Here is a 115,343-nt window from a genome sequence, read left to right as displayed (position 1 = left end):
TCGTTGCTCCAGTTCCAGGTCAGATAGTTTTCTATCAAGGTGTTTTTATTTATGTTGTAATAGGTTTCCAGCCTGCCGTCAATCAGTGGCACGGTACTAGGAAGCGATTCAACATCACGTGTAGAGGTAGAATTATCTACTCCAAAATTCAATTTATAGACCAAACCTTTAAGTATTCTTAGGGATGGCGAGATGTTTCCGATCACCCGGTTGATAGTGGTTATCTCCTTATTCAGGTCCAGGTAAAGAAGCGGGTTATTGGTTCCCTGATAAACCGCAGGGGCTCCGGCCGAATTGCGGGCTGGGTAGGTCGGATTGTAAACAATAGCATCGTTCAGTAAACTGGTGATTGGCGGCCTGCTATTTTTTGTATTATTTGCACTGATATTCACATCGACCATCAGGCGATCGTCCAGGAACTTTTGGGTTGCGTTGAACCTCCCTGAATATCTTCCCATTTGGTTTTTCCTGATGATGCCTTCCTCCTGCTGTGAACCTAAGGATGCAAAATAAGATAGCTTCTCCGAGCCACCGCTAAGGTTAAGGTTATAATTCTGTGTCAGACCTTGTCTTGTAATTTCATCTTGCCAGTCGGTATCCCCTCCTTTATCATCTAACACGCCTCCAACCTTTGGAACTTCGGTACGAAACTGCGCCGCAGTAAAAACAGGCAATGCTCTGGCTATTTTAGAAATACCTACGCTGCTTGAAAAGCCAAGCATTGATGTACCCGCCTTGCCCCTTTTTGTCGTGACGATGATAACACCATTAGCACCGCGGGATCCGTAGATCGCCGTTGCAGATGCATCCTTCAACACGTCGATCGATTCGATGTCTTGTGTATTGATAAAAGCCAGTGGATCACCGCCCCCGGTGCTGGAATTATCCAGCGGTAAACCGTCGATGACGAATAAAGGGGTACTTCCTGTCCTAAGTCCGCCCGGTCCCCGCACCGTTATTCCGGTTGCCGCTCCTGGCTCGCCGCTGGCTGCCGTAACGTTAACCCCGGAAACTTTACCTTGCAGGAGCTGCTGAGGCGAGCTTATTATCCCTTTGTTAAATTCCTCACTTTTTAACGACTTAACCGCACCAGTGATATCTTTTTTATTTTGGGTACCATAACCAACCACCACAACCTGCGCCAGTTCCGCCTGATCAGGCTTAAGTGTAATTTCAAGTCGCGACCTGCTTCCAACAGTAATTTCCTGGGTGATATAGCCCACATACCGGATGACAAGCACCGCATTATTGTCCGGTACCTGCAAACTGAATGCACCATTCGCGTCGGTACTGGTGGATTGACCGCCTCCTTTTACAGCGACACTGGCCCCAACCATCGGCTTGCCGTCGAGCCCATCAAGTACAAGGCCTGAAACCGTCTGTTGAATTAAAAATGTGGCATTTTTCCTGGCGAAACCTTGTTCTGCGAGAGCCACATCAGGGAAGAATGCGCATGGAGCGGCAAGTAGTAATGCCAGACCAAGATGTACGCAATGCCTTGAATAGTAAATTTTTACCATAAATAATGTTCTTTTAAAAAATGAAATTGACTGTTGTGAAGAAAAACAATTTAATTGCTGTTTCTTTTACGATGCTGGTTATCTAATTATTAAATTATAGGTGTACTCAGTTAGCGTCCCTTATACAGGGAAGTCCTTTTTTTGATCAGTTTTTTCTTAAAACTTAAGGGTAGCGGGAAGATACTTTGCCACCAGATCCTCATAGTAAGGCTTCAGCTTTTTCCAGTCAGGTGGCTCAGGATTTTTTGAGTAGAGATCGTAGGGGTTGAATAATTTTACCCATTTCAACATGCTTCTGTCATGGTCATCCAGAAGGTATTCATACTCCCCTTCACGATGCCATGCGTAGAATGAATGGTAGCGCAGCATATACAAGCCTTCTTCGGGTAAATGATCTTTCATCATCTGATAAACATATTCATCATGTCCCCAGGACATATTCACATTCCGTAAACCGCAGCCTTTTTCGTAGACGCCGTATTTCGTTTGATATTCAGGGATGGAAAAGTCAGAGTTATATTTGAAGAATTCAGGATAAACAATTTTATCGGAATACGCACAGCCTACCGGGAAGGTATCACCTACCACAGCCCACTGAGGTTCGCCGAAAAGGCAGAGTACTTTACCCATGTCGTGCATAAGTCCTACCAATACCATCCAGTCCGGGTGGCCGTCGCGGCGGATTGCCTCGGATGTCTGCAGTAAATGCTGGAACTGATCAAGATCTGTATCAGGATCTGAGTCATCTACCAGTTGATTGAGGAACTGGAAAGCTTCCCAAACCGGCATTTCCTTTTTATTGAAATTGAGATAATTATTGCGCTTTTCCTGAACGAAATCAAAGGTCTGATGCGTATGATTTAAACGATAGAACTCCTTTACAGTATCTCTGGCAGGGTCGTCGTAATTACGATACTCTTCAGTTGATTTAGAGGTAGCGATAGTATCAGGCTCCGGATATCTTTCAAGGACATCATCTTCCCATACATCGAGGCTCGATAAAGGATTTAATTCTTTTTCGGTGAACTTCTTTTGATCGTTAATCATAGCAAACAGTTTTGATTTTAAAGAATTGCAAATCTAATTTTGTAATTTTTATGCTATACTGTTGTATATTACTCTGACTTTATTTGCGAAACCGTTTTCGCAAATAAGGAGGAAATGGTCTGTTGTTTTGTTCGCTCTATTAGCAACGCAGGGTACAGCCAATTTTAGCTATGAAGAATATCAATATTAAAGATCTTGCGCGAGAGCTGAATCTTTCCGTGGGAACAATATCCAAGGCGTTTCACGACAGCTATGAGATAAGTGAGGATACAAAGAACCGCGTGCTGGAAACTGCGCGAAGGCTGAACTATGTACCCAACCCCTACGCCAGCAGTTTACGCGGGCGACGGAGCAAGAATATTGCGGTTGTTATCCCTGAGGTTGCTGACAGCTTTTTTTCGCTGGCTATCAACGGGATTGAATCAGTGGCCAAGGAAAAAGGCTATCATGTACTTATTTGCCTTACCCACGAGAGCTTCGAGAACGAAAAAACTATACTGCAGGAATTCCAGGGCGGACGAGTTGACGGTGTATTGATGTCCGTTTCGCGGGAAACATCCGAAAGTGCACACATCCTGAACCTGATGGGCAACGGAGTACCGTTAGTATTCTTCGACAGAGTTTTAGATGAGATAGATACCGCCAAGATCACCACTGATGATTTTGAAAGTGGCTACAAGGCCACTGAACACTTGATTCAGCAAGGTTGTGATAACATTGGATTTCTGGGAATCTCAGAATGCCTTTCGATTAGCAACCGACGGCTTGAAGGGTATCAAAAAGCCCTTAACGATTATCATGTGCGTTACGATAGTCAACAGATCATAAACTGTACAAATGATGCGGTTCAAAATGACATTCTGATCAGGGAATTATTGCAGGGGCCGAACCGACCGAACGGCATTGTTGCAACTGTGGAGAAACTAACTACCCCGGTTTACAGAGCATCTGAAGCGTTAGGCCTCAACATTCCAGCCGATCTGAAATTTGTTTGTTTTTCCAATCTTGAAACAGCCTCCATACTTAACCCATCCCTAACCACCATTACCCAGCCCGCATTCGAAATGGGAAAAATAGCAGCCACCCTCCTGTTCAAATCCCTGGAAAAAAATGATTTTAATTTAAGCAAAGAAAGCCAGGTAGTTCCATCACGTTTTATAATGAGGGGGTCGACCATATAACCAGAAGTACATTATCATGAAAAGAAACATAAAATCAATTTCGCTGGTATTACTTACAATCCTATGCAATTTCGCAATTGCGCAGCCAAAGAAATATTCTACCTCAAACGCACACTCGCACAACGACTACCTCAATGCCTCACCCTTTTATGCAGCGTTTAAAAATGGCTTCGCATCGATAGAGGCGGACATTTATCCGCTTAATGGGAAATTACTTGTTGCGCACAGTAAAAAGGAAATCAATGCTGAAGCGACCCTAAAAAAACTATACCTCGAACCGCTAGCTCTGGAACTTTCTTTTAATCCGTCAAGGAAAATAAAACTGCTGGTTGATATAAAGGATAATTATAAGGCCAGTTTAGACCTTCTTATTCAGGAACTGTCACCACTCAAAGCGTTCCTTTCTTCGCCAGATGCCAACAAACCCCTGACTATTTTAATTACGGGAACAAGGCCGCCGCCATCAGAATATAAAAATTACCCTTCGTATCTGATGTTCGATGATGATCTCAAACTCGCACATACTCCTGCGGAATGGCAACGGATCGGCCAGGTTAGCCTCTCATTTACCCGTTACTCGACATGGAAAGGTGACGGGAAACCGTCTAAAGCTGATCTTAAAAAGCTAAAGCATACCGTTGACAGCGTCCACAACGCAGGCAAAACCATCCGATTCTGGGCCGCACCCGATAATACTACGTCCTGGAAGCTACAAAAGAAACTACGCGTTGACCTGATTGGCACCGATAAGATTGAGGAACTGGCAACATTCCTACGGAAATAGTAAAACGTTCACCTTTACAAGCGTTTAGACAGCTGTCAACTGTCAACAATCAACTGTCCACTAGTTAAACGTTCCCCCAACCATGCGTCAGCACATCCGCCAAATGCATCGTCTTAATTTTAAGCCCATGCTCATCGATATAAGCCTGCAGGTTGATCAGGCAGGATGCATCTGTTGAAATAATATAATCGGCCTCCATCTCAAGCGCATTATTGATTTTCTGCTCGGCCATGGCACTGGAGATTCCATCAAACTTCACGGCAAAGGTGCCACCAAATCCGCAGCAGACATCGGTATCCTTCATCTCTACCAGGTCAAGGCCATGCACTTTATTCAGGAGTTGACGCGGTTCTGCCCTGATATTACATTCACGAAGGCCGGCACATGAATCGTGATACACAGCCCGCCCTTCCAGCTCAGCTCCGAAATAATCTTTACCGGCAACGTTGACGAGGAAATCTGACAGCTCATGAATATTACCTTGTATATTCCTGCACTTGTTATGCACTATTGTATTGGTAAATAAGTCATTATAGTAATTTTTAACCATGCCCGTACAAGACGCAGACGGCGAAACAATATAATTCGTTTCAGAAAAATCATTTAAGAATTTTCCGCCAACGGCTTTTGCTTCCTCCCAATACCCCGCATTGAAAGCAGGCTGCCCGCAGCAGGTCTGTTCCGGATTATATTCCACCTTATAGCCGGCCTTCTCAATCAGCTTGGCTGTATTGAAAGCGGTTTGCGGGTATAGCTGATCAATAAAACAGGGTATGAAGAGTTCGACGGTCATATAAGGAGTATCAGGTATAAAGTATCAAGTAGCAAGTATCCAGTAGCAAGTAGCAAGTAGCAAGTAGCAAATATCAAGATTCGAGTATCGTCTATCAGGTAATGGGTATCTATATTGAAATGCGTAGCTAAACGAAATATAACTTGTCCAATGACGTCGACTTTTAGAGGCTCATAAAATAAAACCGCCCAAAATCTTGATACTTGATACCTGATTCTTGATACTATTCAGAGTGCTAAATTCCGAAAAAAATACTACCTGCGGGTAATCTCAGGTTGATTTTTATCTTTTATTAATAGTAGTGACAGCAAAATCAGCAGGCCGATGATAAAAAATCCGGCGAGACTGATAGCTGAATTACGCATGCTGCCGGTAAATTCTTCGATATAAGCAAAGCTAAACAGGCCAATGACTATCGCAATTTTCTCCGTTACATCATAAAAGCTGAAAAATGAAGCCGTATCAGGTGTATTCTCGGGCAGGAACTTGGAGTATGTGGAACGTGAAATGGACTGGATCCCTCCCATCACAAGGCCGACAACCGCGGCAATGATGTAAAATTGAAATTCATTCTGAACGAAGTATGCAGCACAGCAAACGCCTATCCAGATGGTAAGAACAAAGATGATCACTCGTATATTCCCAATCTTCTTCGCGAAATATGACATGATAAGGGCTCCCAGTATTGCTACGATCTGTATGACCAGAATAATTGCAATCAACTTGGATGTTCCGAGCTTAAGGACCTTCTCGCCAAAGCCAGCGGCCACGAGCATGATCGTTTGCACTCCCATAGAATAGAAAAAGAATGCCAACAAGAACCGTTTGACCTGGGTCATCGATTTTAGCTGCTGCCACACCTTCACGAGCTCTTCAAAACCATTGCTCACTTTGCTTTTGACAATCTTAGCATGATTCATACTACCTGCCGGGAGTTTTCGGAACGGGATCTGAGCAAATCCAATCCACCAAAGTCCCACCAGCAGGAAGGAAAGCCTTGCAGGAAAGGAACCGTCGGTTATCCCGAAAAGCTCAGGTTTTAGCACAAACACAAAACAAATGATCTGCAGGACGACACTTCCCACATACCCGTAAGCGAATCCTTTTGCACTAACGCGGTCCTGCTGATCCACGCTCGCAATCTCGGGTAAATAGGAATTATTGAACATCACGCCACCGATATAACCCATCGCTGCAAGGGAAAAGCAGATAATACCGAGTTCAAGGGTTTCCAACTTGAAGAAAAATAATCCGGCACATGCTATACTTCCTACATAAGTAAAGACTTTCATAAACGTCTTTTTGTTGCCACGAAAGTCAGCTATAGATGAAAGAACCGGCAGCAGCAACGCCATGATGAGGTACGACACACTCAGTGCATAATTTGAAAGTGCAGTATTAGTGAAAGTCCGGCCGAAAAATGAAACCTGGTCGCCATGTTCCTGTGTTGTGGTGATGATGGTGTAGTAAGCAGGAAAGATCGTAGATGTAATAACAAGATTATAGGAAGAATTTGCCCAGTCAAACATAGCCCAGGCTTTAATAGTCGATTTGTTATTTTGCATTTAAGGGAGCTTTGTTTCGGGATTGAATATAGGAAAATACCATCGAAACCGCAGGCTAAATAAAGAGATTCCAGTCCGATCAAAGTAATCGGCTGGAATTATAAAAACATTGAATTAGTCGATCTTCTTCAGGCTCGAAGCACCGGATTCGTCGTTCTTTATTTTTGTGGGATTTCCGCGGTACTGTACATCACTCGACCCGCTTGAACTGATTTCCAATTCATTGAGCACGTTGATGCGTGAATCACTGGCGCCGGAACTTTCAATGCGGTACCTCCCCACAACAAAGTCAAGTGCGTCAACCGAGCTCGACCCGCTCAGGTCCAATTCGTGAGAACCTGCCTGACCTTTAAGAAATATCTCTGACGCACCACTTGAAGAAGTCTTTACATTAGCAGCGTTGATTTCGAGGTCTACTTTGCTTGAACCGCTTAAATCCAAGTCAAAGTCGTTTACGGTAAGCTTTCCGTCCCCAAGAATTTCAACGGCTCCTGATGCCTCGATTCCCTGATATTCCTTGGATGTAACAAATACCGTTATCGGACCAACATCACAGAAACTTCCGTCGAGGTCGATGATCAGCCTGTTGCCTCGAACATAGGTCTCAAGCTCCTTCATTATATTATCATCTGCTGTTATTTTCAAAGAGTTAACAGGTCCCTGTTTCAATATCACTTTAATTGACCCACTCGTTTCCACGCGTGTAAACGAACCTACATCCCTGGTTTCGGAAACCTGGTTTCCAGACCCGCTCACGCAATTGAATCCATTGCATGAACTGAAAAGCACACCTACAGCAAGGCTTCCGGCTATAATTTTTGAAGAAATATTCATGTTACGTTTTTTACTTGGACGCAAAGTTTTAAATCTGGTTACACAAGATATGAATTTGCAGGAAAACAAACAGGAATGTTAACGTTAACCTGCATTTCGTGAAGACAATTCCTGGATTTTTTTCCGTTCGCCTACTATCCAAACAATATCATCCCATTCGAAAACAGTTGTTGATTCAGGGTTGAGAATCCGCTCATTATTTCGTTCAATCCCGATGATCAAACCATTGGTACGTTCACGAAGGCCTGAATTACGAATTGTAACACCTTTCAGCCTTGTATATTCGTTCACCACGATCCGCTGTAAGGAAATATCATTCACATGCATTACGGTACTCTCCACATGAACCACGGAATCAAACACAGGCTTAAATGATTGGATCTGATCATCAGTTGCAATAATTCCAACCTGGTCAAATGGCAGGAGTATGCTGTTACGATCGGGGGCAAGAATCATTTTATCTCCCCGTTTAACGTAAACAAGATTAACTCCATACTTTTCCCGCCAGGCTAGTTCCGGCAGTGTTCGTCCAATATAATCCGCACCAGGGGGAACTTCCAGCTGTACGATATGAGCATCCCACGGAGTTAGTTTAGCTTCGAGGGCAGCATTTTTACGCGACACGTTTGCATCAAGCGAGTTGTATTCATCGTCCTCACGGGCGTTGAGATTACCAAGAAACCTTAATTCAATGCGCTGATAGAAAGCCTGGATGCGTTTAGTAAATACAAATATGATCACCAGGATTATCGGCACGGCGATAAATATTGCTATTTCGGTATCGAATAACTCAAATACCCAAAAAGCAACCAGCAGACCGCCGATTAAAATCCGGGCTATCTCCAGAAGTAAAAGGGGGCCGCGACTGTATTTTTTCTCCAGCCACATTTCTTTATAGGCCATATTATTTGGACGTTTGGCCATTAAAGCCCATAAAAACGGAGAAGCAAATATTAAAGAGACAAGCAGGCCAATAGTACTTCTTGTGGTAGCATCCTTGATCTGTTCGCTCAAAAAGGGCATGAAGAAATTTATTGAGAACACAATTAGCGCCAGTAAAATGACGCCGTTTGTGAGAATAATCATTCCGTACGATTTCAAAACAATTTTCCAGTCGTTCTCAGCCTGGATAGCCTGGGTTCCTGAGGAGTAGTTGTTTAGTCGTTTTACCAGCCTGGCCGGCAGAACACGTTCCAAAAAGTCGTAAAAGGGACCTGAAAACCGGATGAGATATGGAGTAGTAAAAGTTGTAATAGCAGAAGCACCAACAGCAACGGGAAACAGGAAATCCGATATTACACCCAGGGACAAGCCCAGGGTAGCTACGATGAACGCAAACTCTCCGATTTGAGCCATACTCATCCCCACTTGGACGGATTGTTTTAAGGGTTGCCCCGAGATGACAGCACCGATAGTGGTGCTGAATAGCTTTCCGAACAAAGTAAGAAGGGTTACAATGACTACCGGCCAGCCATATTGAACAATAGCTTCCGGGTCGATCATCATTCCAACAGAAACGAAAAATACTGCACCGAAAAGGTCCTTAACTGGCTTGGTTACATGTTCCACTTTCTCCGCAGATGTAGTCTCGGCAAGGATGGAACCCATAATAAATGCCCCAAGCTCGGCAGAAAATCCAACCTGGGTAGCCAACACAACCATCCCAAGACAAAGCCCTATTGAAATGATCAGCAAAGTTTCATCATCAATCAGCGATTTTGCTTTTTTGAGCAGAGTTGGTATAAGAAAGATCCCGCCAATAAACCACAAAGCCAGAAAGAACAGCAGTTTGGATATGGTGTATATTATTTCCCCCCCTGCAAATTGCTTGGTAACAGCTATAGTTGAAAGCAAAACCATCAGTAAGATCACCACAATATCTTCTACCACCAGCACACCAAAAACGATACGGGCATACTGTTTGGTTTTTACACCTAATTCGTCAAATGCCCTTATTATGATTGTTGTAGATGAACTGGCAAGCATCCCTCCAAGGAACAAGCTGTCCATGGTAGACCAACCCATCAATTTACCGGTGAAATATCCGGCTACTGTTATAAAAACGATCTCTACAAATGCTGTAATCGAGGCGGACCCACCTACCCGTAATAATTTCTTAAAACTGAATTCCAGGCCCAGATTGAAAAGCAGGAATATCACACCGATCTCGGCGAGAATTTCAATGTTTTCATTATCAGCAACCGTAGGTAAAAGATGGAAATGAGGACCAACCAAAAAGCCGGCGATAATATAACCGAGCACCAATGGTTGCTTTATTTTCCTAAAAATAAGAGTTGTGATTGCGCCAGCTATTAGTATGAGAGCTAAATCGCGGATAAGGTCAGGCAGGTGTCCCATGGCCGCAATTTAAGTTTTTCAATGAAAAAGGCGAAATCCCTGCGATTGCTTAGTGTAAAGATGTACAGGATACTGGAAATCACTGGCACGGGTTCACTCTCAGAAATATCGGCCACTAACAACTAAATTAACTGGTATGTTTTGGCTTTTCAGGCAAACTAATAAGTTTCTGCAGTCAGGAAATGTAATAGTATTCGCCATTCGCCTTTATAGTTCCTGCGTCGAGCAAGATTCGGATAACCTCAAGTTTTTCCTTATCGTTTCCTGCCTTAACCGCGTTTATAAGATTATCCAGCAGCAAAGAGTTATTGCTTAAAACATTAAGCACATCTTTGATAATCTCATCGGTGATCGTCTCCTTTTTACCTGCTCGTTTTTTCTCAATACAAACATCACAAATTCCACATTCAGGGACATGACTTTCGTTGAAATACTTGAGCAACTGCTGGCTGCGGCATTTAGGTGTTTCGGCGTAAGAAATAACTGAGCTGACCTGCTCCTGGTTAATTTTAAACCTATCAGCAAGATAACGGGCATTGATCTGCAGGTGCTGGTCATCAAGTCTTTGTTTTAAAAAAGTAATATGCGGTTTGTCAGTTTGTTCGATATAGCTAAGGATCTCCATATCGTGAAGCTTGCGCAGTATTTGGCTTACTTCCAACTTGGATATCCCCAGTCTTTTGGCCAGATCGGTTTCCTTTATTCCAACAAACTGATCAAATAAGCCTCCATATGATCGAAGCAGGATTTTTATGAACGAATCATACGCTGGCTGTTCAACCTGAAACCGGTAGATCTCTTCCTGTCCAATTAATATCTGCACCCGCGAAGGCAGGTAAACCGTTTCGCTTAATGCAATATATTCGTCGTGCTCCAGAAATTTAAATGCATTCAAAGTTTTTATGGCATCCAGTTTAAACCGATTACAGAAATCAGCTATGTCGATTTCTAAAGTCAAGCCCTCTCCTGCACCATATGCAATCTGAAAGTAATTGCCCAGATGATGATAGGCCAGCTTAATCTCACGGACTGAGGGATAGCTTTGCTCGAGCTTTTTTAGCAACCGGGTCTTATCAGCATTATTATGAAGTAAAACAGCATAGGCTTTCTTCTCATCCCTGCCGGCACGCCCCGCCTCCTGATAGTAGGCTTCAAGGCTTTCTGGCAGGTCCAGATGCACCACGAAGCGAACATCGCCCTTGTCGATGCCCATTCCAAACGCATTAGTTGCTACCATCACACGCGTTTGGGAGTTCTTCCATAACATCTGTTTTTTTGTTCGGGCAGCACTGTCCAGTCCCGCATGGTAGTACTCTGCTGTTATTCCTTCCAAATTGAGCAGACGGGCAATTTCCTGGGTTTCTCTTCGATTCCTGACGTACACAATTCCGGTACCTTTAACATTCCTGGCAATTGCATAAAGCTTACGCAATTTATTTTCCTCGTTGTAAACCAGATAGCCCAGATTTCTTCTTTCAAACGACTTGCGGAATACGTTGCTTTTACGAAATTTAAGCTTATCCTGAATATCCAGCGCAACAGTGTCGGTAGCCGTAGCTGTTAAGGCCAGAACGGGGACTTTTGCATGCAGTTCGCGCAATTCAGATATATGAAGATAAGGCGGACGAAAATCATATCCCCATTGTGAGATGCAATGTGCTTCATCAATTGTTATCAGGTTTACGTTCATATGCCTGATCCTTTCACGTACAAGGTCTGAAAGCAAACGTTCAGGTGAAAGGTACAGAAACTTGATATTACCATATATACAGTTATCAAGTGCAATATCGACCTCCCTCTTCCCCATCCCTGAAATGATTGCGATGGCTGAAATGCCTTTCTCCCTGAGATTCTCAACCTGATCTTTCATGAGGGCGATCAGCGGCGACACAACGATGCATATCCCTGGCTTTAATAAAGCAGGCACCTGGAAACAAACGGACTTACCCCCACCGGTTGGCATTAGCGCCAGGGTATCATGTCCATCGAGTACAGACTGGATAATCTCCTCCTGCATAGGGCGAAATTTGGCAAAGCCCCAGTATGAATGGAGGATCTGATGTATGGTCATTGGGAGAAGGTAGAAATGGCTAATGCTTCGCCAGATGGCTAATTTACTAATTTGCGCATTTACTAATTTACTAATTCGTTATTTTGCGAGTTAATTGTTTGATTAAATGAAGAAATCCCTTTTTATAATTTTAGCCCTGATATTTAGCCACACAGTTTTCGGACAGCAGAACGCGAAATGGAATGTTGAGAAACCAGCTGGCCCTAGTAAATCTTTTTCCTTTCAGACCAACGAAGGCACCTGGATGAATTTGGATCTTAGTCCTGACGGTAAAGAAATTGTTTTTGACATGCTGGGGGATATATATAAAATGCCTGTTAGCGGCGGTAAAGCGACTTTGCTTGCAGGTGGACTCGCTTCAGAAGTTCAACCCCGATTTAGCCCTAATGGAAAACTGATCTCGTATACCAGCGATAAAGAAGGAGGGGATAATATTTGGGTGATGAATGCCGATGGCTCAGGCAAACGTGCCATTACGAAGGAAACTTTTCGCCTCTTAAACAATGCTGTATGGACTCCTGACAATCAATACCTGATAGCCAGAAAGCATTTTACAAGCAGCCGTTCGCTCGGTGCCGGCGAAATGTGGATGTATCACGTAGCAGGTGGTGGTGATGGAGTACAGCTTACAAAAAGAAAAAATGATCAGCAGGATGCAGGCGAGCCGGAAGTATCCCCAGATGGTAAGTATGTTTATTTTTCGGAAGATGTTAGCCCGGGACCAACATTCCAGTACAATAAAGATCCCAATGGCGAAATTTATAATATCAGGAGACTGAACAGGGAAACTGGCGAAATAGAAACCATAGCTGGTGGTGATGGCGGCGCAGTACGACCGCAAGTATCGCCGGATGGCAAGAAACTGGCCTTTGTAAAGCGCGTACGGCTAAAAAGTGTTTTATTTTTGCAGGATCTGGAAACTGGTGAAGAATGGCCGGTTTATGAAGACCTTACTCATGATCAGCAGGAAGCCTGGGCGATTTTTGGGGTGTATCCAAACTTCTCCTGGACTCCGGATAGCAAAAACATCATCTTCTACGCCAATGGTAAAATAAAAAACCTGGAGGTGTTAACGCAATATGTTTCTGAAATTCCTTTTGAAGTTAATGCTACCCACTCGATTACTGAGGCACTACATTTTGAGCAAAAGGTTTTCCGTGATGAGTTCGATGTGAAGATGGTGCGTCAGCTTAGCACGTCTCCAGATGGAAAGATGATTGCCTTTAATGCAGCCGGATATATTTATACCAAAGTACTTCCGGATGGTGTTCCTGTGCGCATAAGCACCGGGACCGATTTTGAATTCGAACCTGAATTCAGTCCCGACGGACGTTCAATCATATATGTAAGCTGGAATGATGAGCAAAGAGGTTCTATTTTTAAAAAGGACCTGCAGTCGCAGATGATAACTAAGCTCACTTCAGAAAAAGGATACTATTACAGTCCAAGATTTTCGAACAGGGGCGATAAGATCGTTTTCAGGAAAGGTATTGGAAACGATGTTTTAGGCTATGCTTTTGGCAAAAATCCGGGAATGTACATTATGCCATCTGAAGGTGGCAAGCCAAAACTTGTTTTGAATAACGGTATCCGCCCGATCTTCAATCAGGATGACACGCGCATTTGGTTTCAAAGCAATGAATCTGGAAAAAAAGCACTTAAAAGTGTTGACTTGAATGGCGGTGGTGTCCGTACTCATTTTACTTCTCAATATGCAAATATATTCGCTCCAAGTCCTGATGGGAAATGGATTGCATTCACCGAGCTATTTAACGTTTATATAACCCCATTGGTCAACACAGGTACCGCGGTTGATCTTTCGGCCAGCAATAAATCTATACCGCTGACTAAAATTACAAGGGACGCCGGAACATATATTCACTGGAGTAAGGATTCGCAAAAATTAAACTGGACTTTGGGTCCGCGTTACTTTACCAGGGAGATAAAAAATGTATTTCCCTTCCTCGAAGGAAGCGGCGATAAGTCTGCAAAGGTTGACACTGCTGGAATTGATATTGGCTTGAAGCTTAAATCTGATCTTCCTGACGGAATCATCGCAATCACCGGTGCACGCATCATAACGATGAAGGGCGATGAAGTTATTGAGAATGGAACAATCGTGATTGAAAAGAATAAGATTATTGCTATTGGAGCTAATATTGCGGTTCCGGCTGATGCAAAGGTTATCAATGCGAACGGAAAAACTATTATGCCGGGAATTATCGATGTTCATGGCCATCTTAGAGCCAGCGGTGATGGTGTATCCCCGCAGCAGGATTGGAGTTATTATGCTAACCTCGCATACGGAGTGACAACATCGCACGACCCTTCTGCAAACACGGAAATGGTTTTTAGCCAGTCTGAAATGCTAAAGTCAGGCAGAATGGTCGGTCCAAGGGTTTATTCAACAGGAACTATTCTGTATGGAGCAGACGGGGATTTCAAAGCAGTAATTAACAATCTCGATGATGCCAGATCGGCCCTCAGAAGAATGAAAGCTGTGGGTGCCTTTTCAGTAAAATCATACAATCAGCCGCGCCGCGACCAAAGGCAGCAAATTATCCAGGCAGCTCGCGAGCTGCAGATGGAGGTTGTACCTGAAGGTGGCTCTACGTTTTTTCATAATCTTACTCATATCGCGGATGGACACACCAGCATCGAGCATAACATTCCTCCTGTTCCGGTTTATAAGGATGTAAAAACATTCTGGAATAAAAGCACTACTTCTTACACCCCAACGCTGATTGTTAGCTACGGATCTCAATCAGGTGAGAATTTCTGGTACGACCGTACAAACGTCTGGGAGAACGAGCGTCTGCTCAGTTATACTCCAAGAAATATTATTGACTCACGCTCCAGAAGACGGACAACTTCTGAATTTGCTGACTACGGTCACATTGATGTGTCGAGGGCAGCGAAACAGCTTGCGGATGGTGGCACTAAAGTTAATTTAGGAGCGCACGGACAGATCCAGGGAATAGGTGCTCACTGGGAATTGTGGATGCTCGCGCAGGGTGGCATGAGCCCGCTACAAGCTATTCGGAGTGCTACGTTAAACGGAGCCGAGCACCTGGGTATGGGAAAAGAATTAGGCTCACTGGAGACCGGCAAGCTTGCCGATCTGATCGTTTTGGATGCTAACCCTCTGGAAGATATCAGGAATACTGAAAAGATTAGGTATGTGATGATCAACGGCCGCGTATACGATGCAGAAACGATGAACGAAACAATCAGCCGCGAAAAACCGCGGGGCTTATTCTGGTGGAAGATGAGCCGTGGCGAAAGCTTTACTATCCCGCAAGGAAATGTTGAAACTCACGTTTTTACGCATCCCGAATGTGACTAAGACGAAGAATTAAGTAGTATGTATCAAGAATCAAGATAAGCCTGTTTGGATTTAGCAGGATCACACGAAAAATGTGGTAGTAAGACACGGAAATTAAGCCCTGCCATAAACGCTGCCGACGGTCAAATCTTGATACGCGATGCTCAGCCTGCCGCCGGGCAGGTTGATACTTGGTACTCAATACTTGCTACTTGCTACTTGATACTTAATCCCTATCTCTTAAACGTAAGCGCAAGCTTATCACCGGCGTATAAATAAAGCATATCAGCTTTAACTTCATACTTTGTTGTTTTTTGAAGGTGAGTGATGATCTGATTTTCATCATCCATAATTCCTTCACAATACATTTTGGTTGATCCTATTCCTGAAAACGTAATCTTTTGGCCAATCATTTCATATTCTGAAAAGAATGAGTTGCAAGCAGCTTTTCCGCTGATCTTGTTTTCTTTTTCATCAAATTTAATAAAAGCCCTATCGCCATAATTAACTGGTCGTTTCTCGATTGAAATCAACTTCCAGTTTGATTCACCAAGCTTTGGCTGGTCGGCGGTGGGTTGTATGGCATTACATGATGCCAAACTAATCAGGCACATTAGTAAAAAAAGTTTCATGATCTTGTGTTTTATAGCTTCCTCTACAAATGTTGAGCCATAATATATCCACTAGACCAGGCCCACTGAAAGTTATACCCTCCAAGCCAGCCGGTTACGTCTACACATTCGCCACCAAAGAATAGGCCGGGAATTTTTTTTGACTCCAGGGATTTGGATGATAATTCATCGGTGTCAATGCCTCCACGCATAACCTCAGCTTTATCATAGCCTTTATCACCCGCCGGCTTCACGATAAAGAAATGTATCATTCTTTCTATTTCATTCAGCTCGGCTTTTGTTAGGGAGGCCAGGTTCTTAGTTACCGGGAGAAATTTAGCAAGGGCATCAGCAAACTTCTTGGTATAGATCTCAGCCAGCATACCCCCAAGTGTCTTTCGCCCATTTACTGCTCGACCAGCCTCAATTAGATCTTTGATTTTATCATTGGGAAGAAGATCAATTTCAATGTGTTCACCAGGCCGCCAGTACGAAGAAATTTGGAGGATTGCTGGTCCGCTGAGACCCCAGTGCGTAAAAAGTATATTCTCCTCAAAACTGATGCGAGTATTTGATACCCTGCAAAAAATCGAATTGCCAGACAGTTGAGCATACCATTCTGCATCTTTCCCGGTAATGGTGAGGGGCACCAGCGCGGGTGCTGTTGGTATTACCTTTAATCCAAATTGCTTTGCAATACGAATTCCGAAGTCTGTAGCCCCCATTTTTGGTATCGGCAATCCCCCTGATGTGACTACAACCTTTGCCGCTGATAGAGTTTTGAGTTTAGCATTTTTCTCATAGGAAATATCAAATCCTCCGTTGGCGCATTGAGTGATCTGCTTAACTTCGGCCCCGCAAATAATCTCCTGCCCCATTTCATAGCACAAATCTTCAAACACCCTGACAATATCCTTTGCATTATTGGTTTCAGGAAACAGCTGTCCCAGCGTTTTCTCCTGGCCATTTATGCCATAGGTCTCGAAAAAACTTATGGTATCCTGAACGGTGAACTGTGAAAATGCAGACTTGCAGAAATGAGGATTCTGCGAAATGAAATTGGCTTCAGTAGCATATAAGTTGGCAAAATTGCACCTGCCGCCTCCCGAAATAAGGATCTTCGCCCCTACTTTATCATTCTTTTCAAGAATCAGGACCTTTTTGCCTAGATACCCTGCCTGAACCGCACACATTAGTCCGCATGCACCTCCACCGATAATAATAGCATCAAAGTCTTGTTCCTTATTCATGAAAACTTATCTTTCAATGCCGCCAGTTTTATGGCGATATCGGTTTCAGGCTCAGGCCGCGGTTTCTGTACTGGCCGCGATTCTGTCCGCTCAGGTTTTACAAATTTAGGTTTTGGTTTAGCTGCCGGCGCTTCCTCCGTTTTCATTGTCAGTGCTATCCGCTTGCGTGCAACATCGATTTCTGTTACTTTAACCTGAACCTTCTGACTTACTTTAACTACTTCGTTCGGGTCTTTTACAAATTTATTTGACAGCTGGCTAACATGGACGAGGCCATCCTGATGAACACCAATATCAACAAATGCTCCAAAGGCTGTGATATTAGTAACAATTCCGGGCAGAGTCATACCAACATGCAAATCAGTGATCGCATTGATTCCGTCAGAAAAAGTAAATGCCTCGAACTGCTCTCTGGGATCCAATCCCGGCTTAGCCAGTTCATTTAGTATATCGTTTAATGTGGGCAATCCAACGGTTTCACTCACATAATTTTGCAGCTTTATCTGCTTCCTGAATTTATCTTCTTTGATAAGCTCTTCAAGTGAACATCCCAGGTCTCTTGCCATTTTTTCAACCAGGCTATACCTTTCAGGATGTACTGCACTGCCGTCTAGCGGATGATCCGAATTTCTAATCCGGAGAAAGCCGGCTGCCTGCTCAAAAGCTTTTTCACCCAGCCGGGGAATTTGCTTGAGATCCGATCTTCTTTTAAATGCTCCGTTCTTGTTTCTATGCTCTACTATGTTTTGAGCAAGTTGGGGACCAAGACCGGAGATATACGAAAGGATCTGTTTAGATGCTGTGTTGAGTTCCACTCCGATTGAATTCACACAGCTGATTACCGTATCATCCAGGGAGGTCTGTAAATGATTTTGGTCAACATCATGCTGATATTGTCCAACCCCTATCGATTTAGGGTCAATTTTAACGAGTTCAGCTAAAGGATCCATCAGGCGTCGCCCTATTGAAACGGCCCCTCTTACGGTGATATCTTTATCTGGAAATTCTTCCCGCGCAACCTCTGAGGCTGAATATATGGATGCGCCGCTTTCATTTACCATCACTACAATGATATCTGTGAGATCAAGTGATCGCACAAATGTCTCCGTTTCACGTCCGGCAGTACCGTTCCCGATTGCGATAGCTTCGATTTTATATTTCTCTGCCAAAAATCGTACTGTTTTTGCAGCTTCTTTCGAACTTTCATTCCCATTATGGGGGTAAATGTTGGTGTTTTCCAGGAGCTGGCCTTGTTCGTCTAAACAAACAACTTTACATCCGGTCCTGAAACCAGGGTCAATTGCCATAATACGTTTTTGTCCGACAGGTGCGGCAAGCAATAATTGGCGAGCGTTATCAGCAAAAACACGAATGGCTTCAGTATCAGCAGCCTTTTTCGTCAGTAATCTTACTTCCGTTTCCATTGACGGCTTGATGAGGCGTTTAAAGGAATCAGCAGCAGCAAGCTTTACTTCAGCAGATGATGGGTTGTTGCTGGTGACAAACATATTTTCTAATATGATCAGGGCCTCGTCTTCCGGTACTTCAATATCCAGGGTAAGTATGATCTCTTTCTCTGCCCTCCTCAGCGCAAGTACACGATGTGACGGCGCAGATTTTACGGGTTCACTCCAGTCGAAGTAATCTTTGTATTTCTGTCCGGCTTCTTCTTTTCCCTTTATAAGCTTGGAATGAAAACTCCCTTTGTTAAGAAAAAACTCACGCATTTTAGACCGGAGATCAGCATTTTCGGCCATAAACTCTGCAAGTATATCCCTGGCACCCGCGAGGGCATCAGCAGTGGTAGCTACTCCTTTTTCTTCATCAATATATTTAGCGGCTTCAAGCTCCAGATCAATATTCAGCTGTTCGAGCACTTTATCTGCCAATGGCTGTAACCCACGCTCCCTGGCTGCCGATGCTTTGGTTTTACGTTTAGGTTTGTAGGGAAGGTAAATATCTTCCAGGGCAACCATCGTCTCTGCATTCTTAATCAGCGTTTCTAACTCGGGTGTGAGCACATTCAGATCAGTCATAGATTTCAATATCGCTTCCCTCCGCTTATCCAGATCGAGTAATTGCTGCATCCTATCCCTTATAGCAGCGACTTGAACCTCATCAAGACTTCCGGTCATCTCTTTACGGTAACGGGAAATGAACGGAACCGTACCTCCTTCATCTAATAATTTTACAGTTACCTCAACCTGCTTCTCCTGCACGGATAATTCTGATGCTATTTTTTTATAATTGCTCTGGCTCATTCCTGTTCGTAATTGTGATGCGAATTTGCAGTTAAGAGTTTTAAAATCAAAAAAACCTTATCCACATGTGCCTGGGATTTAGAAACAGTATTCAGTAATCAGTGCCAACGAATATGCAGTACCAAACGTTTACCGATTACGGATTACCGATTTCTGACTACTGATTACTGACTACTGACTACTGATTACTAATCACCCTTTAACCGATCAGTCGGCTCCGCCCCTGGTAACTTCTGTTTCCCGAATACTGTTACCATTGCCGATTTATTACTATTTTTGGCCTGATGATCGAACCATCTCAGCTATCAGAATTCGGCAAGGTATTTATCTACATGGTGATGGGCATTTTATTTGTCCTGTTCACATTCTTCCTTGGATGGCTCGTTGCCCTTAAAAGGCCAAATCCCGCTAAGCTAAGCTCCTACGAATGTGGTGAAGAACCAACAGGCAGTTCGTGGATTCAATTCAATTCACGTTTTTATGTCGTCGCTTTAATATTCTTGCTGTTCGATGTCGAGATGGTTTTTATTTTCCCCTGGGCTACGATATTTAGCCAGGAGACACTGCTGGCTGCGGACAGTCGCTGGGGCTGGTTGACCATGATTGAAATGTTCATTTTTATCGGCATTCTTCTAATCGGCTTAATGTATGTTTGGAAAAAGGGTGATCTGAATTGGATCAAACCTGTGAATGAGCTGCCAGTTGGTCCCGGCAAAGTTCCAATGTCGATGTATGCAAAGATTAACAATGACAATTACATTGTAAGAAAGTTTTCTTTGGAAAACCAGGTCCTTCATGACTCGATTATCCAGGAAGATAGCAAACCCCTTTCGGTAAAGCCTGCATTTAAACCGCAATTTAAAAAACGCTAAGAGTGAGTTTAGAAATTAAGAATGATAACGGTGGTTTTGTAATCACGAAAATGGATGATCTGCTGAATTGGGCGCGTCTTTCATCTTTGTGGCCTATGAGTTTTGGGATAGCATGCTGTGCTATCGAAATGATGGGGTCAATGGCATCAACCTACGACCTGGATCGTTTTGGAGTTTTTCCAAGGCCCTCACCACGACAGTCGGACGTCATAATTATAGCCGGTACAGTCACGTTCAAGATGGCAGAGCGCATTAGAAGGCTTTATGAACAAATGCCAGAGCCGAGATATGTGATCTCTATGGGGTCATGCTCAAACTGCGGGGGTCCATATTGGCAGCATGGCTACCATGTGGTCAAAGGGGTCGACCGGATCATACCTGTTGACGTTTATGTGCAGGGATGTCCGCCACGACCGGAATCGTTAATAGGCGGTATACTTGAATTACAGAAGAAGATAGAGCAGGAAAGTTTACTTAATAGCTAAGAGCAAACAATTTAATACACTATGAAATCATTTTACGGGGATTTGAAACTTGGAATATTAGGCGGCGGTCAGCTTGGGCGGATGCTTATCCAGGAATCAATAAACTTCAATATCACTACTCATGTCCTGGATCCAGATGCTGATGCCCCCTGTAAAGACCTTTGTAATAAGTTCGTTAAAGGTTCACTTACAGATTATCAAACAGTATATGAATTTGGCAAGGGTGTTGATCTGATCACGATAGAGATAGAAAAAGTTAATGTAGATGCATTGGAGCAACTTGAAAACGAAGGCGTTTTGGTTTATCCACAGTCGCGTGTAATCAGGTTGATCCAGGACAAAGGTGTACAAAAGCAGTTTTTCAAAGAGAATGACATACCCAGCTCAAGATTTCAGTTGATTCAAAACCGTACTGAGCTCAAGAATGTAGAATTTTCGCTGCCATTCATTCAAAAACTCCGAAAAGACGGGTACGACGGACGAGGTGTTCATCCTGTCAGAAGCACTGCCGATCTGGATGCTGCATTCGATGCTCCCAGCCTTATTGAAGATTGGGTTGATTTTGAAAAAGAGCTGGCAGTGATCGTTTCCCGGAATGAAGATGGGGAAATTAAGACCTTTCCGTGTGTAGAAATGGAGTTTAATCCGGAAGCGAACTTGGTTGAATTTCTCATATCTCCATCTACGCTGCCTGAAGAAATACTTAAGAAAGCCGATGAACTGGCTGTAAAGATTGCCCAGGATCTCAAAATTGTCGGGGTATTGGCCGTTGAACTATTCCTGACTAAAGACGGAGAAATACTCGTGAATGAACTCGCTCCCCGTCCGCACAATAGTGGACATCAAACCATTGAGGGAAACTATACCTCTCAATATGAGCAGCATCTACGGGCGATTTTTAATTTACCACTTGGCGATACCCGTTCAATAAGCAATGCCGTGATGATCAATCTTTTGGGAGAAAAAGGATTTGAAGGACCCGCTGAATATGAAGGACTGAATAATATTCTTAAAATAGATGGAGTGTATGTACATCTTTATGGTAAGAAGCTTACTAAGCCTTTTCGAAAAATGGGCCATGTGACAATTCTTGACGATGACAGGGAAAAAGCCATAGAAAAGGCAAAGTTTGTGCAGACAACTATTAAAGTAAAGATTTAATTTATTAAGTTAAAATACTTATATTCAATACAATGGATAATACTAAGCAAACCAACGTACCGCTGGTTGGAATAATAATGGGAAGCAAATCCGATCTTAATGTGATGCAGGATGCTGCTGATGTTTTGAAGGAATTAGGTGTTAGCTATGAACTGACAGTGGTATCAGCTCACAGAACCCCTGAGCGGATGTTCCATTATGCAAAATCAGCTCATGGAAGAGGATTACGTGTGATCATCGCTGGTGCGGGTGGTGCTGCTCATCTGCCTGGAATGGTTGCGTCCATTACGCATATACCTGTTATCGGTGTTCCGGTAAAATCGTCAAATTCTATTGACGGCTGGGATTCTGTACTTTCGATCCTTCAAATGCCTAATGGAATTCCTGTAGCCACAGTAGCACTTAACGCGGCAAAGAACGCAGGCATACTGGCAGCTCAAATACTTGGAACCGCTGATACGACTTTATCACAAAAATTAATTGATTTTAAGGAAGAGTTGAGAAAAAAGGTGGAAGAGAGTGCGAAAGAGATGGAAGGGTGATGAGAAATGAGATTTGAGATCTGCTCCAGTTCCACAAATGGTACGTCAGGTTTATGCTCATTTCTCACAACTTATGGCTCATCTCAAAGCTAGTTCCACTGCGGATTTTCCGGGAAATTTGCAATGTGGGCATATTTTGGACCTAATCCAATCACCACCTCTTTCCACAAGTTTTCTTCATCCTCAACAAAAATTACCTCTGAATTATACTTGCTGGCGACCAGCCATGAGTTCTGATCCAGTTCACTTTCAAGCTGTTCTTCTGCCCACCCAGAGTATCCCATAAAGAACTTAATTTCAGAACTGTCAATTTGATTGTTGCTGATCAAAATTTGCAGGGCTTCAAAGTTCCCACCCCAATATACACCTTCCATAATTTCGATGCCGCTGCTCAGTTTGTCATAACAAGAATGGATAAAGTGGAGGGTATCGTTGGCTACCGGGCCGCCGATATAAACCGGCAATGAACAATTAGATTCTGGAAGTATATCACTGACAATAAAATCGCTTCTTTGGTTCAAAATAAAACCAATAGCTCCCTGCTCTTCAAATTCAGTTAGAAGAACGACTGAGCGTTTAAAATTCGGATCCAGCATGAATGGCTCTGAAACAAGCAGGCTTCCTTTTTGAGGTTTAACGGGAGTTAGCATAGGAGGATAACAAGATCGGTCATAAAGTGTTTTACGGAGTAGGCTGTGACATATTGGCTGTGACATATGGACTTCTTTCTAGCGCACCAACCAGTTATTAAATCATAGGAATTAAGTAGTCTTATATTCATCTTTTTTCAGATCATTTCTAGTACCTCATAACTCATTTCTATAAGATAAATATAAAGGATACACCCCAAACTAATAAAATCCAGCTCGCATTTGTTAAGTTTGTGCAGGGAAATACCTTCCCGCCCTCATTGTGCTTATTATCAAAGAATGTCAGTAGAAAAAACAGTTATCGAAAACTTACGCCAGGAATACAGCTCCGAGAGTTTATCTGAAAAGGATGTGGCTAAAGACCCTATTAAGCAGTTCGGAAAGTGGTTTAAGGAGGCAATGGATGCTGGTATCAACGAGCCAAACGCCATGACGCTGGCTACGACTAGCATCGACAGAAAACCATCTGCACGGATAGTACTTATGAAAGGCTACGAGGAAAGAGGTTTTATTTTCTATAGCAATTATTTGAGTGCTAAGGGCAAAGAAATGGCTAAAAACCCGGTGGTTGCACTTGTATTTTTCTGGCCGGAACTGGCCCGACAAATCCGCATTGAGGGAACCGTCGATAAACTGACCAAGGAAGAATCTGAAAAATATTTCCATTCGCGACCTAAGGGAAGTCAGATTGGCGCGGTCGTATCACCTCAAAGCCAGGTAATCGACGGCCGTGCAGGACTGGAGAAAAGCTGGCACGAAACTGAATCCCGATATGAAAACAGAGATATTCCTAAACCCGCATATTGGGGTGGTTACGTGGTGAGGCCACAGGTAGTGGAGTTCTGGCAAGGGCGTCCCAGCAGGCTTCACGACAGAATTGTATATAAAAAAGCGGACAAGCAAAACTGGAAGATTGTTCGGCTTGCCCCTTAATGGAAATGGAATTCGACGATATTAAGAACCTTATTACTGAAAAATTCGGTGTTTCAGCCATTGTTGAGGAACAAAGCGGCGGACTTCAGCATGCTCTTATCATTAACCCTGATCAAATTGCCAGCGTGTGTCTGGAATTACGCAATAATGAGCAAACCTATTTTGATTTTCTGTCTTGTCTTACCGGGGTAGATTACGGTGTTGAAGAAAATAAATTCGGTGTGGTATATCATCTCGCATCGATACCATTCAAATCTCAGCTTACACTTAAAGTAATTAAAGAACATGATCGCAACGCTGAGAAGTCCCCATCCTTCCAAAGTGTTTCCCACGTCTGGAAAACTGCGGAGTGGCATGAAAGAGAAGCCTATGATTTGTTCGGTATCTTATTCGAAGGAAATCCTGATCTTAGGCGAATACTTCTTCCTGATGACTGGGAAGGATATCCCCTTCGTAAAGATTATGTTGCTGCCGATGAATATAAAGGCATAAAAATAAGTTAGTTGCAGAAATTGCACACATTATTCGTATTGAAGATTCACAGCTCACACTAATGCGCCCAGTTAAAACAAGATATACCCAGCTTACGGAACATCTCGAACCGGAAGAGATGATCATCAACATGGGTCCGCAGCATCCTTCAACCCACGGTGTCCTGCGACTTGAATTAATTACAGATGGGGAAATCGTTAAAGAGGTCCTTCCTCATATGGGCTATCTACATCGCTGCTTTGAAAAACACTGTGAAAGCCTGAGCTACCAGCAGATCATTCCTTTTGTCGACAGAATGGATTATCTGGCATCCATGAATAACGACCATGCCTTTGTAATGGGGGTTGAACGGATGATGGGTATCGATAAGGATATTCCTAAGCGGATCGAATACATACGTGTTCTTGTCTGCGAGCTGAATCGTATTGGTTCGCACCTGATAGCCATTGGAACTTATGGGATTGACATTGGCGCCTTCACTCCTTTCCTGTGGTGCTTCCGCGACCGGGAACATATCATGAATATGCTAGAATGGGCTTCAGGATCGCGGATGCTTTACAATTACATCTGGGTTGGCGGTTTGTTTTACGATTTACCTGTTGGGTTTGAAGAGCGCTGCAAAGAGTTTATAGACTATTTCAAACCGAAGCTACAAGAGCTCAATGAGTTGCTAACCGATAACCAGATCTTTATTAACAGGACTGCCGGTGTCGGCATTCTTCCTCTGGATGTTGCGATCAATTATGGCTGTTCGGGACCAATGTTAAGGGGGTCCGGATTGAAATGGGATCTGCGTCGTATAGACGAATATTCGGTATACCCTGAACTAGAATTCGACATTCCTATCGGAAAAGGCGAAATGGGTAAAGCAGGAGATTGCTGGGACCGCTACAAAGTACGCGTCGACGAGATAGTAGAATCAGTTCGTATCATTGAGCAATGCCTGGAGCGTCTTCAAAAAGAGCTGAAACGGACCCCTGAATTCGACCCACGTGCAAAACTTCCTAAAAAGATTATACCCAAAGAGCAGGATTTTTATATCCGCGCCGAGAATCCTAAAGGCGAACTTGGCTATTATTTTATTACTGATGGAAAAACAGAGATCCCGAAACGTGTAAAGGCACGTGCACCGAGCTTCAATAACCTATCTGTACTACCAGAAATAACTCGAGGGGTTTTGATTGCTGATTTGGTAGCGATACTGGGTTCAATTGATATCGTGCTTGGTGAAGTAGACAGGTAATGTTCAAGGTGCGAGCCAAGGATACCCTATATCAATGGCAATTCAAGTAGAATCAGTCAGCCTAATAACAAAAAATCCCGGCTAAAGCCAGGATTTATGACCTCAATTTATTAATTACCTTAATATACTTTTACCATAAAGATATAAGGTTCCAGTTTTTTGAACTGTTCAGAAGGTTTTAAACCTGCCATCTGGTTACGTTTATTCAAAACTAACTTATCGATCAATGAATCTTGTGGAATCGCCTCTATGGCTTTTAACAAATAACTCGACTTCACAGCGAATGCCACCCCGTCTACAAGGGTCTGTTTACGGTTGATAATTCCCACCACGTTACCTCTATTATCCAGAAGTGGTCCACCACTATTTCCCGGATTAACAGCGATAGAAACCTGGTATGCAACTGTATCTCCAGCATAACCATTTTTAGAGCTTACATAACCCTCATTATATACCAAATCATCTTTTGGAAAACCTACGGTATAAACGCCTTCCGCGACATTAGATGCAGATCTTTTAAACGTGTAAGGCAGTGAAGCCAGATCCTTAAAGGCAGTATCTACAATTTGTAATACAGCCAGATCATAGGATGGATCGATATAAATTTGCTTTGCCTTGTAAGATTCACCTGCAGAGTTCTGTACATAAATAGAATCTGCGTCTTTAACAACATGATAATTAGTTACGACATACCCGTTAGACGTAATTGCAAAACCGGTACCACCAAACTGACCTGGATTAACTGGCCCTCTCGCGGGCTTATCAGTAAGCTTTTTATTAAGGGCATTTTGAGAGCGCTCAATGCTGCTCAATTTACGTCTCAAATAGCTGTCAGAAATTTTCTCCGTAAAATAGCCTGTAGAAAATAATGTCCCGAATACAGCAATCATCGCAACAGTTGCAGCAATTGCTGTACTTACACGATATTTATTCCAAAGTTTGTGGATAACCGGAAGATCTGGTTTCACTTCTCTTTTTAACGAATCAACATCGATTTCCTGGTGAATAGTGTTCATCTCCGCTGTCAGCCGAACTCTTTCGCCATATTCAGTCAGGTGACTTACAAGGTTTTCATGTTCAACTACATTGAGATCAAAAGCCGGATCGGTACTTCTTTTCTGTTGAAAATCCGCAAGTTCAGCGGGTGACAGCTCACCCCTTAGATACGCATCGATCAAATTGGTAATTTCAGTATCCTTATTCATTTTCTTTAATTATGATTGAAAAAATAGCTTTTTCAATCGCTGCAGGCATTTATACTTCTGAGTTTTGGCATTATCCGCATTGGTATAGCCGAACTTTTCAGAGATCTCCTGCATAGATCTATTTTGTAAGTAGTAATCTTCAATTATGGTCTTGCATGGCTCTCCCAATTGCTTAAGCGCATGTTCCATCATTGTAAACTGTCTGTCTTTCTCTTCGTGCTTCTCCAAATCATCCTCGATAGGAATTATTTCAGAAAAATCCTCAATGTTTCGAACATTGCGACTCTGAGCGTTCAGGCGTTTCAGCCACAATCGCCGACAAACAGAATATAAAAAAGTTTTGAGCTTACTGTTCAGCTCAAAATTTCCGCTTTTAACCTTATTATAAAGAACGATAACCGACTCCTGAAAAATATCCTTTGCATCATCCTCATTTCCATTATTGTTCAGTACTAATTGAAGTACCATAGGGAAATAAGTTTTGTAAAGCCGGTTTAATATATCTTTAGAGTCATTCAGTATTCCCAGTATGATCTCATTATCGGCTGGAACTGAACTTTTTATCTCTTTTCTCACTATTAATACTTTTTACGGGGAATTGTAACCCAATGATAGCAAAAATATTTTTTTATATTTTTTTCAAATCAGCGGGTTACCTTTTCAATTAACGGGTATTAAGTGTAAATTATTTAAATAACTTTTAACCACTAAACAATGAAAAATTTATTCAAATTCGGTTTCTTAGCTCTAGCTATCTCTTTATCAGTTGCTGCTTGTAACTCAAACAAAACTGAAGAAGCTGCTGCTGACACAATTGATTCTACTGCAGAAGTAACTACTGATTCTTTAGAAGCTCAAATCGATACTGTTGATTCAGCTGCTGCAGTTGCTGTTGATTCAGTAAAACACTAATTAACCAAAAATTACAAGAAAGACCTTCTCATTCATTTGAGAGGGTTTTTTTGTGGGTATTATTTGAGGCAAGAATCAAAATTTTGGTGGCTTACACCAGTATGGGGCATGTCGGATAGATAGTCTCTTAACAGCAAGTTGGGTCATGCAACACTTCAAAATTTATACTTCAACTTAACTCGCTTCTATCTTGTTCCCAGGTTCTTGATTCCAACAAAAAAAACGAGCCTCTTTCGAAGCTCGCTCATCAACTAAAACTAAACTAAAACTATTTTTATACTGTTTCCGCTGGTTCTGCTGCAGGTTTCTTTTTAAACCAACCTTTTATCTTTTTCGAATTCGAGTCAGCTATCAGCAACATACAAGGCACTAATATCAAAGTCAGGAACGTAGCGAAACTTAGTCCAAATATCATTGTCCACGACAATGGACCCCAGAAGGCTACGTTGTCACCTCCAAAATATAGATGAGGATTAAACTCGCTGAACAAGGTTGTAAAATCCATATTCAATCCCACTGCCAGAGGAATAAGTCCTAACATCGTTGCAGTAGCTGTCAATAACACCGGCGTCATACGGGTACGACCTGCTTCGAGGATTGCATCACGAACGGTCATACCATCAGCAATCATTAACTCGAAAAATTCTACAAGCAGAATACCATTTCGGACTACGATTCCTGCGAGGGCGATAATACCAACTCCGGACATAACGATCGACATATCCATTCGGAAAATGATTACACCCAGTAACACACCAATGATACTCAGGCCAATTTCACTTAGGATAATCAGAGGTTTTGAGATAGAGTTAAACTGTGCAACAAGGATCATTAGAATCAAGCCCATTGAAATCATTAAAGCCGTACCAAGGAAATTCATGGTCTCCTGCTGCTCCTCCTGCTCACCTGCCATTTTCACTTCGATTCCAGCCGGCGGGTTGTATTGATCAATTTCATTTTGAATATTAGCAACAACCTCGTTTGGATTGTATTCGCCCAATACATTCGAAGACAAAATGATAATGCGCTTTTCCTGTTTACGTTTGATTCCACCATATGTATTAACATAATCAATTGATGCGAATGATGACAATGGAACCTGGCGAATAATTCCGCCCATTCCCATATCACGGTAGGTCATTTTCATGTTCCTGAGTGCATCCAGATTATTTCGCTGTGACTCGGTTGCACGAAGGTTAATTTCATAGTCCTCATCAGCATCTCTGAATTTAGAAACTTCTTTACCAAATATAGCGGTACGAAGGTCCATACCGATTTGGCCAGAAGAGATTCCTTCACGATTTGCCCGTTCCCTGTCGATGTCAAATATGATCTCAGGCTTGTTATTTTGAAAATCAGATTTTAATTCTTCAACTCCGGCAATCTGCTTTGAAATGAGATACTGTTTTAAGTTCTCAGATGTCTTCACCAAAGAATCCAGGTTATTACCAGTGATCTCGATACTGATTGGCTTGGCTGTTGGTGGTCCCCCCTGCTCCTGTGCAACTGTGATCTCTGCGCCAGGAATACCTTTCACAGCTTTACGGATCTTATCAAGATAAATAGAAGTGCTTTCTCCGGTCCTTTCGCCAAAATTCACAAAAGCCACTGTCACTTTACCCATATTCGAATACTGACCCTGGTCCTCACTCTGAGGATCGGTTACACCGATAGTGACGTTTGAGATAATGGAAGAAACGTCAGGATTATTTCTGCCCACAACCTTCGTTACATCATTTTCAACTTTCTTAACAACTTCATTTGTAAACGCCTGGTCTGTTCCAACTGGCAGGTGAATATAAACGAATACGAAGTTGGGATCGCTGCTTGGGAAGAACACTACCTTTGGTGGAACAACCATCATCAGACCGATTGTGAAGATGAACAATCCGACCGTACCCCAGAGAATTGCCCTTGGCCAGTTCAGTGCCCATTTCAGAACAGAAACATACTTATCCTGAACTGCTGGCCATATACGAGTTTGAAACCGCTGTATGCCTTTAGCGAGGTAAAAATGGTGCAATAAATAAAGTAATGCCAGGAACACAACAAAATTACCCAGGCCAAAACTTATTAGATAAGAAAGCACGGCTGCTCCAAGAAATATCAGCAGGGTTTTCTTAACTCCTTTATCAAACCTTGGTTTAACCGGACTATGATCTTCAGGCTGCATGAAATCAACCGCAAATACCGGGTTAATTATATAAGCAACAACAAGAGATGCCAAAAGAGTGATGATCAACGTCATTGGCAGGAAGAACATAAACTCCCCGATCACCCCTGGCCAGAACAATAGCGGTACGAATGGTGCAAGTGTTGTTAGAGTTCCAGAAAGTACCGGTAAAAAAACTTCCGCAGCTGCTGCTTTCGCAGCCTTTTTGATTGGAACTTTTCCATTGTCAAATATCCTGTGAGTATTTTCAATTACTACGATCGCATCGTCAACTACAATTCCCAGACCGAGTAGGAACGAGAACAATACCATCATGTTCATGGTAAAGCTGAACCCGAATAAACCACCGAGTGCCGGCATCGCCATAAAGGCGATGAACATGGATAATGGCACCGACAAAGCAACAAAAAGAGCGTTTGTTACACCCATGAAAAACATCAGTATCACCGTTACCAGAATAAAACCAATAATTATGGTATTAATAAGGTCATGCAGGGTAACGCGGGTCTTGTCTGACTGATCGCCAGTGATCGTAACTTCCAGGTTCTTAGGTAAAGTAGTTGCCTTTAATTCATTTACAAGGGCATTAATTTTATCCGAAGCATCGATGAGGTTCTCGCCGCTTCTTTTCTTTACGTTCAGGGTTATTACATTCTTTCCATATAAGCGGGCATAACTCTCCTGCTCCTTGAAAGAATCTTTAACTTCTGCGATATCACGAAGATAAACAGACGCACCGGTAGGTGTTTTAATAATAAGATTTGAAATTTCATCAGCACTTGCGAACTCTTTTTTAACGTTAAGCGTACGTCTAATGCCATCCATCTTGATCGTCCCACCAGAAATCGTTAAGTTTTCATATCCCACAGCACGTTCAATATCGCTGAAAGAGATTTGTGCCGCAGCCATTTTAATCAAATCGGCATTAATTTGTACTTCTTGATCCAGGGCACCAACAATATCGACACCAGAGATCTCTTTAAGACTTTCGACCTCGTCCTGGATATCTTCAGCATATTTTTTGAGACTCTTCAAATCATAATCACCCGAAATATTCAGATACATGATAGGAAGGTCAGCAAGATTAATATCCATCACATTTGGATCATTCGGAAGATCAGAAGGAAGGTCCTGACGAGCTTTATCAACTGCGTCCTTTACCCGTTGTTTTGCATCTTTGATGTCAACATTTGTGTTGAATTCTGCCGTTATGATTGAAAAATCCTGGTAGGAATTTGATGTTATCTTCTTCAAACCGGAGGTCGATTTCAATTGTTTCTCGATCTGCTTGGTAACCAGGTTTTCCATGTTTGCAGGAGATGTACCCGGATAAACTGTCTGAACGAAAATTTTTGGAATAATTACCTCAGGAAAATTCTCTTTCGGGAGGTTATTATATGATGAATATCCAATTATGGCAATAATCAGCGTCAGCACGTATATGGCTGTACGGTTTTCAATTGCCCAACTGGAGGGTTTAAACTCTTTGTTAATGTCTTCCATTTTATTTCTTTGTTAAACGCTGTTAGAAAGCAGACAGTTGGAATTAATTAGCTTTTATAACGTCACCTTCGCTGAGACCATCTGTACCAGCTATCACTACTTTGTCACCCACTTTCAGACCACTCAGTATCTCTGCTTTACCTTCTGAGATTTTACCGGTTTGGATATTAACTCGTTTGGCTTTTCCATTATCAGAGATAAACAGGTAATCACCATTTTCAGCTTTTTGAATAGCATTTACTGGAACAATTAATGCTTTGTCATTCTTATAATCAATGATCTTCAGGATACTAAGCATGTTCGGACGGTATCTGCTATTCGCGGGAAGCTTAATTTCTACATTGAAACTTCTAGATACCGGATCGATAGTTTTAGATGCAAAAGAAATCTTAGTATTTATTGAATCCGGTACATCCGGAAGAATCACTTGTACATTATCACCTTGATTTACACGACCAGCATAAGATTCGGCAACCTGAGCCTTAGCTTTCAATTTGTTGGCATTAATAATCCTGATTGAAGACATTCCCGGAGAGGCAACTGACCCTACTTTCATATCCATAGCGTCAATGGTTCCGGAAATTGGTGCTTTAATTTTATACATGGCGATCTGGGATCTTAAGGTTGAGATACGACGTTCCGCGGCTTCCTTTTGAGTTCTGGCATTGATGAACTGAACTTCAGTTCCAATTTTTTGATCCCAGAGATTTTTTTGGCGCTGATATAAAGTTGTTGCAAGAGATAACTGGGTTTGTAGCTCAGATATGTTTTGTCTTAGGACTTTATCATCAATTTGAGCAAGAACCTGCCCACGACCAACATTCTGTCCAACAGAAGCATACACTGCTGTAACAACTCCCTGAGCTTCCGGGCTCACCTGAACGTTGTCTTCTGCATCAATGCGACCCTGAACTTCAAGGAAGTTACTAAATGTGCTTTCCTGAACTTCCAGGATACCAACAGTTTTAACATCCTCAGCAGTCTTAGCTGATCCAACTTCGGCTTCAAGAGCGGCAATTTTCGAGTTAATCTCGACTCTTTGTTTTTTAAGTGTTTCGAGTTCGGTTTTTTTATCGGTTGTTTTTCCTCCACACGCTGCAAGAAAAAGGACAATACCCATAAATATTAAATTTTTCATAGAACTGTTATTGGTTTTAATTTTTAGATTCTTGAAGTCTGTTCCTAAAGGATTTTTGCCAGACTTATTGTTATATGTGATGATCATATCGTTATATTTCGATTGCGATTAGTATATTATTTTCCCTAAAGCTTTATCCACATTCACTCTGTTGATCATTTGATCATATAAAGCATTTATATAATTATTCTGTGCTTCCTTTAAGGCCGTTTCAGCAGTGGTGACTTCAATACTCGAACCTACCCCCTGTTCATATTTAATTTTAGAAACTCGTAAAACCTCCTGAGCCAGGTCCATATTTCTCTTTTGATTCTCAAGAGATTTCTGACTGTTCAAATAAGTGGTTTGTGCCTGGTCAACTTCCAGGTTGATCCCGTTTTGAAGATTGATGAGATCGTTTTGAGTTTTCACGATTGCCAATTTGGCGTTACGAACCTGGTTTAGCTTGATACCCCCGGAAAAGATTGGAACAGATAGTCGCAAACCAATAATTGTGCTTGGGAAGTTGGTGTCGAATAATTGAGAAAAATTATTCGATTGAAAACTTTGCGAAGTACTTCCAAATGCGGACAAAGACGGTAAAAACTGACTTTTATACCTTTTGAGATCAAATTCATTAAGTTTTTTCTGAGTTTCCAGCAAGGAATATTCGATCCGGTTGCGATAAGCAGTGGTGTCTCTTGACACGAGTGCCTGATCCGCCTGAAGGCTCGCGATGGAATCAGTCAAAGTTAACTTGCTATTAACTGTCATCCCCATCTGGAACTTTAGAAGGTTGACATTTAATGCTAGCAAGCGAATAACATTTTCGCGCTCAGTTTCGAGATTGTTTTTCAAAACAGTTAATCGGTCAACATCAATTTTCTCAACGAAACCGTTTTTAAACATAGCTTCTGTGTCGCTTAGCGATTTGCGGAGTCTTTCAAGATTCGCATCGATCAAACTCAGCTGCTCATTACTTACAAGCACTGAATAATATGCCTTTGTGACTGCAACCGATGTTTCAATTCGTGTTCTTTTAAGGTTTTTCTGAGATAATTCCTTATAAGTCTTGGAAGCCTGTAAGCCAACAAGGTATGACCCATCAAACAGCAACTGATTTAACTCAAGTCCAACTGAAGACTGGTATTTTACTCCGAATTGAACTGGAATTTGGGTTCCAGGCTGGCCGAAAAACTCACCGGGCAAAAGGCTCGTCGGAAGCTTTATAAAGTCCTGAAAATTCGCATTTCCACTTACTTGAGGAAGTCCGATCCCAATCGTCTGCTTAACTGTATTTATTGCAATTTCCTCATCTACCTGAGCGTTTAACACCGAGACCTGATGATTTTGTGCATAATCGATGGCCTGTCTTAAACTAAAGGCAGCAACTGTATCGGCTTGCTGGGCCTTCGCGGTTAAACCCAGGCAAAGGCAAATTATTAACGTTAGATATTTGTATTTCATGGTAGCTATTATTCTTCCTCTATTACCTCTTTGTATTTATTAATCAATTTATGTCCTCTCAACGAGCATATGCCGTAAAGAAAATGTTCAGTAAGTTCAGCCATTACCTGTGCTATCCCATACTTTCCATTTGTATATTCAGAGCTGTTTGAAAAGATCAGGTCAACCTGCTCAAGCCGCATCTGTGTAAGGATGTCACATTTAATATCATTTCTATAATACCCCTCCTTAATTCCTCTCAGCAGGTTACTGTAGATCGTTTCGTAAAGGCTTGTTTGACGAAATTTTTTAAACGACATCCAGGCTTGCGGGTGGTATTTCTGCAGGTCGTAAAACAAATTCGGGTTCATGTTAGAGAGTAATTCCTTCATGTTTGTTACAGCAAAGAACATTTCGTGCACTGCATTCTCTGCCTTCTCTGAACCGTCTTTGATCAAACATTTCTGGCCATTAAGCTTATTCTCGATTACCATATTTACGATCTCGTTCTTATCGCTGAAATGCGTGTAGATCGTCTTTTTAGACATGCCAAGGTGTTTGGCGAGGTCATCCATCGTCACACTCTTGAACCCATGCTGACAAAAAAGATTGTCTGATTCAGAGATTATATATTCTTTTACTTCCAATTATTACACTCCTTCATTATTGCGTCGCAAAACTATGGAAACTTTTTTCAATTCCAAAGTTTCCATAGAAAATAATATTAATTTAATGGCAAATGACATTACCATGATGAGTGTGGGATTTCAATGGAACAGGCATTTAGGAATGGTGATTAGGCAAAAGCTTCTACTAATTTCAAAAAGCTTAACTTCGAAAAAATTTTATACGAATGAATTTCTCGCCATTATCAGCTATATCCCCTATTGACGGGCGTTATCACAAAGCAACATCAGAACTATCAGGATATTTTTCAGAATCTGCATTAATAAAATTCCGAGTATTCGTTGAGATTGAATATTTCATATCTCTGTGTGAGCTCCCATTGCCACAGCTTGCCGATTTTGACAGTTCAAAATTCGAAGCCCTGCAATCGATCTATAATAATTTCAATGATACTGATGCACAAGCCGTTAAAGAGATTGAAAAAACAACTAACCACGATGTTAAAGCTGTTGAATACTTTATAAAAGATGAGTTTTCAAAACTTGGCCTGGACAAGCACAAAGAATTTATCCACTTCGGACTTACATCACAGGATATTAATAACACAGCAATACCGCACTCGTTCAAACTAGCAATTGAAAATTCATATCTACCGGCATTGAACGAGCTTATTGGTCAGCTCAAAGATCGAGCATCAGAATGGGCGGAAATTCCGATGTTGGCCCATACTCATGGTCAACCGGCTTCACCTACACGACTCGGGAAAGAACTTCAGGTATACATTGAACGACTCGAAGCTCAGCTTTCGCAGCTTAGTGCAGTTCCATACTCAGCGAAATTTGGCGGAGCAACAGGTAATTTCAATGCACATCATATCGCCTATCCAAAAATTAACTGGATTGAATTCGCTGATAAATTTGTTAACATTCGACTGAAACTGAACCGCTCCCAATACACAACACAAATTGAGCATTACGATAATTTTGCTGCTCATTGCGATGCACTAAAGCGTATTAACAACATCTTAACTGATCTGAACCGCGATATTTGGTCTTACATTTCTATGAACTATTTTAAACAGCAAATTAAAGCAGGTGAAGTTGGATCATCTGCAATGCCTCATAAAGTCAACCCCATAGATTTTGAGAACTCTGAAGGGAATTTAGGCCTTGCAAACGCCCTTTTCGAGCATTTATCAGCAAAGCTTCCGATTTCGCGTCTCCAGCGCGACCTCACAGACTCGACTGTACTCCGCAATATCGGAGTACCGGTTTCGCATACATTAATTGCAATCAAATCAACTATACGAGGTCTTAAAAAACTTCTCATCAACAAGGATTCGATAAAAGGAGACCTTGATGCAAATTGGGCCGTTGTTGCTGAAGCGATCCAGACTATCCTTCGCAGAGAGGGTTATCCAAATCCCTACGAAGCACTTAAAGAACTTACGCGGACTAACACCCATGTAAATGAACAAACAATTAGTCAGTTTGTAGATACATTGGACATCAAGGATGAGGTTAAGACTGAACTTAAGGCCATCAGTCCGTTTAACTACACCGGAGTATAGGCAGTCATACACATGTCATAACTTTATCCGCCGCAGCAGGAAGTTTAAAAATTAGTAATTTTGTGGATATTTTAATGATATGAGCACTGCAACATCAACTACGAACGTCTATACCGAAAGTACCCCTAACCCGGCCACACGGAAATTTTTAGTTAACAAATTGCTAACTAATAACAGCGTCGACTTTCCAACTAAAGAAAGTGCAGAAAAATCGCATTTTGCACGCGAATTGTTCAAGTTTAATTTTGTTACTGGAGTTTTTTTCGCGAGCAATTTTGTTACTATTACCAAGTCTGAGGGCTCAGACTGGCAGGATATTGAACCAATTCTTAAAGAATTTGTTAAAGGTGCAGTTGAATCTGAACTGAATATTCTTGAGAAAGAAGAAGCGGCGGCGAACTTTGAAGGTACTGAAACTGAGATTAAAATACAGCAAATTCTGCATGATTATGTACGTCCGGCAGTTGAACAGGATGGCGGTGCCATAAGCTATAAATCTTACAATGAAGGAGTTGTAACAGTTGAGCTGCGCGGATCATGCAGCGGATGTCCTTCATCAACTATCACGCTAAAATCAGGGATAGAAAACCTTTTAAAACGCATGGTACCTGAAGTTACTGAAGTAGTTTCGGAAGCGTTATAAGAAAAAACTTCCCACAAAAATACATTTGTCCATATTAGGGACTGGTAAGGTTCAAGTTAGGGGATCCTTCGTTCAAATACCCTTTGAACGAAGGATCCCCTAACATGGTACATCACGACCAAATGGAAGGAAACTCAAGTTTCAAATTTACTGGTCCCTCGGTTTTATAATATTACGAACCTGATTAGCCCAATTTACGATAGCCTCCCTTTGTGAAACCGTGAGTTTCGCGTCCTGATGTGAGATGAGGTACGATTTCAGTGGCATATTTTCACTCTCTACTTCATCCATTACTTCGTCTAGTTTGTGAGATTTGAAGCGGGCATTAAATGCCTCGAAATCTGAAAAATTGAGCTCATTCCTCCCCTCTTCAATATGATGGTCTAACCACCATGCAACAGGCTGGATTTCGGAATACCAGGGGTAATTTGTATTATCGGAATGACAGTCATAGCAGGAAGTCTTGATCATCGTTTTGATGCTATCCGGAGCCTGGTAGTGATTGAAGATATCATCTGGGGTCGCTGAATTTGACTGATTTTTGGCTGGTCTTATAAACTGGATCAGAACCAATATTACTAGCAATCCGAGCAGAATCTTCTTTAACATACAACCGATTTAAGTATTAAATTTTCTAGTTGAACTCCTTCTTAATTGATTCAAGTAGTTCTGAAGAAATACGGCCGTTCGTGGCGACAATCTCGCGTCGCTCAAAACAATCATTGCCACCGTTGAAGTCAAACGTTTGACCTCCTGCTTCTCGTACCAGAACCATGCCAGCCGCAATATCATATGAATTGAGATTATACTCGAAATATCCGTCAAACCGGCCACAAGCAACGTATGCCAGGTCGAGGGCTGCAGAACCTATACGGCGCAGGCCGTGACATTTTTGCATCAGGGTGCGCAATACTCTCAGGTATTTTTCCATTTTTGAAAATTCGTAAAATGGAAATCCTGTGGCAAGCAGAGTATTTTCTACAGCGGGGGCATTTGATACAGAAATCCGCATCCCATTAAGATAAGCTCCCCCATTCTGCCATGCTGAGAAACATTCGTCGCGATTAATTTCATAGACAACACCGAGGACAAGTTCAGCTTTATATTGAAGCGCTATGCTGATGCAAAAAGATGGTATGCCATGGATGAAGTTGGTTGTCCCATCCAAGGGGTCGATAATCCAGTTGTAACTTTCTGAAAGAACTGTGCTTGTCTCTTCTTCTGTAATGAAACCAGCTTCAGGAAGTATTGAGGTAAGGCCTTTAACAAGGTCTCTTTCTGCGGTTTTATCCACATATGAGACCATATCATGGAGACCTTTATATTCTATACGTTCACGATCAAAGATTTTCGATTCCCCACGAATAAATTCGCCAACAACTTTTGTCAGACAAATTACTTCTTTGGTGAGTGCTTGAAGATCCATATTATTTAGCAGGAATACTCTCAGGATGGTTCTTTGCGTGTTTCGTGAACCAAAATAAGCCGGCGATACCGGTCAAAACAAGTATAGTTGAGATTAGTTCTGCTTGAGTGAATCCTACTCCGAAAAGATGGTACTTTGAATTCACCCGGATTGATTCGATTAGAAATCGTTCGATTCCATTAAGTATTAAATAAATGGATACCATTACACCCGGAATTTTGATCCTATGTCTTATTGACCACAAAAAGGCAAAAATGGCAAGTCCCATTAAAACTTCGTAAAAAGGCGTCGGATATACAGGAAGGGGCAGTTCATTGCAAAAATTGCCGGTGCATCCTGCAATCGGAACACCTTCATTAACTACGTTATGCGGATATTTAAAAGACCACACCCAATCCGGAGCCCAGCTAAGCCAACCTGGCTTTGCTTCCTGGTTTACTATCCCCCAATCACCATCACCTGACAAGTGACAGCCAATTCTACCGACAGCATAGGCAAGCATCAAACCAGGTCCAGCAATATCAACCATATGAATCCACTTGATCCCATATTGTTTAGCCTTGTAAAGAACGGCAGCGCCACCAACCAGGAGACCTCCGTAAAATGTCAGTCCGCTAAAAGAAAAAAGTCCTCCGATAGGATCTTTTATGAAATCGTCCCAATATTCAAGGTTATGAAAGACCTTTGCTCCTAAGAATCCCCCCACAGCAGCCCACATGAGCAGACTCCCCATTATTTGGTGTGGGTGAACAACTTCTTTTACGGTTTTTGGCTTGGCTAATGCTTCTTTTTTCTTTTCAGCATAGGACCAATACACGAACAAGGCCCCAAGCAGTATACCACCAAGTATATTTCCCCGAGATGATAATATAAATGTTTGCGGATTCTCAACGAAATCGGAATAATGAAATAAGCCTTCAACTAGTTTAAAACCCATTAAAAAACCAAAGAAACCATTGAAAAATAGTTCAGCGATGGAAGCAGGCTCGCCAACCGTAACTTCGCGGGTAAAGGGATGGACAAGACCGAGTTTTTCCTTTCGCTTAAATTCTTGCGACAACGCCCAGTACCCTGCAGCAAATGCAAGCGCAACAAAAAAACCAAAAGTCTGTACTGGAAGTGGAATTTGAATTCCGGTAAGGTATTCTATTAAGTGAGTTATGGTTGGAAACATAAGCTAAATATACGTGCGGATTATAAGAGGCAAGGTAAGATAATTACGAATGAAATCAATCGAATAGATTAGTTCATTGAGCAAACACCTCGGACTGTTCACTAATTTCCATATCTCCGTCAGCTGCGATATTTTCAAATTTCACAGATCTTAGCTCATTTACGAGTAATGGATCATAAGGAGTTTTAACTTTCACATAATTACGACTGAAGCCATGCATAAATCCTTCCTTATGATCAGCTTCGAAAAGAACTGATTCTGATTTACCAATCTGAGTCCCATAAAATGCCCGGCGCTTCTTTTCTGAAAGACTGTGAAGCATCTTGCTTCGGTCTGAACGTTGAGAGCCCGGCACCTTTCCTTTCATGCCGGCCGCCGGGGTATTATCCCGCTCAGAATAATTGAAAACATGTAGGTAGGATATATCCAGTTCATTCAAAAAATTATATGTATCAATAAAGTCATCCCTGGTCTCTCCTGGAAAACCAACAATGACATCAACGCCAATACAGCAATCGGGAATTAATTTTCGGATTAAGGAAACTCGCTCGGCGTATAATTCTCTTTTGTAACGACGGCGCATAAGCCCCAGAATTTTATTAGACCCTGATTGAAGTGGAATATGGAAATGCGGTACAAATTTATCGGACCTTGCTACAAACTGGATAATTTCGTCGGACAACAAATTAGGTTCAATGGATGAAATACGAATCCTGTCTATTCCATCAATAACATCCAAAGCCTTCACCAGGTCGAAAAATCGATCCTCACGCTCCCCGTCACGGATACCAAAGTCGCCTAAATTTACCCCTGTAAGAACTATTTCCTTAACACCAGAAGCAGCAACTTCCTTTGCACGATGAAGAACATTCTCTATGGTATCGCTTCTGCTGCTCCCCCTTGCTAAGGGTATTGTGCAAAATGTGCACAGATAATCACAGCCGTCCTGTACTTTCAGGAATGTACGGGTTCTGTCGCCAAATGAGAAAGAAGGTACGAATTCCCTTGCCGCTTCAATCGGACTGTTAAAAATCCTGGTGTTTGGTTCTTTAGCCAGATCGGTGATGTACTCGATGATCCTGAATTTTTCCGCTGCGCCAAGTACAATATCAACTCCTGGAATTTCAGAAATTTCTTTCGGTTTGAGCTGTGCATAACATCCCACAATTGCTATGTAAGCATTTGGTGAATATTTTAAAGCTTCCTGAACAACCTTACGGCATTTTTTATCTGCATGATCTGTTACAGAACATGTATTAATAATGTAGATATCGGCATTGTCAATAAAGGAAACGGTTTCAAATCCTGCATCTTTGAACTGACGGCCAATAGCGGACGTTTCCGAAAAATTCAGCTTACAACCGAGAGTGTAAAACGCAACCTTTTTGTTCATAAAGGGGCAAAGATACAAAAAAGTGGAAAGGTCCCAGCAAGGGGAATCTTTAACTATTGCCCCATCGAAAGGAATTATCTTCCAGTCCCACCAAATCGATCACCCGATTGATAACAGTTGCCGCTACATCTTCAATGGTTTTAGGCAAACTGTAAAATGAAGGGGTCGCCGGACAGATTATCCCTCCAGCTTCCGTCACCGTTTTCATATTATTGATATGTATCAAATTGTAGGGAGTTTCTCTTGCCACAAGTATAAGCTTTCTCCGCTCCTTCATTATCACGTCGGCAGCACGGGTAATCAGGTCATTGGATATCCCTGCGGCAATCCGACCAAGTGTCCCCATGGAGCAAGGGCAAACAATTAGAGTGTCAAAGCCTGCCGATCCGGATGCAAATGGCGCATTAAAGTCGTGTTTATCAAAGAAGGGCAAATCATATTGTTCATAATCAGTATTACCAAGTTCGTGTTGCCAAACGTCTTTTGCATTGTCTGACATTACGATACCAATTTCTGAAATTTGAGAATTAAGAGATACAATTTTATCGAGCAACACTTTTGCATACACAGATCCACTGGCACCAGTTATCGCAATCGCTATTTTTCTCTTCATGATTATTTAACCCGGAATATTTACACCTGAAATAGAATATTCAAATATCCCTCATTTTACCGGTATAAAAAAGGGCCGAATACAAGTATTCGACCCTACATCTACCTATGAAAAACATGCCCTTCAGAAGGGCAAAGCAAATATATTACTATTGCCGTATTTAGCAAGGTTTTTCAAAAAGAAAATTACGCGAGCAAAATACCGCAGAAGTTTCCATCTACTACATAATTTAGATGTTCGCGAAAAAAATTCTTTTTCGAAATTCGACCGTTTTCCTTTGTATCATTTTTATTAATGATTTAAGTGTGACAATAACTACCGATCAAAAGTCTTTAATTTGCCGACCGAATGAACGTTCAATTAGATAACCCCGAAAAGAAAGAAGCTATTCTTCAGAGCACATTGGAACTTATAGGCTCTAATGGCTTCCATGGTTCACCAATGAGCCTGATTGCAAAAAATGCCGGTGTAGCCGCCGGCACGATATACCACTATTTTCCGTCTAAAGAGGTTTTGATTTTTGAGTTATATGCTCATATCAAGAAAGGAATTGAGCAAGCTATGTTTAAGAATGACGACCAACACCAGTCATTTCAGCATCGCTTTTTCAATCTCTTTATAAATGTATGCTCATACTATATTAGGAATCCTAATGTTCTGACTTTTTTGGAACAATACACCAGTTCTCCGTTTGTGAAATGTAATCCAATTCATCAAAAGAGAAACTTCAATCAGGAAATGATCGATTTCTTTAACTATGGAGTAGAGAATGGTCATTTGAAAAAGATAGACGATCATTTGCTAGCCCCGGTTTTTCACGGAACGATCATATCAACTGCTAAACATCATATTACGGGGCGTTATAAGTTCACTCAGGAATCTTTACTTAATGTGGCACAAATAATCTGGGATGGAATCAAAGTGAACAAGTCCTAAATCGCCAAGAATTTTATGAAAAAAACTACATTTTACCTGCTTGCCTTACTTACTTTTTCATTCCTAACCGTTCATCTTTATGCACAGCGAACCGATGAGAATCACCCTACAAGCCTGACATTAAAAGAATGCATAAATTTTGCTTTAAAGAATCAACCTTTGATTCAACAATCAGTTATTGATGAAGAAATCGCTGAAAGGGATATCGATATAGCACTGTCTGGTATTTATCCGCAAGTTAGCGGGCAGGCAAATTTGTCGAGATACCTGAAACAACCGGTATCATTACTTAACGGACAGCCAGTTATATTTCAACCAAAAAACAATTCGAATTTTCTTATACAGGCTGATCAAACTTTGTTTAGCAATGATCTTCTTTTTGCAGCAAAGGGGGCAAAATTTACTCGGCTTAACAGTCAGCAGAAAACAGAATCTAACAAGATTAACACTGTTGTTGCTGTTAGTAAGGCTTTCTACGATATTTTAACCAGTCAGGAACAACTGAAGATTCTAAATGAAAATATTGCACGAGTAGAAAAACAGTTTAAGGATTCGTATGCGCAATATGATGCCGGCCTTGTAGATAAAACCGATTATAAAAGAGCCTCTATCTCACTAAATAATTCAAGAGCAGACTTGAAAAGAATAAATGAATCGCTCACTTTTAAATATGCATACCTGAAGCAATTGATGGGGCTTGGCAGCGATGATAAAGTAAATTTAAATTACAGCGGCACTATTCTCGAAACCGAATTACTGTTAGATACAACTCAGGCGCTGCTGTACGAGAATAGAATAGAATATAAGCAACTGTTGACCCAAAAGCAAATTCAAGATCTAAACATTCAGTTTCACAAATACGATTTTTTACCGTCCCTATCCGCTTTCGTTAATTACAATAATATTTACCAGAATAATAGTTTCGGAGATCTCTATAATAAAGATTTTCCTAGCTCTCAAACGGGTTTACGCCTTTCCCTCCCAGTATTCCAGGGAGGAAGGCGGATTCAAAATTTAAAACGAGCCATATTGCAGGATAAAAGATTGGACCTTGATATCGTACAAACAAAAAACGTCATCAACACGGAGTATCAACAGGCATTAGCATCCTATAAAACAAACCTGAACGATTGGAAAACCTATCGTGATAATGTTGACCTTTCTCGAGATGTTTATAATACCATAAAACTGCAATACAATGAAGGGATAAAAACATACCTCGAATTGTTGATTGCAGAATCGGATCTGCGATCATCGCAGCTTAACTATCTTAATTCCCTTTTCAGTCTATTAGCAAGCAAGCTTGATGTACAGCAAGCCCAAGGAATAATAAATATCAATCAATAAAAATATGAACATAAACCTATTACGATCAGGCTTCCTTTGTTTAGTCCTACTAACCCTGATTTCATGTGGAAAAAAAACTGAGAAAGTAAGTAGTCAGGCAACTATGGCCTCCCAAGCTGTTCAGGTTAGTACTCAAACAGCCGGCCTCGAACTTGTGACAGGCGAGGATATTTATCCGGGAACTGTTGTTCCTTTGAATGAAGTTGAACTTCGTGCAGAAGTTGGCGGATATATTACTAAAGTTTTTATCAAAGACGGGCAAAAAGTTCGAAAGGGTCAAAAATTATATGAAATAGACCGCAGCAAATACGATGCAGCCTATCGTCAGGCACTCGCCGGGGTTCAAATCGCAAAGTCAAATCGCGATAAGGCTAAAAAAGATGCGGAACGATATAAAAAGCTCGCAGAACAGGATGCCATTGCGAAACAACGGGTTGATTATGCATTAACAGACTTAGCTAATGCAGAATCGCAGATTGCCGGTGCACAGGCTATATTGGCAAATACTGCGGCAGACTTACGCAGATCGGTGATCCTCGCTCCTCTAAACGGCACGATCGGAATTTCACAGGTTAAGCTTGGAGCCTTAGTTTCTCCGGGGTCGACATTACTGAATACAGTTTCAACAAATGATCCGATTGCAGTAGATATATTGGTTCCTCAACAGCAAATTCCCAGGTTTTTAAATCTCCACCAGAATCCAGGCTTGATTTCCGACTCATTGTTTTCAATCCAGCGCTCTGATAATTCGATAGCAAGTGCTGCTGGGAAGATCGTTACCATTGATCGTGCAGTAGATTCTCAGACAGGAAGTATTAAAGTCAGAATCAGCTTCCCGAATGGCGCCGGAACTTTGATACCAGGTATGAACTGCACTGTGCGAGTACTTAATAAATCTCCCGAAAAACAGGTCGTAATCCCTTTCAAAGCAGTTGCTGAACAGCTCGGTGAATTTACAGTCTTTGTAGTCGGCGACAGTAATAAAGTTGATCAGAGAGCAGTCAAAACCGGGTTAAAGTTGGCGGATAAAATCGTAATAACTGACGGTCTTAAACCGGGAGAGATATATGTTACGGAAGGCGTTCAAAACCTCAAAAACGGATCGGTGGTAACAACAGCAAGTAACACGCCTGCACCTAAAAAGTAATTTTAAGACGCTAAGATGATATCAGAAGTTTTTATAAAAAGACCGGTTACGGCTATTGTTATTTCAGTTTTAATTGTTCTGATAGGGACCATCGTGATGCTGGGATTACCTATTAGTCAATACCCAAATATTTCGCCCCCAACTGTAACTGTTTCAGGTACATATACGGGAGCAGATGCTCAAACGGTTGAACAAACGGTAACAACTCCTATAGAGAGCCAGATCAACGGTACACCGGGTATGAAATACATGTCGTCCAACAGTACTTCTGATGGTCGTTCGGCTGTAACAGTAACGTTTGACGTCGGTACTAACATTGACATTGCTGCCCTTGATGTTCAAAATCGCGTTGGCATTGCAGAGCCTGCTTTACCAGAAGCAGTTAGGCGTTTAGGTGTAACGACAAAGAAAGCCAATACAGACATCCTGATGGTACTTGGTTTAACCTCACCTAATGGCACTCATGATCAAAAATTTCTTTCCAACTATGTAAATCTTTACGTTAAAGATGCCCTCCTTAGAGTCAAGGGCGTGGGCGACGTTCAAACATTTGGGCAACCGTTTAGCATGAGGGTCTGGCTCGACGCAAACAAACTCGCTCAGCTCGCAATCTCACCAGCCGATGTAACTGCAGCTATTCAGGAACAAAATACAAGGATCGCTGGTGGCAGTGTGGGCGGCCCACCTCAAAATGGCTCACAGGTATTTGAATTTTCAGTCGTACTTGACGGAGCTTTAAGTTCCGAAGAAGAGTTTAGGAACATTGTTGTAAAAACGGGCACAGATGGAGCCATAACCTATCTCAAAGATGTAGCGCGGATTGAGCTGGGCGAATTCTCCTACGTTACACGGTCGAAAATCAATGGGAAAATCTCTTCCATGATGGCTGTGAACCAAATGCCTGGAGGAAATGCAGTGGAAACCTATGAGGGCATTGTAAAAACTTTGGAAACGCTTAAAAAATCCTTTCCGAAGGACATGGACTACACCATCAGTTATGAAACGGTATCAATTGTTAAAGTCTCTCTCAAAGAAGTTATTTACACATTAATAGAAGCCCTGGTTCTTGTAACTATCGTTGTTTTTCTTTTTCTCCAAAGTTGGAGGGCTACCTTAATTCCTGTACTCGCAATACCAGTGTCGATAATCGGTACATTCATCTTTTTCACAATGATGGGTTTCTCCATCAACGTTCTGACTATGTTTGGTTTTGTGCTTGCGATAGGAATTGTCGTTGATGATGCGATTGTCGTGGTTGAAGCTGTACAACATTACATAGACCATAATGGATTATCCGCTAAGGACGCTACACGAAGGGCAATGAAAGACATCACAGGGCCCGTTATCGCCATTGCTTTAATTCTGGCTGCTGTTTTCGTCCCTGTTGGATTCATTCCCGGCATGGTGGGACAACTATATCAGCAATTTGCAATTACTATTGCAGTTTCGGTGGTGATTTCTGCATTTGTTGCACTTTCCCTTACACCAGCTTTATGTTCCATCCTGCTCAAACCCATGAATCTTAACAAAGATTCAAGAGGGCTTGACCGGTTTTTCTTTAAATTCAATGCCTGGTTTCACAGGCTAACAAACAGATATTCCAATGGGGTACAAAGGTCGATAAAGAAAGCGCCGTTGGTAATTGTTGTTCTTGCCTGTATCTATGTTGGAACATTTGGTATGTTCAGCGCAAAATCCGCAGGTTTTATACCGAATGAAGATGCTGGTATTTTTATAATGGGTATCACCCTTCCCGAGGGAGCCTCAGCTGCCAGAACCGACCAATTTATTACAAAGGTCATAGGCCGTCTACAGGAAAAAATCCCGGAGATACAAAACATCACTTCAATCGCGGGGATCAATGTATTAAACCGATCATTCAAATCAAATGCCGGGACGTTCTTTGTTCAGCTAAAAAACTGGGATGAAAGGGAGAGAAATGTTCCCACCATACTTGGATTAATAAAAACGGAATTTACCGGTGATAAGGACGGTAGTGTTCTAGCGGTAGCCCCTCCTCCTATTCCAGGGCTCGGTATTAGCGGGGGATTTTCACTCCTGATTCAAGAACAGCAAGCGGGTGACATTAAGCAGTTCGAGGCTGTAGTAGCTAAGTTTCTGGCAGCAGCAAATCAGCGCCCAGAGATCGGGATGGCTTATACTCTATTTAGTTCAAGGACACCAAATTACCAGTTAACGATAAACCGCGAGCGTGTTAAACAAATGGGGGTTTCGATCGGCGCCGTGTACAGTACCATTTCAAGTTATCTGGGTAGTAGTTATGTAAATGATTTCACGAAGTATGGCCGCAATTTCCGGGTAGTGACTCAGGCTGACACTTCTTTCAGAACACATATAGAAGACCTTGGCAAATTATATGTTAAAAGTACTCGTGGTGAGTCTGTTCCGCTAAGCACCCTTGTGACGTACAAAATGGTTGAAAATGCATCGATCATTAATCACTATAATTTGTTCAGATCTATCGAGATCAGCGGAAGTGCTGCCCCAGGATATAGCAGTGGGGATGCGAATAAGGCTTTAAAAGAGATTGGCGCACAGCTGCCGGCAGGCTACACTTATGGCTTCTCAGGTTTAAGCCTGCAAGAGGAAGAAGCAGGCAGCAGTACGATTTATATCTTCGCACTTTGTATCGTATTCGTATTTCTGTTATTAGCTGCACTTTATGAAAGCTGGTCAGTGCCATTTTCAATTTTGCTGGCTGTGCCTCTCGGTGTCTTCGGTGCAATCCTGGCATTGACGCTAATCCCTCGCCTGGATAATAATATTTATGCGCAGATCGGACTGGTAACCCTGATAGGCTTATCAGCAAAAAATGCAATTCTTATAGTAGAATTTGCTAAAGAGCGCCTGGATTGGGGTATGGGATTAATACCCTCGGTTATGGATGCCATTAAACTCAGGTTAAGACCGATTGTCATGACATCGCTCGCCTTCATTCTTGGAGTTGTACCCCTAATCATTTCGTCAGGTGCGGGTGCCGTGTCGAGGCAAACAATCGGGTGGACGGTTTTCGGTGGAATGTTCGCTGCCACCTTCCTAGCAATTTTTATAGTCCCAGTCCTTTTTGTGCTTATTAGCAGAGTAGCATATGGAAAAAAGAAGCTTGCGGAGTTAGAAGCCTCGTACAAACCTGCAGATCATGCTGATGTTCTCCATGCCGACGAAGACTGATTTTATAGCTCCAAAATAAAGCCGCGGCACATCGCGGCTTTATTTATTAAATTTATTTGCTAGCCATAACTGCGCTACCTGTTCTTGAACTTCATCTTAGCTTTCTCTCTCGAACTGTAGTTGTAATCTTTATTATTGCTTTCCTTTTTTTCATGAAAAGCAGCTCCGCTGAGGCCCTCATCTTCCGGAGCTTTGGTTTTTACTTTCTTTATTTTTACGTCCTTTGCGATAACGAGATCTGCCGGAAGTTCGGCAACCGGAATCAGCTGTCCAATAGCCTGCTCAATTTTCTTAACGGTTACAAGTTCGATATCAGTTGAAAAGCTTATTGCAATTTTGTCCTCATTGCCTGATTCTTTCACTATACGGCTGATCAAGACTTCTTTTTCAGCAGGAATTTCCAAATGGACAACAAACGGTATTCCGCTAAGATCAACGGATTCTTTAAGATCGTCAGCGACTATCAATATCCTTGTATCTTCTGATTGCTTGAAATCATCAATTATATCAAATCCGGGATGATCGAAAAACAATGGTTTATACACGCTTACTTGTTTATCGAAGTTCTTAAAAAGGCTTTTGAACACTTTCTCTGCTGTAAGTCTTGTATTGACAAATACAATCACTTTACTAAAAACTTCCTCATCTACCATCAATAAATTGATGAGGTTTAGCTTTGTTTTGTAGTCAGGAACATGATACAAGAGTTGATCTATTGTCTCAAGCCTTTTCTCAGCCAGTTCAGAAACTTCAAGCAATGCGGGCTGATTCATGAACTGATCAATTAGTAAGTGTAATTTATCATGTACTACTTCTGTAAACACCAGATGCTGACACTTGACAATGCTTCTGGCGAGTTCAGCAACGGGAAGCTGCATGCCTTTTTTTATGATTTCTGCGGCATCATCGACAATGAACATGATGATCTTGTTGAGATTCAGACCTAGTTTTAGATAAACTGCCCGTGCCCTGTCGGGTGTAGCTATTACAATATCTGAACCATCGGTAACTTCATTAATCTGTGCTTCCATATTCCCATCGGGATAAAGTGGCACAATTCGGATCGTATTATTTCTGTTTAAGAGCTCAAACTTCGCTAAAACATCGTCAATTCTCTCTCTATCCGGTACCAGAATTAGTGCTCTTGGAGCCTCCTCAAAGCCATATTTTAAGCGCATCAACACTCCAAGGACGTATGCTGTCGTCTTACCAGATCCTTCAGGACCAACAGCAATTATGTCCTGTCCCCCAAGGATACGTGACATGGTTTTCAATTGAATTTCTTTAGGTCCAAGAAATCCAGCTTCAGTCATTGATTTAATGAGGGGTTTGCTGAGTTTGAGTTTGTCGAGTAGCACGGGCTATGGGCTTGGGGCAATGGGTGATGAACTGCAAAGCTAACTTTTATTGTTTGAAGTTGAGTAAGATTAGGGCTTAAGGCTATTCTAATAAAAGTGTTTCATCATCATCCGTCAAACTTAGCGATATTGTGTCCGCCCCCGCGATGCCTTCAATAGAACCCCTTATGCCGGATGCATTTATCAGGACTTTATCCAATTGCTTCTCCCTCATCTTCCACATCTTTTCCATTGCATCACGCTCTTTGTGAATAGACAGACGCATGCTCATATAACCTTCGCGAATAGCTTTCCATTGTTCAGAAAACTCAGTTCCGGTTAGATAATCGTAAAGCATATGCATCTTATCGCCTTTGTTTTCCTGTGATTTGGAAGCATTAGAAAGTTTGATAATGCCATCCCGCAGAACGTAAGCTACAGCTTTAACCTCCTCGAATGAACAGATCCATACGCCGTCTTTTTCCCCGAAACAATCCATCCCTTTGGGATAACATTGGGTGACTATTACTGCCACATCCACACCTGCTCCACGCATATCCTTTTTAAGCTTGTCTATCCAATCATTCCCGAAATCCTTTGTTCGTTTACTTTCATAAATGATTTTGCCACAATCTTGCCCGAATCTATTTCTAACGGTCTGAACGCAATCCGCACCTCTGACCCCTTTACCCACTTCGCCTATCTCATCAAAAGGAAAATTATTGCGCAAAAGTTCTTCAAGTATTAGCTCCTGAACTTCCCCCTGCAATTGCATTGATCCCTGTTCCGCCTTGCGCCGCATTTCCTCGACTAACTTTTTTTGATCTTCTATTTGTTTCTCGTATTCCTTAAGTTTCAGCTGATGTTCAGTTTCCTTTACAAGATTTCTCTCGAGTTCTATCTTTTTTATCTGATCTGCTATTACGATACGCTCTTCCTGAAGTTTACGCTGAAAAGTTAGTTCAATATCAGCTTCCCGGGCCTTCAGTTCCTGTTCCTTCTGCAAAAAAGTGAGCTCCTTTTCGCGGGCGAGCCTCAATTTTTCCTCATTCTCCTTATTTGAATTCTGGAGCAGTACAAGTTTATTTTCGAAATCTGCCGCGATACTTTTTCGCACACCCTCTTCCAGGTTCTTTCTTTCAACTACCAATTGTTGTTCGTACTTGAGCGCTAATTCCTTGTGCTGGCCCTTCAATTCTTCTTCTTTCCTTAGAAATTCCTCGTCTTTCTTTTTCTGCCAGGCAATCATTTTATCCCGGAGCTCTTGCTCATATTCTTTTCCGATTGCCTCTTCCAGGGGAAATGAGTGATTACATGCAGGGCACTTGACTTCAGTCGACATAATCTAAATTTAGCGGTTCAATATCGGTAAATTATCGGAATGCAATATACTAACATTATTAGTATTCAACAACGGCTTGTTATTATAACAGATGCTGAGTGAATTATCAGACAATAATTTTAATCGTATCATACATTCTCAAACCGTAAATTTGGATATAAATAATGCGTTATTTTAAAAGTTCTGCAAGATTGAGAACTAATCCTTTGGCAAATTAATATGGATGTTTTTGGGAATGCCTTGTTTGATTATCTTAAAAATGATAAGCCCGGGAAACTATGGCTACATAATAACTATGGTTCGCCAGAAGATATGCCAATTGAAGTGTTTTTCAGAACCGAAGAAGACCTTTCAGATCTTGAAGTATATGCTTTAACCTCATGTAAAGGTCGGGTTCTCGATATCGGTGCAGGTGTTGGCGCTCATTCACTAATACTTCAGGCAAGTGGATTTGAAGTTACAGCTCTGGAAATCTCAGCCCTTGCTTGCGAAATCATGAAAATGAGAGGCGTAAAAAGTATAATCAATGAGGACATATTTTCAAGCCAGAGAAGTTATGATACACTTTTACTGCTAATGAATGGGCTAGGTATATGCGGTGATATTGATGGCTTAAATAAATTGCTCCCACACCTAAAGAAAATGCTTAACAAGGACGGCCAAATAATTCTGGACTCGTCTGACATATCTTACTTGTATAACACATCCAATTTCCCGATACAACAATACTTCGGAGAAATATCATATCAATATGAATATAACTCGATTAAAGGTGAATGGTTCAAATGGCTGTATATCGATTTCGACCGTTTAAAAAGCATTTCACATTCGCATGGATTTCTGTGCGAGCATTTATTGGAGGATGATATGGATCAATACCTTGCTCGGCTTACGATCATCAAGTGATACCGATCGTATAATCGACTTCGAAGACATGCCCGTGCTCAAGTGTTCTTATTCCTTCTTTATTCCGGAATTCGCCCGGCCCACCAATGTTGTCACCGTATCCTAACCAGGGCTCAATACAAACAAAGTCACCGCCAGGTGCCGCCCAAATGCCAAGAGATTCAAAATGTGGAAACGAGACTGAGATGAAATTTGGTGTTTTATGATTTTTGATAAGGACCTCCCTGGATATCAGTTTCTTAAAAACAAGGGCTCCCGCTGAAAATAGATCCTTTTTGAGGTCGATTCTATTACCGTTCTGCACAACGGTTTCCGTTTGACCGTTAAAATATCCGTCATCCGAGAAAAGATGTTTGATAAGCTCTTCCTCTTGTTCGAACTCAATGTAATAATCATCATACTTTTCTCCTTTAAAAAAAGGAATATTAAATGCCGGATGGGCTCCAACTGAAAAGCAAATTGCGCCTTCATCCAAATTGATCACTTTATAGCTAACTCTTAACTCAGAGTCAAAAAGGTCATAAAGAACTTGAAAGGTAAACTTAAATGGATAAGATCTATGTGTTGCTTCCGAATGTGTCAGCGAGAATTTAGCATGGACATCGGTACAGTCCTGCATCACAAATTGAGAAGTCCTCGCAAAGCCATGTCTTTCCATTGGATAAACGCTGCCATTCACTTTAATTTCCTTATTAAAGCATTCACCCACAACCGGAAATAAATTGGGTGCGTGAAAAGCCCAAATTGCGGGATTTCCCTGCCAAAGATGCTCGACTTTGTTGAACTTATTAACTATCGAAGTAAGCTGGGCGCCTAAGGGACTAATCTCAACCTTTAAAAATTCATTCTGAAGAGTTACCATAATAATTATTGATGACTATTAAATAACATTTTCAATTGCTTTGTTTTAATAAATGTTAGACTGTCTAATGACAAACCGAAATATTCGTTTTCGTAAATTTACAATAAAATATATAATGAATTTTCATACACGAAAATGGGTTAAACCAGAGGATCTGAATCCGAATGGAACACTCTTCGGTGGAAGCTTGTTAAAATGGATTGATGAAGAAGCCGTGATCTATGCAATTGTACAGCTGGATAATCCGAAAGTCGTCACCAAACTTATTTCAGAAATCAATTTCGTCAGTTCAGCGAGGCAAGGAGATATTATAGAATTGGGTATTACGGCGACTCATTTTGGCCGTACTTCTATAACTCTTACCTGTGAGGTACGAAATATGATAACGCGAAAAAGCATTCTGACCATTGACCGACTGGTATTTGTAAATGTTGATCCACAGGGTAATCCTCATCCACATGGCAAAACGGCCATAAGTTATATAAAGGATCGCTTTCCAAATGTCGAGAAATTGGGATAGGTTGAGGACTGATCAAAAGCCTTAGACCCGATCCCGAACTAAGCTTGCTTCTTAGGCCATGGTTTTTTATTCCGGCCGTTGCGGTTATTATTTTTAGGGCCTGATGAGCGTCTTAAGGTTGGATTGTAAGCCGGCCCCTCTCCTAGTTCTTCCGGTAAATTCATTCGTGGAATTTCTTTTGCGATCAGGGTTTCAATAAACGAAAATCTCCGCTGGTCTTTTTCGTTCACAAAAGTTATTGCAGTGCCCTTAGTTTCTGCCCTTGCTGTTCTTCCAATTCGGTGAATATAGTCCTCCGGATCAGGTGGAACATCGAAGTTAATTACTAAACTTATTCCAGTGACATCTATTCCGCGGCTCAAAACGTCTGTTCCAATTATTACAGGTAGATGTCGGCTTTTGAATGCTCTGAGGATTGTTTCTCTCTGCTCTTGTTCAAGGTCAGAATGGAATGCTTCAGCTTTCACCCCTTCTTTTCTCAAGGTTCTGTTAAGGTCTTTAACAGTTTCTTTTCTGGAGCAGAATATTAACACACTTTTATAATCGCCATTCTTAAGCAGACTGGTAATAAGCTTGACTTTTTGAGGATCATATACCATGTAAACCTGCTGCGAAATACCCTCAGCCGGCTGCGATAATGCGATATTAATTTGCTCTGGGTTTTTAAGAATTGTATTTGCCAGTGTCCGAATTTTCGGGGGCATAGTAGCCGAGAACAATAAGGTTTGCCGCTCTTTAGGCAGACTGCTGATAATCCGTAATATGTCGTCGTAAAAACCCATATCTAGCATTCGATCTGCTTCGTCGAGAACCAGATATTGAAGGTGATTAAGCTTAATCGCCCCTGAAGCAAGTTGAGCAATCAAACGCCCTGGGGTCGCTATAATAATATCCACGCCTTCGAGCATTGCACGTCGCTGCTGTTCATAGATCATTCCGTCTCCGCCGCCATAAACAGCGATTGAGCTAATGCCTGCAAAATAGGCCAGACCTTCAACCTGCTGGTCAATCTGTTGCGCAAGCTCTCGTGTAGGAGCAAGAATTAAAGCCTTAGTATGTTTTTTGTCCCCAAGACTGATGTGCTGTAACACAGGTAATAGATAAGAAGCTGTCTTGCCTGTTCCTGTTTGTGCACAAGCGATCAGATCTTTATGTTCTAAAATAAGGGGAATAGCTTGTTGTTGAATTGGTGTGGGCTTTACGTAACCCATGCTTTGGAGACCTTCAAAAAGCTGAGGGTCAAAATTGAAATCACTGAATGTCAAACGAATAAAAATTAATTATTAATAATCACAAAGTTAGGTAAAAGAGTTGACAGTTGACAGGGAACAGTTGACAGTTAGCTGGGTGGACCAGAGGGATTGCCGCTGTCAACTCACAACTGTCATTGTCATCTTTTTTCAACACGCCTGTTTTTCTCAACATATCCCCATAGTATCATTTTTTTTCCTACTTTTGAATCCCGTACAAAACGATGTTTTTATTAATTAAAACTGACCTCCAGGGCATTTAATCAATAATACATTCATAGCAAATCCTTCGAATATCATGACCAAATACATTTTTGTTACGGGCGGCGTTACTTCGTCGTTAGGAAAAGGTATTATTTCCGCTTCTCTTGCCAAATTACTCCAATCAAGAGGTTACCGTGTAACTATTCAAAAGTTCGACCCTTACATCAATATTGATCCCGGGACGTTGAATCCTTACGAACATGGAGAATGTTATGTTACCGAAGATGGTGCAGAAACAGATCTTGACCTTGGACATTATGAACGTTTTCTTAACGTCCCTACTTCTCAGGCAAATAACATTACAACTGGCCGTATTTACCAAAATGTAATAAACAAGGAACGCGAAGGAGCTTACCTGGGCAAAACCGTTCAAGTGGTACCGCATATTACTGATGAGATAAAACGTAATATGCAGATCCTGGGTGAAAGCGGGAATTTCGATATTGTAATTACTGAACTCGGTGGTACTGTGGGTGACATTGAATCATTGCCATTTATAGAAGCAGTGAGGCAGTTAAGATGGGAATTAGGTTCAAGTAACTCTCTTGTCATCCATTTAACTTTAGTTCCATTCCTGGCTGCCGCGGGAGAACTTAAAACAAAACCGACTCAACATTCGGTAAAGATGTTATTGGAATATGGTATTCAACCAGATATTCTAGTTTGTCGTACTGAACACCATATTCCACAGGAGTTACGCAAGAAAATTGCGCTATTCTGTAATGTCAATATCAATGCAGTGATAGAATCTATCGATGCATCCACAATTTATGACGTTCCATTGCTGATGCTTAAAGAGCAGCTGGACAGAACAGTACTTGGAAAACTTAAACTTCCTTTAAAAAATGACCCCGATCTTGAAAGCTGGAAAGATTTTCTGGGACATTTAAAGAATCCAACTTCCGAGGTTGTAATTGGCCTTATAGGAAAGTATGTCGAGCTGCCGGATGCGTATAAATCCATCACTGAATCATTTATTCATGCAGGAGCTAAAAATGAATGCAAAGTAAGAGTAAAATGTATACACTCCGAAAGTATCAACGAAGCAAATGTAGCCGAAAAACTCCGGGGTCTCCATGGAGTTTTAGTTGCTCCGGGATTTGGAAGCCGAGGGATTGAAGGCAAAATTACAGCTATCAAATATGTACGTGAAAACGAACTGCCATTCTTTGGTATTTGCCTCGGGATGCAATGTGCCGTTGTTGAGTTCGGAAGAAATGTATTGGGACTCAAAGACGCGCAAAGTTCAGAAATGGACGAGAATGCAGCCAACCCTGTGATCTCCATGATGGAAGAACAGAAGAAAATTAAAAATAAAGGTGGTACAATGCGCCTGGGTGCATATACCTGTGATCTTAGAAAAGGGAGTAAAGCTGCGGCTATTTACGGAAAAAGCCGGATTTCAGAAAGGCATCGTCACCGTTATGAGTTCAACAACAAATATTTAGAACAATTTGAGAAAGCGGGAATGATCCCTTCTGGCATCAACCCGGAAAACAATCTTGTTGAGATCATTGAGCTTAAAAATCATCCGTTTTTCGTTGGAGGACAGTTCCATCCGGAATTAAAATCAACAGTTGATAATCCTCATCCACTTTTTGTTAACTTTGTCGCCGCTTCTTTAGCACACGCAAAAAAGAAGTAAACAGACTTTAGAAAAGAATGGATAGAAATACATTTACGGGCCTATTTTTAATATTAATCATATTAGTAGGTTCCACTTATTTAATGCAACCTTCTGATGAAGACATCAAAAGGGAGAAAGCTAGAAATACAAAGGATTCACTCGCTCGCGTACAGCAACCAATAAAATCTCCAGCTGCTGACACATTAAGAGTGCCAGCTGCTTCTCCCAAAATAGATTCTACAGCAATTTTAGCGGGTCCATTCGGATCTGCAAATTCCGGTTCAGCAAGTCCCGTAATTCTAGAAAACGAAAAACTAAAGGTTGAGATCAGTCCAAAAGGCGGACGGATTTCGTCGGTTCACTTAAAAGGTTTTCAGACTTACACAAAACAACCTTTAAAGATGTTTGAAGGGGACGGCAATAGGTTTGGGCTTATTTTCGGTGCTGCCGGAAAGAATATCAGCACTAATGACCTTTACTTTACCCCTTCCGGCACAAAGTTAACTGTCGCCAAATCCGACTCAGGTTCCTTAACCATGCGTCTGACATATGAGGCAGGTAAATATATAGATTACATTTACTCGCTTAAAGGTGACAGCTACAACGTAGGGCTTACAATTGCCACTAAAGGTATGCAGGATGTGGTAGCTCCCACCCAGCAACATCTTACCTTGAACTGGGAAACTATTCTTAAGCTCAAAGAAAAGGATTTAAAGAGCGAGCAACAGTATTCTACAGCTTACTACAATCAAGGTGATGCTGGTGTTGATCATTTAGAAAAGTTAGAATCAGAAAAAAAGGAACTGAATGAGGGCAAAATAAAATGGATATCATTCAAACAACATTTCTTTTCTAATGTGCTAATTGCAAAAAACAGCTTTGACAAAGGTGAGTTATCAGTAAACACAAGCCCTGATTCAAATATTGTAAAGAGCTTTGCTGCTAACATGCAAATTCCGTTTGGCAGGCAAGAGACTACCAGTTTCCCGATGGAATTCTATTTTGGGCCGAATAAGCTTAGCACTTTAGAAGCACAGGGGTTTAACATCGATAAGCAGATCGATATGGGCTACTGGCCTTTAAAATACATCAACCGTTGGATCGTTTTACCCGTGTTTAACTTTCTGGAGGGCTTTGGCTGGGGATATGGCTTAATAATCCTTGTACTGACTATTCTCCTGAAAACTGTCTTATTGCCTTTGACGTATAAATCGTACCTGTCGATGGCAAAAATGAGGGTATTGAAGCCTGAAATGGATGAGATAAAGGCAAAAGTTGGAGATGATAATCCTACCCTATTACAGCAGGAATATCTAAAACTATATAAGAAAGCCGGCGTGAATCCTCTTGGCGGATGCTTGCCGATGCTATTGCAGTTGCCGATAATCATGGCATTCTTCTTCTTCTTTCCAAACTTATTTGAGCTAAGGCAACAAACTTTTCTATGGATGGAAGACCTTTCAACCTTCGATGCGTTCTTCCAATTAGGATTTACTTTGCCATTCCTTGGCAATCACATCAGTTTGATGTGTATACTAATGACTGTATCTACCCTGATTTATACCTATTTTAACAATCAGGTATCGGGTGCAACAGGACAGATGAAATATATCGGTTACATCACGCCTATTATTTTCTTCGGAGTATTGAATAGTTATCCTTCAGGATTAAATTACTACTACTTCCTGGCTAATATGTTGACTTTCGCACAACAGTATATTATCCGGATGTTTGTTAATGATGATAAGATTCACGCTCAGATTCAGGAAAATAAAAAGAAACCAGCAACCGAAAAGAAAAAATCGGGCTTCCAGCAAAGAATGGAAGACTATATGAGACAACAGCAACAGGCGAAGAAGGATATAACTCCTGCAGTTAAAGGCAAGAAGAAGTAGAATAGCTTAGGATGGCTGTAATTGTTCAGTAATCGGTAATTAGTAACCGGTAATCAGCGGAGACATTCACATGTTTGGTCAGGTAAAATTCTACCGATGACAGCCAGCGAGCAACCCTTTACTCGGTCCACTGATTACTGATTACCAGGCGAAGTCAACGATTAGTCACCACCACTCACCTTAGTCGCAGTTACCGTCGTCGTATTTTGTTCCATGGTTTGGAATACAAGTTCTGTTTTGCTAAGGCTTTTTATTAAAAACGGAAATTCTCTTTTTTGATTCCCTGGAAGATCTTCGATGTATCGGATCATTTTGCCGTCCATCCTAAATTTCCCGGAGGACAACTTCTTACCGCCCCACTCTATTATCAGATTGTCTTTATCGAAAATGATTGCGGGGTTCTGCAATTCAATCTCACCCTCAGGTAATACATCCTGAGGATTTCTGTTATCTACTGTTATATATTTCCATCTTCCCTGCAGATCTTTTAATTCAAAATCCTTCGAACAGGAGGATAAAAGAAATAAAAATATTACAAGGATATTTCCAATGATTCTCATGGCCGAAAGTAGGTATAATAATGCTTTAGTATAAATGTCACTACCTTATAATTGGTGAATTGAACTTGAACAAAGGGTTTACACTGACTATTCAGTCATTCACATAAAATGGTATATTTCCCGTTGCCACTTTATTTTTTCCATCAGAAGCATACACAAACAGACGGTATGCACCTGGTGTTTCAGGGGATTTCAAAGTAATATTGCCCGAAGTGTTTTCGGAGATTAAACCAGAGATTGCCTTAGGACGTTCTTCACGGTCACCACCTTCACCTAATCTAGTGGCATCATGCAGTAACTCCCACCTGTAGGTTAATTTGTCTTTGTTAGGATCGGTTATTACAGAAGCGACTTTGTAGTCTTTATTTTTGGAAAGATAAATTGCTTCAGGCAATTGTTTGCCATCTAGTGTTAAAGACTCGATATGAGGAGCACGATTCTGGGGCCAACTACCTGACCATAGATATTGCATCACGTCCAGAACTTCGGATCCTTCACCTGCCTCGGTAAATAAGCCGTACCATGTAGGGGTACGCTCTTGTTTTTGCCCCCAAAGAAACACATACGACCCTAGACAGTTGTTGTCTTTTCCTATCGATGATTCATAACGGCTCCTATAAACTGCGGCCTTCTGGCTGCTGGTTTCTTCTATTGCAGCTTTCCATGGAAGAACTTTAGTTTCCCAGTGTCCGGTGGGACCCCATTCTGTTACCAGGTAAGCCTTAGTCCAGTTATTCGCCGCAATTTGAGCAGGAACCGAAGGAAGACTTCCATAGGTTTGTACAGAAAGCACATCAATATCCGTTGTTCTGACTTTTATTTCAGCAATTGCTGTCTTGTTGACACCGGCCAGCATCGTGGTTGTCGGGTGATTTGGGTCCAATCCGTGGATCATCTTAGAAATATCATTCACAGCGTCCCAAACTTTAGGGTTCTTTGCACTGAGATTTAATTCATTACCTATGCCCCACATTAATAAGGCCGGATGATCTTTATAAAGCAAAACTTCTTTTGTGAGTTTATCAAGTTGTTTCCTAACCATGGCAGTATCATCATAATTAAAACCATGTCGCTCGCGGCCTACATCAAGTCCCAAAGTAACAGTCAGACCAAGCGAATGAGCTTTATCGAGGATACCCTTGGCATTATTACTACCCCAGGTTCTTATAGAATTACCGCCAGATGCTACGAGCAATTCCATGCGGTTCGTTCCGCCCGCTCCTTTAACAAAATAGGGTTTCCCATCTCTAATAAGCTTAAATCCCTCCTGATCTTTTACAACCTGAGTTTTAACCGGTGCAATAATTTGTGCGGTTGATGTCAGCATACTTGCTAGCAAAATGCCTAAAAAGTAAATTTTCACAAATTTCGTCATGTCTTTTGATACTTGGGTTTTGATACTTGATACATGGTAATTTCTATGGTCTGATGATTGTACCATCCCTTTTCCTTACCGTCCACCCTGAAACACTGTTACGCATTGGGAATTTTGCGGCTGCAGTCTCATTTATATCAACTCCTAATCCTGGGGTATCGCTAACATTCATATACCCTTTGTTCACCGTGGGACTTCCTGAAAAAACTTCTTTGATATTAGGTCCAAAATTACCACCTCCAAGCTCCAATAGTCCGAAATTCCAGATTGCTAAACTCATATGGCAATTTGCAGCATGACCGACAGGTGACGTGTCACTAGGGCCGTGCCAGATGGTTTTAATGTTAAACCATTCACCCAGGCGCGCAACTTTCACAGCCGGTGTGATACCACCAATCTGTGAAACATGACAGCGGATATAATCGAACATCTGATTCACCATTGGCAATTTAAACTCGTTGATGTTATTGAAGAGTTCACCCATGGCAATGGGTACCGATGTAGTCATGCGAAGTTGTTTGAACCATTCCATATTTTCGGGTGAGAATGGATCTTCAATGAAAAACGGCCGGTAATCTTCTAGCTTTTTGATGGTATTTATTGCATCCATGGGCTCAATGCGCTCATGCATATCATGCAGTAGTTCTACTTCATCGCCACAACGCTCTCGCACTGTTTTGAACAAAGGTGGGAGGGATTTCAAGTATTCACGCTGATCCATAAATCCATCTCTCGGCATTCCAAAACCAGCATCCTTAAAATCTGGCGCTGTTGCCAACTGTGTAGCACCATATAATCCTTGTTGGATCCGCACATAGCGGTTTCCTTCGGCAATGAATTTCTGTACGTTATCCGCTACAGCTTCCGGAGTTCGCCCATCGGCGTGCACATATACCGGCACGGCAAAACGAGATTTTCCGCCCAGGAGCTGGTATACCGGCATACCAGCACGCTTTCCTTTGATATCCCACAAGGCTTCGTCGAGTCCGCTGAGCGCATTATTCAGCACCGGACCATTTCGCCAGTAAGAACTAACATAACACGACTGCCACATATCCTCGATATTATCAACATCTTTCCCAACGCAAAACTCATTCAGGTACGTGTTAACAGCTGCGACAACAAGGGTGGCGCGTTGGTTGAAGGTTGCGCATCCTATACCATAGAGACCGGGCTCGGTCGTATCAACCCTGACAACTACGAGATTTGGCCCTCCTGGGGCGCACCCTATAGCTCTGACACTTTTGATTTTGACTGGTGCAAGACCTTTTTGATACGATGGCGTTTCATATGTATCGGCCATCACTTTTTTGCTATCAAACAACCCCAGCAATCCTGCGGTTGATCCTACAGCCAGCATTTTCATCACATTACGCCGGTTGAGGTTGTGCGGGTCTAATTCTTTCATTTGTCCTTTAATATTTAAATATTAACAATATAACCGGTCGTTTTTCAAAACACTTATCGGCATTTTCCTCCAATGTTGCAGCCTTATTGGACATAGGAATGCTGACTAGTCATCACGATTTTAATTTTCACAGCTCAGCTTCAATAATTAAAGTGATTTGAGGTAAGAAGATATTTTCTTGCTCTCGTCCTTATAAACTCCAATTTTATGACTCCTTAATAAATATGGAACTTTTTTAATTTTTCCCGATTCCTGAAATGAAATTAGACGGGATGCTTGCATTGGCATATGACAATCAATACAATTATTGGATATCGACGCTGCAATTCCATCGTTTAAAGGATGCTCCGATACCTTATGGCAGTTCAAGCAGCGCTGTGAGTACAGGATAGGATTATTTTTTTCTGCTTTGTGGGTATTATGACAAGAAGAACAATCCATATCACTCTTGATATAACATGCACTTCCTGCAAGCATTTGATACTGATTACCGTGAACGTCTGGCTCAGAATTACTATTGCTGTAAGGATAATAGTAATTTGCCAATGTATCTCCAGGTCGAAAAGCGAAAGTTGATATTTGGTTCGACTGATCACTTCCAGAGTGGCACACTGCGCAATTATCGATTTTCTGCTGCCGGCTGAGCGACTGAATACTTATAATAAAATTGGCTTTTTTAACCCCGGGATTTTCTTGGTGGAAAGCAACATGCTTCGCGGAAGGTCCATGGCAACGCTGGCAGTCGATGCCATATGCAATAGAGCCTTTTATAACTTGTTCGGAAACCGCCAGACTGCCTGTCTTTGTTGCTTTTGTTTTCGCAAATGAGCTATGACATTCTAAACAGCCGCCAATAATTGCCCGCTTATAATTGGGATGGTCTGTGGGAAACCCAGGGCTATTCACCCATTGATTCATTTTCGTATAAAATGTGAGCGGCAATTGATTTAATCCGCTTTCACTCCAATAGCCAAACGTCATTGCCTTTTCACCTGATCCAAAGACCACATCAATCTTTTTCGATTCAATTTCTTTGGACCGCGAGTAGGTGACTTGATAAACTCCTTGCTCCCTTCTTTCTACAACAACCTTAAGGCTGTCGCTGAATTGGAATTCTGGCTTCAGTAAAGCTTTTTTTAGGAGCTCTTCTCCAGCAGGAGCAGAAGTATGAAAGTGAGCGGAAGCCGCATACATCTCACTAATATCCTTATGACAGCTTTTGCACGTCTCTGAACTTGCAAAATCGTTAATGGTAAAGGCTTCGACTTTACCTGTATTCGTACATTGAGAAAGCGCAACGACCATTGAGCCAATCAAAAGCCATATCAATAAATGACGCTTCCTATTGTCCATAGTTTACCTTAAAAGTCGCCATGATCGCAGATTGAACCCTCCTCTTTCTGCATAAATCCTAAGCGTTTGTTTACCAGAACTTAAAGCTACATTATCAATAGTAATTTCCATGAACTTTTTCGGATTCCCTGTATTAGGTACCGGGAAGGAATTTACAAGAAGTGTCGAACCTGATTTTACCGATATCTTGCCTTCTTCGTTACCCGAAGCGACTTCAAATTTGAGTTTATAAATTCCTTTTTTTACAACGTCAACCGTGTATTGAAGCCACTCTCCATCCTCAATGTTACTAACAAAATACCGATTGTATGAAGTGGAGTCCTTCATGATGTCGACACCGTCATTTCTATAAATCCGGCCGCGGTTGCCTGGCGTATTCTTGCCTGTGGAAACGTGATAGTCTGCAGTATCTGTATCGAAGTAAGCAATTCCATTCCTGCCCATATCATAATCTACCGCTTCTACTAAAGTATTTTTTGATATAATATGATTCCTATACGGCCTTACTTCCGTCGAAAATGGTTGCCTGATCATCGCATCAATTACATCTCTGTGGATAATTGCATTTTCTATTCTTGCGTAGGTTGCCATTTCCATCAGTCCGCTATATACATCACTTTCTTTAGGTTTTCCTGCGCCGTTCCGGCCATTTATATAGTTAACGAAGCGATCGTAGTTCAAGTTGGATTTGATTTCTACAGGGTTATTACTACCAATCTTCTTTAAAGGCCACCAGTTCCAGCCGATGTTATTATTCTCGAACAATCGAATTGCTTCAGTGAACCAAACGTTGGAATTTTCTCCCGTTTCCCCCAACCAAACTGGCATGTTATATTGGTCTCTCATCTTAAGCATATTTGACGCAGACGCCGCGTCATTATACGCCCAATATTTATGAAAACTTAAGACCATATTATCATCCCAGTCAGGTGTAATACCTCGATAATTATTACCCCAGCCATTACCTTCTATAATAACAATATGCTTTTTGTCTACTTGGCGGATTGCAGCTGTAATATCTTTCAATAGTTTCTGAAGAGGCTCATTTTTCTGCTCTTTCGTGCCGTTCTTGTCATTTTTTAGATCTTCAAAACCCCAATTTGGCTCATTTATAAGATCATAACCACCAATCCAGGGTTCATCAGCATACCGTTCGGCAATTCTATGCCATAATGCGATAGTTTTTCTCTGATTATCTTCACTTTCCCACAATGATGGCTTTGCTGGATCTCTATCTGAAATATTCAGATCATTGCCCTGACCGCCGGGAGCAGCATGTAGATCAAGTATTAAATACATTTCATTTTGTTTACACCATGATAACAGACTGTCTGTTAATGCAAATCCCTTGGCAAGCCAGGTATCTTTTCCCGGCACCGGTTCCTGATCAACGGGCAGGGTATACAAATTGAAGTGCATTGGTAAGCGAACCGAATTAAAGCCCCATGCTTTCATCGAATCAATATCGGCTTTACGGGTGTGATTAGAGAGCCATAGATCATAAAATTGATCAGTCTGCTCCTTTCCCATCAGCTCCGCAATTCGTTCTCTTATTCGATACTGTTGGCCTTCCCGATTAATTTTCAGCATGTAACCCTCCTGCAACATCCACCCCCCAAGTCCAATACCACGTAAAAGAATATTGTTTCCTTTATCATTCACAATGCGCTTTCCGTCGGTTTTCAAAAGTTGTGCTTGGCTAGAAGAACTAAAGAAAATTATGATGAACAGAAAAGACACAATTCTTAGAAATTGCAAATATTTATTTATGTAGCGTATCATGTAAATGGGTGTTTCGTATTTTACTCGATGGATGTTTACCAAATGTAGGTTCCAACAGAACCGCTATTGAGCTTAGTGGAAAGGACTTTTCCCTTGGATTTAATGTTAAATTCTGCGGAGTCTGGACCAGTATTGGCTACAATCAACACTCTTTTACCTTGAGGATTTTTGAATGCAACATTTAAAAGGCCTTCGACTTCATTTGACGAAATTCTCACAGATCCGGGACGGACGAATTTCGAGGCGTGGGCAACTGAATAATAGGCTAGGTTTCGGGTCACGGTGTTCTTGTCAATTGTGATCGCACCCTGGCATGATGGACAGCCTCCCCGATCGGTATATGGCTTATTTTGAGGATCCGCCGCAAGATTCCATTCTATGACGTTCCTGCTCCAATTCCTTGTTGCTCCGATAATCAACCTGCCAACGGGATTGGTTATGTTAATTCGGGGTGAGTTTGGTCGCTCGGTAACCATCTGTTCTGTGAAGTAAACGTTCTTATCCGGATGGGCAGCATGAACGTCTGACAGCGCTTCTATTCGTCCGGCATAGAGATGAAAACCAGATCCGTCCACATATTGCTTCACCTCAGGATCATCCATGATAGAAATAGCATAATCAGGTCGGTCTGCATTATGGTCAAAAAGCACTATTTTTGTTTTTATCCCAGCTTTCTTAAACGCCGGACCTAAGTGATTTTTAATAAATATTGCCTGGTCCGGGGCAGGCATAAGTAAACTTGGATTATTGCCCGGATGTAGGGGCTCATTTTGAACGGTAATTGCGTCAATCGCTATTCCTTCCTTCTTCATATCCTGGATGTAACGAACGAAATACTTAGCGTAAGCAGAATGCCATTCCGGCTTTAACATCGATCCGCGGGTATCCGGTACTAACTTCATCCAAACAGGTGGCGACCAGGGGGAACCCATTATTTTAATGTCAGGATTGATGGTAAGAATTTCCTTCATCACCGGAATTACATCCTGGTGGTCGGGGCCAAGATTGAATTTCAACATTTCAGGATCCGTCTCGCCTGCAGGCAGGTCGTTATATGAAAAAATACGTTCATTCAGATCTGAAGCACCAATACTCAGTCTTATATAACTTATACCGATATTTTTCCCGTCCTGCGCGAAAAGTTCTTTGAGTAAAGCTGCCCTAGCTGCAGGCTCCATCCTGATGATATGCATCGCACTTCCCTGTGTAAGGGAAAAACCGAATCCATCAATCTCCTGATAATTGTTTTTATCGTCGACCGCAATCGTAGGTCCGTTAGTCTCAAGGTTCGAAAAACTCATTGGTTGTTGCTGTTCTTCGAATAAAGCCGACCGATCTGCATTTGTTAACCACAAAGCAACCCCTTCTGCCTTTTGGGCATATCCGGAAAGAGAAAATAGAAGCAATACAACCTGAAGAATACACTTAACATTTAGTCTCATCGTAAAATATTTATTCGGCGGTATATCATTACTCATCACAATGTGTCAGTTTTTATCAATCATTTTGTAAACGCGTACATAATCAACTTCCATGGTTTGCGGAAGATTACCATGGTCAATGCCCTGAGAACCACCCCAGTTTCCGCCAAATGCGATATTCAATAGTAAATGAAACCGTTTATCAAATGGCCATACCGGTGAGCCTTTACCTTCATTGACGAATTCGAACATCTGCTCATTGTCAATAAATCCTCTTATGGCATATGGAGTCCAGTCAACCCTGTACAAATGAAACTCAGTGTTTGTAGCAGGGACTATTCGGTTAGTTCCTCTTTGAGTTTTTATACCGTGATTATATGCCTCGGTATGAACGGTTACATGGACCCTGTGCTGATCATACCCAACATGTTCCATGATATCGATTTCACCTGATTTTGGCCAACCTCCGTATTCCCAATCTGTGGGAAGCATCCAGATGGCGGGCCAGGTTCCTTTCCCTTCGGGAAGCTTTGCTTTAACCTCAATTCTACCATATAGGAAATCACCTTTACCTTTGCTAACCAACCGTGCTGAGGTATAGTCTTTTCCGTTAAAGTATTCTTTACGCAGGGCAATTGTAAGTTTACCATTTCCAACGCTGACGTTATTGATATTGTCAGTGTAGTATTGAAGTTCGTTGTTACCCCATCCAGAGCCTCCAATATCATAGCCCCATTTCGCTGGCGATGGTAATCCAGTGTATTCAAACTCGTCAGACCACGATACAGATGTTTCAAAGGACCATCCCTTATCAATTGGAGGTACAAACGCTACAGGCCTAGAAATTTGGGTAGATCCGTCTTTCGTACAGGCCAGACACAGAATTGTCAGGGAAGTAAACGCAAACATAAAGGTTCTCATCTGTCTATAGCCAAATCTTAAAAAATAAGCTGCCGGGAACTGCCCCGACAGCTTCAAATAATTATTACTTAGTACCTCCCCATTCCTTCAGTTGCTCGATCTTAGTATTGTTTAATTCGCCCTGGGGGATAGGAAGGACTTCGTGTTTTCCGGCTACGAATCCCTTAAACGCAAGTACTGTAGGAGCTAATTTCCAGCGGACTAAATCCAGCCAACGATGACCTTCTGCAGCAAGTTCCAAGCGCCTTTCAAGCATGATGTTATCCATTGTCACAGGAACAGGGTTAAGTTTCACACGAGCACGCACCGCGTTTAATAATTGATAAGCCCTGCTTCCAGCTCCAACGGCCGCACCGCTTTTCAGCAATGCTTCTGCTTCCAGAAGGTAAATGTCGGCCAAACGAATTTCGTACATATTTTGTCCGAAATTCAATTCCAATTGGCCAGTTGCGGCCTTGTTGGATACCCGACCAGCAAATTTCTCCACGAAATAACCAGTATTGTTATAACCTTTTTCATAGGTAGCAATGCCATTTTTCTCAAGACTGTCAAGATTTGCAACAGTTGCCTTATTTCTTGGATCAAAGTGGATTTTATCGAAAAACTCTTTAGTAAATACCTGGAAGCTCCAACCTGATACATAATCAGGGGCAGTTGCTACAGTTGGTTTATAACCACGCGGACCAACTAAAATATTCAACAGATTCCCTTCGGTACTTCCCACATTGCCCCATCCCCCGTTAGATGCGGTACTATGTGATAATTCAAGAATAGACTCTGAATTAAACTTATTGGAGGTTTTCCAGAGATCATCAAAGTTAGCCAGCAATTTATATCCATACTGACTAGTTCCGCCTGGAGTTCCGTTTACTTCCGCGAAAAGCTTAGCTGCATCAGCATACTTATCCCTCCACAAATAAACTTTGCCTAACAAAGCCTGCGCAGCTCCTTTAGTAAGTCGCCCACCCTCGGTAGCTGCCGGGACAGTATTTGGTAAATTAGGTATTGCTTCAGTCAGGTCTTTTTCGATTTGGGTATAGACATCTGCCGGGGTCGCCTGCACAACGTCATACATCTTTGCCGGATCTACTGCGGTTGTTAATAATGGTACTGCCCTGAAAAAACGAACAAGGTCAAAATAAAATCCTGCACGCATTGTTTTGACTTCAGCAATATAACGGTTCTTTAAAGTTGCATCCATATTTATTGGAGCTACTTTTTCAAGAAACGCGTTTGACCTGAAGACTCCGGCGAAGCCTTTATTCCACAGGTAGCCAGATGGGCCCACATTTGAATTCAGCGTGTAATTAGAGATTACCTGAAAGTCATTAATATCTGATGGACCACCTCCACCTGCTAACTGATCGTCCGAGGCTGAGTTCATCACCCCTACTTTGGTCAGATATCCACCCCCTTGATTAGCGAACTGGTCGTAAACCGAGACTAGAGCACCGAAGGCCTGATCTGCATTTTGATAATAGTTATCTACCAGAACACGCTCCTGGGGTTCAATTTCAAGGAATTTTTTACATGATGCCGACACCAGCACAAGCACGGCGATAGCAGCTAAAAAGTTATATTTTTTCATTTGAATAATTTTTAAAATCCTACGTTTAAACCAACCATGAAAGAACGTGCCTGAGGATAGATTCCCCTATCAATACTAAAAGTATCCCCACCAATTTCAGGGTCATAACCTGTATATTTTGTTAGCGTGAAAAGGTTTTCACTCATAACGTACACTCGAGCTTTTTGAATTTTAATGTTGTTAGAAAAAGCTCTTGGTAAAGTGTATCCTAACTGAAGTGTTCTCAACCTGAAATAATTGCCCTTTTCAAGATATATCGAAGAGAAATTTGTGTAATTCTTGTTAGCATCAGTCTCAGAAATTCGCGGAATGGTAGTAGATGTTCCAGGACCAGTCCATCGATTCAATTCTTTAGTTTGTCGGTTAGCATACGTCACATCCAGGCGTCGAAGTCCCTGGAAAATCATGTTTCCGGCAACGCCGTTTCCGAAAGCAACCAGGTCGAGGTTTTTATATCCTACATTTAAGGTCAGTCCGTACGTCATTTTCGGCATTGGATTTCCGATGAAAGTACGATCATTAACGTCGACGATATTATCGCCGTTCAGGTTCGCAAATTTGATGTCGCCAGGCTTTGCATTCGGCTGAAGCTTGCCCCCACCCGGTCCAACATAACTGTCAATTTCTGCTTGCGTTTGAAAGATTCCAATTTTTTCATGCCCATAAAACTCATTGTATGAACGACCTACCTGCGTTCTTGTGATAGAACCTAAAGTTTGGAAGCTTGCGGCATTCGAGGTAATAAATGAAACACCTGTACTAAGTTTTGTGATCTTGTTTTTATTGAAGGACGAATTTGCTGCCAGGCCGAGATTAAAATCACCTAACTTTTTCTTATACCCCAATTCAAACTCGAACCCAGTATTTTCCATATCAGCGATATTTGCTGCGGGGCTGCCGCTACCTAAATAACCTGGAACCGGCGGATTCTGAAGAATACCTGTGGTGACTTTTTTATACCAATCAGCTGTTATATTGAAGTCCCCGAAAATAGCTGCATCAATTCCAATATTGGTTTGAGCGGTTTCTTCCCACTTCAGGTCAGGGTTTGCAGCGGCAGCCGGACTCCAACCAATATTTATAACATTTGCATTCCCAAATGAATAATTACGTCCGCTTCCAACCAATGGAACATATGCAAAATCACCAATCCCGTCGCTTCCTGTTACGCCATAACTACCTCTAACTTTCAGGAAATTAACCACTTTGTTTTCCGGCCAGAATGTTTCCATAGTAGGCACCCACCCTAAAGTGAATGAAGGAAAAATACCATATTGATTGCCCGGGCCAAAGCGGGATGAACCATCCCTTCTTACAAGTGCCGAAGCAAGATATCTTTCTTTGTAATTGTAATTTAGACGGGAAAATAATGAGAATATCTTATGGTCCGTTCCTTCACTACCATCGGTAGTGCGGTTTGCGGCTACGGTCTTGTACCTCAAGGTTGCTGACTCGTAATCAGTAGCAGGTATGTCGAAGAAATTTGTGCTAACGTTTTCAGAAAATCCGTCGCTTGCAGATTCCTGTCCTACCAGTATAGTAAAATTGTGATCACTGAACGATCTGGTATAGGCAGCGGTGTTGGTGATATTGAATGTTCTCATCCAATTTAATCCGCGACTAAACTGAGTTCTTGTATTTGACGATGATGAGTTTAAATAGTATATTGGATTATAGGCATTGTTACCCCAGAACGCTAATTTGGTACCCAATGAACTCCTGATCATCAAACCTTTAATCGGTGACGCTTCTGCAAAAACATTACCTATAATATTATGATCCCAACTATTATTACCCAGCCGTGTTTGAATATAGGCAAGTGGATTGGTCATCTCCTGGGCTACAGTACTTGATATCCCATAAGGATTTCCAGCAGCATCTCTCATTATACCAGCCCGGTTATACGGTGCGGCTGATGCAACTGCAGGGTCAGTGATTACCAGCGGAGTTATAGGATCCAGATTGATTGCTGAACTTAGAGGGCCGCCAAATTCACTATTAGTGTTTCCAATACCATAAGACTTTGATGTGCTATATCCAAGGTTCTGCCCCAGGGTGAACCACTTCGACAACTTATGTTGTGAATTAAGCCTCACGTTTGCACGACTCCATTTAGAAATATCTGTAGCGACAATGCCTTCCTGCTCATTGTAGCCGAAAGATGAGTAAAAAGAAGATCTTTCTCCGCCTCCGCTGACACTAAATTCATGATTCTGCCGTGCGGCGCTCTTGTTGAAAATTTGTGCCTGCCAGTCTGTTCCTTCCCCGAATGAAGCTGGATTTGTATAAACGAGAGGTTTGCCATCATTTACAGCTGCTTCATTTCTTAGGCTCGCATACTCCGTTGCATTTAAGAGATCCAATTTGACTGCCGGTGCAGAAGTCCCGAAAAACCCATTGTAATTAACCTGCATAGTGCCTGTTTTGCCCTTTTTGGTAGTGATAAGTATCACCCCCGCTGCAGCTCTAGCACCGTAAATGGCTGCAGAAGCAGCGTCTTTTAAAACTTCAATAGATTCGATGTCAGATTGATTAAGGTATCCGATACCTCCGTTGTCTACTACTACTCCATCTACAACCCATAATGGGTTATTATTACCGCCAAAAGTTGTGAACCCTCGTAATCTAACAGTCGCAGAAGACCCAGGTTGACCAGAGGCGGCAGCAATGGTTAATCCGGATGTACGTCCCTGGAGCGCTTGTTCAATACGCATTACCGGCATATTTTCCAATTGAGCCGCATTTACACTCGAGATGGATCCTGTAACAACACTTTTCTTTTGAGTGCCATACCCCACCACAACAATTTCCTCAAGGGCACTGTTGCTCTCCACCATAGACACGTTAATGTCAGACCGGTCCTGGATAGTGTACGTCTGTGTTAACATGCCGATTTGTTTAAATGTCAGTACTGAACCTAACTTTGGCACTGAGATAGTAAATGTTCCAGTCGCACCGGTACTGGTACCAATGTTCGTCCCCTCCACAGTTACTGTAACTCCAGGAAGCGGCAGACCGTCGGATTTGGAAGTTACCTTTCCGCTTACCTGCATATCCTGCGCCCAGGCTATAACCGGGCTTTGAAGTACACAGAAAATGAAGAGAAATAATGTTAAGATTCTTTTCATAAATGATTTTTTTAAAATGTTTAATACAGAACTAGTTTAGTTTGCTTAGCTTTTAGTTAAGGCAAAGCAATCTAAATTTAGGTGCTTATCTACTACATCCAATCTTTTATTACTACTACAAAACCTATACAGAAGTGAATATTTTCTGCGAAATTTACTATTCAAGCAAAGATTACTACTACAACACTGCAACTACTTTCAATTAAATAATTCTATATTTAAAATTGAGGTAACATAAAAGATACTTTTTACCGAAAAGATTTTGAAACAAAACGAACATAAATGAAGGTACTCTGCATTGCTCTGTTTTTATTCTTTTTTTCGACCTATTTGAAAGGCCAAAATCAAATTGGAAGTCCCCAGATCATTAATTATAGCAACCTGAGTTATAAGGCTGGAACACAAAACTGGGATACTGGGCAAGATCAACGCGGTGTCATGTATTTCGGAAATAATGAAGGTCTCCTGACCTTCGATGGTAGGTTTTGGAATCTGTATCCCCTACCAAACCGGACAGTTGTAAGGTCACTGGAAATTGATAAGAATGGAAGAATCTACATAGGAGGCCAGGATGAAATCGGCTATTTTTTTCCTGACGAGCATGGCAAACTGAAATATAACTCGTTAAAAGAGCTACTGCCCGATACTGAACGCCAGTTCGCCGATGTTTGGGATGTCAGAATACTAAATGGACAGGTTTTTTTCCGTTCATTAAATAAAATACTCCAATTTAAAGACGGTGCTATCAGTATCTACAAACCACAACAGGTATGGTTGTTCATGGCTAAAGTAAAGAACCGTTTGTACGCACAAGATCGATCCAAAGGTTTATTGATCTTTTCAAATGGCTCCTGGGAAGTTTTGAATAACGATCCGGTAATGAAGTTGATAACAATCACCTCCATGTTGGAATACAGTTTTGATACTTTTCTGGTTACGACCCTTAAACATGGGCTATTCCTGCTGAAAGACGGAAATTTAATACAAAAAAAGACATCCTTAGACGAAGATTTCATTAATGATCGAATTTACAGTGCTACGATAGTTAATAATGATTGGTATGCCCTTGGCACAACTTCCGGAGGCGTCTTGATCATGGATCGGAATGGCAAATTAATTCAACGATATTCGTTTCCCGAGGGCTTACAGAAAAACAACATTAGAAGTGTCTTCATCGATAACAATAAAAATCTCTGGTTAGGCTTAGATGACGGGATTGATTTCATGGCTATTAACAGCGCCATTAAGCATATTTATCCGAATAAAAATGTCCAGGTTACAAGTTACGCCGTACAACTTTTTAATAAGCGCTTATACATCGGTACGTCCAACGGACTGTTTAGGTCAACTGTAATTACCTCACTAGAAAATGACATCAGCCTTCTACCTGGTTCGTTTGAGCCGGTTCCAAATACTAAAGGACAAGTTTGGGGGTTAGGGGTAATAAATAATAGTTTGTTGCTTGCCCATGAAGATGGTGCTTTTAATATCAAAGAAAATGGAGTAGAGAAGATCTATGCCACACCGGGAACCTGGCTCTTTAACCCTGTATCAGAATACCAGACAAACAAAAACATCATTGCCGGGACGTACAACGGACTAAGCAAGATCGTTTATGAATCAGGTAAATTTATAGATAAAGGGCGCATCAGAGGGATAGACGACCCACTTCGGTTTGCTTTATATGAGCGCTCTGAAAATGCAATTTGGGCCTCCCACCCCTATCATGGCATATATAAAATTGAGCTTTCAGCAAATTTTGACAGTATGACCAAAAAAACCCTCTTCACAAAAAAAGATGGTCTCCCATCAACGTTATATAATTACATTTTTCGCATCAAGAACCGAATTGTAATTGCAACAGAAAAAGGAATTTATGAATATCAAAGGAAAACTAATCGATTTATAAAATCGCCGCAACTATACGATATTGTAAAAGACATTTCAATACAATACTTGAAGGAAGACCCTGCCGGGAATATTTGGTTCGTTACAAATAAAGAAGTAGGGATAATTGATTTTAACCAATCTAATTCTGAAAAACCATATTCAGTTGTTTATTTTCCAGAGCTTACATCAAAGGTGGTTGGGGGTTTTGAAGCTATTTACCCTGTAGATGATAATAATGTTTTTATCGGAGCAACCAAAGGTGTATTCCATCTCAATTATCAAAAATATCAACAAAACATTAGCAAACTTAACCTGCTTTTAGGTGAAGTCCGAGCCTCCGGAAAGGGAGACACAGTCATTTTTGGAGGATATTTCCTGAATAAAGGTAAGCTTGCCTTTTCTCAAGATTCAGAAACGCATACAGCTATACCAAGTACGAGCTATAATACTATTCATTTCGAATATTCCTCAACTTTATATGAACAGCAGAATAATATCGAGTTTAGTTATCAGTTAGAGGGTTTTGACAAAGATTGGTCAACCTGGTCAGAACGGAGTGAAAAAGATTACACTAATTTATCGCCGGGGAAATATACTTTTCATGTAAGGGCAAGAAATAACCTCGGAAACTCCTCCCAACCGGTATCCTATACATTTGAAATCCTTCCAGCTTGGTATCAAAGTAAATTGAGCTATTTCATCTACTTCCTTATTCTTCTTGGAATAATACGGCTAATTGTTAAATGGCAGCAGAAACGACATTTAAAAGAGCAGGAAAAACTTAAATACCTCCATCAGCTTGAAGTTGAACGAAACGAAAACGAAATCGTGAAACTGAAAAATGAAAAATTGGAAGCTGATGTAAATTTTAAAAATAAAGAGCTTGCTAGCACAACAATGCATCTCGTTCAACGGGGTAAAGTCTTAACTAAAATAAAAGAAGTTGTTTCTAAGCTCGAAGAAATGCCAAATGCGGAGAACCGTTCGTCAGACTTCAAACAAATTTTTAAGTTATTAAATGAAGTTGAAAAGCGGGATGCTGACTGGGATCAATTTGCCATCCATTTTGATCATGTACATTCCAACTTTTTGTCGGAAATTAAGGAGAAGCATCCCAATATTACTGCCAATGAGCTGAAACTCTGCGCCTATCTTAAAATGAATTTATCATCGAAGGAGGTCGCACAACTTATGAGTATTACCATAAGAGCAGTAGAAGTCAGCAGGTACCGTTTAAGAAAGAAGCTTAATATCTCCTCGGATGTCAATTTATTTGACTATTTGATGCAGACGACACACTAGTAGGTGGAAAGTGGAAAGCGAATGACAAAAAATGAAATTGCGATTCGAATGGCAGGTTTACTTAACTGATACGCCGCAGGTCGCGTTTGCGGAGCCAGCCTTTTGTAACCTGGCCCTGAATATTAAAGAATACCACATAGATAAAGCCATTCTTGTCATCCAACGCGGTTAATTCGGCATTATTCCATTTTACTAGGAAGGCCTCTCTCCTGGAGGATTCGTTCGGGCTATCGTGAAAATAAGCTTTAGTCACTGAAAGAGTGTATTTTGGAGGTCTCTGAGATGGCTCAGGTTCATTTTCCGTCGGCACCGGCACAGGTTCATTGTTCTGCTCAGGTTCTGGTTCAGTAACCACCGGTTCTACAGGCTCGTTTGTGGTCGTGTCCTGTTTCTTTGCTTCAGCCCTCTCCACAGAATCAATACTAGACCTAATTCTTTTGTCTAGATCATCATTAGCTTTAATTTCAGGATCAGAATTTAATTCTGTACTGTCAACGGAAACTGAATCAACCGGATATATTGATTTAACGCGGTCTTCGGTAGGTTCCGAATTATAAAATGAGTACGCAGTATAAGCGATCAGACCGAACAGCAAAAGAAGTAATCCATAAAACAAAGGCTTTGACAAACTTATTTTGTCGGGATCAGTGTATGCGACGGGCGCGACGGGTTCCTGACTAATTTCGCGTCCCTCGAGTATCAGAAGCCTGTCACGAAGTTCATTGTTTTCTTTTTCCAGCTGGCTGCTCCTCTTTACCGCTACTTCAGAGTTTCCAAGATCAGCGGTGAAACCTTTTACGACTGCCTCATGTAATTCGACCCCGTTCTTGAATCTTGATTCAGATTCTTTTTCCAGGCACCGCTTTATAATCGCCAACACCCACACCGGCACCCTCATCTCACTTTCTGCTTTTTCTGGTGACCAGGTTTTTGGAATATGCCTCCGACGCAATTCGAGCGGATCTGGCACAGGTGCTTCCATGTGCGAAAGCATGACCTTATTTCGTGCGGTCTCCCCCTTGTCGTTCAGGGGAAACGGTACCCTGCCGGCAAGTAATTCATACAATATCACTCCAAAACTGTATACATCACTTTCAAACAACATTTGCCCCTCACTTTGCTCGGGAGCCATAAATTCAATAGCGCCGGCACGACGGAGGCTGGTGCGTCGTTCTTCATCAGACATAATAGCAAGTCCGAAATCAAGTAAAACGTAGTTACCAGTAAAAGCATTGAATTTGACATTATTGCTTTTTATATCGCCATGCTTTACTCCAACTTTATGGCAATGTGCTAAAGCGTTGCTCAGTTGGTTGGCTAACTTAACAAGCTCATGAATACTGAAGATCGGGTCATTAGGTGCTTTCAGTAATTCCTCGAGATCCGGACCTTCAATAAACTCCATTTCTATAAAAGGAAATGAGCCGCTTTCGGTAAGGCCCGAGCTCAGAATTTTTACAACGTTTGGATTAGGAACTTCGTTGACCTTTTTAAGCTTCTCAACCTCGTTGCTAAAATCACGGTAGTTCTTGTCCTTTTTGTCTTCAGTGTGAATAGGTGTTGGAAGAAGCTTTACAGCACTTATGATCTCGCCGAGCCGCCGACCTTTATACACGGAGCCCTGGCCACCGGTGCGTATAGCGCCCATGTTCTCCAGCCCTTCAGTTATGGTAAATACCTTACCCATTATTGTTCAATCTCATTAGGAAGGAATCTAAATTCTATTACTGCAGATTCTCCGAGAATAACCTGGTCCCCTTCTCGTAGAACATGTCCGATCTGCGTTGAATTCAACTTGAAAGGAGTATCATTATTCAGTGATTTTATTTTTATTTTATTATTAGGTGGAACTCCCCCTTCGTCGGCAAATATCATAAATGAACCAATTTCAGAGTTCCACGAAATGTGGGCATGTTGCCTGCTGATGTATTTATTTGCCTCGTTTGAACTATCACCAGGGAACGCTATATTATTCACACGAAAAAATCCATCAGAACCCTGCGCGGCTTTTTCACGGCCAATCGTCACTTTATCTATTCCGGAATTAATGGTATATTCTTCCTTTTCTGCCTCGCCATTTAGGACCCGGATACAGGCTTTCAAATCTTTTTGAATAAGATTCTGACGGGTTTTAACGAACAGGCCAAGGTTGATATCTGATGCTTTTTTAGCTTCCGCCGGCACACTATCAACAAATTCTACCTCCATGGTCCAGGTTAACGGCAGTTCAATATCAAAATCATCTGCAATCTTCTGGATCTCTTCTTTTAACTTGTCCGGATCTTCGACATACATTGCTGCTTCAAGGACGTGCTTCTCGTCGTTGGTAGAAGCTACGAAAAGCTGTAATCCGCGGATATTCTTACCTTCGCCACCTTCTAATTTTTGCAGCTCTTCTTTAATAAATCTCAGAGCCGCGTCTCTGGACGCCTTAACATCCATTTTACTTTCCTGATCGCCTTTAAATATGTCGAACATTATATTTTATTTAGATATTTTACTTCAAAAAATAGTCCAATCTTATGATTTTTTGTCACCATCATGTACTTATTGCGTTACCGTATCCTGCAAATCTACTCCAGGTTCCGGTAATGTATTTACAGGATTCTGTATTACGGACACAGGAGTTTGAACAGGAACGACCAAACTTCTTATATATTTCGCCTTGAGTAATTGCGGAATTACATGCTGAGCAGCTGCTTTAACAGCATCACTTGAGCCCTTTGTTGATTCAACCCGGACACATACCACAATATTACCACTTCCTGAGGCTTTTGGCGCAAAGAATACATACCACCCGTCATTGATCCGCTCACCTTTCCAAATACGCTCAGGAGTTCCGGTCTTACCTCCTACTGCAATGCCCAGAGTCGCAGTTTTTGTTTCACTTTGTCTGATCATATACTGCTTCAATAAAGCTGCATACTGCGGATTTGTAAGTTGCACGCTTGATTTTACTGGCATATCACTTTCGCTGATCTTCAAAACATATCGATGATCAGTAAGATTTCCATGGTTTGAAACTGCTGAAGCAAGGCGTGCTACGGCAGCCGGAGTTGCTATCAATTCACCCTGACCCCACGACATTCCGGAGATACCCTTCGCACGCGTTCTCCTGATATTTGCAGGGTTATATCTCGGTCTTGTATCAAACTCAGTCTTACGCCAGAGTTCACGCCACTTATTCTCCTGTACCGAATTATTACCATCTTTGGAGAAATAATATCCTCCAACCCCTCTTAAAAACATCCCTGTTTTAAGATAGAGGTCAGCCATATTCTCCTGCAATTTCTCCTCATTTGCGAGCTTTATGAAATATACGTTATTAGACTTAACAATAGCTCGTTCGAGACTTATAAGGCCGGTTTCATCAGGCTCAAGACCCTTGGTACGAATCCGTTCAAACGCACTAACCTGGTACTTTTTGTCAGCTGCGCTAATTCCCAGTTTGTTAAATGATGCCATGGCCGTTAGTACCTTCGCCGTTGAACCAGGTTGTGTTGCATAGGTAAAACCAAGATCTGAAGTTGTCACCCAATTCGCCAACTTGTTCTGTTCAGCTTGGGTCATTGTCATCATATCCCAATCCTTAACGACAGGAAGCGGGTATACAGCAGACGTCAGCACGTCGCCCGTTGAATCCTCCATGATAACAACAGAAACCCTGTTATCCTTTAGTGAATCGTCTTTGGCAATTGAGGCCTGAATATTAGCCTGCAGCGCGGCATCCAGAGTCAAGGTAACATCTCGATTTCTTTGTTTGAATTCCTCAACTTCCTTACTATTTATACCAGCCAGTAAGAGCGGAGCGAGCTCACTATAATCCTTTTTACTTACAGTCATTTCACGTACTCCCCGGGCCAGGAATCTATCTTCCTGGAATCTGGTAGCAATAGCATTAAACTTTGTGATCGGAGTATGGAATCCCCGGAGTTCTGCCGCATGCTCGTACTCGGCGAAATAGCCATTCGTGCTCCCGTTGAAAATTCCAGTGTTTGCATCACCCGTCCAGAAGAACATCTGCTCCTCATATGGATAGTAACGATCAAGCCTCTTGTGCACTGCTGAATCCAGATCGTACCCAGCAGCTCCGGATGCAGACAATAAGCGCCTCTGCCCTTTGATCAGTTCAGGTTTACTTGTTGCCAGAATCCGGCCATTGCGATCAAATAAAGACCCCGCCTGTAGTTTATTCATAAGGATCGTGATCCTCGGATTATAGCTGAACATCCGGGCTCCGCTGCGGTCGGCTACAAGGGCTGGCTGTACAACCCATTTATTATTATTAATTAAATATGATCCCACATTTACGGTCAGCAAAACCACCCCAATAAATGCCGCTGCAAGTGCAGGAACCAGGTTACGGTCTTGCTGCCTGCTGATAAAGTTCATCTGAACTTCAGTTCCGCGTACACGCGAAGCCGACAATAAAAATCCAGCGGCAATGATATTTGCGAGTAGCGATGAACCACCGTAACTGACTAAAGGTAGCGACACCCCGGATAAAGGCAATGCGCCTGTCGATCCACCCGCGATTAACAGGAACTGAACAAAAGTACTGATACCAATTCCTGCACATAAGTAAAACAAGAATGGGGTGCCGGTTTGCCGGCCGATTAAAATCGATCGATGAAGATAAATGAGAAACAAAATAAAAATACAGGCAATCCCAGCCAAGCCGAATTCTTCTCCAATAGCTGGTAAAATCATGTCGGTATGAGCTTCCGGAATATTTTTTGCAAAGCCCTCCCCAATTCCCTGGCCACTTATACCTCCACCAGACATCGCCCAAATCCCATTGGCAACATGGTCTCCACCATAAACTTCATTGTTCCAGGCATCCTGCCAGATAGACTTACGCTCAACTAATCGCTGTACGGGCCCTGGAAATAATTTATCCAATTGCGGAATCTGGTCAATAAGTAAGAATCCTGAAATCACAACCAATGCCATTATTGATGATTCGCTCATCTGCTTCCGCTTGAATATCATGGCAAGGGTTAGCAAAACGACTGTAATCAAGGTAGCCAGTAAGACGCTGTTCAATAACCAGATCGAAAGCACATAAAGCACAATAGAGGCGATCATAAACATAAAATCGCCGCGTGAAAAGGAGAACAGGATAATGAACGTAAAACAGATCACCATTGATGGGCCTAAGTCACCCAGTATCAGAAAAAGAAAAATAGAAATAAGGATAGCTGCTAACGCAAATGAGAAAAATGACCAGCGTTTTCTGTAGGAACGATATTCAGAGATGAATTTCTCGTTAGTAGCAAAAAAACCTGCCAGGAAAAACATAATGCCAAACTTGACTATTTCGCTAGGCTGTATCCCGAACAAATTAACCTTAACCCCACTTCCTTCCGGACCGGTACCAAACACAATCGTCAAACTTAAAAGACCAATGGCCAAAGCCGCCCATGGCCACCCATTTGCTGCAAGCCTGTTGCGCCTGAAAACGAACATTCGATAAAATCCCGAGTCAGGGTTTAGCTTTTTAACGTTAATAAATAGTATTATACAAAGCCCTGCAAGACCGGCAATCAAATAAAATAAGGTATCCTTTGCGAAAAATCGATCGCGCAGTGGGTCCTGAAGGCTCAGCAAAGTCAACAATGAGAGCCCGCCGAAGAACATAAGTACAGGTAATATGATTTGATCAGCTTCAGGAAACTTCACAGATAATAGCAGGTGCACAATAAGAAATGAACCCAGAAACCCTCCTATAATTATCCAGAACCAATTCACAAACTCTTCCGGGGTTCTCACAATTAGCGTCTTTTCCTTTTTCAGAATGTTAAAATCTCTGGTAGAAAGTAGTCTTATGGTATGGATATTTTGTGTAAAGCTCAGCGTAACATCCTTTTCTAATTCCTGAACGCCCCTTGACGTTCCAAATTGAAAGCCTGGTTGCAGCGGTAGCACCTGGTAAGCTTTACCATTCGGCAAGCCAGCGAACTGAAATTTTCCCTGTGCGTCAGTACGCGCATAAGCCGTTAGCGATTCTAACTGTCGCCCTTTGGTACTGTCTGCAACTAATGTTTTCGTGTATCCCGTCCCTGTTTCCGTAAAACGTCGCTCTACTTCCATTACTTCGTCACTGTAGACGCTATCTTGTGGTAGAATCATTATTAACCGCACTAGGACCCCCGGAACGGGTGCTTTTTCCGGATTAATTATTTCTCCCTTTATATTATGGTCTCCCGACTTGATTTCGACAGTTGAAGGCAGTGCAGGCGGATTCGATTTCTCCTGGCTATATCGTAATGAATCATCACCGGTGAAACCCAATAAGGCACGAGAGCCTTTAACTCTCATCTTAAATACGGTTCCTCCGGCAGCGTACGCTTCCTCAGCATTTACAAAGAACTTCCTCTTATTAAGCTCACCTATGTTATCAATCTCTGTATTGTTCCTGAGATTACCTTTTTCAACTGTCGATCTTATGAGTTCGATATCTTTCTTATCATCAAAGTAGTAACCTTTGATCATCAAGTTATTAATGCGTTCAGCTGTCTTACCGGCATTCAAATTGACCATGCTTCCATCAGAAAGCCGTTTCGGCACTTCCTCGAAATCACGTTGAAGAACCTGATAAAGTGAGAAAAATAAAATTGCGAATACGACCGTTAAAAGGCCTAAAAAAAGGCGTTCAAACCTTCTGCCGCTTATTTGAGAATTCATTCTGGCCATATCAACGTTTAATTGGAACTACCAGTGAATCTTTTCTTATGAAAATTTCTGCCAGAGTGCCATTCATAAAGCTATCTGAGGGAGCATTAAATGAGAATTGTACAGGCACACGAACATTAATAAATTTTACACCTTCCAGTCGAACATTTTTACTCTGACTGGCTATGCCGATATCAAATCCATCAAAGGTTAGACCGTTCAATACAATATTTCGTCCACTTGCGGGGATTAGAAATGCAGGTCCCTTAAATGACGAGTCAGGCCTTAAGACTATTTTCCCGCGTGATAGAACATACAGAGTATCGGTATCAAAATTTACTGATTTTGAAATAGTGATAGGTTCACGATATACCGAATCATTGAGCACAAGTGTATCGCCGTTTAAAGTTCCAAATTGCTGCGACAAACTGGTTTCACCCGAAACGATAGCAGAATCCGCAACCAGAACCTGTTCCTGGGCAGCTTGTGGTTGGCCACGCATCCAAAGGAGATAGATTGTGCTGGCCAATAAACCAATCGATAAAATCGAAAGTAGCATGACCGCGGTTGAATTCGACTTCTTCCTGGTCGGCTCTGGTGTTAGAACAACCGGATCCGCAACTATCTTTTCAGGACCGGGTTTTTCATTCGACACCACTTTTTTTTTTGCCACCGCAGAAGGTTTCACTGCCTCCTGCTTTTGGAGAGGATTGTCGTTTCTTACCAAAACCGCAGTAATATTATCCTTCCCTCCCTTTGCATTCGCTGCGTCAATCAATTGATGAGCCATGTCTTCCAGGCTGGAATCACTAGTCAGTATATCGGTGATATCCTTTTTATTCACCATGTCAGTTAGCCCGTCGCTGCAAAGCAATATCATATCGCCAGGAAGAAAAGGTGAACTGCCGGTTTCAAAATAATCATGATCGTTTTCCAGCCCCGTATTGAAACCCAAAGCTTTATTGATCTCATTTCGCTTTGGATGCGTCATTGCTGCCTCTTCCGTTAACCGGCCACTATCTTCAAGAAATCCGACGAATGACTGGTCTTTAGTGAGTTTTACTAATGAACCATCTCTTAAAAGATACAACCGTGTATCCCCTACATGGATATAATGAAACTGATTATTTTTAATATCAACAACAGCCAATGTTAAGACGCAGGCCATGCTGTCATGCTCCTTGACCTCAATTTTTTCCTTATAGATCTTCTCATTGGCATTCACCAAAGCCTGGATCATCATTGTGGTCAGGTCACCACCCGGGTTTTCGAAATATTCAATAATACTTTCCCTGGCCAAGGCCGCAGCTATTTCGCCACCAGAATAACCACCCACTCCATCAATAGCAGAAGCAAGAATATACTCACCTCCCCTGGAGGACTGGACAATGAAGGTATCTTCATTATTCCCGCGAACCTTACCGGTGTCCGTAAGTCCGAAAAAATTATCAACCATTCTTTTTATACGTGTTTTTTATATCGATAAAATGCGCAAGCAATAGAAAAATGCAAACAGCCAGGAGTACGAAAGACAAAAGGTTCGACATATTGCTATGCTTTAAAAATGTTTACACCAATTATTCCGTTGAGGATCATCTTGGAGTTTAAAGGTAACTCAGTCCAAACCGGTGCGTTTACATCGCTTTTTTGAATCTCTTTCTCATTAACCATTGTTTTCTCACCATAGGAAGCCAGATAAAACTTTGAATCAGATTTATTGTACTTTATTGTAAGATGCGGCGTATCAACCCATTCGGAAGGAATTTTGAATATATTGCTGCTATCCCTTGTTTCATCAGAACCGGATACTACAATTTCATCATCGGTCATAAAATACTCCACCTTATGTCCGGCGAATGCCTTGTCTGGAAGGATAGTTTCGAATCGGGCAAGAGATTTGCTTTCAACTGTGCTTACCTGGCTCTCTCCTGGAGTAAGATCATTCACGTAAGGTACTTCATAATAGCCTTCACTATAAAAAGTAAATCCCTTCAGATTTTCCTGATTGATATCAAATGTTTGGGCTAGTCCGGTTTGTCGGGGAATAAATGTTACTCTTAAACTTTCGTCTTTCTGAGTTGTTCCGGGCAATAGCTTTCCAATAAATCCTTTATCTCCTTTTTCGTAATCCGGGTGTGAAACAAATCTGAACACCCATTTATTACTGGAAGGTTCAACTACTCTTAACTCAGTTCTTGACTGAGTCAGGATCTCATAAAATTTCTTGACAGTTTCCTGAACGATCAAACCAAAGATTCCACGTTTTTCTTCCATGAACTCTTTGTAATCTTCAGGATTAAAGCAAATTATATATTCATGATAAAACACAACTCGGTCAGCAAATGACAATACCGAAATTGATTCTTTGAATTTTTCAATTATATACTTATAAACCTCGTTAGGGGTAAGTGCTTTGGGTGCCTTGGATTTCACACCAGTATCACTTAGAAACCAGTCTTGAATTCCAATACGCTTCCAGAAATTAGTTTCGGGCTTCATGTAAAGTGTTTTTTATCGTTCGCTTTTAATAAAGGGTGAATGTCCTTACAACCCCAAAAACTAAAAGATGTTTTAAACACTTACACAAGAATTATACCCTCTTTGAAACTCAGGAAATTAATTTATTAACAGATCTGGAATATAGCCTTACAAAGCCATGAAATATTTTGTCAGGGAAGTAAAATCATCAAACTTGAAGTCATAATCCTGGCTGTCCCCAAACCCGTAAGTTACGAGTGCAAAAGGAATTTTTGCGACACGGCTATCGCGGCTGTCACCATGGGTGTCGCCAATATAAACCGGATTCACAAGGCTGTGTTTATCCATTAGCAGTCTGATGTTATGGCTCTTAGGCATCGAGTTCACGCCATGTGCCATTTCATCAACAAAATAACTTTGCAAGCCCGCCCATTTCATAAATTCTACTATTAAGCCTTTCGGACAATTGCTGACAATGAATAACTTATATTTTGATGCCAGTTCAATAATGCCTTCACGAACACCATTGTAAATTATCCCGCCGTGTTCAGGTATAATTTTCGCACGGCATTGGTTTATCGTCTCGTATATTCTTTCCTGCTCTTCAACCGACTTATCAGGGAACATATAAGGCAGAACTTTTCCCCGCTCCCAACCCATTACATGATCCAGATCAGCCCTGGTAAATGTCCTGTCAATGTTCTCGAGCTTTGCTCCTTCATTCCAGGACATCACATAGGAGTCGACAGCGTCCCATAATGTGCCGTCCATATCAAATATTAAGCTGTCTGGTTTTATCATAATGCGTGATCAAACTGCCACCATTCGGTCGCCTTAACCTTAGCGCTCAAGAAATAATGGTGTATTAAATTTTATTAAAATATATTCACAAAAAAAGTGCGCAAATCCTGCGCACTTTCATATTACTAACCTTTGAATTTAGGTTCCTGGAATTTTAAATGCCTGTCGTGCTACAAGTTTCCACTTACCGCTTTCCTTTCTCCAAACGAGAAGGTTGCCGATATTCAGATCTACCGGTGTGCCGGCGTTAGTAGCTTTAGCTACAAACGTGTGGCGAACAATTGCATTCTTGCCGGAAACAGTTATTTTCTGATTTGAGGTTGATACACTGAGGAAGTCAAATGTCCCGTGCAGTAGATCTTCTACAAATTCAGCTTTATTCTGCACTTTACCGCCTGAATGTCCATAGGATAGAGCATCGGAAGCAATACCCTCCAACAATGCTTTATCAGGATTTAATATGCCTTTGTTTAATGTTTCTACGGCGGCGGCTACTGCAAGTTCATGCTTAGTCTGGGCGTTGACCAAAGTAGCGGCAGACAATAATATGAGTAGACTTAAAATCTTTTTCATCTCTATAAATTTTAATGCTTGGAAGATAATGAAGCTGCTTCTTTTTTAAAGCTTTCATCAAACTCCTTAGGTGAGTTCTTATGCCAGTATGATGCTAAAATAGAACCCGTAACATTCATTAAAGGTCCAAATATCGCAGGAGCTAAACCAACGGTTGCCATTTTACCCATTTGATTTGCAATTCCTGATGCAAGTCCGCCATTTTGCATTCCAACCTCAATAGCCATTGTACGGCAATCGCGCTCATTCATTTTGAACAGGCGTCCAGACCAGTAACCAAATAGGTAACCACATAAATTGTGTATAAGCACGACCAGTAATAATGCAGGTCCGATCGTTAATAAACTATTTCTGCCCGCAGCCGTGATAATAACAATAATAAATGCAATACCAACCATGGAAACCACCGGCATGGCGTCATCCAGCCATTTAGCTTTACCGCTAGCGAAATGATTAAATGCAAGACCGGCTCCAATTGGAATGATTACCATTTTGCAGATATCCCACATCATATGCCACACATCGATTTCCACAAAAGCTCCGGCTAATAATTTCATCAGTACTGGCGTTACTAGTGGTGCCAGCATAGTCGAAACCGCTGTAATGGTAATCGAAAGTGCAAGATTAGCCTTCGCCAGGAATGAAATTACATTTGATGCCATTCCGTTTGGTGAACAGCCAATAAGGATGATACCCGCTGCAATTTCTGGTGTGAAATCAAACGCATTCATTCCAAGATTCGCTAGTCCAAATCCCATTAGAGGCATAATAATAAAATGGGCAACCACACCAATAAAAACACCTCTTGGGGTTTTGATTACTCCAGCGAAATCTTTCACGCTCATTGATGTTCCCATCCCAAACATAATGATCATAATCAATGGCGAAATAAGTGTACTGAACTTAAAGCCATTAAACTCTACGAAATATTGGGGGAAATAAAGTGCTGTTGTTACTGCTGCAAAAATTGTAACGGTGTAGGCAAAGCCTTTGAGATTTTCATAGCCCCTGAAGCCAATTGCTAATAATACGAAAAAGGCAATGTAAAGCGGGCCCGCACTTTCAATGTTCCCGCTGAAGCTCAGGAAGAGAGCAACCAGGAGCGACAAGACAGACAGTCCTAAAGCGATTTTGGAAAAAGGTGATGGTTTCAAAGTGATATAGTTTAAGGTTTAAGTGATATGTTTAGTGTTACCAGGTTCTTTTGCTCATCATTACATCCAATTGCGCTCTCGTCATTTTCCCTTCTTCAGGATGCTGATCTAACCACTTCAGGAAATCAACTTTAATTGGATCCGTCCATTGGCTGTCTATTTGCCCGGTGGTGTAGCGTCCGGCTTTGATGACTTCAAATCCAAATTTATCCTTTAAGGTGACAAATTCAGCAGTTGCTACAACTTGTTCGGCAAGATGTGCAGGCACGAAGAGAACCCCTATTCGTCCGCCAATAACAAGATCGCCCGGAAGTACCATAACCTTTCCTATCCGTATTGGAGTATTGAGTCCCATCAACAGCATATCCTCCAGGAAAGATGGGTGAAAGTCACGCACAAATGCATTGAAACCCTGGATTTCAGCAAGTCCCTGTACATCCCTGGCAGCACCATCAAACACAACACCGTTTCCGGATTTTGTGAAGATTGACGTGCCAAGAGTACTTCCCATTAGAGTTCCGCCGGCAATTTTTCCGAAGCCATCAGCCACGTAAATATCACCTTTAGTCAGGACATCAATTGGCCAGGCATTCGTATTACCAATCCGTCCTTGTTTTGTACCTCGTTCTTTTATATTTTTCTCAATATCAGGCCTGGTAGGCATGAACATCGCCGTCATCGCCCGACCAGTGACAGGAAGATCGTTAACAGTTTTCCATCCTAGTTCAAACTGATTGGTATAACCTAAATTCTTCAAAACAGTCCATGCATCATCGATTCCGATTTTCTTTGCTCTTGCAAGCAAATCATCCGCAATTTTCGGCCTGCCATCAGGGAACCGATCACCTTTCCATTCGGACGTAAGATAAGTTAACTCATCTTTTGACATCGTCTGAGCTGAAGCATAACCCCCGTAAAGAAGGCAAACTGTAAGCGAAAGCAGCAGGGCATTTTTTATTTTCATAGACTTTTAGTTTTTGTCTCCGAGCCATCAATGGCTTTTTAACATTTAAATAAACAAATTTTAATTGACAATTGGAGTTGTACGTCGTACGTTATACGTTTTACGTTACTAAACGCTGTGCTATAGAACCAGACGTATAACGTATAAAGTACAACGTTCAACTACTTCTTCTTCGACTTCCCGGGCAGCGTTAGCTTCCAAATACTTCCCTGAACATTTCCATATTCGATAATGTAAAGCTCGTTACCTATCAACACAGCGTCAGTTGGATTATTGAACAATTCTGCAACTCGGGTTGTCTTTACAAAATAATTATCAGTTAAAGGATTGTAGGTCATTTTGAGGTGCAACAGGTCTCGGCCCTGATCTGTAAATGGCTTCATCATACTCGAACGGGCACCTAGAGAGTTTCTAAGAACAAAACCAGTACCCTTCAAATCGCCAGCTAAGGCATTTTGACGGTCGAATACCAGGCCCAGCGGTGAGCTATGAGGCGTAAACGTGCTTGTCGTTACACCTGTGTTATCTCCATCCAAAACCTTTCCTGAGTGCCCGCGATATTCGTTAGCATCGGGTCCCAGATTTTGGACTCCTGCTGTGAACTTTACACCTTCAGGGATTTTAGGAAATTCGGGGTCATTACGGAAATATTTCACTGCCCAGGCATGCGCACTCCGTGGTATAAACGGATCTGTATCAGGATTTGGCTGCCAATCAGGGTACTGCTGCGGGTTTTCAATACCGCTCATCACCCAGGGAAACCCGTAGTGGTGTCCCTGTCTGATCCAGAACATATCTTCATTATGATCGTAATCTGAGGAGTTTACAACAGCAAATAGATTATTGGAAGAATCAAATGCGATATCATACGCATTACGTATCCCCTCCGCGTAAATAAATCCGTCAGCTTTAAGTTTAGCGAGATCATTTTGCAGCTCCAGATCTTTAGCATCGGCCGGAATCCGAAAGATCTTCGCTGTTAAAGCATTATCGCGTGCATTCGGATATGCACCTCTATTATCCTGAACCTCACCATGGTCTGTCCTCGCTCCAGTATTGGCATAAATATATTTACCATCAGGGCTAACTTCAAGGGCATTCCATCCATGATCAAAAGTGGTAGCATTCGTGCCGTACTCGACAGTATTGAAAACAACAGTCATCTCCGGTTTATTGGATGACGTAATGTTGAACCTAACCATTCTTCCCTTATTTCCTTTGCCGTTATTAACACTTATATTGCCGCATAGGTAAAGATTGTTGCCTGAAAAAATTGCACCCTGCAGGCGGGTGATACCATGGTCAGCGGCCGATAGGATCTGTTCCGATACCGGAGCGCCACCCGAAGTGTTCACTTTGAATACACCCCCATCAAAATTAGTGTAATAAAATGTCCCGGTTCCTGGCTGGACAAGTAAGCGGACTGCCTTTGGCCCTATAGCCATATACCGTTCAACTTTTATGTCACTTCTAAGGGCAACCGGTGTAGTTTCTACCGGAACCGGACGTGGTGGCCTTTGTGTGGCTGGAGGGGTCGTAGTTTGTTGAGCTATTACAACAACAGGTACGAGCGCATATAGAGCAATTGGTAAAAAGCTAAATCGTAAAGAGCGCATGATGGGTTTATTTCTGTTTTCCAAATTCCTTTAGGTATGCAATAAGCTGCCACCTTTGTTCTTCTTTTAAAATTTCTTTAAATGGTGGCATATTTCCTTTTCCATTCGTCAATTTCCAAAAAATAGTCCCATCCTTCTGTTTTGAAAATTTCGGGTCATGAAAATTTGCCGGCTTCACACCCATTGCACCACCTGCCGCGCCATCACCGTAGCCTGTCTCACCATGACATGCAAAGCAATACAAGTTATAAATTTCTTCTCCCTTAGCGATGACTTCTGGAGAGCTGCCAATCGGGTTCTTAATTGTGTCGGCCCATGCCGGAGCCACGAACGGCTCCTGCACTACCGTGTCAGCTGAAATTGCTGAATTATTAAGGTCTGAAACAACCTTTGAAGTATAGTTAGTTGATGATGATAATATGAAAGCACCCGCACAACATAATACTAACACACTGTAAAATCTTATCTTCTTCATTATTGTTGAATGTCATAGATGGGCTCTGCCGGATAGCATTTTCAAACCCATTATTTTAAAATTAATGTCCCAGAAGGACAGAATTAAAAATTGGACGAAAGGCTACAACCATATTTCTAAACCCAATATAGTTGTAACCTTAAAAGTGTTAACTGAGCTTAACGCACTTATCTTAGATATATGCGATCGCATCCATTTCCACCAGAGAATCGCCGGGAACACCTCCTTTAGCAACTGCAATAGTAGAACGAACAGGCGGTTTATCGCCAAAACGACCCATATATACTTCATTCATGCCTTTATAGTCAGCAATATCGTTTAGGTATACAGTCACCTTCAAAACTTTCTGCATCGACGATCCAGCCTTGATAAGCTCTTTCTCAAGTTCTTTTAACACAATCTCGGTATGTGATTTAATATCAAATGGGTCAGTATGCGCACCTTTACCAGCGATGTAAACCAAGCCATTATGTATTACGTGATTGGAAAACAATTTCTTACCCTGATATTCCACTATATTGCCAGCTACTTTTTCAGGGGTAGAATTAAGGACCTTTGCATTAGCTACGGCTCCAAGACCTGTTACACCTACTGCAGAGGCAAATAATTTCTTTAATACCGATCTTCTTTCTGTTTTCATTTTAATATTCTATTAGATTGATTTATGTTATTATTTCTTCTTTTGCATATTCCATTCGCGGCCGGGTTTGTCCACACGGAAGCTCTCAAGGTTACCATTATCCTGTAGTGTTACATACATCGTGCGACCGTCCGGACCACCAAAAGCGACATTACTCGGAAGCTTGCCAATGAGTTTAATTTCCTGCAAAACCTTACCTGCAGGGGAAAGCTTGACGACTGTACCTTTGCCATGTCGTGAAATATAAAGGTTACCGTCTACGTCACAACGCATACCATCCATGCCGAAATCAGGAAATTCATGAAATAGCCGCTTATTACTGATTGCTCCATCTGCCGAAAGATCATAAACCCAAACTTTACGTTGAACAGATTCATTCACATATAAGCGTTTATCATCGGGGCTGACTTCAATACCATTTGCGGTCCCCATAGTATCAAGCAATTTAAACTTCCCGTTTGTATCTATGCTCCAAATTCGCCCTGCACTCGCTTTCCAATTTGGGTCACTGGCATATAAACGATCCTTGCTGTCAATAGCAATATCATTGGGTTGACTCATCTTGGCATTGTGAGCAAAAACACTTACCTCCTTTGTAAGCATATTTACCTTAAGGATATTATGCTTTGTATAATCGGCAATGAACATCTCCCCTTTGCTGTTAAACCGTATACCGTTTCCAATACTACCCGCAGGTAATGCTACAAAAAGGCTTGCCTCACCGCCTTGGGTCACCTGCCCAACAGTTCCCTGTTTGCCAAAATTGACTGCATAAACAGTACCCGATGCATTAACAGCAGGGCCTTCAACCCCGCTCGGGAAACTTTTCAATGGAGTAAATGCCGATGACCTAAACAAGTCCTTGTCAGTATTTTGTGCCTGACAGGCGAAGAATCCGGTTGATAAACAAAGCGATAGAAGAGCAGTTTTGATTGAAGTCCTCGGGGGTACTATGTGTATAGCTTTCAAAATGCCAATAGAATTAATAGACGTTAAACATGGGCTTTAACGCCCCAGCTAAAATTTAATTATATGCAATATATAACTCTTTGGCGGGGTCAGCAATTACATAGTAATTATGTTACAGTTTTGTCGCGGGTAGTGATCGGTAATCAGTAATCAGTAATCTGCCTGACTGCCGGCAGGTAATCGGTCTGTCCACGGAGGTAATAAGTGTATAGGTGGAGAATGGTTTCAAAAGTGGCAAAAGACGCCGTGCGTTGATAGTATTGATGGAACGGTAAAATTTAGGTCCGTTAGCAGGCTGTTCGTAGATTTAGAAATGGAATATGTTCAGAGCTACAAGGACCTGCATGTTTATAGGCTTGCTAGAGTCTTATCTAAAAAGGTATTCGAGATCACTCATTCGTTTCCGAAAGAAGAACGGTATTCATTGACAGATCAAATGCGTAGATCATCAAGATCCGTGGGTGCTCAAATAGCCGAATCATGGGCTAAGCGAAAGTATCCCCGGCATTTTGTAAGCAAGCTCACTGATGCAGACGGAGAGCAGTTAGAAACTCAGCACTGGCTCGAAGTATCTGTCGACTGCCTTTATATATCGCGCGAAATGGGTGATGACCTAATATCACAATATAATGAAATTGGCAAAATGCTTAACTCAATGATCAACAAATCAGAATCCTTCTGTAATTAAAAAAAAGCATTTCCAAAACGATATGCCTCTCCGATCCCTACCGATGACTGATTACTGATTACTGATCACTGATTACTCTTCCGCTACTTAAGCGAAAGTATATACCTCACCATCGCCTTTGCATCGTCGTCAGACAAGGCAGGGTGTGGTGACATTGGAACAGGTCCCCAAACACCGCTACCACCCTTTTTAACTTTTTCTACCAGTTGATTTACAGTTGCAGCATTATTGGGATATTTAGCAGCCACATCCTTGTAGGCAGGACCTAAAACCTTCACATCAACTTTATGACAAGCAACACAGTCAGATTTGGAAATAAGTGCTTCCCCTTTTTTGATATCTCCACCATCATCCGCCGCGGCTGGTTTCGCTGTAGCAGCTGGCTTAGCTGGAGTTGTTGATGTTGTTGCCGGCGTTACTGCAGCAGTACCAGCGACAGGAACTGTTCCTGTAACAGGAGTCGCAGATAAAACTGTATCGGCAGCCGGAACTGTTGTAGTTGCGCCAGGTGCAGCAGCAGCTGCAGGTGTATTGTTGGTTGCAGGGGCAAAACCGTCATAACTTCTATAAGCGCTTCCTTTAGCACTCGGGTCAGTAGTAGTTGATGCTATTCCGCGTTCATTTGTAGAAGTTCCACAGGCGATGATGAATGTACAGGCAGTAATGGCGAGTATCTGGCTTAACTTTTTTGGCATGACGTAGTGTATATTGATTATTATAATGCAATTCTATAAAAAAAAACAAGAAATACACTATCAGGTTTGCTATAACATAAAAAAAGCCCCCCGATATTTCGGGGGGCTTTCAAAATTAGACGAGTTTTGTACTTATTTAGCCCAATACAATTTTACTGTTTCGTCATCTTTACCTCCAAGGAAGGCAGAAACCGCAGCATTATATTGTGCCTGACTTGCAGCAGCCTGAACAGCCGGAACAGTCACACGGTTAATAAATGTTCCAAGCGGAAGAAGCGGATTAGCTGGCGCCATGATATGGTACAGCTTAGGGTAACCAGTTCTTCTGAACTCAGACCATGCTTCTGCTCCTTCTGGGAACAAAGCGATCCATTTTTGTGTGATGATCTTTTCCAATTTTTGTTCGTTAGTCGCAGCATCATTCCATTTAACAGTTACGTCAGACAATCTAGGGCTGTCGTATTGGTTATTTGGTCTTTTTGGATCTACATAAGCTAATTGCATTGAAGTACTGTTAAGGTAATTACCTTCAGGCGCACCATTCAATTTTAATGAAGCTCTAATTCCCGCTTCGTAGAACGACTGCACAGTTCCAGTACCCATGTTCCATCCTTTCAATACACCTTCAGCTCTCAAGAAATAACTTTCTGAACCGTCCACTTGTTTCATTGGAGTGTTTGATGCTACGTTATATTTAGAGTAGTTTTCATAGATAACTTTCGTAGGACGATCTACTCCAGGACGAATTCCCCTGTAAGTACCTGCTACCGCTGGATCAGTTGCCTGAAGAGCGTATACAGGAAGTCTTGGGTCACCAAAGCCTTCAAGGTATGTAACTACAGCTGCAGAGATACGGGTATCAGACCATGCGTTAGTCATGGTAAAGTGACCGTTAACACCATCTGCTGATAATACTGACCAATGACCAGTGTTTTCATCAAGTAATCCACCGTTAGCAGCAAGCACTGCTTTCTCACCTTCAGTTTTAGCCATACCTGCATCAGCAGTTCCAGAAAGGCGCATGGCCAGACGTAAACGTAGCGTGTTTGCAAGCTTTGTCCATTTTACGTAGTCACCGGCAAATGTCGACGGATCCCATTTTTTGAAACGGATATTATCAGCATTCGGATCTGCTTTTTCCGCAGCAAGTAATGAAGCTACAGCAATATCCAGATCTTTAAACATCTGCGTATATGCTTCCTTCGGTGAATTCCATTTAGGCTCAGCAGTCAAACCATATTCTACATATGGATAAACTCCATAAGTATCAATGATCCGGTGTCCGCCGGCAACTTTAAGGATAAGTGCAATTGCATAAAGATCGGGATACTTGGTATCGAATCCGTTCTTTTTCATTTGCAGCCAGTTGTTCATGATACCATTCGTTGGAATAGTCCATGCACCAGTCCAGGAAATACCCTTGGTTGCATAGGTTGTTGTATTTACGTTACCCAGGAAGTTACTTGGAGCCTCCAGGTAATTTGCGTAAGACTCAGCCAGCAAGTTTTGCTGCGTTTGATTACTTGTACCTGGATGGTTAACCGCCCTGATCATAGCCGGAAGAAGGAAACCTCCCTCATTCGCATCCATTTTTAAATCATCCGGAGCGATGTTTTTCAGGTTACTTTCATTGATGCCTTCCATCTTGTCCGTACAAGAAGATGCTACTGAAAGTAATAATCCTAAACTGAGTAGTTTAAAACCGTTGTTAATTAATGTTCTTTTCATTTTTTTCTCGTTTCTAATTTTTATTATAGTCCTGCTCTTAAGGTTAATCCTATAGATCTTGCAGAAGGCATTTGGAATGATTCAAAACCTTGACCACCATCACCAGTACCGTTAGCCAATTCAGGATCGAACGGTGCTTCTCTATGGAAGAAGAATAAGTTTCTTCCAACTAAAGTTAAGCTCATGTTTCTAACTGCATTAGTAAACTTAGGCAATGTGAATCCAAGAGCAAGCTCTCTTAAACGGATGTTAGTTGTGTCAAAAAGGTAAGCGTCAGCTAAAGCTCCACCATCTGCTTTTGCAGAAATGAAAGAATAATAAAGTTCAGGACTAACTCTTTTTGGACCACCAATATCCATAAGGCCATCAGATGAGTTACGTGCATCACCTGAACGTTGTGATAAACCTTTGTAGTCTAACCACTGCTCAGTAGATGAAGAAGTAAGTCCGCCGAAACGACCATCAACAAGGAATGATAAAGTGAATCTCTTGTAAGCGAACTGGTTGTTCATGTTTAACAAGAAATCTGGGTTAGCATTTCCTACGAATTGGTTATCGACAGGGGAAATGATCGGCAATCCTGTAGTCGCATTGTAGGTAATATTTCCAGCAGCATCTCTCACGTAAGTTTTACCATACATGTCCATGAATGCCGGGGTACGACCTGCCGCAAGCGCGCCTCCCGGACGAGCAAGCCATGAGTGAACTAACCTGTTACCACCAGCAAGAACGAAACGGTCAGCTGACAATAATGGGCTAAGAGATTTAATCTCATTTACGTTTTTCGAGAAGTTAAAGCTAGGAGTCCAGCTTACAGCACCGAATTTACCATTGTAACTTAAACCAGCTTCAATTCCTTTGTTCAATACAGAACCACCGTTGATGAAGAAGTTCGTTGCACCAGCACCTGACGGAGCAGTGATTGAAATTACCTGATCATCAGTTAATGCGTTATAGTAAGTAACACTTAAGTTGAATTTGTCTTTTAACAAACGAACTTCTGCACCAATCTCCCATGATTTAGTACGCTCAGGAGTTAAGGTTGCTGTATCAGTACCGCTAAAGAACGGCAAGCTTCCTCTACCATTGATGTTTTCGTTGTTTGCAAGACTGTAGTATGGATTTCTATTGTTAGCACCTCTTGGTAGAGAGTTACCTACTTCAGCATAAGAACCGCGGATCTTTGCAAAAGAAAGAATATCATTAGATCCGATTGTTTCAGTAAGGATGTAACCTAAACCAACTGAAGGGTAGAAGAATGGCTTATCTACTGTGTAGCTCCACTCATTTCTTCCAGTTACGTCTAAGAATAACGTTTCTTTCCATCCAATTGAAGCAGTTCCAAGCACAGCTTGCTCCAAATATTTGGTCAATGCTTCAGAAGAGTTGAATTGTCCGGTAGTACCATTTAATCCCTGTACAGAAAATGCATTTGGATAAGCAAGTGTATTCGCTGAACCATTGTTAGACAAACTAACACTTTGAGCTCTTCCCTGAGAGTTGATGAAACCTGCAGAAGCATTTAATGTAATGTTCTGACCGAAGTTTTTGTTGGCATTCAATAATAACTCAGTGTAAAAGTCGCTGCTTCCACTAAAACCTCTGGCATAAGCACCATTAGCACCGTAGTTGATTGGCTCTGCACCAGCATAAACGCGGGTTTCAGTATTTCCATCACGCAATGTATAAGTCTCCCTTGCAGAGAAATTCAACCAGTTAGTGATATTCCATTTTGCACCGACATTCATAACCGTACGGTTACCCAAGTTTTCGTTTTGACGGAAGTTTACTAACCAATATGGATTTTGGTTTGAACTGTGCTCATTTTTAATATAAGGCCAGTTTTGATCCCATAAACCACGGGTTGCATTCCAAACCGTACCATTATTCGCACTGTATTTAGCCATGTTATCACTAACAGGAAATAAATATAATCCAAACATCGGGCTATCAGTCCAACCGTTACCGTTAACATTTTGGGTATTGTTGTTGATATAATTAATACCGCCATTCAGAGCTACCTTGTCTTTGAAAAGACTGGTGTTTCCTCTGAGGGTTACGTTGTGGCGAGTATAATCGTATCCTGGTATCAAAGCTTTGTTCTGAGTGTTAGCGTATGAGAAATAAATTCTCTGAGTTGCATTACCACTACTTACGGACAAACTGTTGATATAGTTTTCTCCGGTCCTAAAAAAATCTTTAACGTGATCTTCGCTTCCGTTAGAAATTCTAGGTCCCCAGCTATCGTTAATAGGAGTAGAAACAACAGCGCCGTTTAGACCAGCACCAAAGTCAGTCTGGATATCAGGCAATAACAATGGTTTGTCATACATTGCAGTACTTGCGAAATCCACGTTAACAGATCCCAATTTACCTTTTTTGGTAGTGATCATAATAACACCATTCGCTGCCTGGCTACCATAAAGCGCAGAAGCTGAAGGACCTTGAAGGACCTGTAAGCTTTCTACATCTTCCTGGTTAAAATCAGAGAATCCCATAGGAATACCATCAACAACATACAGCGGCTGATTTCCCTGAGAAATTGATTTGTTACCACGAATGATTACACGCGGAGAAGAACCCGGACCACCATTACCCTGAGTGACGAACACACCCGCAGCTTTACCTGCTAATGAGTTAAGGACGTTTGCTCCCTTAACAGCGTTTAGCTCCTCTGCAGAGATGTTTGTGGTGTTGTAAGTCAAGCTCTTTTGAGATCTTTCGATACCCAAAGCTGTAACTACAACTCCTTCCAGCTGCTGTGAGTCGTTAGCCATTCTGATGTTCAGAGTGGTACGGCCTTGCACAGGAACGGTTTGTGTTACGAAGCCAATAGAGGTAAATACAAGAGTTCCTGTTCCTGGAACTGACAATGTAAAATTACCATTAGCGTCAGTACTTACACCCTGAGCGGATCCGCTAACCTTCACGCTTACGCCTGGAAGGGGCAGATTGTCAGAGTCAGTAACCTTACCGGTTACGCTGATATTTTGCGCAAACACGTAGGTCTGGCAAAGTAACAGTAACACGACTAGTTTGTAAATTTTTTTCATCATAAAACTTTTTTTGTGTTAGGTATAAATAATTAATTGTTTCGCCTCATTTTCACGTAATACCCATATCAGCATAACGTAATCGTTCGGCATTCCTAAAGTAAACATTTATTTCATTATGTCAAATATTTACAGAAGTCCTAAAATGTTTAAAGATTAATGATATTATACCAACGAAACTACCTTATAAACAGGTATTTAAAGCGATATTAATGCGCAAAAAAATCCTAAAACATTTTTTTAAAATACATGTTAACGGGGATCAGAAATTTTAAGGCAACATTTTGGAGACAAATTTGCTTTCGTGATCGACTGAATATGCAATTTTTAGTTTGGCGCTTTCTGCCTGAAGTACGAACTGTAAGTCTGTTGCTACGAGCTTGATCAACTGCGAATCAGCAAAACTTACACCAGGAAAATCCTTTTTAAGCATTTCCAAAGTCGGGGCGTACTTGCCATTTTTAGCTTTATAATCCTGCTGCAAATAATAGTATTTCCACAGGCTGAGTTTGAGTTTTTCACCCTCTTCATTCAGAAATTGCAGGTTGGTCTCGTTCTCATCGGCGAACCGCACCACTCCCCACCTTTCCGGGTAATGAAAATTGATTATCCCCGGAACAGACCAGCAGCTATAACCAGGTTGCATCGGCCTGCCGTTGGTTCCCAGACGTTTCACATATGCCCCCTCCTTAATATCCACTTCTCTTTGTACCCTCGTAATATTCATTTTCCAGGTGCTCCCAACTTTTGGCATCGTGCTGTTTCCACCGAAACGGAAAGTTCTCAACGGAACAGCCAATTCAATGCCCCAGAATTTGTCTTTATCAGAAGGGTTATTTAACGTTCCATCAATATAGACAGCTTTTTTCAAGCCTTTTATATCCCAGTCGGTAATACTCGGCCCACCGTTACGGGGCGGCTTATTTAAAAGAAGATCCCACACCGCGGAAAATGCATTGATCTGAAATTCCATGTAATTATGGGTGTCTCCGTCCGGATCGATAAACATCTCAAGCGCGTTATCCTGAAATATGGATTGGTCATGCTCCTTTAGTGTAGCCCAAATATGCTCTTCATCGAACCTGCAGTAAACATAGAGGTTCTCATTATCCCACAAAAGCTTAAAGCGGGTCGATGTTGCTGGCTTCTTCTCAGGTTTACCTTCAATATCTTCGAAGGGTTCAGACCAGGCAGCTTTAGCCCAAGCGGCGTCATCATTTTTACCGTCTATAGTTAATGGTTGGGATGTTTTGAGAACAGTATACGAGCGCGGGACAGTCAATATAGGAGCTAGTTTTTCGTCGGTTTGCTGAGCGAAAAGCTTAGCCGAAATTGCCATTACAGCTATGAGTATTATAAAACTACGTTTCATTTTGAAATAATTAAATCGATATTAATGAGGAATTTGAAAACCCGTCGGGTGAGCTCATCCTAGCCAAACTGTAACTCTAATAAAATCAGAAATTCTTCTTTCTTCTGTAAGATGTGTAATTGATTAATAAGACAATCACCAGGATCAACAAACCGAAAAACTCACGTGTTTCTTCAATCCAGGGAGCTGAAGCTTGCATGCTCTGGGCTATATTCTCTGCATTGTGCTCATTTAGCCAGGAAAGCACACCATACTTATCGAAAAAGAGATATACCCCATAAGCAATAGATACTACGATTCCGGCGATGTAGGCCTTAGGGTAGTATTTTCCCTGGTAAGCTTTGAAACATAAAAATGCACCGTATAGATAAATAGGTATCCATAAATACGGGTCCGGATCATTGTATTGGAGCCCGGCGGATATCAAAAAGAGGATACAGAATATGATGTTAAAGGCCTTCATTTAAACAGTACGTTATTAGTTATTGGTTTTAATCTTATTTATTTCGGCAGCAACTTCGCATCCCCCGTCCTCAAATACTCTTCAAACAGCTTCAGCAGCTCCGGATCTTTCGGACGACCATAAATATCACTCGATTTAAATCGTTTCAAATCAAATGCTTTTTTCATCCACACATCTCTCCGACGATCGCGGATTACATTTTTTATTACTGCAGAAACAAATTGTGGTGGAACGGCCAGGATTCCATCTTGATCGCCGATAATGAGGTCGCCGGGCATGATTATAGCATTTCCAATTCTCACCGGTACATTTATGCCGGAAACGGTTGCGTTACTCAAGGGTCCAGGATAAGTTCCTCTATAAAACGCCTGCATGCCGCTTTGTGCCATGTTCTCTAGCAGATAAATCCCGCCATCGACCACAACACCTGTCTCTGTTGTTTTATAAATGTAGTAAGCAAGCTTATCGCCAACATAAGTACCGCCCTGTACTTTGCCAAAGAGGTCGACAACGACAAGGTCATTTTTTTGCAGCATGTCAATCGTGGTCTGGTTCCTCAGTCCGGTGAAGTTGTTTTTCGTTGCCTCGCTCTGCATACCTGCAACCAGGTCAGGCCTTGAAGGAATAAACTGCACAGTAAATGCTCTCCCATAAAGCTTTTTGTTTGGCTGCAGTGTTTTCCAACCTGCTTCATATTGATTGGCATATTCCCGTGGGATAGAACCTACCGCCTCTACCACCTGGATTTGCATTTGACGGAAAGTATCCAGTACGGCGTCAGGGATCATGGGACGTCCCCCGGGAAAACGACCAAAAGGATTTGTAGCAGTAAAGCTTTTCATCTGCTCTTCGGTGAAGTTGTATAGCTGGGCTTTGGCAGATTGAATAAAAATGGGTGCCGTAAGGATTAAGGCTAGGGCGATTCTTCTCGCGTTGTTTTTAAGATTTTGAATAAAAAGTGAATTCATATAATTTGTATTTGGGATTAGAGATAATGATTAAGTGAGGAAAATTAGGGCTTTAGGTCAGCCCTAACACCTGATCCCTAAAGCCTTAGTACCAGTTTATGTTGCGAGCTTTTCTATTTTGGGAGCCCTTCTGGTTAATAAATGAATAATAGTCCAGGCTACCAGATAGGTTATACCGCATATGGTAAATATTACATTATAGCCTCCTGTAAGATTTCCTCCGGCTTTGTATATATCAAGTATCTTCCCGACGAGCAATGGGAAAAGTATGCCACCAACAGCCCCAGACATTCCCGCAATCCCCACAACGGAACTGACCACTTCCTTTGGAAACATATCAGAAGCCATTGTAAACACGTTAGTGGCCCAGGCCTGGTGAACTGCCACAGCTACCGCGATCAGGCCAACGGCAACCCATTTATCAGTGACAAAGCGGGCAATCGCAATCATGATGATTAATTCAAGTATTGCAACAATCAACAATACACCCTTTCTTGCTTTCAAGGTAGGCCAGCCGTTTTTGATGAGAACAGAGGAAAAATAGCCTCCGGCGATGCTTCCAACGGTGGTTGCAGCATAAATAGTCATCAATTCCCAACTTATGACCTTCAAGTTGAGGTTAAACGCGGCTGAAAAATAAGAAGGCAGCCAGATCCCGAAAAACCAGAAGATTGGATCAATCAACAGTTTACCAGTGATGACAGCCCATGTTTGCCGCAAGGAAAATAGCTTTACCCACGAAGCTGAACTTTTTGCCTGGATTTGAGTGCCCGATTCATCCTCTTTGTCACCTTCAATATATAAAAGTTCGTCTTTAGTCAGACGTTTCTGCCGACTGGGTATTTCGTAAAAGAATAACCAGAATGCCAGCCATATGAACCCTAAAGCACCGGTGATTACAAACACACCCTGCCAGCCATAACTTTGCATGATCAACGGTACCAATATCAGAGCGACGACACTGCCAACCGCTGTTCCTGAATTAAAAATTCCAGTTGCCAGCGCACGCTCTTTCCGGGGAAACCACTCTGAAACAGCTTTAACTGCGGCTGGAAAGTTACCGGCCTCGCCTATACCCAGAGCAGCCCTTGCAATTCCAAACCCTGTTACCGATCTGGCTGCGGCATGAAGCATTCCAGCGACACTCCAGACAACAACAGCTACACTATAGCCTATTTTAGTGCCTACCTTATCGATGAACTTCCCGGAGATTAGCAGTCCTATCGCATAAGCAAACGAAAATGCGGACATCAAACTTCCAAAATCAGATTCAGACCAACTAAATTCTGCTTCCAGGGTAGGTTTTAGCAGGCCGATCACCTGTCGGTCAAGATAGTTAATTACCGTTCCGGTGAACAGGAGGCTTACTATGATCCAACGATAGTTTTTTATCTTCATTTAAAACGGTATTGGTTTAATGATTATACATTTTATTATTCGGGGACGCTCAGTGGATGCGCCCTCATTTAAGTGGCTTCGCCCTCATTTAAGTGGCTTCGCCCAGTAATCAGTATTCGGTGGCTTCGCCCAGTGACTAGACGCTGTGTTTTAAGAGGCTGCGCCAGGTAATGAGTAATCTGTGCCTTCGGACAGTATCTGAACGCTGTAAGCTTATGGTACGTCAGCACTGATTACCGATTACTGATTACCGATTACTGATTACTGATTACCGATTACTGATTACTGTTCACTGATTACTAATTACTGAACACTGATTACAAATCTCTTTTCCATAAACAAGTAATGACTTTGCGGTTGTCGATTGGTACGTATGCACCAGTCAAACTGATTAGTGATTACTGATTACTAATTAACTACCTACCGGCAGGCAGGCCGACTACAGATCACTAATCCTCACCCACAAAACACTCCACAAACAACCTAAAATGCCCCTCCAGCCCTTTCCAATCTCTACTCTTTATTAGCTCTTTATCAAAAAGTTGACTCCCCACACCTAAACCTTCAGCCCCTGCCTTCATAAACTCCCCAATATTGTCTTTATTGATCCCTCCGGTGGGCATGAGTTTAATATGATTCAATGGAGCCTTGACATCTTTGATATAGCCTGAACCCAGCGAAGTTGCTGGATAAACTTTAACCATAGACGCGCCACATTCCCAGGCGCGATAAATTTCGGTTGGTGTAAATGCTCCGGGAAAGATCGGAATATCGCTCTTCACACAGCTTCTGATTACATTCTCACTAATTATCGGAGTAACGATGAATTGAGCACCGGCAGCAAGTGCCTGCTCCAAGCCCCTTTCATCGCAAACAGTTCCGGCTCCCACATTAAGCTGACCTGCGTAACTGTCCACTGTATATCGAATGATATCTGTCGCAGCATGGGTATTCATCGTAATTTCGATGGTAGTTAAACCTGCGGAAATATATAACGGCAAGATCTCCTTGATCTCATCGAATGTAAGACCTCTTACTATACCCACAACCGGCACTTTTTGAAATGCCTCCCATGAAAATCCCATGCTATTCATTGAATTTACTTACTGAATTAAAAATTCGCACCTGCCCGGCAATAGTAGCTTTATCTATCAGCTCCGGCTGAATAAAAGTAATGTTTTTTGCTAAATCAAGTATCCCTGCCGCAATCCTGTAATGCTCATACAGATGCTTGCCGCTGCAAATTATTAATTTGCCGAAGTTATCTTTCTTAAGCTCCCGTAGTTCAGTACCAATAAGCAGACCGCTTAAAAACAACGAGTTTTGCTCCCTTGAATATTTGGAAAATAACTGATTTGTGCGGACTGAAAATAATGTATTAAGAACATTAGATACACCAGAATGCTCAACACCCTTTGCAAAGGCATCCTGGTTGCCAGGATCGGTCAGATTTGAAGAAACCTTAATGGAATCTTTCAAAATGCTGTGTTGCGACATAATATTGAAGATCTCACCTGTCATGTAGGTCTTAAACCCTGTCATAATTCCCCCATTCACCATCATATGTTTTGAATGTGTGCCGGGAAATACAAAAATTGATTTTTCCCCGTCAGCCCCTGGAGCCTCATCCAGGCTGAGCAAGCCGATCAGTTGTGCCTCCTCCCCTCTCATTACGTCATCGGAGGTTTTAACACCCGAAACAATAATTAATGAGCCGCCATTACAATTAAAATTTTCAATTACCCTGGACGACATACTGCTGCCATCGAGACTGAAGGGCACCATGGCATAAGGAATCTCTTCCATCCCAATAGACGAGGAAGCCATACCGGAAACAATTACGGGAATACCGGAAAGATTAATATTTTGATCTTGTGACAATTGGCTGATGGCTGAAAGCAATTTCGAAGCATAAAAGTTGAACCTGTCATCGGAGCCTGCAGCCTGCCAAGAACTAAAAGTAGCGGCAACTCCTTCAGAAGATAAGTGTTCTGCGATTACACGGTAATCTGAGACGTCAACTAATCGAAGTCTGAATGAGCTGGTTCCCCAATCGCAGCAAAGGATGTTTTTATTCATGAGTTTGGTGATCGGTATTCAGTTATCAGTAATCGGTGATCAGTAATCGGTAATCGGTAATCAGTAATCAGTATACGGTAATCAGTGATCAGTAATCGGTAATCTGTAATCAGTATACGGTAATCAGTGATCAGTAATCGGTAATCAGTAATCGGTAATCAGTGATCAGTGATCAGTGATCAGTAATCAGTGATCAGTGATCAGTAATCAGTGCAAATTTACCCACTGCGTTGACAGCGTTTAGTCACTGGCCGAAGCCACCGATTACTGATTACTGGGCGAAGCCACTTAAATAAGGGCCCAGCCTCGTAAAACACAGCGTCTAGTTACCGGGCGCAGCCACTGATAACTGATTACCGGGCGAAGTCACTCAAACAAGGGCGCAGCCACGGTTTATTTCCCGTTAACTCTCCTCTTAAACACATTCCCCTCCAATCCCTTCAGCACATCCTCTTCAGTAAAACGGAAATACAAAATATCCTTTGCTCCTGTTCTATCGCGATCAAATACTACATGAATGTTTCCGTCCGGAGTTTGATCTGCGTCGGGGTATGAAACATTTTCTCTCGCATCAAGAAGCAATTGGTAAGGCCATGTTTTCCCACCATCCTTTGATATTGAAGCAGTCATGTTATTCCGTGTAGTGCTGTTGTTCGACACAAGCAATAAGTTTCCTGAAGCAAGCTTGCCAATGTAAAACCGGCTCGATGTTGTCGGCCCGGAGGCGGTAAATGGCTGAGGTTCCGACCAGGTTTTTCCGTAATCAGAGCTGCTCACCGAGTATATTCCTTTAGTAGTCCTTAGCAGCGTAAGTAAATTCCCAGTGGAAGAAACTTCAACAACTTGCGGCTCGTCGTGTATTCGAATTGAATCAGGCAAAACAATTTTTGAGTATAGTTTAAGTCCGCTTTGATCGTTTGAATATATGAAAGCTCCGTTTTGTGGGTATTTCACATCGGCGCTATCGGGTTTTGGAGCCTTGTCCACATACACCGGCATCAACGTAAGCTTTTTCGCGGCGATGTAAATGGGCTTATTACTCATAACACCATCAACCAGCCGCAAAGGGTTCGCATATTTAATAGCCGATCCTGCCAAACTAATATCTACAGAATTCACTCCACCGAAACCATCCCATAACAGGCTATCATTTGCGGAACCATAATATAAGCGCACCTGACCTTTATCATCCCGCCAGAGCGCAGGGTCAAAAAACCGCGTTGAACCAGACTTCGGGTATACAACCAGTTGGTCATTAACCCATGATTCCCCATTATCTTTACTGGTTGAAACTGTAACAAAATTGCCGGGACCAGGGGCAGGCCCCCCGGAGTACCACGCAACATAAATTACCTTACCATCTGCACTGGCAGCAATTGACGGAACCTGCTCAAATTTTCTGTTTGAGATACTTGTATCACCCTGAGGTGCAACTCTGAAATCGGCTAACAGGCTATCCGCACTACCAGAAAGGTCTGTCGTTTCTTTGGCCGGACTACAAGCCGCAAGCACGACTGCCAGAAAAAGAGGTATTGCCAGTACCGGGGGAAATTGTCTTTTGGATCTAATCATCTGAGTTGTACGTTTCGATTTGTAGTTTTTAATCTTTACGTTCTGTGTCCACGTAATTAAGTGTTGAAAGTTTCGAGTTCAATTATCAGCTTTAATTCTTCTTATCGTAAACCACAATTGCTAAACGTATCACTTATGACATACATTTTAGCACCTGGGTTCGTGTGCAACGTAGAACGTATAACGTATAACGTACAACTTACCTTGACGGGGCTCCCACTATCGCATTCAAATCATAGACTACCCTGCCACCTTTTACGGTCAGTTCGCACTCCAATTTCTGCGTGCCGTCCTGCCTGTTACCTTCTATATCCCTGAAACCGAACTTACCTTTGCGAACACTGATAACAGCAACATCCGCAATTGCACCCACGGATAAATTTCCGAGCTCCTCGCGTTTGATTGCCTGTGCCGGTGCCCATGTACTTCTGGCAATAACTCCAGGGATATCCATGCCCATGGCCAGGAAGATAGAAAGTACATTTAACTGGTCTTTCATAGCTCCATTCATGCTGCCGATGTGTAAGTCTGTCCCCATGGTATTTGGAAGAAATCCAGCTTTTATAGATGGAATAGCCTGATTGAAGTTGAAACTTCCGCCACCAAATCCAACGTCGAAGATGATCCCCTTCTTTTGTGCCGGCAATGCAAAAGGCCGCAATTGACGAGTTTTAAGATCAACTACAGGATCGCGGCGTTTTAACTCTGTATATACGTGTGTATAAATATCCCCCGGACGGAGATATTGGGTGAATAATTTTTCAATGGAAAGAGGAGCATGACTGTCATGACCACCGAAATCAACAATTACAGGCATGTTCGCTGTTTTGCCCGCCTGTAGGAGTCGTTCCACCGGCACCCAGCTTGAATCATGGAAATGTGCGAGCTTGAATCCGACGATATGTTCCTTATTGGCCAGCGCTGTTTCAGCTGCCTTTTTAGGATCCATATCATTAACATTCTGTTCATATACAGCCTCACCGCGCATGCCTTCTCCTACGATATTCAAAAATGATAACACCCTGGTTCGCGACTGGTCGATAATATTTTTCTTGAATGTTGGAAAGGACTTCCATCCTGCCCCACCGCAGTCGACTACGGTAGTAACTCCAGCGCGAAATGTAAAGCCATCCGGAGGAAGTGCGCTGCTGCCGTTGCTGTACGCATGATCAGGCTCTGTGCCGGCAAAAACGTGGGCATGAAGATCAATGAGTCCTGGCGTTACGTACATACCTGTAGCGTTCACAACCTGTGAAGCCAGTCCAGGATCTATATTCTTAGCTACCGCTGCGATTTTGCCATTCTGAATGGCAACGTCCATCACTTCGTTGATCTTATTTTTAGCGTCAATCACATGTCCGCCTTTGATAAGCATAGCGTAGGTTCTCGCCGCGGGAAGGGCTTGGCCATGAACGAGACTGGAGAGCATGAGGAGCCCGGAAAGAAATAGAAGTGTTATTCTTTTGTGCATAAGTTATCGTTAAATGATTGGGCCTTAGTTGTTAAGTATTAGGCGTTAGGTGTTAGGCGTTAGGTATTCGGGGTTAGGTATTAGGAGTTAGGTATTAGGAGTTAGGTATTAGGCGTTAGGGTCAGTCCTAAAGCCTAAAGCCTAATGCCTAACACCTAACAACCCTCTTCTTATACCGCCGCAGCCTTCGCCAGCTCCTCCTGCAACCGTTTAGCTACGATCTTCTCTTCACCCGGTTTAAGCATGAACACAGTAATATCAATTCCGTCACGGCCACCCATAGTCTCAATTGACGGGTTTCCGTCCTGAAGGGCTTTCATGATGGCTCTCGGTGTAGCTTTAACTTTTGTCTGGTCCCAGGAAACCGTGATCTTCGGCGTATGATTAGCAATTGGTGGAACGGTTACTGCTGTAGTCACCCCATCAACTTTTTTAACAGCATTGGTGATCGTAGCCACCTGAGCATCCCATTCTCTTTGTTCTTTTTCATGATCCTGGTTTACATATTTGTCAAGGGCGACATACATTCCCAGGATTTCCTCTTTATTTACTTTCATACCACGGCCGATATTTCCGCCGCTTGGCGGAGCACTTAATCGGGCTGCGGCAATAAGGTCTTTCTTACCAATAAGCAAGCCGGCACTTTGCGGACCGCGAATGGCTTTACCCCCTGAGATACACGTCAGGTCGAAGCCCATATCGGTATATTTCCAAAGGTTTTCAACTGGCGGAATGTCGGCAGCAATATCAATCAGGGTAGGAATATTATGCTTTTTTGCAATCGCAACAAATTCCTGGTGCTGAATCTTTCCTTCTGGCGCTACAGCGTTAAGGAAATACATCATCGCGGTTTTTGGTCCTATTGCTCTTTCAAGCTCTTCAGCTGTCTCAACCACAACGGGTTTGATCCCGGTGTTTGTTAAGGCATGAACATATCCAACATTGTGTGATTTTTGAACGATCACTTCGTTTTTATCAAAGCTGCTTACGTCTGGCAGCAGCGCAACTTTCTTACGATCCATACGGGTCAGCACACCAGCCGTACCTAAAACAAGTGCCGACCAGCATCCTGCGGTGACCATGGCTGATTCTGCATGACAAATAGCAGCGATCTTTTCACCAACCTTATCCTGAACGTCATTGATCATCACAAAATGCTTTGCCGATTCATTAATTGTATCAACAACTTCTTCGTGCATCAGCGATGCCGTCATGGTGGTATAAGTACCAGCAGCGTTGATAAAGGTCCGCAGGCCAAGTTCTTTTATAACATCTCTTTTAGCTTTTGCCGGGGCGGCAGCCTCAGCAACAAATGGCATCCCTGTTCCCACAGCAGCGCCCGCTATCGGGGCAACTGAAAGGTATTTGATTAGATCTCTCCGTTTCATTGTATTTTTAATTTTAGTTGAGTCGGTTTTAAACAATAAGAGGAGATTAAATCTAATCTCCCCTTATTGTAATGCTAATATATTAATTGTGCGTTCATATTTCTACAAACATTGATAACATATTGGTTACTATTAATTGACATTGCTTTGTCCTGTACCCGGACCAACATCCCACCACATTCTACCCTGCAAAAGATCAATTGCTTCCTCAGAGAAGTTCTGGCGTTTTATCGCATCAAGATAATTCGTGTTATTAACGTTACGCTCTGCAATTGGATAGGAGAACCTTCTGAACATCTTTCCAGCAGTGACGTTACCTGGGTAAGAGACTTTTTGTCCGGCCTGGTTAGTCCAGTTGGCATAGTTAAATACCGGATATTTAATACGTCTCCAGTTAGACCACACTTCATAATCATCGCCCAGCATAGAAACCCAGTGCTGAGTAGCAATAAATTCAAGTTGTTGCGCCAGTGTACCGGCTGTTGGGTACGGGTTTGCGGCAAGATAGGCATCTACCTGAGCTGTACTGATGGCACCTGAGTGCGGTGCTACAGTAGGCCATAATGCCCATTGTGCCATTGCTGCACGAACACCATTGTCATAAGCTGCTTTTGCTGTTGTTCCAACATTCCATCCTCTGGCTGCTGCTTCTGCAATGATCAAATATGCTTCAGCAGGTCCCATAGTAATAATCGGTGAACCACGATCCAGGTAAAGCAATGATGGCTCTGAATATGTATCAAAATCTGACGGCCTGGTATTTACCGCACCCTCTTTCATCCCGCGCTGAGTTGCCGGAGTGTTATTTGCTGTATATGTAGTACCCGATGGCACCCATACCACTGAAATAACTGGCAAACGTGGATCCTGAGTTGTTTTCAGGTGATCGATAAAACGTGCTGTCCATTTACTTCCTTCAACGTTATCGCCACCCGGTGCTGCAAAGTCACCAGTGATCATTCCATTCACACGTGGATTCATCTGGCCAGTAACGTTAGCATATTTGATATATGCGATGTCTGCAAAGGCGGTCATAACACCTCCTGCTACAGCTTTCTCAACCCAAAGTTTCGAATTGGCTGCATCTTTTTCAGACATACGCATACCCAGGCGAAGCATCAGGGTGTATCCAAACTTTTTCCATTTAGCAACATCACCTTTGAAATATGGGTCTGCATTGCCGAATACGTTTGGTTTTGTAGCATCAAACGATTTTACCGCAGCATCCAGCTCATTTAACATTGCCATATAAATACTTTGCTGAGTATCATACTTAGGTTTTAAATTTCCATCACCCTTCATCGCCTCTGAATAGGGCATATCGCCTAACTGATCTGTAGATTGATGAAATTCTAGAATTCTTAGAATTTCAGCAGCTGCCCGTTTATTAACATTTTCCGGCCCTGGTATCATAGCAACAAGGTTATTAACCCTGTTCCACTGTGACGTATAAATATTAAATTCGCCAACTGTACCGCTGAAGTTATAGAACTTATCACCAGTAGCTGGAACTTCCTTATAGCTTGAGAAATATTGCATACCTTGTCCTAAAGCCCGGTAATTCTGACCCGGTCCACTGTTTAAAACAAGTGCAGTAAAAGAATACTCAGGAATATTTGTCTCGATCGCATTTGGGTTTTTGTTCAGATCGGTCAGCGCTTCAGTATCGCAGGATGGCGCCACTAAGGTCAGAACAATTGCCCCCGCCGCATATATCGTTTTTAAAAATGTCTTTTTCATGTTCTTAGATTTAAAAGATTAGAATCTTAAATTCAGGTTAAAGCCAACGTTCCTGGTTCTAGGTGCCATAACTCCCTGACTTCCCTGAGCATTACCAGTAGTTTCCTGGATTTCAGGATCGATACCTGCTTCCTTAACTGCTTTGTCCTGGTAAAGGATAGCAAGATTTAAACCGGTAACACCAATCGAGGCTTGTTGCACTCTCATAAACTTAAGGGCGGTAGTCGGTAAATTGTAGCGAAGAACTGCACGACGTAATTTCACGAAGTCAGTGCTATATACAAACTGTCCAGGATACGCACTACCAAAGTTATTGTAGTAGGTATCAAGGTCAACAACTGGCCATAATTTTGTGAAAGGAGCACCAGTAGCAGTAACACCGGTAACGGTTAAACCACCTTCTCTGCCTGGCAAAGTAGCTTTAGTATGACCAAAACGGGTTGCATACTGGATCAGGTTACTGTAACCAACTGCACCGAATTTAGAATCTAAATCAATTGTTAAAGAGAATCTCTTGTAACGGAAGTTGTTTCCAAGACCCATTTGTGTTGGCGGGTTACCAACACCCAGATCACGAAGTTCCTGAACCTCATAACCGGTTGCTGCATTATAAACTAACGTCCCGTTTGCATCTCTCTTCATTACGTTAGCTCTTACGGTCGAGTAAGGAAGGCCAACTCCGTTGATGATTGTCGGGCCACCGATCGCACTTCCAACTGTTAGTACATCAATACCTTCGGCCAGCTCAACGATCTTACTTTGGTTATAACCAAAATTGTAGTTCACATCCCAGCTGAAGTTCTCTTTCTTAACCGGCGTACCATTCAAGCTGATCTCCCAGCCTTTGTTGGTTACCAATCCAAGGTTACGACGACCTGCGTTAAATCCTGTTGCAGCTGAAATTGGCGGCGAAAGGATATCATTTCGGGTTCTTCTGGAATAGTAGTTTACATCTAATCCAAGACGGCTGTCAAGGAATTGCAATTCAGCACCACCTTCAATTGTTTGTACAGTAACCGGGCGGATATTTGGATTGTTCAACGTAGTAGGATTACTTAATGTTGGTAAGCCGTAAGCGTTTATTGTATTAACAGAATAAGTCTGGTTAATACTACCGGCAGCTACTGTAGCACTACCAACTTCAGCCCATGATGAACGTAGTTTAGCATAGTTTAAGAATGTTGGCATCTTAACCACATCAGAAAGAATAAAACTTGCACCAACTGATGGGTAGAAAATTGAGTTAAACCCAGGGTTTAATACGGAAAACCAATCCTGGCGTCCGGTAACTGTTAAGTACAGGATATTATTGTAATCAAGGTTTACCTCACCAAACACCGAGTTTGTTCCATTTGCCCCAACACCCTCATTAACCAGGCTTCGGTTAACAAGGTTCGTCAAGCTGTAAAAATTAGGGACAACCCAGGTATCACCATTTAATGTACTTCCAAATCCTCTGTTTCTTTCTTTTTGAACACCCCCTAACACATTCAGCCCGATCTTGTCAGAAGCAAAACGCTGATTGTAATTGCTGATCACCTGGAAGTTGATCTTCTGATCGTCCTCAATATTTGACTGGTAATAACCAAGAGGTGTAAACTGATTGGTCATTGGAACATAGAATTTAGCAGAAAAATCAGCTCTGTCAATAGCTGCAGTACCCTTAACAAAAAGGTTAGGAAGGATGTTGAACTGCACACTTGAACGGCCAATTAATCTCTTCTGTGTATCCTCATTATGTAATTGGTAAGCAGCATAGTATGGATTTACGGCAGCTGGTACCGGATTCCACTCTAATTCCCTACCTGTAGCAGCATTGATACCAGGACGGCTAGGATCTGTACCACGCATGTTGCGCACATCAACAACATTGGCAGCCAAATATACCGGCCATGCTGCATTGATCTCTGCGTAACCGATTCCTTGTCTGTCACTAGCATCGATCACGTTGTATTGAGCACTTGTTTCAACAGTCACGAAATCATTCTTACCCATTTTTGCGGTAACATTCACCTGTCCGTTCTTTCTGAAATATTTAGAGTTTGGCTGCTGATCATTTGCGCGGACGTCACTCACAGAAAGTCTCATTCTCAATTTCTCAGTACCTGCATTGAATGCCACAGTGTTCGAAAAATTACGCTGTGTTTGATAGTAGTTTAAAATATTCTGCTTTACATTAACGGCAGAATAAGGACGCATCACGCCGTCAAACTGCATTACCATTGAGCCGTCAAGTTTTGCACCGTAAGACAAACGGCCTGAGCTTAGCGCAGCAGCAGCAGTAGCCGGTTTTACACCGTCATTTCCTTGTCCATATTCATACTGCCAGTTAGGAAATACTGATGGGGTACCGAAGTTAGCATCAGATACCACTTCAATTCCAACACCTTGCTGTGCTGATCCTTTTTTAGTGGTAATAAGGATAACTCCGTTTGCAGCCTGACTACCATAAAGAGCTGCAGCAGCACCACCTTTTAGTACTGAAATTGTAGCGATATCATCCGGGTTCATGCTTGAAATACCGTCACCGCGGTCAACGTTCAATCCGCCAGTACTGGTACCACCACTCCTGTTGTTATTTGTAATAGGCATACCATCAACTACATAAAGCGGCTGCTGGTTACCATTCAATGATGTATTACCACGAATGATGATACGGCTTGAACCACCAACACCGGCATTTGCCTGAGTTGCATCAACACCGGCAATTTTACCAGTTAATGAGTTAGCTATGTTATTCTGACGAGCTTCAGTGAATGCATCACCTCTTACTTCCTGAACGGCATATCCTAATCCTCTTTTCGCTTTAGTTACACCCAGTGCTGTTACTACAACTTCACTTAAAGCCTGACGGTCTTCAGCAAGAGTTACGTTTACTGAAGTTCTGCCGTTAACAGCAACCTCTTGAGTTACATAACCTACATAGGTAAACACAAGAACGGCGTTAGCCGGTGCATCGATTGTAAAGTTACCTTGTACGTCTGTTGAAGCCCCAACCTGCGACCCTTTAACACGTACACTTACGCCGATCAATGGCTCACCGGTTCCGTCAATAACTTTACCTTTTACGTCAATACGTTCAGCCTTGATAGCGAAGTTTGAAACTACGCCTGCCGACTGGCTTGCAGAAAATGTCCGGTTATCACGCTCAGATGGCATAATAGAGAATTTCGAAACTTCCTCCATAAAACGCTCATCTTTCCTTTTCAGGATGATGGTATTTTCGGTGATCGAATACGTTAAAGGCTGGTTTTTGAAAACCTGCGCAAGAACTGACTCCAACGAAGAGTTCTTGGTATTTACAGTAACAGGAACTGTATTTCTCAGCAGCCTGGTATTGTATAAGAAATCGTAACCCGTTTGTTTTCTGATCTCAGTGAAAACCTTATCCAGATTAGCATTCTTTTCATTTAACGTAACATTTTGTGAGAAGCCTTTAGCACTTACTTGCATAAAAGCCACTAGGATAAAAATGGTAGTTAGCTTCATGATTCTTAATGTTTGATTTGAGACAAGTGAATGCAGTCTCAATTTAGGAAAATCCCCGGTGTTTACCCAGGAACTGTTCCACTCGCGTAGTAAAACATTTTTCATACTTTTACATTTTAAATTGTTTTGGTGAATTAATAGAATCTCGTACTTGCGGATTTTTTTAAAAAGGCCATAACTTTATTCATCCGCTCCGGGCGCAATCCGGGGCGGTTTTTTGTCAGGTCTTTTCAGAAATCAATTAGCTGGTATTCTTTTTTATCATATGTGAATCGTTTAATTGTTATTGAATTGATTTGACCTTTAATTTTCTTCCTTTGACACTGAATTTTATCCCGCCGCTTTCTTCAAGCATTTTCAGCACCCCGGATATCTTTACTTCGTTCGAGATATATCCTGTAAATTCATCAGGAGCCAGCTTGCCGTCATAAACCAGTTCCACGTCATACCACCTCTCAATCTCCCTCATAATGTCTTTAATCGGGGTGTTTTTGAATTTGAAATATCCGTTTTTCCAGGCAATTGCCTTTTCAATGTCCGTATCCTGCACTTTAATATCAGCCTGCGAAGCACTTGTTAAGGATTGTTCTCCCGGTTTCAGCAGCTTTCCCTTTGGATTTGACGAGTTTAGTATAATACGTACGCTTCCTTCCAAAAGTGTCGTCTTAATGTAGGCTTCGTCTTCATATGAGTTAACATTAAAGTGGGTCCCGAGAACTTCAACAGTCTGATTGTTACTCTCGACGCGGAAGGGAACTTTTTTATTCCTCGCGATCTCAAAATATGCCTCACCAATTAATTTAACTTTTCGTTCAGTTACTGCAAAGGTTGTAGGATATGTCAGCGTCGAAGCAGAATTCAGCCATACCCTGCTGCCATCCGGGAGTCGGATCTGGTATCTTCCCCCTTTTGGTGTCTGGATCGTATTAGCAGCCGTTGAACCATTCATACTCCTCATTCCCCCCCCATTCTTGTTATATACAATCTGTCCGTCTTCTGTTTTCGTGATCGAAGTATTTCCCTGGCTGGCAACAAAGCCCTCCGCAGCATCATCAAGACTGATCCTCGATCCGTCGGCAAGGGTCAGTATAGCTTTGTTATCTCCTGGAGCAATATCATTCTTTACATCTATTTCCGCAAAGGTTTCAGGTTCTATTTCTTCACTCCCAGTGTAAAAATATAGTGATAAAGCGACCGCCATAATTACACTAGCAGCTATGGCAAATTTCCCGAAAGGTTTCCATCGGCTGGACTGAACTTGCTCATCTAAGTCGAGAGCCTGCAACATGCGACTTTCCATTTTCTCACCAAGGTCAGAAAGATCAGCATTACTGGATTTATTGAAGCTGCCGTAAAAATTAAGCAATTGCTGCTCCTCTTCCTGAGAAGCCTCACCGGAAATATACTTATCCAGTAATTTATAAAACGCTGCTTTTTCCAAAGTGTAAGATGATTTTATATGGTAGAGGGAAAAAGCGGGGGTATCCCCTAGTCCGGAAGAGAAAATATTTATCGGGGGTTGGTGAGGGGGGTTAGTGATCGGTGATCATTGATCAGTAAGCAGTGATCAGTAATCAGTAATCAGTAATCAGTGATCAGTAATCAGTAATCAGTAATCAGTAATCAGTGCAGACGTACCATATCGCTTAAAGCGTTTAGTCACTGGCCGAAGGCACCGATTACTGATTACTGGGCGAAGCCACTTGTTTCTGGCTGAAGGCATTGATTACCGATTACCGGGCGAAGCCACTTGTTTCTGGC

The 115,343-nt window shown here is 42.0% G+C and carries 86 protein-coding genes (1 of these 86 running past the window's edge); 23 read left to right on the top strand and 63 right to left on the bottom strand.

The window, feature by feature from the left end; all coding sequences use genetic code 11:
* Positions 1–1,520 carry the 5' portion of a SusC/RagA family TonB-linked outer membrane protein gene (locus B5X60_RS03145; RefSeq protein WP_079701199.1) on the bottom strand. 1,498 nt of this gene lie to the left of the window's left edge, so only the first 1,520 of its 3,018 coding nucleotides appear in the window; it begins with the start codon at positions 1,518–1,520; the stop codon falls past the left edge of the window.
* Between the two features lie 156 nt (positions 1,521–1,676).
* Positions 1,677–2,567, bottom strand: coding sequence for an inositol oxygenase family protein (locus B5X60_RS03140; protein ID WP_079701198.1), 891 nt, complete (start codon positions 2,565–2,567; stop codon positions 1,677–1,679).
* 170 nt (positions 2,568–2,737) lie between these two features.
* Between B5X60_RS03140 and B5X60_RS03135 the strand changes: the two genes are divergently transcribed.
* Positions 2,738–3,748 carry a LacI family DNA-binding transcriptional regulator gene (locus B5X60_RS03135; RefSeq protein ID WP_079701197.1) on the top strand — a complete coding sequence of 337 codons (1,011 nt, stop codon included), beginning with the start codon at positions 2,738–2,740 and terminating at the stop codon, positions 3,746–3,748.
* A 16-nt stretch (positions 3,749–3,764) separates the two neighbouring features.
* On the top strand, positions 3,765–4,532 hold the full coding sequence (locus B5X60_RS03130) for a PI-PLC domain-containing protein (protein WP_079701196.1): 768 nt from the start codon (positions 3,765–3,767) through the stop codon (positions 4,530–4,532).
* Between the two features lie 64 nt (positions 4,533–4,596).
* On the opposite strand, the gene B5X60_RS03125 is transcribed toward B5X60_RS03130, so the two are convergent.
* From B5X60_RS03125 to B5X60_RS03105, 5 genes are all read right to left on the bottom strand, one after another.
* Complete coding sequence (locus tag B5X60_RS03125; protein ID WP_079701195.1) at positions 4,597–5,325, bottom strand: (Fe-S)-binding protein; 729 nt, start codon at positions 5,323–5,325, stop codon at positions 4,597–4,599.
* 254 nt (positions 5,326–5,579) lie between these two features.
* On the bottom strand, positions 5,580–6,890 hold the full coding sequence (locus B5X60_RS03120) for an MFS transporter (protein WP_079701194.1): 1,311 nt from the start codon (positions 6,888–6,890) through the stop codon (positions 5,580–5,582).
* Positions 6,891–7,004: 114 nt separating this feature from the next.
* The gene (locus tag B5X60_RS03115) at positions 7,005–7,724 is read right to left on the bottom strand and encodes a head GIN domain-containing protein (protein WP_079701193.1); all 720 of its coding nucleotides are present in this window, start codon (positions 7,722–7,724) and stop codon (positions 7,005–7,007) included.
* Between the two features lie 84 nt (positions 7,725–7,808).
* Positions 7,809–10,082 carry a cation:proton antiporter domain-containing protein gene (locus B5X60_RS03110; protein ID WP_079701192.1) on the bottom strand — a complete coding sequence of 758 codons (2,274 nt, stop codon included), beginning with the start codon at positions 10,080–10,082 and terminating at the stop codon, positions 7,809–7,811.
* Between the two features lie 175 nt (positions 10,083–10,257).
* Positions 10,258–12,153 carry a RecQ family ATP-dependent DNA helicase gene (locus B5X60_RS03105; RefSeq protein ID WP_079701191.1) on the bottom strand — a complete coding sequence of 632 codons (1,896 nt, stop codon included), beginning with the start codon at positions 12,151–12,153 and terminating at the stop codon, positions 10,258–10,260.
* 106 nt (positions 12,154–12,259) lie between these two features.
* Between B5X60_RS03105 and B5X60_RS03100 the strand changes: the two genes are divergently transcribed.
* Positions 12,260–15,499: an amidohydrolase family protein gene (locus tag B5X60_RS03100; RefSeq protein ID WP_079701190.1), complete on the top strand. Its 3,240-nt coding sequence runs from the start codon at positions 12,260–12,262 to the stop codon at positions 15,497–15,499.
* Positions 15,500–15,711: 212 nt separating this feature from the next.
* Here the strand turns inward: B5X60_RS03100 and B5X60_RS03095 are convergent, their stop codons facing one another.
* From B5X60_RS03095 to B5X60_RS03085, 3 genes are read right to left on the bottom strand one after another with little or no spacing between them, the layout of a single operon-like run.
* Positions 15,712–16,110 (bottom strand): META domain-containing protein, encoded by a 399-nt coding sequence (locus B5X60_RS03095; RefSeq protein ID WP_079701189.1) that lies wholly within the window; start codon positions 16,108–16,110, stop codon positions 15,712–15,714.
* Between the two features lie 23 nt (positions 16,111–16,133).
* Complete coding sequence (locus tag B5X60_RS03090) at positions 16,134–17,339, bottom strand: BaiN/RdsA family NAD(P)/FAD-dependent oxidoreductase (RefSeq protein ID WP_079701188.1); 1,206 nt, start codon at positions 17,337–17,339, stop codon at positions 16,134–16,136.
* The gene (locus B5X60_RS03085; protein WP_079701187.1) at positions 17,336–19,600 is read right to left on the bottom strand and encodes a Tex family protein; all 2,265 of its coding nucleotides are present in this window, start codon (positions 19,598–19,600) and stop codon (positions 17,336–17,338) included. Before B5X60_RS03085 ends, B5X60_RS03090 begins: the two co-directional genes overlap by 4 nt.
* 284 nt (positions 19,601–19,884) lie before the next feature.
* Between B5X60_RS03085 and B5X60_RS03080 the strand changes: the two genes are divergently transcribed.
* Genes B5X60_RS03080 through purE form a run of 4 tightly spaced genes read left to right on the top strand, consistent with a single transcriptional unit; the run spans position 19,885 to position 22,660 of the window.
* On the top strand, positions 19,885–20,472 hold the full coding sequence (locus B5X60_RS03080) for an NADH-quinone oxidoreductase subunit A (RefSeq protein WP_079701186.1): 588 nt from the start codon (positions 19,885–19,887) through the stop codon (positions 20,470–20,472).
* A gap of 2 nt (positions 20,473–20,474) precedes the next feature.
* The gene (locus B5X60_RS03075; RefSeq protein WP_079701185.1) at positions 20,475–20,957 is read left to right on the top strand and encodes an NADH-quinone oxidoreductase subunit B; all 483 of its coding nucleotides are present in this window, start codon (positions 20,475–20,477) and stop codon (positions 20,955–20,957) included.
* A gap of 21 nt (positions 20,958–20,978) precedes the next feature.
* The gene (locus tag B5X60_RS03070; protein WP_079701184.1) at positions 20,979–22,118 is read left to right on the top strand and encodes a 5-(carboxyamino)imidazole ribonucleotide synthase; all 1,140 of its coding nucleotides are present in this window, start codon (positions 20,979–20,981) and stop codon (positions 22,116–22,118) included.
* A 32-nt stretch (positions 22,119–22,150) separates the two neighbouring features.
* Positions 22,151–22,660 carry a 5-(carboxyamino)imidazole ribonucleotide mutase gene (purE, locus tag B5X60_RS03065; protein WP_079701183.1) on the top strand — a complete coding sequence of 170 codons (510 nt, stop codon included), beginning with the start codon at positions 22,151–22,153 and terminating at the stop codon, positions 22,658–22,660.
* Positions 22,661–22,749: 89 nt separating this feature from the next.
* On the opposite strand, the gene B5X60_RS03060 is transcribed toward purE, so the two are convergent.
* A complete protein-coding gene (locus tag B5X60_RS03060) occupies positions 22,750–23,310 on the bottom strand; it encodes a YqgE/AlgH family protein (RefSeq protein ID WP_079701182.1) in 561 nt (186 codons plus the stop codon).
* Positions 23,311–23,589: 279 nt separating this feature from the next.
* Between B5X60_RS03060 and pdxH the strand changes: the two genes are divergently transcribed.
* The 3 genes from pdxH to B5X60_RS03045 are packed head-to-tail and all read left to right on the top strand — an operon-like array spanning position 23,590 to position 25,978.
* Entirely contained in the window at positions 23,590–24,243 is a 654-nt protein-coding gene (gene pdxH / locus B5X60_RS03055) for a pyridoxamine 5'-phosphate oxidase (protein ID WP_079701181.1), read from the top strand.
* A 5-nt stretch (positions 24,244–24,248) separates the two neighbouring features.
* Positions 24,249–24,746 (top strand): NADH-quinone oxidoreductase subunit C, encoded by a 498-nt coding sequence (locus B5X60_RS03050; RefSeq protein WP_079702285.1) that lies wholly within the window; start codon positions 24,249–24,251, stop codon positions 24,744–24,746.
* A gap of 50 nt (positions 24,747–24,796) precedes the next feature.
* Positions 24,797–25,978, top strand: coding sequence for an NADH-quinone oxidoreductase subunit D (locus B5X60_RS03045; RefSeq protein WP_079701180.1), 1,182 nt, complete (start codon positions 24,797–24,799; stop codon positions 25,976–25,978).
* Between the two features lie 119 nt (positions 25,979–26,097).
* Here B5X60_RS03045 and B5X60_RS03040 read toward each other — a convergent pair whose 3' ends face one another.
* Positions 26,098–27,183 carry a S1 family peptidase gene (locus B5X60_RS03040; RefSeq protein ID WP_079701179.1) on the bottom strand — a complete coding sequence of 362 codons (1,086 nt, stop codon included), beginning with the start codon at positions 27,181–27,183 and terminating at the stop codon, positions 26,098–26,100.
* Positions 27,184–27,192: 9 nt separating this feature from the next.
* Positions 27,193–27,759 carry an RNA polymerase sigma factor gene (locus B5X60_RS03035; RefSeq protein ID WP_079701178.1) on the bottom strand — a complete coding sequence of 189 codons (567 nt, stop codon included), beginning with the start codon at positions 27,757–27,759 and terminating at the stop codon, positions 27,193–27,195.
* Between the two features lie 138 nt (positions 27,760–27,897).
* On the opposite strand from B5X60_RS03035, the gene B5X60_RS03030 reads away from it, so the two are divergent.
* The gene (locus tag B5X60_RS03030) at positions 27,898–28,095 is read left to right on the top strand and encodes a hypothetical protein (RefSeq protein ID WP_079701177.1); all 198 of its coding nucleotides are present in this window, start codon (positions 27,898–27,900) and stop codon (positions 28,093–28,095) included.
* A 274-nt stretch (positions 28,096–28,369) separates the two neighbouring features.
* Here the strand turns inward: B5X60_RS03030 and B5X60_RS03025 are convergent, their stop codons facing one another.
* From B5X60_RS03025 to B5X60_RS03010, 4 genes are read right to left on the bottom strand one after another with little or no spacing between them, the layout of a single operon-like run.
* Positions 28,370–31,771, bottom strand: a complete 3,402-nt coding sequence (locus B5X60_RS03025) for an efflux RND transporter permease subunit (protein ID WP_079701176.1) — start codon at positions 31,769–31,771, stop codon at positions 28,370–28,372.
* A 43-nt stretch (positions 31,772–31,814) separates the two neighbouring features.
* Positions 31,815–32,996, bottom strand: a complete 1,182-nt coding sequence (locus tag B5X60_RS03020; protein ID WP_245803457.1) for an efflux RND transporter periplasmic adaptor subunit — start codon at positions 32,994–32,996, stop codon at positions 31,815–31,817.
* A gap of 21 nt (positions 32,997–33,017) precedes the next feature.
* Positions 33,018–34,355, bottom strand: a complete 1,338-nt coding sequence (locus tag B5X60_RS03015; protein WP_079701175.1) for a TolC family protein — start codon at positions 34,353–34,355, stop codon at positions 33,018–33,020.
* 8 nt (positions 34,356–34,363) lie between these two features.
* Positions 34,364–34,981, bottom strand: a complete 618-nt coding sequence (locus B5X60_RS03010) for a TetR/AcrR family transcriptional regulator (RefSeq protein WP_079701174.1) — start codon at positions 34,979–34,981, stop codon at positions 34,364–34,366.
* A 206-nt stretch (positions 34,982–35,187) separates the two neighbouring features.
* On the opposite strand from B5X60_RS03010, the gene purB reads away from it, so the two are divergent.
* Both purB and B5X60_RS02995 read left to right on the top strand, forming a co-directional pair.
* Positions 35,188–36,531 (top strand): adenylosuccinate lyase, encoded by a 1,344-nt coding sequence (gene purB / locus B5X60_RS03000; RefSeq protein WP_079701172.1) that lies wholly within the window; start codon positions 35,188–35,190, stop codon positions 36,529–36,531.
* 79 nt (positions 36,532–36,610) lie between these two features.
* Positions 36,611–37,174, top strand: coding sequence for a NifU family protein (locus B5X60_RS02995; protein ID WP_079701171.1), 564 nt, complete (start codon positions 36,611–36,613; stop codon positions 37,172–37,174).
* A 147-nt stretch (positions 37,175–37,321) separates the two neighbouring features.
* Here B5X60_RS02995 and B5X60_RS02990 read toward each other — a convergent pair whose 3' ends face one another.
* The 5 genes from B5X60_RS02990 to B5X60_RS02970 form a co-directional block, all read right to left on the bottom strand.
* Positions 37,322–37,783 carry a heme-binding domain-containing protein gene (locus tag B5X60_RS02990; protein ID WP_079701170.1) on the bottom strand — a complete coding sequence of 154 codons (462 nt, stop codon included), beginning with the start codon at positions 37,781–37,783 and terminating at the stop codon, positions 37,322–37,324.
* A 25-nt stretch (positions 37,784–37,808) separates the two neighbouring features.
* On the bottom strand, positions 37,809–38,600 hold the full coding sequence (locus B5X60_RS02985; protein WP_079701169.1) for an inositol monophosphatase family protein: 792 nt from the start codon (positions 38,598–38,600) through the stop codon (positions 37,809–37,811).
* Between the two features lies 1 nt (position 38,601).
* Positions 38,602–39,774 (bottom strand): prolipoprotein diacylglyceryl transferase, encoded by a 1,173-nt coding sequence (locus B5X60_RS02980; RefSeq protein ID WP_079701168.1) that lies wholly within the window; start codon positions 39,772–39,774, stop codon positions 38,602–38,604.
* A gap of 73 nt (positions 39,775–39,847) precedes the next feature.
* Positions 39,848–41,167, bottom strand: coding sequence for a tRNA (N(6)-L-threonylcarbamoyladenosine(37)-C(2))-methylthiotransferase MtaB (gene mtaB, locus B5X60_RS02975; RefSeq protein ID WP_079701167.1), 1,320 nt, complete (start codon positions 41,165–41,167; stop codon positions 39,848–39,850).
* Positions 41,168–41,216: 49 nt separating this feature from the next.
* Positions 41,217–41,780 (bottom strand): UbiX family flavin prenyltransferase, encoded by a 564-nt coding sequence (locus B5X60_RS02970; RefSeq protein ID WP_170878367.1) that lies wholly within the window; start codon positions 41,778–41,780, stop codon positions 41,217–41,219.
* Positions 41,781–42,128: 348 nt separating this feature from the next.
* Here B5X60_RS02970 and B5X60_RS02965 point away from each other — a divergent pair, with 348 nt between their 5' ends.
* Genes B5X60_RS02965 through B5X60_RS02950 form a run of 4 tightly spaced genes read left to right on the top strand, consistent with a single transcriptional unit; the run spans position 42,129 to position 48,402 of the window.
* Positions 42,129–42,716, top strand: coding sequence for a TetR/AcrR family transcriptional regulator (locus B5X60_RS02965; RefSeq protein WP_079701165.1), 588 nt, complete (start codon positions 42,129–42,131; stop codon positions 42,714–42,716).
* A gap of 15 nt (positions 42,717–42,731) precedes the next feature.
* Entirely contained in the window at positions 42,732–44,063 is a 1,332-nt protein-coding gene (locus tag B5X60_RS02960) for a TolC family protein (RefSeq protein WP_079701164.1), read from the top strand.
* 4 nt (positions 44,064–44,067) lie between these two features.
* Entirely contained in the window at positions 44,068–45,210 is a 1,143-nt protein-coding gene (locus B5X60_RS02955; protein WP_079701163.1) for an efflux RND transporter periplasmic adaptor subunit, read from the top strand.
* Positions 45,211–45,225: 15 nt separating this feature from the next.
* Positions 45,226–48,402, top strand: a complete 3,177-nt coding sequence (locus B5X60_RS02950) for an efflux RND transporter permease subunit (protein WP_079701162.1) — start codon at positions 45,226–45,228, stop codon at positions 48,400–48,402.
* Between the two features lie 74 nt (positions 48,403–48,476).
* Here B5X60_RS02950 and B5X60_RS02945 read toward each other — a convergent pair whose 3' ends face one another.
* A complete protein-coding gene (locus tag B5X60_RS02945) occupies positions 48,477–49,715 on the bottom strand; it encodes a DEAD/DEAH box helicase (RefSeq protein WP_245803456.1) in 1,239 nt (412 codons plus the stop codon).
* A 127-nt stretch (positions 49,716–49,842) separates the two neighbouring features.
* Positions 49,843–51,081 carry a DUF2130 domain-containing protein gene (locus B5X60_RS02940; protein WP_079701160.1) on the bottom strand — a complete coding sequence of 413 codons (1,239 nt, stop codon included), beginning with the start codon at positions 51,079–51,081 and terminating at the stop codon, positions 49,843–49,845.
* A gap of 219 nt (positions 51,082–51,300) precedes the next feature.
* On the opposite strand from B5X60_RS02940, the gene B5X60_RS02935 reads away from it, so the two are divergent.
* Positions 51,301–51,987 carry a class I SAM-dependent methyltransferase gene (locus B5X60_RS02935; RefSeq protein ID WP_170878365.1) on the top strand — a complete coding sequence of 229 codons (687 nt, stop codon included), beginning with the start codon at positions 51,301–51,303 and terminating at the stop codon, positions 51,985–51,987.
* Here the strand turns inward: B5X60_RS02935 and B5X60_RS02930 are convergent.
* On the bottom strand, positions 51,980–52,849 hold the full coding sequence (locus tag B5X60_RS02930; RefSeq protein ID WP_079701158.1) for an aldose 1-epimerase family protein: 870 nt from the start codon (positions 52,847–52,849) through the stop codon (positions 51,980–51,982). The genes B5X60_RS02935 and B5X60_RS02930 overlap by 8 nt on opposite strands.
* 115 nt (positions 52,850–52,964) lie before the next feature.
* Between B5X60_RS02930 and B5X60_RS02925 the strand changes: the two genes are divergently transcribed.
* A complete protein-coding gene (locus B5X60_RS02925; RefSeq protein ID WP_079702283.1) occupies positions 52,965–53,369 on the top strand; it encodes an acyl-CoA thioesterase in 405 nt (134 codons plus the stop codon).
* Positions 53,370–53,407: 38 nt separating this feature from the next.
* On the opposite strand, the gene B5X60_RS02920 is transcribed toward B5X60_RS02925, so the two are convergent.
* A complete protein-coding gene (locus B5X60_RS02920) occupies positions 53,408–54,634 on the bottom strand; it encodes a DEAD/DEAH box helicase (RefSeq protein WP_079701157.1) in 1,227 nt (408 codons plus the stop codon).
* 283 nt (positions 54,635–54,917) lie between these two features.
* On the opposite strand from B5X60_RS02920, the gene B5X60_RS02915 reads away from it, so the two are divergent.
* Both B5X60_RS02915 and yidC read left to right on the top strand, forming a co-directional pair.
* Positions 54,918–56,528: a CTP synthase gene (locus tag B5X60_RS02915; protein ID WP_079701156.1), complete on the top strand. Its 1,611-nt coding sequence runs from the start codon at positions 54,918–54,920 to the stop codon at positions 56,526–56,528.
* Between the two features lie 17 nt (positions 56,529–56,545).
* Positions 56,546–58,405 carry a membrane protein insertase YidC gene (gene yidC, locus B5X60_RS02910; protein ID WP_079701155.1) on the top strand — a complete coding sequence of 620 codons (1,860 nt, stop codon included), beginning with the start codon at positions 56,546–56,548 and terminating at the stop codon, positions 58,403–58,405.
* A 161-nt stretch (positions 58,406–58,566) separates the two neighbouring features.
* On the opposite strand, the gene B5X60_RS02905 is transcribed toward yidC, so the two are convergent.
* The 9 genes from B5X60_RS02905 to B5X60_RS02865 all read right to left on the bottom strand — a co-directional run bounded on the left by B5X60_RS02905 (position 58,567) and on the right by B5X60_RS02865 (position 71,941).
* Positions 58,567–58,965: a hypothetical protein gene (locus B5X60_RS02905; protein ID WP_079701154.1), complete on the bottom strand. Its 399-nt coding sequence runs from the start codon at positions 58,963–58,965 to the stop codon at positions 58,567–58,569.
* A 91-nt stretch (positions 58,966–59,056) separates the two neighbouring features.
* Positions 59,057–60,292, bottom strand: a complete 1,236-nt coding sequence (locus B5X60_RS02900) for a glycoside hydrolase family 2 TIM barrel-domain containing protein (protein WP_221406194.1) — start codon at positions 60,290–60,292, stop codon at positions 59,057–59,059.
* 91 nt (positions 60,293–60,383) lie between these two features.
* Positions 60,384–61,748: an enolase C-terminal domain-like protein gene (locus tag B5X60_RS02895; protein ID WP_079701152.1), complete on the bottom strand. Its 1,365-nt coding sequence runs from the start codon at positions 61,746–61,748 to the stop codon at positions 60,384–60,386.
* A 147-nt stretch (positions 61,749–61,895) separates the two neighbouring features.
* Positions 61,896–63,101, bottom strand: a complete 1,206-nt coding sequence (locus tag B5X60_RS02890) for a cytochrome c3 family protein (protein WP_139377346.1) — start codon at positions 63,099–63,101, stop codon at positions 61,896–61,898.
* Between the two features lie 3 nt (positions 63,102–63,104).
* Positions 63,105–64,883, bottom strand: coding sequence for a cellulase family glycosylhydrolase (locus tag B5X60_RS02885; protein WP_079701150.1), 1,779 nt, complete (start codon positions 64,881–64,883; stop codon positions 63,105–63,107).
* Positions 64,884–64,918: 35 nt separating this feature from the next.
* Positions 64,919–66,325, bottom strand: a complete 1,407-nt coding sequence (locus B5X60_RS02880; protein WP_079702282.1) for a glycoside hydrolase family 30 protein — start codon at positions 66,323–66,325, stop codon at positions 64,919–64,921.
* A gap of 45 nt (positions 66,326–66,370) precedes the next feature.
* Positions 66,371–67,213, bottom strand: coding sequence for a glycoside hydrolase family 16 protein (locus B5X60_RS02875; RefSeq protein WP_079701149.1), 843 nt, complete (start codon positions 67,211–67,213; stop codon positions 66,371–66,373).
* A 76-nt stretch (positions 67,214–67,289) separates the two neighbouring features.
* On the bottom strand, positions 67,290–68,813 hold the full coding sequence (locus B5X60_RS02870) for a RagB/SusD family nutrient uptake outer membrane protein (RefSeq protein ID WP_079701148.1): 1,524 nt from the start codon (positions 68,811–68,813) through the stop codon (positions 67,290–67,292).
* A gap of 11 nt (positions 68,814–68,824) precedes the next feature.
* Positions 68,825–71,941 (bottom strand): SusC/RagA family TonB-linked outer membrane protein, encoded by a 3,117-nt coding sequence (locus tag B5X60_RS02865; RefSeq protein ID WP_079701147.1) that lies wholly within the window; start codon positions 71,939–71,941, stop codon positions 68,825–68,827.
* A 282-nt stretch (positions 71,942–72,223) separates the two neighbouring features.
* Between B5X60_RS02865 and B5X60_RS02860 the strand changes: the two genes are divergently transcribed.
* On the top strand, positions 72,224–75,133 hold the full coding sequence (locus B5X60_RS02860; RefSeq protein ID WP_079701146.1) for a triple tyrosine motif-containing protein: 2,910 nt from the start codon (positions 72,224–72,226) through the stop codon (positions 75,131–75,133).
* Positions 75,134–75,194: 61 nt separating this feature from the next.
* On the opposite strand, the gene B5X60_RS02855 is transcribed toward B5X60_RS02860, so the two are convergent.
* From B5X60_RS02855 to B5X60_RS02795, 13 genes are all read right to left on the bottom strand, one after another.
* Positions 75,195–76,820, bottom strand: a complete 1,626-nt coding sequence (locus B5X60_RS02855; protein WP_079701145.1) for a serine/threonine-protein kinase — start codon at positions 76,818–76,820, stop codon at positions 75,195–75,197.
* Entirely contained in the window at positions 76,820–77,611 is a 792-nt protein-coding gene (locus tag B5X60_RS02850) for an FHA domain-containing protein (protein WP_079701144.1), read from the bottom strand. Before B5X60_RS02850 ends, B5X60_RS02855 begins: the two co-directional genes overlap by 1 nt.
* Before the next feature lie 69 nt (positions 77,612–77,680).
* Positions 77,681–81,820, bottom strand: a complete 4,140-nt coding sequence (locus B5X60_RS02845; protein WP_245803455.1) for an FtsW/RodA/SpoVE family cell cycle protein — start codon at positions 81,818–81,820, stop codon at positions 77,681–77,683.
* Between the two features lie 10 nt (positions 81,821–81,830).
* The gene (locus B5X60_RS02840) at positions 81,831–83,264 is read right to left on the bottom strand and encodes a protein phosphatase 2C domain-containing protein (RefSeq protein ID WP_079701142.1); all 1,434 of its coding nucleotides are present in this window, start codon (positions 83,262–83,264) and stop codon (positions 81,831–81,833) included.
* Between the two features lie 95 nt (positions 83,265–83,359).
* Positions 83,360–84,307, bottom strand: a complete 948-nt coding sequence (locus tag B5X60_RS02835) for a hypothetical protein (RefSeq protein WP_079701141.1) — start codon at positions 84,305–84,307, stop codon at positions 83,360–83,362.
* A 147-nt stretch (positions 84,308–84,454) separates the two neighbouring features.
* Positions 84,455–85,087, bottom strand: a complete 633-nt coding sequence (locus B5X60_RS02830) for an HAD family hydrolase (RefSeq protein ID WP_079701140.1) — start codon at positions 85,085–85,087, stop codon at positions 84,455–84,457.
* 138 nt (positions 85,088–85,225) lie between these two features.
* Complete coding sequence (locus tag B5X60_RS02825) at positions 85,226–85,660, bottom strand: nuclear transport factor 2 family protein (RefSeq protein WP_079701139.1); 435 nt, start codon at positions 85,658–85,660, stop codon at positions 85,226–85,228.
* 11 nt (positions 85,661–85,671) lie between these two features.
* Positions 85,672–86,814 carry a bile acid:sodium symporter family protein gene (locus tag B5X60_RS02820; RefSeq protein ID WP_079701138.1) on the bottom strand — a complete coding sequence of 381 codons (1,143 nt, stop codon included), beginning with the start codon at positions 86,812–86,814 and terminating at the stop codon, positions 85,672–85,674.
* Between the two features lie 37 nt (positions 86,815–86,851).
* Positions 86,852–87,778 (bottom strand): RraA family protein, encoded by a 927-nt coding sequence (locus B5X60_RS02815; RefSeq protein ID WP_079701137.1) that lies wholly within the window; start codon positions 87,776–87,778, stop codon positions 86,852–86,854.
* 161 nt (positions 87,779–87,939) lie between these two features.
* On the bottom strand, positions 87,940–89,394 hold the full coding sequence (locus tag B5X60_RS02810) for a PQQ-dependent sugar dehydrogenase (protein WP_139377345.1): 1,455 nt from the start codon (positions 89,392–89,394) through the stop codon (positions 87,940–87,942).
* 7 nt (positions 89,395–89,401) lie between these two features.
* A complete protein-coding gene (locus B5X60_RS02805) occupies positions 89,402–89,869 on the bottom strand; it encodes a c-type cytochrome (protein WP_079701135.1) in 468 nt (155 codons plus the stop codon).
* 172 nt (positions 89,870–90,041) lie between these two features.
* Positions 90,042–90,509: a RidA family protein gene (locus B5X60_RS02800; RefSeq protein ID WP_079701134.1), complete on the bottom strand. Its 468-nt coding sequence runs from the start codon at positions 90,507–90,509 to the stop codon at positions 90,042–90,044.
* Positions 90,510–90,539: 30 nt separating this feature from the next.
* Positions 90,540–91,478: an SMP-30/gluconolactonase/LRE family protein gene (locus tag B5X60_RS02795; RefSeq protein ID WP_245803454.1), complete on the bottom strand. Its 939-nt coding sequence runs from the start codon at positions 91,476–91,478 to the stop codon at positions 90,540–90,542.
* Positions 91,479–91,791: 313 nt separating this feature from the next.
* On the opposite strand from B5X60_RS02795, the gene B5X60_RS02790 reads away from it, so the two are divergent.
* On the top strand, positions 91,792–92,166 hold the full coding sequence (locus tag B5X60_RS02790; RefSeq protein WP_079701133.1) for a four helix bundle protein: 375 nt from the start codon (positions 91,792–91,794) through the stop codon (positions 92,164–92,166).
* Between the two features lie 83 nt (positions 92,167–92,249).
* Here B5X60_RS02790 and B5X60_RS02785 read toward each other — a convergent pair whose 3' ends face one another.
* The 15 genes from B5X60_RS02785 to B5X60_RS02710 all read right to left on the bottom strand — a co-directional run bounded on the left by B5X60_RS02785 (position 92,250) and on the right by B5X60_RS02710 (position 115,023).
* On the bottom strand, positions 92,250–92,861 hold the full coding sequence (locus tag B5X60_RS02785) for a c-type cytochrome (RefSeq protein ID WP_079701132.1): 612 nt from the start codon (positions 92,859–92,861) through the stop codon (positions 92,250–92,252).
* A 132-nt stretch (positions 92,862–92,993) separates the two neighbouring features.
* A complete protein-coding gene (locus B5X60_RS02780) occupies positions 92,994–94,589 on the bottom strand; it encodes a SusD/RagB family nutrient-binding outer membrane lipoprotein (protein ID WP_079701131.1) in 1,596 nt (531 codons plus the stop codon).
* 23 nt (positions 94,590–94,612) lie between these two features.
* A complete protein-coding gene (locus B5X60_RS02775) occupies positions 94,613–97,645 on the bottom strand; it encodes a SusC/RagA family TonB-linked outer membrane protein (RefSeq protein WP_079701130.1) in 3,033 nt (1,010 codons plus the stop codon).
* A gap of 268 nt (positions 97,646–97,913) precedes the next feature.
* Complete coding sequence (locus B5X60_RS02770) at positions 97,914–99,014, bottom strand: carbohydrate-binding family 9-like protein (protein ID WP_079701129.1); 1,101 nt, start codon at positions 99,012–99,014, stop codon at positions 97,914–97,916.
* Positions 99,015–99,099: 85 nt separating this feature from the next.
* Entirely contained in the window at positions 99,100–99,477 is a 378-nt protein-coding gene (locus B5X60_RS02765) for a transmembrane 220 family protein (protein WP_079701128.1), read from the bottom strand.
* A 38-nt stretch (positions 99,478–99,515) separates the two neighbouring features.
* A complete protein-coding gene (locus B5X60_RS02760) occupies positions 99,516–100,445 on the bottom strand; it encodes an RraA family protein (protein ID WP_079701127.1) in 930 nt (309 codons plus the stop codon).
* A 96-nt stretch (positions 100,446–100,541) separates the two neighbouring features.
* The gene (locus B5X60_RS02755) at positions 100,542–101,843 is read right to left on the bottom strand and encodes an MFS transporter (protein ID WP_079701126.1); all 1,302 of its coding nucleotides are present in this window, start codon (positions 101,841–101,843) and stop codon (positions 100,542–100,544) included.
* A 449-nt stretch (positions 101,844–102,292) separates the two neighbouring features.
* Positions 102,293–102,928 (bottom strand): bifunctional 4-hydroxy-2-oxoglutarate aldolase/2-dehydro-3-deoxy-phosphogluconate aldolase, encoded by a 636-nt coding sequence (locus B5X60_RS02750; RefSeq protein WP_245803453.1) that lies wholly within the window; start codon positions 102,926–102,928, stop codon positions 102,293–102,295.
* Position 102,929: 1 nt separating this feature from the next.
* Positions 102,930–103,922 carry a 2-dehydro-3-deoxygalactonokinase gene (locus tag B5X60_RS02745; RefSeq protein ID WP_079701124.1) on the bottom strand — a complete coding sequence of 331 codons (993 nt, stop codon included), beginning with the start codon at positions 103,920–103,922 and terminating at the stop codon, positions 102,930–102,932.
* Positions 103,923–104,315: 393 nt separating this feature from the next.
* Positions 104,316–105,494 (bottom strand): sialidase family protein, encoded by a 1,179-nt coding sequence (locus tag B5X60_RS02735; protein ID WP_079701123.1) that lies wholly within the window; start codon positions 105,492–105,494, stop codon positions 104,316–104,318.
* 199 nt (positions 105,495–105,693) lie between these two features.
* Positions 105,694–106,965: an amidohydrolase/deacetylase family metallohydrolase gene (locus B5X60_RS02730; protein ID WP_079701122.1), complete on the bottom strand. Its 1,272-nt coding sequence runs from the start codon at positions 106,963–106,965 to the stop codon at positions 105,694–105,696.
* 170 nt (positions 106,966–107,135) lie between these two features.
* On the bottom strand, positions 107,136–108,353 hold the full coding sequence (locus tag B5X60_RS02725) for a selenocysteine synthase (protein ID WP_079701121.1): 1,218 nt from the start codon (positions 108,351–108,353) through the stop codon (positions 107,136–107,138).
* Positions 108,354–108,485: 132 nt separating this feature from the next.
* Positions 108,486–110,093: a SusD/RagB family nutrient-binding outer membrane lipoprotein gene (locus B5X60_RS02720; protein ID WP_079701120.1), complete on the bottom strand. Its 1,608-nt coding sequence runs from the start codon at positions 110,091–110,093 to the stop codon at positions 108,486–108,488.
* Positions 110,094–110,111: 18 nt separating this feature from the next.
* Positions 110,112–113,582 (bottom strand): SusC/RagA family TonB-linked outer membrane protein, encoded by a 3,471-nt coding sequence (locus tag B5X60_RS02715; RefSeq protein WP_221406193.1) that lies wholly within the window; start codon positions 113,580–113,582, stop codon positions 110,112–110,114.
* Between the two features lie 283 nt (positions 113,583–113,865).
* Positions 113,866–115,023, bottom strand: coding sequence for a FecR family protein (locus B5X60_RS02710; RefSeq protein ID WP_079701118.1), 1,158 nt, complete (start codon positions 115,021–115,023; stop codon positions 113,866–113,868).
* Positions 115,024–115,343 lie beyond the last annotated feature (320 nt).

The organism is Daejeonella lutea (assembly GCF_900168015.1).
Lineage (GTDB): Bacteria > Bacteroidota > Bacteroidia > Sphingobacteriales > Sphingobacteriaceae > Daejeonella > Daejeonella lutea.
Note: the sequence above shows the minus strand (reverse complement) of the source record. Positions and strands in the feature narration are given on the sequence as shown.

Bases quoted from the DNA above. Each gene is read 5' to 3' on its own strand.
- purE (WP_079701183.1), top strand. From the start codon at position 22,151: ATGGATAATACTAAGCAAACCAACGTACCGCTGGTTGGAATAATAATG.
- B5X60_RS02830 (WP_079701140.1), bottom strand. From the start codon at position 85,087: ATGATAAAACCAGACAGCTTAATATTTGATATGGACGGCACATTATGG.
- B5X60_RS03095 (WP_079701189.1), bottom strand. From the start codon at position 16,110: ATGAAACTTTTTTTACTAATGTGCCTGATTAGTTTGGCATCATGTAAT.
- B5X60_RS03070 (WP_079701184.1), top strand. From the start codon at position 20,979: ATGAAATCATTTTACGGGGATTTGAAACTTGGAATATTAGGCGGCGGT.
- B5X60_RS02785 (WP_079701132.1), bottom strand. From the start codon at position 92,861: ATGCCAAAAAAGTTAAGCCAGATACTCGCCATTACTGCCTGTACATTC.
- B5X60_RS03040 (WP_079701179.1), bottom strand. From the start codon at position 27,183: ATGAATAAGGATACTGAAATTACCAATTTGATCGATGCGTATCTAAGG.
- B5X60_RS03030 (WP_079701177.1), top strand. From the start codon at position 27,898: ATGAAAAATTTATTCAAATTCGGTTTCTTAGCTCTAGCTATCTCTTTA.
- B5X60_RS02930 (WP_079701158.1), bottom strand. From the start codon at position 52,849: ATGGTAACTCTTCAGAATGAATTTTTAAAGGTTGAGATTAGTCCCTTA.
- B5X60_RS03140 (WP_079701198.1), bottom strand. From the start codon at position 2,567: ATGATTAACGATCAAAAGAAGTTCACCGAAAAAGAATTAAATCCTTTA.
- B5X60_RS02925 (WP_079702283.1), top strand. From the start codon at position 52,965: ATGAATTTTCATACACGAAAATGGGTTAAACCAGAGGATCTGAATCCG.
- B5X60_RS02835 (WP_079701141.1), bottom strand. From the start codon at position 84,307: ATGAAGCCCGAAACTAATTTCTGGAAGCGTATTGGAATTCAAGACTGG.
- B5X60_RS03135 (WP_079701197.1), top strand. From the start codon at position 2,738: ATGAAGAATATCAATATTAAAGATCTTGCGCGAGAGCTGAATCTTTCC.
- B5X60_RS03025 (WP_079701176.1), bottom strand. From the start codon at position 31,771: ATGGAAGACATTAACAAAGAGTTTAAACCCTCCAGTTGGGCAATTGAA.
- B5X60_RS02805 (WP_079701135.1), bottom strand. From the start codon at position 89,869: ATGAAGAAGATAAGATTTTACAGTGTGTTAGTATTATGTTGTGCGGGT.
- B5X60_RS03090 (WP_079701188.1), bottom strand. From the start codon at position 17,339: ATGAATAAGGAACAAGACTTTGATGCTATTATTATCGGTGGAGGTGCA.
- B5X60_RS02995 (WP_079701171.1), top strand. From the start codon at position 36,611: ATGAGCACTGCAACATCAACTACGAACGTCTATACCGAAAGTACCCCT.
- B5X60_RS02955 (WP_079701163.1), top strand. From the start codon at position 44,068: ATGAACATAAACCTATTACGATCAGGCTTCCTTTGTTTAGTCCTACTA.
- B5X60_RS02825 (WP_079701139.1), bottom strand. From the start codon at position 85,660: ATGAAAAAGATTTTAAGTCTACTCATATTATTGTCTGCCGCTACTTTG.
- B5X60_RS02870 (WP_079701148.1), bottom strand. From the start codon at position 68,813: ATGAAAAAATATAACTTTTTAGCTGCTATCGCCGTGCTTGTGCTGGTG.
- B5X60_RS03015 (WP_079701175.1), bottom strand. From the start codon at position 34,355: ATGAAATACAAATATCTAACGTTAATAATTTGCCTTTGCCTGGGTTTA.
- B5X60_RS02760 (WP_079701127.1), bottom strand. From the start codon at position 100,445: ATGAATTCACTTTTTATTCAAAATCTTAAAAACAACGCGAGAAGAATC.
- B5X60_RS02940 (WP_079701160.1), bottom strand. From the start codon at position 51,081: ATGTCGACTGAAGTCAAGTGCCCTGCATGTAATCACTCATTTCCCCTG.
- B5X60_RS02810 (WP_139377345.1), bottom strand. From the start codon at position 89,394: ATGCGCTCTTTACGATTTAGCTTTTTACCAATTGCTCTATATGCGCTC.
- B5X60_RS02720 (WP_079701120.1), bottom strand. From the start codon at position 110,093: ATGAAAAAGACATTTTTAAAAACGATATATGCGGCGGGGGCAATTGTT.
- B5X60_RS02895 (WP_079701152.1), bottom strand. From the start codon at position 61,748: ATGAAAGAATTAGACCCGCACAACCTCAACCGGCGTAATGTGATGAAA.
- B5X60_RS02970 (WP_170878367.1), bottom strand. From the start codon at position 41,780: ATGAAGAGAAAAATAGCGATTGCGATAACTGGTGCCAGTGGATCTGTG.
- B5X60_RS02775 (WP_079701130.1), bottom strand. From the start codon at position 97,645: ATGATGAAAAAAATTTACAAACTAGTCGTGTTACTGTTACTTTGCCAG.
- B5X60_RS02915 (WP_079701156.1), top strand. From the start codon at position 54,918: ATGACCAAATACATTTTTGTTACGGGCGGCGTTACTTCGTCGTTAGGA.
- B5X60_RS02980 (WP_079701168.1), bottom strand. From the start codon at position 39,774: ATGTTTCCAACCATAACTCACTTAATAGAATACCTTACCGGAATTCAA.
- B5X60_RS03115 (WP_079701193.1), bottom strand. From the start codon at position 7,724: ATGAATATTTCTTCAAAAATTATAGCCGGAAGCCTTGCTGTAGGTGTG.
- B5X60_RS02935 (WP_170878365.1), top strand. From the start codon at position 51,301: ATGGATGTTTTTGGGAATGCCTTGTTTGATTATCTTAAAAATGATAAG.
- B5X60_RS02890 (WP_139377346.1), bottom strand. From the start codon at position 63,101: ATGGACAATAGGAAGCGTCATTTATTGATATGGCTTTTGATTGGCTCA.
- B5X60_RS03080 (WP_079701186.1), top strand. From the start codon at position 19,885: ATGATCGAACCATCTCAGCTATCAGAATTCGGCAAGGTATTTATCTAC.
- B5X60_RS02755 (WP_079701126.1), bottom strand. From the start codon at position 101,843: ATGAAGATAAAAAACTATCGTTGGATCATAGTAAGCCTCCTGTTCACC.
- purB (WP_079701172.1), top strand. From the start codon at position 35,188: ATGAATTTCTCGCCATTATCAGCTATATCCCCTATTGACGGGCGTTAT.
- B5X60_RS02865 (WP_079701147.1), bottom strand. From the start codon at position 71,941: ATGAAAAGAATCTTAACATTATTTCTCTTCATTTTCTGTGTACTTCAA.
- B5X60_RS02945 (WP_245803456.1), bottom strand. From the start codon at position 49,715: ATGACTGAAGCTGGATTTCTTGGACCTAAAGAAATTCAATTGAAAACC.
- yidC (WP_079701155.1), top strand. From the start codon at position 56,546: ATGGATAGAAATACATTTACGGGCCTATTTTTAATATTAATCATATTA.
- B5X60_RS02855 (WP_079701145.1), bottom strand. From the start codon at position 76,820: ATGGGTAAGGTATTTACCATAACTGAAGGGCTGGAGAACATGGGCGCT.
- mtaB (WP_079701167.1), bottom strand. From the start codon at position 41,167: ATGAACAAAAAGGTTGCGTTTTACACTCTCGGTTGTAAGCTGAATTTT.
- B5X60_RS02900 (WP_221406194.1), bottom strand. From the start codon at position 60,292: ATGCTGACATCAACCGCACAAATTATTGCACCGGTTAAAACTCAGGTT.
- B5X60_RS02780 (WP_079701131.1), bottom strand. From the start codon at position 94,589: ATGAAAAGAACATTAATTAACAACGGTTTTAAACTACTCAGTTTAGGA.
- B5X60_RS03105 (WP_079701191.1), bottom strand. From the start codon at position 12,153: ATGACCATACATCAGATCCTCCATTCATACTGGGGCTTTGCCAAATTT.
- B5X60_RS02715 (WP_221406193.1), bottom strand. From the start codon at position 113,582: ATGAAGCTAACTACCATTTTTATCCTAGTGGCTTTTATGCAAGTAAGT.
- B5X60_RS02880 (WP_079702282.1), bottom strand. From the start codon at position 66,325: ATGAGACTAAATGTTAAGTGTATTCTTCAGGTTGTATTGCTTCTATTT.
- B5X60_RS02840 (WP_079701142.1), bottom strand. From the start codon at position 83,264: ATGGTTGATAATTTTTTCGGACTTACGGACACCGGTAAGGTTCGCGGG.
- B5X60_RS02960 (WP_079701164.1), top strand. From the start codon at position 42,732: ATGAAAAAAACTACATTTTACCTGCTTGCCTTACTTACTTTTTCATTC.
- B5X60_RS02985 (WP_079701169.1), bottom strand. From the start codon at position 38,600: ATGGATCTTCAAGCACTCACCAAAGAAGTAATTTGTCTGACAAAAGTT.
- B5X60_RS02950 (WP_079701162.1), top strand. From the start codon at position 45,226: ATGATATCAGAAGTTTTTATAAAAAGACCGGTTACGGCTATTGTTATT.
- B5X60_RS02850 (WP_079701144.1), bottom strand. From the start codon at position 77,611: ATGTTCGACATATTTAAAGGCGATCAGGAAAGTAAAATGGATGTTAAG.
- B5X60_RS02845 (WP_245803455.1), bottom strand. From the start codon at position 81,820: ATGAATTCTCAAATAAGCGGCAGAAGGTTTGAACGCCTTTTTTTAGGC.
- B5X60_RS03085 (WP_079701187.1), bottom strand. From the start codon at position 19,600: ATGAGCCAGAGCAATTATAAAAAAATAGCATCAGAATTATCCGTGCAG.
- B5X60_RS03110 (WP_079701192.1), bottom strand. From the start codon at position 10,082: ATGGGACACCTGCCTGACCTTATCCGCGATTTAGCTCTCATACTAATA.
- B5X60_RS02800 (WP_079701134.1), bottom strand. From the start codon at position 90,509: ATGAAAACAGAAAGAAGATCGGTATTAAAGAAATTATTTGCCTCTGCA.
- pdxH (WP_079701181.1), top strand. From the start codon at position 23,590: ATGTCAGTAGAAAAAACAGTTATCGAAAACTTACGCCAGGAATACAGC.
- B5X60_RS02990 (WP_079701170.1), bottom strand. From the start codon at position 37,783: ATGTTAAAGAAGATTCTGCTCGGATTGCTAGTAATATTGGTTCTGATC.
- B5X60_RS02765 (WP_079701128.1), bottom strand. From the start codon at position 99,477: ATGAAGGCCTTTAACATCATATTCTGTATCCTCTTTTTGATATCCGCC.
- B5X60_RS02815 (WP_079701137.1), bottom strand. From the start codon at position 87,778: ATGAAAATAAAAAATGCCCTGCTGCTTTCGCTTACAGTTTGCCTTCTT.
- B5X60_RS02745 (WP_079701124.1), bottom strand. From the start codon at position 103,922: ATGAATAAAAACATCCTTTGCTGCGATTGGGGAACCAGCTCATTCAGA.
- B5X60_RS03020 (WP_245803457.1), bottom strand. From the start codon at position 32,996: ATGATCATCACATATAACAATAAGTCTGGCAAAAATCCTTTAGGAACA.
- B5X60_RS02860 (WP_079701146.1), top strand. From the start codon at position 72,224: ATGAAGGTACTCTGCATTGCTCTGTTTTTATTCTTTTTTTCGACCTAT.
- B5X60_RS02730 (WP_079701122.1), bottom strand. From the start codon at position 106,965: ATGCACAAAAGAATAACACTTCTATTTCTTTCCGGGCTCCTCATGCTC.
- B5X60_RS02750 (WP_245803453.1), bottom strand. From the start codon at position 102,928: ATGGGATTTTCATGGGAGGCATTTCAAAAAGTGCCGGTTGTGGGTATA.
- B5X60_RS02885 (WP_079701150.1), bottom strand. From the start codon at position 64,883: ATGATACGCTACATAAATAAATATTTGCAATTTCTAAGAATTGTGTCT.
- B5X60_RS02735 (WP_079701123.1), bottom strand. From the start codon at position 105,494: ATGATTAGATCCAAAAGACAATTTCCCCCGGTACTGGCAATACCTCTT.
- B5X60_RS02875 (WP_079701149.1), bottom strand. From the start codon at position 67,213: ATGTTTGCGTTTACTTCCCTGACAATTCTGTGTCTGGCCTGTACGAAA.
- B5X60_RS02770 (WP_079701129.1), bottom strand. From the start codon at position 99,014: ATGAAACGTAGTTTTATAATACTCATAGCTGTAATGGCAATTTCGGCT.
- B5X60_RS03130 (WP_079701196.1), top strand. From the start codon at position 3,765: ATGAAAAGAAACATAAAATCAATTTCGCTGGTATTACTTACAATCCTA.
- B5X60_RS03100 (WP_079701190.1), top strand. From the start codon at position 12,260: ATGAAGAAATCCCTTTTTATAATTTTAGCCCTGATATTTAGCCACACA.
- B5X60_RS03125 (WP_079701195.1), bottom strand. From the start codon at position 5,325: ATGACCGTCGAACTCTTCATACCCTGTTTTATTGATCAGCTATACCCG.
- B5X60_RS02725 (WP_079701121.1), bottom strand. From the start codon at position 108,353: ATGAAACGGAGAGATCTAATCAAATACCTTTCAGTTGCCCCGATAGCG.
- B5X60_RS03045 (WP_079701180.1), top strand. From the start codon at position 24,797: ATGCGCCCAGTTAAAACAAGATATACCCAGCTTACGGAACATCTCGAA.
- B5X60_RS03050 (WP_079702285.1), top strand. From the start codon at position 24,249: ATGGAATTCGACGATATTAAGAACCTTATTACTGAAAAATTCGGTGTT.
- B5X60_RS03120 (WP_079701194.1), bottom strand. From the start codon at position 6,890: ATGCAAAATAACAAATCGACTATTAAAGCCTGGGCTATGTTTGACTGG.
- B5X60_RS02790 (WP_079701133.1), top strand. From the start codon at position 91,792: ATGGAATATGTTCAGAGCTACAAGGACCTGCATGTTTATAGGCTTGCT.
- B5X60_RS02905 (WP_079701154.1), bottom strand. From the start codon at position 58,965: ATGAGAATCATTGGAAATATCCTTGTAATATTTTTATTTCTTTTATCC.
- B5X60_RS02965 (WP_079701165.1), top strand. From the start codon at position 42,129: ATGAACGTTCAATTAGATAACCCCGAAAAGAAAGAAGCTATTCTTCAG.
- B5X60_RS03060 (WP_079701182.1), bottom strand. From the start codon at position 23,310: ATGCTAACTCCCGTTAAACCTCAAAAAGGAAGCCTGCTTGTTTCAGAG.